Origin of the sequence: Janthinobacterium sp. 64 (assembly GCF_002813325.1) — a bacterium.
In the GTDB taxonomy this organism is placed as follows: Bacteria; Pseudomonadota; Gammaproteobacteria; order Burkholderiales; family Burkholderiaceae_D; genus Janthinobacterium.
Map to the genome: position 1 here is coordinate 2,965,473 of NZ_PHUG01000001.1, position 113,486 is coordinate 3,078,958.

Sequence of the window (113,486 nt, forward strand, 5' to 3'; positions counted from 1 at the left end):
TTGTTGACAAGGATCTCGATGAATTCATACGGCGCATACTGCGCCAAGTCGCGCAGGGCGCGGTTGTCGGTGGTGAGCACATAACGCTCGCTGCCGAAGATATCGTAACGCGTGCCCAGCGGCGACGCATGGTGCACGCCCGTCGAGGGACGCGACACGCCCGATTCCTGCGTCGGCGCGGCCATCGCCCACACATTGAAATCATTGGCCCGCTCGCGAAATGGCGACACCGTAAACAGGTGCTCGGCCAATTTGCGCGCCGTCGCTTCGAACTTGCCCATTTCGGCGGCCGTGTAGCCGTCGCCCATGATCAAGAGGTCGACCTTGTCGCTGGACGGACCACTGATGCGGATCGGGATCGGCTTGACGGGCGCCGGCGGCTGCTTGCGGATCACGTCCTGCGCGGCCGGGTCGACATCGGTGCTCCACACAATGGAAAACAGGCCGCGCTCGTCGCGCTTGAGGATGCGCACGCGCACGGGGTGCTCGGGCTGCGGGAAGCGCACGGATTCCTGGAACGCGCGCGTGGTGGTTTTCGCTTCGTCCGTGCTGGCCCACTCGCCGAAGATGGTGGAAAAACCGCGCGAATACAGCACCTTGCCCGACTGGATGTCGACCACTTCCAGCAGATTGTTGCCGCGGTTGCTGTCGTCGATGGGGCGCGCCAGGTTGCCCGGCCATGGCAAGGGCTCGACCAGCACGCGCTCAACAGCATAATGTTCACCCAGCGCATTGCCGCTGTGCTGGTAATCGAGGCGCATGGTGGCCGGCTGGGTGGCATTGGCAGCGTGCGCGGCTGGGACGATGCCGGCGGCCAGCGCCAGCGCGCAGAGGAAGGATCGAATCGGGGTCTGCTGCATCTCATTCCTGACACGGTAGAAAAACGGGTAAAAGGAGCGGTTTTCCAAACAAACAGCGGCGCCAGCGGCGGGCGTGGAAAAATCCGGTGCGGCACATTGTAGCGACAGGAAGCGAACGTGGAAAGTGCCCAGCTTGACCAGGCAAGGCAATCGGACTATATTAGATTGACCAGTCTACTAATTAAAGGGTAAGCCCATGCGCACCATCGATCCCGATAAACACGCGGCCCGCCGCGATGCCATTCTCGCCGCCGCGCGCAGTTGCTTCGCACGCAAGGGCTTTCACCAGACCAGCACCGCCGCCATCTGCGCGCAAGCGGGCATGAGTCCCGGCAACCTGTTTCATTACTTCCCCACCAAGCAAGCCATCATCGCCGCCATCGTCGACCAGGAAGGCAGCGAGACGGCCGCCTATTTCACCGGCGTGCAAGGCAGCGCCGATGCCTACGGCGCCCTGCTCGACTTCATGGACCTGGTGCTGGCGCTGGCGTCCGACGGGGATTTTGCGGGGCTGGCGCTGGACATTGCCGCCGAAGCGATGCGCGACCAGGACATCGCGGCCAGGGTGGCGCGCAACGATGCCGTGCTGCGCGCCGGCGTGCAGGCGCTGCTGGAAAGCGCTGCTGCGCGAGGCCAGGTTGACGCCGCGCTCGACCCCGCGCAAACGGCCGGCTGGATCGCCGCGCTGATCGACGGCATCTTCAACCGGGTCGCCGTCGATCCCGATTACGCACCGCTGGCGCAGCGCGCCAGCCTGCACCTGCTATTGGCGCGCTTCCTGCGCCCTGCCCAGGCATGAGCGGCGCCATGCCAATCCCGCCGGCGCGCATCGCCGACGTCGACGCCCTGCGCGGCTGCGCCCTGTTCGGCATTTTGGTCGTCAATATCGGCGCCTTCGCCACGCCCTGGTTCGGCCTGGGCATGCCCGATCCCGCCTTTCACGGCGGCGTGGACCGCGCCACGCACTTTCTCGTCGCGCTGCTGTTCGAGACCAAGTTCTACCTGCTGTTTTCCTTCCTGTTCGGCTACAGCTTCACCTTGCAGATGCAGGCGGCGGCGCGCGCCGAGGCGCCGTTCGTGCCGCGCATGCTGCGCCGGCAAGCGGGCCTGTGGCTGATCGGCGCCCTGCACGCCGTGTTGCTGTTTCATGGCGACATACTCACCACTTACGCCGTGCTGGGCATCGTGCTGCTGGCGCTGCACCGCTGCGGTGAACGCCAGGCACTGTCCCTGGCGTTGACGCTCGTCGCCGTCTGCGTGGCGTTCTGGGCGGGCATGGCCTGGCTGCAAAGCCTGCAGCCGGCGGGCGACGCGACGGACAACGCCGTGGCGATGGCGCAAAAGGCGGCAAGCGCGCTGGCCGCCTACCGCGCCACGCCCGCCGCCGTCGTCCATCAGCACCTGCGCGAACTGAGTGAAATCTGGATCGTCCTGCTGCTGGTGCAGGCACCGTGCGCGCTGGCCATGTTCCTGTGCGGCCTGGCCGCCGGCAAGCGCGAGATGCTGCTGCACGCCAGCGATTACCTGCCGCTGCGTCGCCGCCTGCTGTGGGCCGGGGCGCTGGTGGGCCTGCCCGGCGCAGCCTTTTACGCGTGGACGTCCGTGTATGCGCAAAGCCAGGCATGGCAGGTGGCGGGACTGGCCGTGGGCCTGGCCACCGCGCCGCTGCTGGCCGGCGCCTACCTGGCATTGGCGCTATCGCTGTTCGAGCGCCTGCGCGACGGCACGCTGTTTGCGCTGCTGGCCGACACGGGCCGCATGGCCCTGTCGAACTACCTGCTGCAGTCGGCCATCTGCGCCGTGCTGTTCCTCGCGTATGGCGCGCGGCTGATGGGCAGTGTGTCGCCGCTCGGTGCACTGGCGCTGGCCGCCATCATCTTCTGCCTGCAACTGCCTTTGAGCCGCTGGTGGCTGCGCGGCCATGCGTATGGCCCCGTCGAGTGGCTGCTGCGGGCCTTGACGATCGCCGCGTGGCCGCGCTGGCGGAGGTAGCGCTGCGCTTACTTGTAGCGGTACAGCGGCTGGCGCAGCTGGATCGGGCGAATGTCGAGGCGCAGCTTCAGCACCGAATATGCTTCCGCCTCGGTCGAACTGTAGCCGACGCTGTTGACGGTTTTACTGAAGCGGAATTCGAAGCCGAGGTCCGGATACGGGTCGCGCGGGTTGCCGAAGGCGATGCCGATGGCTTCCTGCTGCGCGTTGTCGATCAAATTGCCCATCAGGTCGAGCACGGCGTTATTGCCGAGGATATCGTTGGTAAATACGGGTTCGCGCATGTCGGGCTGGTTCGGATCGAGCTTGTTGTCGGCCTTGTCCGGCGAAGGCGTAAACACACGCGTGACGAGGTTGAATTTATCGCCCCGGTCCAGGTAGCTGATGGCCGCATTGCTGATATTGAAATTTTTCACGCCACGGTCGCTGATGGCGCCCGACAGGTCGATCAGCAAGGCGCCGCTGTAGCCGATGACTTCCACGTCGCGCATGGCGTCGACCACCATGGCACTGTTTTCATCGATGCCCAGTCCAAGGTGATAGCCTTTTTTCAGCATCACGGGAATCATGCGGGCAAAACGCCCGCGTACCAGCAAATGCTGGTCCACGAAGACATCGCTGCCGATGAAACCGAGGCCAGGCGCGATCTCGCGGCCATCCGTCACGCCCATCTTGAGCATGTCGAGCACGGGCTTGGCGTCGTAGAACATGGTGGTGCTCATGATGGCGGCGCCAGCGCTGGAACCGGCGATCACGCCGCCGTTGCGGTAGACCGACCAGATGGCTTCCAGCGCGGCCGTGCGGCTGCCGTCCGGGCGCAGCAAGGCTTGCGTGATGCGCCCCTGGTCGCCGCCGGCAAAATAGATGCCGCTGGCCGACTTGATCTGCGTGACGATGGCCGGGTCTTCGGCGGCCTTGCGGTAATCGCGATTGGGCAGCTTGACGGCCAGCGGCACGAAAAAGGCGTCGGCACCATATTGATTGAGTTTTTGGATGATGCTTTCACCCGATTTTTCCGGATTCATCGCGGCAGAGGCCAGCACGGCAATCCGCGCGCCCGGCCCGCCCGACAGCTTGACGATGCGCTGCCAGACTTCGGCATTGTCGGCGCGCAGGCCGCCGCCGATGATGACGAGGGTGCCCTGCGGAGCGCTGCCAATGGCACTGCCGCCAGGCGCCGCCACGGCATGGAAGCTGCACAATGCCAGCGCGAACAACAGCGCGGCGCGGAAGGTGTGATACAGGCTTGAAGATGATTTCATGGTGCCTCTCGAATACATGGAAAGGGGCGCGCGCTTGTTGATACCGGCGCGCGCCCTTGCTGCCAAAACTGCCGCTTGCAACCCAACGCCATCGAGCTACGATACTACCCGCTGCGTGTGACAGCCGTATTGCGGCATCTCCTGCTTTGCCGCCTTATTTGAAGCTGTAATTGGCGCTGGCATAGAAGCGCCGGCCACGCGGGTCCGAATAAGTAGGGTCATAGCCGGACAGGAAGTAGTACGCCTGGTTCGAGTACGGCGGGCTGGTATTGAACAGATTCTGTATGCCCACGCGCAGCTTGAACTGCTTGCTGACCGCATACGCGCCCGACATATCCCACAGCGTGTAGGCCTTCACCCGGTTCGGTTTGACCACGCTGCCGTCGTCCGTGTTGATGGCCGAATTCTGGTCATCATAGCCGCTCGAATACGTGTTCGACAGGCTGGCCGAATACGGGCCGTTGTCCCAGTCCAGTGTGATCGTATGGCGCCAGCGCTGCACCACGCCGTCCGTGACGAATTTATTGAGGTTACTGATAAAAGCGTCTCCAGGGCTGGTCTGGATTTTCGAGTCGAGCACATACGTGCCGCTCAGGTGGCCGCCGAAACGTCCCCAGGCCGTTTTCACACCGTGCAGGTCGGCAGTGATATCGATGCCCGCAGCTTTTTGCGCACCGCGGTTTTCCTTGCGCAGTTCGATGTAGTCGATTTCATTGTCTTCATCGCGGTGCACCAGGTCACCGTACTTGGACAGGTTGGACAGGATGATGTCGTCGCCGATTTCGCTGATCAGGTCCGTGCGCTTGATGTTCCAGTAATCGAAGCTGAAGGTCCAGTGCTGGCTCGGTTCGAGCACCAGGCCGGCCGTGAACTGGCGGCTGCGCTCTGGTTTCAGCTTGTCGTTGCTGTAGCGGCGCGTATCCCAGTTATATGTGCATCGCGTGTAATCGTAATCGATAGACGCACAATACACGGGATCAGGCAGGGTGGCCGTGCTGCTGTAAACAGTGGGACGGTGCAACTCGGACATGGAAGGCGCGCGGAAGCCCTTGCCGGCCGACGCGCGCAGCAGCACCTGCTTGCTGGGCATGTAGGTCAGGCCGATTTTAGGACTCAAGGCGCCGCCCACCTGCTGGTAATGGTCATAGCGGCCCGAGAGCTGCGCCTGCCACTGCTTGCTGAATGGCAGCAGCAGTTCGCTGTAAATGGCTTGCACGTTGCGGCTGTCGCTGGTGGGTTTTCCGCCTTCTGGGGCATCATCGTTATTGATGTTGTCACTCATCAGCAGTTCGGAAGGACGGAACTCCGTGCGCTCGCGCCGCACTTCGCCACCCACGGCCAGCGCCATATCGCCGCCGCCCATAGCCATCAAGGCGCGCGACACCTTGAAATCCAGGGCATCCATGGTGCCACGCGCATGACGTACTTCATCATTGACCTGAAGGCTATCAATCAGCGCCTTGCCTTCGGCTCCCGAGGGGCCAAAAGGATTAATAAGGCCATCGGCGATACCCTTCTTGAGCTCTTTATACAGCAGGTATCCATGCGTATCTCTGTCGCGTACAGTATTCACACTATGGTTGACACCTACATCGTAATCCCATCCCGCCGCCGTACCGGTCGCCCCCACCACGATGCGCTGGCTATCGCTGGTCAGCTCGCTGGTACGCATGCCGCCTTCGTTCAATCGGATACGCAATTCCAGCTCTGTGTCGATTGGCTCGCCATCCTCATCAACAGCAGTGAAAAGGCCAGAACCTGCCAATTGCGGAATCCTGCTCGCATCGACATAGGCGCGCACGCGCGCGGAAGAACCTGCATAATAGGTACGCGAACGACTCAAGGCAACCTCCGCATATAGCTGATGGTCGGCGTTCAGTTTCAACACTCCACGCGTAAGGAAATTCTGCTTGTCGGATTTCGGATACAGCTCTGTATCGCCCATGTAATCATAGGTACAGCCGTCAACGCCACCGGTACCATTAGGTAGGTGCAGGTTGGCCGGTGGATGACAGCCGGGAGCTCCGGTATTGATCGTCCCCTTCGAAATTGGGCGTCCGTTCAGCGGGAAGCCCTTGAGCGCCTCAAACTGTTCCTCCGACAGTACGATGTTCGCAGGGCTTGTGTACCCGGACAAGAGGTGGCCGAGCCGCTCCGGCACATGCAGGTTCGGAATGAACTTGCGCTGCGAAGTGCTCAGGCGGTCGGTTTTTTGCAGGTCGACCACGGCAAAGATATTGTAGCCATCCGCCGCCAGGTCGCCGGTGCCAGCCGTGATGCTGGCCGTGCGCTTGCCGGCCCCGCCTTCATCGGTGCGGCTGCCGTAGACATTCAGCTCCACGCCCTGGTAATCCTTGCGCGTAATAAAATTGATGACGCCGCCGATGGCATCCGTGCCGTACAGGGCCGAAGCACCGTCGAGCAATACTTCCACGCGCTGCAGGGCGGCGGCGGGAATGTTATTCAGGTCCACGCCCGCATCGTCGCCGGGCGAGGCAAAGTTGGCCATGCGCCGGCCATTGAGCAGCACCAGGGTCGATGAGGTACCCACGCCGCGCAGGTTGGCGCTGTTGAAGCCGCGCTGGTCGCCGCCCACGTTGATGCTGACGCCATCGGTCAGGCCGCCCACGTTGGCCGACACGCGCGCCATCAGCTCGGCCGCCGTCGTCACGCCCGCCTTCTCGATCTCGGCGCGCGTGATGATCTGCACCGGCAGCGCCGTCTCCGATTCCAGGCGCTTGATGGCCGAACCCGTGATCTCCACGCGCTGCATTTTTTTCGGCGCCGGCTCGCCATCTTGCTCTTGCGCCTGTGCGCCGCCAGCCAGCATGCCCAGCGCCGCCGACACGCTCAAGGCGCCCAGCGCGAGGCGCACGCCTTGCGCCAGCACCGACTCGCGTGGCAATACGGAACGGCCGTCCTGTCTTTTCATGTGCATTGCATCTCTCCCCAATGGTGTATGTCTGATTTTTATCATGATTTTTGTACTGCCTTGCGCTGCCTGGATACTGCTTTCCGGGGCCCTGGCACGCCATGCTCGCCGCCGTACAGATAGGCGGCGATGACGTCGCTCAGGCGGGCCGCTTTTTCAACGTTCTTCTTGTTCGACACCATCAGCGCCACGGCCAGCGCCTCTATCATGGCCAGCGCCGTGCTGGCGCTGCTGGGCAGGACGGGATGCGTGCTTTGCGCATACAAGGCGTGATCGGCCAGTTCGGCCAGGGGGGATGCGGGAGAATCGGTGAGCGCCACGATGCAGGCGCCACGGTCGCGCGCAAAGCTGGCCAGGCCGATGCAGTCGAGCGTATAGCGCGGGAACGAGATCACCACCAGCACGTCGTGCGCCGTCAGGTTGACCAGGTGCCCGGCCGCCACTTCCGAACCGCCGATGCCCACCACTTCCACCACATGCGGGCAAAACGGCTGCAGATGCTGCACCAGCATGCCCGCCAGATTGGCCGACAGGCCAAACCCCATCACATACACCACCCTGGCGCGCGTCAGGCGCCGCACCACGGCCTGCATGGTGGGCGGCGACAGGGCATCGGATGTGGCGGCGATATTCGCGGCCGCATATTCCAGGCTTTCCGTGATGGGTGATGTGGCGCGCGCGCGCCGTTCTATGGTAAGGCGCAATTTGTCGACCGGCTGCAACAGCGATTGCAGGGTTTCGGCCATGGCGCTGCGCATGGCCGAATAATTCTTTTGCCCGATGTCGCGCGCGAAGCGGCTGATGGTCGCCGTCGATACCTGGCAGCTGTCGGCCAGCTCCTCGATGCCCAGCGCTGTCACGCGCATCTGGTTGCGCAGCAGGTAGTCGGCGATCTGCCGCTGCGAGGCCGAGCCGCCGGCCAGCACGTGCATCAGCGTTTGCCCCAACGGCGATTGCGCGAAGGCGGCATCGGGCGACGACAGGGCGCCGGCCACTGGCGTGCGCAAGCTGCTGTTACGGGCAGGACTGGCGGATGATTTCATATCACTGGCGGCCTGTGTTCTTGTGCATGGCGGATGACGGATAAAAAGGCGAATACGGGTCGCTGGAACTTACTGTACTCATATCAAAAAGAAAACTCAACAAATATTTGTAAAAGGATTTTCATTGATTTACTTCGTGAAAATAATGCTACATAATCGACCGAAATCCATCAACTGCGCCCCGTTTTGGGGCGAATTTACCATGCAAGTACAACAGCATCCCATCTCCAGCGCGCACGCCAGCGTAGCGTGCCAGTTGAGCAGCTTTCACTTTGGCACGGCAGCGGCCAGCAGCCGCAGCGGCAAAAAGGTGTACATCCAGGCGGCGCTGCACGCGGACGAAGTGCCGGGCATGCTGGTGTCGCAATTTCTGCGCCGCGAACTGCTGGCGCTGGAAGCGGCCGGCAAGGTGCATGGCGAAATCATCCTGGTGCCGGCCGCCAACCCGATCGGCCTGGCGCAAGCCATCCATGGCGCGCCGTTCGGCCGCTTCGACCTGACCACCGGCATCAACTTCAACCGCGCCTACCGCCACGTGGCCGATGAACTGAAAACCACGCTGGCTGGCCTGCTGGGACAGGATGCGCAAGCCAACGTGTCGCTGATACGCGAGCACGCGCGCGCCGCCGTCGCCGCCTGGCGGCCGTCCACGGATGCGGAGACCTTGAAGAAAACCCTGCTGGGCATGGCCATCGATGCCGACATCGTGCTCGACCTGCATTGCGATAACGAGGCGGCCCTGCACATCTACACGGGCACGCCGTTGGCGGCGCAGATCGCGCCCCTGTCCGCGCTCTTGGGTGCGCGCGCCGTGCTGCTGGAACTGGCGGCCGGCGAAGAGCCGTTCGACGAAGCCTGCAGCCGATTGTGGTGGGATCTCGACGCGCACTTCGGCGGCCGCTATCCGATTCCTGCCGCCTGCCTGTCGACCACCGTCGAATTGCGCGGCGAAGTGGAAGTGAGCTACGCCCTGGCAGAGCGCGACGCCGCCGCCCTGCTGCGCTTTCTTGCCATCGAGGGTGTGCTGGAGATCGCCGGTGCCGGCGACGACCTGCCCGCGCTGCAGTGCCAGCCCACGCCGCTGGCCGGCGTGGAGCCGATCCTCGCGCCGCATCACGGCGTACTGGTGTATCTGCGCGAAATGGGCGACGTGCTGGCCGCAGGCGATGCGCTGGCCGACCTGATCGATCCCGTCAGCGGCGAGACGACGACCTTGCGCTGCAGCGTCGCCGGTGTCTTTTTTGCGCGCAGCGCCCACCGCCACGTCTTGCGCGGCATGAACGTCGGCAAGGTCGCAGGCAGCATCGCCTTCCGCGGCGGCAGCCTGCTGAGCCAATGACGCCATGAGAAAATTCAAGCTGCCCAATACCTTTGTCCTGCTGTGCGGCATCCTGGCCATGATCGCCCTGGCGACCTGGCTGGTACCCGGCGGGAAATTCGATACGCAACTGGTGAACGGCAAACAGCTGATCATTCCCGGCACGTTTCATTACGTCGACAACAAGCCGCAGGGACTGGCCGCGTTGATGATGGCGCCCATCAAGGGTTTCGTCGACGCCAGCCTGATCATCGGCTTCATCCTGATCGTCGGCGGCGCCTTCGCCGTACTGCAAAAAACCGAAGCCTTCGATTCGCTGATCAAGGCCATCGCCAAGGCGCATACCAGTTCGCGCTTCGTGCGCGCCGCCATCATCCCCGTCTTCTTCACCATGTTTTCGCTGGGCGGCGCCACCTTCGGCATGAACGAGGAGGCCATTCCCTTCATTCTGATCTTCGTGCCGCTGGCGCTGGCCCTGGGCTATGACACCATCACGGGCGTGTCGATTCCCTTCATCGGCTCGCAAGTGGGTTTTTCCGCCGCCTTTTTGAACCCGTTCAACGTCGGTATCGCGCAAGGCATCGCCGGCGTGCCGATCTTTTCCGGCATCGGCTACCGCCTGATCGTCTGGGCCATCGCCACGGCCGTCAGCATCGTGTTTTTGATGTGGTACGCGGCGCGCATCAAGCGCCACCCGGAAAAAAGCCCGACCTACCTGCTCGACATCGAAAAGCGCAGCGAACACACGCTGGACCTCGACAGCTTTGCCGGCATGACGCGCACGCACCGCGCGGTGCTGTGGATTTTCATGGCGACCTTGCTGACGATGGTCGTCGGCGTCGTCAAGTACGACTGGTTCATCGATGAAATCGCCGCGCTGTTCCTGGTGATGGCCATCGTCGTCGGCCTGGTCGGCCGGCTCGACATGGACAGCCTGGTGGCGTCGTTCGTGCAGGGCGCGCGCGACATGGTCAGCGTGGCGCTCGTCATCGCGCTGGCGCGCGGCACCATGATCCTGGCGCGCGACGCGCAGATCATCGACACCATGCTGCATGCATTGACGCCCCTGGTGGCCTCGTCGAGTCCCGTCTTCGCCGCACAGAAGATGTTCTTCATGCAGTCGGTGATCAACTTCTTCATCCATTCCGGCAGCGGCCAGGCGGCGCTCACCATGCCCATCATGGCGCCGCTGGCCGACCTGGTGGGGGTGACGCGCCAGACGGCCATCCTGGCCTTCCAGTTCGGCGAATTCACCACGCCGATGATCCCCACCTCCGGCATCACCGTCGGCGTACTGGCGCTGGCGCGCGTGCCGTGGATTACCTGGGCCAAGTGGATGATTCCGCTGCAGCTGATCTACCTGGTGCTGGCGCTGCTGCTATTGATTCCACCGTGCCTGATGCACTGGCAGTAAACGGAACACGCCATTGGCGATGCCGATGGCAAGCTGAAAAGTGCTGTGGATGGCGGGAAGCTCGCGTTCCGCCTGGGCTGAAAAGGAAACGGGGGCGCCGCCCGTTCCGATTGCCGATGATGCTGTATTGCTGAAGCTGATGGAGCTACTGGTATGGCTTCCTGATACTGCAGACAATGCATGGCCGCGCTTACAGCGCGGCTTTTTCTTCGGCGCTCAAACGCTTGGCGCTGACATACACGGTGTGCATGGTGGCTTGGTCGGTGCTGGCGGCGAGGGCGGCGGAAGCGGCCGGCGCGGCGCGCAATTTCGGCACGGCGGCGGTGGCCAGGCTGGTGGCGGCGGCAACGGCGATGATGGCAACGAAGATGGCTTCCATGTTTTTAGCGATGTTCATGATGGTGTCCTTTGGGTGGCTGGTTGTGTGTTGCGATGATTGAACTGTAGGCCGATCACCCCTGAACTGCCATCGGATTGCGACCAAACGCACGATACGCGGGACAGAATACAAAAAGCCCGGATGGAACGCACAACAGCGTCCGCAGCGTGGCATTTGACGCTTGCCAGCCCCAATCCCGGCCATTTCAGCGCCCTGCAAGCCCCTAAAAGCCCTACCGCCGGCCAACCTTGTTTATAATCGCCGTACACTAAAGGACTTCTTTCATGACTGATCAATTCTCCAAAAAGGGCGAAGCCTGGTCGGCCCGGTTTTCCGAACCGGTCTCGGACCTCGTCAAGCGCTACACAGCTTCTGTATTTTTTGACAAGCGCCTGGCGCTGTTCGACATCGAAGGTTCGCTGGCCCATGCGGAAATGCTGCATGCGCAAGCCATCATCAGCCCGGCCGACTACGCGGAAATCGTGCGCGGCATGGCGCAAATCTCGCAGGAAATCGCCAGCGGCCAGTTCGAATGGCTGCTGGACCTGGAAGACGTCCACCTGAATATTGAAAAACGCCTGACCGAACTGGTCGGCGATGCGGGCAAGCGCTTGCATACCGGCCGTTCGCGCAACGACCAGGTGGCCACCGACATCCGCCTGTACGTGCGTTCCGCCATCGACGACATCACCGCGCTGCTGGCGACGTTGCGCAGCGCGCTGACGGACCTGGCCGAGCAGCATGCCGACACCATCATGCCGGGCTTTACCCACATGCAGGTGGCCCAGCCGATCACCTTCGGCCACCACATGCTGGCGTACGTCGAAATGTTCGGCCGCGACGCCGAGCGCATGGCCGACTGCCGCAAGCGCGTCAACCGCCTGCCGCTGGGCGCCGCCGCCCTGGCCGGCACCACCTTCCCCATCGACCGCCTGCGCGTGGCAAAAACGCTGGGCTTTGACGACGTCTGCCATAACTCGCTCGACGCCGTGTCGGACCGCGACTTCGCCATCGAATTTTGCGCCGCCTCCGCCGTGCTGATGATGCACGTATCGCGCATGGCCGAGGAACTGGTGATCTGGATGAGCCCACGCATCGGCTTCATCGACATCGCCGACCGCTTCTGCACCGGCTCGTCGATCATGCCGCAAAAGAAAAACCCGGACGTGCCCGAGCTCGCCCGTGGCAAGACGGGCCGCGTGTATGGCCACCTGATTGGCCTGTTGACCCTGATGAAAGGCCAGCCGCTGGCCTACAACAAGGATAACCAGGAAGACAAGGAACCGCTGTTCGACACCGTCGACACCGTCATCGACACCTTGCGCATCTTCGCCGACATGGCCGGCGGCATCACGGTGAAGCCGGAAGCGATGCGCGCGGCAGCTCTGCAGGGTTATGCCACGGCGACCGATTTGGCCGACTACCTGGTCAAGAAAGGCTTGCCATTCCGCGACGCCCATGAAGCGGTGGCCCTGGCCGTGCGCGCCTGCGTCGATGCCGGTTGCGACCTGGCCGACCTGTCTTTGGCCCAGTTGCGCGCGTTTTCGCCGTTGACCGGTGAAGACGTGTTTGAAGTGCTGACGCTGGAAGGCTCCGTCGCCGCGCGCGATCACGTGGGCGGCACCGCGCCACGCCAGGTGCGCGCCGCAATTGCCCGCGTGCGCACGCAACTGGAAAAATAAACCGCGCTTGCGCGCTCAAACGCCCCGCTGCATCGCTGCAGCGGGGCGTTTTTCATTGCGCGACGATTGTCGACTATCCAGAAAAGGCAGCGCCCGGGCTCAAGCCGGAAGGCGCGAACTGATATCATCCCCGCATTCCATATTCAGCATCGAACAAAGGAGCAGGCATGAGCATAGGTGGCACTTCCATCGAACAGGCATTGGCATCGCTGTCGGACATGACGGGCGGCATGGTCCCCATCGGCAAGGACGAACATGCGCAGCGCATCGCCAGGGCGCAGGACTTCATGCGCAAACAGGGCGTCGCCGCGATCTACCTGAACGCGGGCGCCAACCTCACCTATTTCACGGGCACCAAATGGTATGCCAGCGAACGCATGGTGGGCGCCATCCTGCCGGCCAGCGGCGAGATCGAATACATCGCCCCCGCCTTCGAGGAAAGCACTTTGACGGGTTTCATGCTCATCGAAGGCCGTGTCAATTGCTGGGAAGAGCATGAAAGCCCGTACCAGCTGTTCGTCGACGTGCTGGCGCGCATGGGGATAGCCCAGGATACTGCTGCGCCGCCGCGCGTGGGCATCTGCGAAAGCGCCGCCTTCTTCATCTACGATGGCATCCGGCCGGCCGCTCCCGGCTACGCGCTGGAGAACGCGCGCGCCGTCACGGCGTACTGCCGCAGCCGCAAGTCAGCGGCGGAAATCGCCCTGATGCAGCGCGTGATGGACATGACCCTGGCCGTGCACGTGGCCACGGCCAGCATGCTGGTCGAAGGCATCACGACGGTGGAAGTGGAAGAATTCATCCAGCGCGCGCACCGCAAGGTGGGTGCGCCACGCTCATATTTCTGCATCGTGCTGTTCGGCGAAGCGACCGCCTATCCGCATGGCGTGAACTACGTGCAGACCCTGAAGGCGGGCGACACGGTGCTGATCGACACGGGTTGCCAAGTGATGAACTACATCTCCGACATCACGCGCACCTATGTGTTTGGTACGATCAGCGCGCGCCAGCGGTCCGTGTGGAACAGCGAAAAGGCGGCGCAGGCCGCGGCTTTCGCCGCCGCCCAGCTGGGCGTGCCCTGCGGCGACGTGGACCGCGCCGCGCGCGTGTCGCTGGAGGCAGACGGCTTTGGCCCCGGCTACAAGCTGCCGGGACTGCCGCACCGCACCGGCCACGGCATCGGCCTCGATATCCACGAGTGGCCTTACCTGGTGGGCAACGACACGACGCCGCTCGACGTGGGCATGTGCTTCTCGAACGAGCCGATGATCTGCATCCCCGGCGAATTCGGCATCCGCCACGAAGACCATTTTTACATGACGGAAAACGGTCCGCGCTGGTTCACGCAACCGGCGCACAGCATCGACGATCCGTTCGGGCTGCGGGCGTAGCGTGACGCCCTTGTGTTGGATTACGCTGCGCTAATCCAACCTACGCACACACCAATGTCAGGTAGGTCGGATTAGCGCCTTGCGCGTAATCCGACATCACCGCAACGCCAGGTAAGCCGCAGGAGCGCCCTGCGCCAGCTTGAACACGGCCAGCGCCGTGCCCAGTTGCACGGCCTGTTCCTGCAGCGATTCGGCCGCCGCTGACGCTTCTTCCACCAGCGCGGAATTTTGCTGCGTCATCTGGTCCATGCTGCCGATGGCCACGCCGATGTCGCCGATGCCGGCGCTCTGCGCCTGGCTGGCGGCGCTGATCTCGGCCATGATGTCGGCCACCTTTTTCACGGAATCGACGATCTGGCCCATGGTCAGCCCCGCCTCGTCGACCAGCTTCGAGCCGACATTCACCCGGTCCACCGAATCGCCGATCAATTGCTTGATTTCGCGCGCCGCTGCCGCACTGCGCTGCGCCAGGTTGCGCACTTCGGACGCCACCACGGCAAAGCCGCGTCCCTGTTCACCCGCGCGCGCCGCTTCCACTGCCGCATTCAAGGCCAGGATATTCGTCTGGAAGGCGATGCCGTCGATGACGCCGATGATGTCGACGATGCGTTTCGATGAATCGTTGATCTCGCCCATGGTGGTAACCACCTGGCTGACCACTTGCCCGCCTTTGACTGCCACCGACGATGCCAACACCACGAGTTGATGCGCCTGGCCCGCGTTGGCGGCGTTGTCGCGCACGGTGGAGGTCAGGCTATCCATGCTGCGCGCCGTCTGATCCAGACTGCCCGCCTGCGATTCCGTGCGTGCGGCCAGGTCTGCATTGCCTTGCGCGATTTCCGCGCTGGCCACCTGGATGGTTTCGGCCGATGCCTTGATGTCGGACACCATGCCGGCCAGCCGGCCGCGCATCTCCATCAGCGCCGCCAGCAGGCTGGCCTGGTCGCCCGCCTCGGTGGCGATCTCCATTGAGAGGTCGCCATCGGCCACGGCGCGCGCGATCTGGCGCGCGTATTCGGGTTCGCCACCGAGCTGCTGCCAGATGGCGCGCACGACGAAATGCGACACGGCCACCAGGCAGACGATGACGGCCAGCGCCACGGCGATGCTGGTATTGAGCGCATTGCGCACGTTGGCCGCGCTGCGTTCAATACCCTGCTTGAACTGCAATTGCGCCTGCTCGTTGGTCTTTGCCAGGTCCGTATTGAGCACCGCCAGCGCGCCCTGCATGCGCGCCACGGTCGCTTGCGGGTCGCCCTCTTCCATTTCCAGCATGATGCGCGCCGCGCTCAGCGCCGGCGCATAGTAGGCATCGAATTCTTTGGCCAGCCGCTGGCCCTGCTCGCGCTGGCCGGGGATCGCCGCAAAGGCGGCCAGTTTTTCGCGCAGCTTGACCGCCTGGCCGCCAACTTGCCCGATGCGCTCCTTGTCGCCTTCGCTGACCGCGTCGCGCAGGGCGTCGCCGACGGCAGTCACGTCCAGGGTCAGCGACTTGGCCATGTCGAGCACGGGATAGTCGGCACTTTCGGTAGCGTGGATGGAATTGAGCGCGGCCGTAGACAAGTAGGCACTGACGGCCAGTCCCAGCCCGAAAATCACGGCCGAGACGACAGGCAGCGCCCATATCTTGCGTTTGATGCTCATTGCTGTCTCCTGATTTGATGAATTATCGGGCCGCCGCATGGCGTGCGGCCCGAGCCGGCTTTATGGCGCCGTCAGCACCACTTTGACGGTGCCGTCGACGGCACTCTTTTCGATATAGCCGATGGCTTTCGGATCGGCCGCCACGGCCTTCTTCACGTCGGCGCTATTGGCCACCTCTTTCGGCAAGGTCGCCTTGCCCGTGAAAACCAGCTTGGACCACAGGGCCTTCGCTTGCGACGGTTCCTTGTCCGTCACCTTCTTGTAGAACTCGGCGCGCACAGGGGCGCTTTCCGGCTGGTCGATCGGCGTCATGGCCGTCGATTTGCCGAGGAAAAACTGCGCCACCTGCTCATTCGTCATGGCGCCGGCGGCGCTTTTGGGATTGACCACCACGACCACTTCGGCCATGGCGGGAACAGCGCTCGACAAGGCCAGCAAGGCAGCCATATGCAAAATAAATGGTTTCATGCGGCGCTCCTTAGAAAACGAAATCGATGGCGGCAGCCACCACCGTGACGGGGCCGCTGAAACCGGGCTTGGCTTGCACGAACAGGCCCTGGCCATTTTTCGGCTTGATGCGGTCGATCTGCACCTTCAAGGCGGCCGAACGGTGGAAGTCCCAGCGCACGCCGATGCTGTCCGTCGATTGCTCCAGCTGGTTGCGCGTGTTGGCCATGGTATTGACGCCGGCCGACAGGGCGCGCAGGGTCGGCGTGCAGGCGGCTGGATAGCCTGGCGGGCAGGCGGCCGGCACGGTGTTGTTCACGCGATCATCGGCCTTCAGGCTGGCGTGGCTGTAATACGGCAAAAAGGCGCCGATACGGTAGCCGCCCATCAAGTACCACGAGGTGCTGTCGCTGATATAGCTGTCCGTCTTGCGCTTGGCATACTCCGACTGCACCAGAAGATTGTTCCAGTCCAGGCCCAGGCCCACGGACGTGAAGGACGCCTTCTTGTCCTTGACTTCCAGCGCATCAGCCAGGGCGCCCAGCTGGGCGATCCGGTAGCCGCTGCCGGCCGCGCGCAAGCTGCCCATCAAGGTATTCAGGCTGGGCGAATCATTGATCGTCAGCTTGGTCTCGGCACGGCCGAAACGCACCGTGACGGGGCCATGTTCCGCCACCATGTTCAGCGCAACGATGGACTTGCCTTCCACGTGCACGGTCGAATCGGGTCCCGTTGCCAGGGTGGCCTTGGTGCGGCCCAGCGCCAGCTGCGTGGTGATGCTGGTGTCACCCACGCTGAACTGGTAAGTGCCATCGATGCCGTCGATGCTGTTCAGCGGCACCTGCGAATACATTTCACCGGGAGGGCGCAGCATGGTGTTGGCATAGCCCACGTTACGGTAATCGGAAATCATGAAGACGGGCAGACCCATGCGGCCAACCCGCACACTGAAGCTGTCCGACACCTTGGCCTTGGCGAAGGCCCACGCCAGTTCGGCGCCGAAATCATCCTCGCCATCCTTGCGCGCCAGGCCCTGCACGGTGGCCGACAGCCAGGGATTGACGGTGACATTGGCCTGCAAGCCAAGATTCGAATCGACGCCCGTACGGGCTGTCTTGCCGGCACCGGCGGCCTGGTTCGGGCGCGCGAACTGCGCCTTGTCGGTATCGGCCACAGTCAGCGCGGCCGTGCCGAAACCGCTGATCTTGACGGTCGGGCCACTGGCGACATCTTCGGCGTAGGCGTGGCTGATGGCCAGGGGCATGGCCAGCAGAAAAATCAGGACGTGTTTATTCATAGTAATTAAATACCCGTAGCGGTGAACGTTAGTCGTGGAGTTGGGCTCTAGATCGGAGGTTCACCGGCCATAACAGGCCGGGTCCTTTTTTGCGCCGCCGTCGCCTTGCATGGCGTGAATAACGGCGTGACCAGTGAGTAGAACCATGCTACAGAGAAAAAGTCTGCTTTGAAAAGTTTTCCTAAGGCAATTAACGATTTTGCCATTTTTTAGGAAAAAAGCACGCGTTCTAGAGGGGTTTATCTAAATAGCACGCTGTGCAAAACCACACTTACACTATATTTTTCATACACTTATGGATAATTCAAGACAAAAAGAACTCGGATAAAAAAAACGCCACCCGCGCAAAGATCGCGGGTGGCGCCGGCCGATGCCATGCTACGGCAACGCTTACTCGCGCTTCGACACCAGTGTCAGAATATCGTAGCTGGCCACCAGTTCCTCGTTCTGGTTGGTCACCTGCACGTCCCACGCGACCACGCCCTGGCCCACGCCAAACACGTCCTTGCGGTTGCGGTCGACCTTGCGCTTGCAAGTCAGGCGCGCGCGGATGGTGTCGCCAATGGCGACAGGCGCGACGAAGCGCAGGTTGTCCAGGCCATAGTTGGCCAGCACGGGACCGACGCCAGGCGAGACGAACAGGCCGGCGGCGGCCGACAGCACGAAGTAGCCGTGGGCGATGCGCTTGCCGAACTGCGATTCCTTGGCCGCGATTTCGTCGAAGTGCATGTAGAAGAAGTCGCCCGAAATGCCACCAAAGGCGACGATGTCCGCCTCGCTGACGGTGCGGCGGTGCGTCAGCAGCGAGTCGCCCGTCTTCAAATCCTCGAAGTGCTTGCGGAACGGGTGGATCGGGCTTTCATTGACGTCCGCGCCGCGCACGTATTCGCCCGTGATCGCCGCCAGCATGGTCGGCGAGCCTTGCACGGCCGCCCGTTGCAGGTAATGGCGCACGGCGCGCACGCCACCCAGTTCCTCGCCGCCGCCCGCGCGGCCAGGGCCGCCGTGCTTCAGTTGCGGCAACGGCGAGCCATGGCCCGTCGAATCGACGGAGGCCACGCGTTCGAGCACGTGCACGCGGCCATGCGTGGCCGCTACGTGCGGTACCACGCGCGCGGCGATTTTCGGATCGCGCGTCACCAGGGTACTCACCAGGCTGCCCTTGCCGCGCGCGGCCAGTGCCAGCGCTTCGTCGATATCCTTGTAGCCCATCATGGTGCTGACGGGGCCAAACGCTTCCACGTCATGCACGGCGTCGTTGCCGAAGGCGTCGCGGCACAGCAGCAAGGTCGGCGAGAAGAAGCTGCCATCCTGAGCCCCATCACCGAGGGGACTGAAACCGTCGGCCGCGCCAAATACCACCTCGTTACCCTGCGACAGGGTGGCGACACGTTCGGCCACGTCGTTCTGCTGCTCTTTCGACGCCAGCGCGCCCATGCGCACGCCTTCGATGGACGGATCGCCCACCACCACCTTGGCCAGGCGCTCGCGCAGGCGCGTGCCGACGGCATCCATCAAGTGCTCGGGCACGATGATGCGGCGGATTGCCGTACACTTCTGGCCCGACTTGCCCGTCATTTCGCGCACCACTTCTTTGACGAACAGGTCGAATTCCACGTCGTCTGGCGTGACGTCCGGCGCCAGGATGGCGCAATTGAGCGAATCGGCTTCACCGTTGAAGGGCACGGACTGGGCGATCAGGTTGGGATTGGTGCGCAGCTTGGCGGCCGTGGCGGCCGAACCCGTGAAGGTCACGAAATCCTGGCCATTCAAACGGTCCAGCAAGTCGCCCGTAGAGCCGATCACCAGCTGCAAACTGCCGGCCGGCAGCAAGCCCGATTCATGCATCATGCGCACGACGGCCTGCGTCAGATAGCTCGTCGCCGTGGCCGGCTTGGCGATGCAAGGCATGGCCGCCAGGAAGCTGGGCGCGAATTTTTCCAGCAAACCCCAGATGGGGAAGTTAAAGGCATTGATGTGCACGGCCAGGCCGCCGCGCGGCACCAGGATGTGCGTGCCGGCGAAGCCGCCTTTTTTACCCAGCGCGATGGCCGGGCCTTCGTGCAGCACGTTCGACGACGGCAGCTCGTTGCTGCCCATGCTGGCGTAGGCGAACAGCGTGCCCGTGCCGCCTTCGATGTCGACCCAGCTATCGGCGCGCGTGGCGCCCGACAGGTGCGAGATCGCATACAGCTCTTCCTTGCGCTCGACCAGGTACAGGGCCAATGCTTTCAGGCGCGCGGCGCGCTGCTGGAAGTCCAGCGCCATCAGGCCCGGCACGCCCGTCTTGCGCGCATACGTGACGGCTTCGTCGAAGTCGATCTTTTCCGCATGCGTGTGATAGATGACGCGGTTGTTCAAGGCGCTGTGCAGGGGCACGGCGGCGCTTTCGCCCAGCCAGCGGCCGGCGATCAGGCTTTGCAGGGTGGATATGTGAGCCATTTTTTTCTCCATAAATGATGTTGGCGGTGGCGTCGGATTACGCGGGGCTTGGCCCCGCTAATCCGACCTACGCCCATATTGCTTATTGCGCCGCGGCGTTCTTGTGCAAATGCAGCGGCAAGGCGGATTCGAAATTCAGGCGCTGGCGGCCTGCCTCGACTTCCGTCAGGGCGTCCACTTCGCGCATCGTTTGCATCGAGCGCACGGCCAGTTCGTGGTACTGGCCAGTGCCCGAGCTTTTCCATTTGATTTCATCGTCGGTCAGCGCGCGGATGATCTTGGCGGGCGTGCCCACCACCATGCTGCGCGGCGCGACGATCATGCCCGCCTTGACGAAACTCATGGCCGCGACGATGGATTCCGCGCCGATGATGGCGTTGTCCATCACCACGGCGTTCATGCCGACGAGGGCATTGCGGCCGATGCGGCAGCCGTGCAGCACGGCGCCATGGCCGATATGGCCATCGACTTCGACCACCGTGTCGCAGCCGGGAAAACCATGCATGACGCAGGTATCCTGCAAGTTGGCGCCCTCTTCCAGGATCAATCGGCCGAAGTCGCCGCGGATCGAGGCCAGCGGCCCGATATAGCAGCGCGGACCGACGATCACGTCGCCGATCAGCACGGCCGACGGGTGCACGTAGGCGCTGGGGTGGACGACGGGGGTGACGCCGTTGATTTCGTAGACTTTGACCATGTTGTTCTCCTATTCTGCAATGGGGTGACGCTTTCCTGTACCCCACAACCTTGCACTGCCGGGGTCGGACCCTCAGGGTCCGACCCCAGCCTTTGCCCTTCGGGTTACATCCCCAGGTACGCGCTCTGTACCTGCTCGTTATGCAGCAATTCCGGCCCCGGACCGGACAAGGTGATCGCACCCGTCTCGATCACGTAGCCCACGTCGGCGATCGACAGGGCCGCATGCGCGTTCTGCTCGACGAGGAAGATGGTGATGCCCTGGTCGCGCAGTTCGGCCACGATGCGGAAGATTTCCGCGATCAGGAGCGGCGCCAGGCCCATGCTCGGTTCATCGAGCAGCAGCAGTTGCGGGCGGCCCATCAGCGCGCGCGCCATGGCCAGCATCTGCTGCTGTCCGCCCGATAAGGTCCCGGCCAGCAGCAAGCGCTTTTCCTTCAGGATCGGGAACAGGCCATACATGCGCTCCATGTCGCCCGCCACGTCCTGCGCGGGGCGCGTAAAGGCGCCCAGGCGCAGATTGTCTTCCACCGTCATGGGGCCGAAGACTTGCCGCCCTTCCGGCACCTGGCAAATGCCGCTGCGCACGCGCTTGTCGGCGCTCATGCGGCTGACGTCCTGGCCGGCGAAAACGATGCTGCCCGCGCTGACCGGCTGCACGCCGGAGATGGCCCGCAGCAGGGTCGTCTTGCCGGCGCCATTCGCGCCCACCAGCGCCACCAGCTGGCCCTGCCGTACCTGCAGGTCGATGCCGTGCAGGGCCTGGATGCGGCCGTAATGGCTGGTCAGGCCAGCGATATCGAGCACCAGCGGTGTCTGAGGTTTTTCCATCTTCATCATGCCGCCACTCCCAGATACGCGGCCACCACATCGGGGTTCGCGCGCACTTCGGCGGCGGTTCCCTCGGCCAGCTTCTTGCCATAGTCGAGCACCAGGATATGGTCCGACAGGTTCATCACCAGTTTCATGTCATGCTCGACCAGCACCACCGTCACGCCCGATTGCGCCACCTTGCGTATCAAGGCTTCGATCTCGCCCGTCTCCGTATGGTTCAAGCCCGCCGCCGGCTCATCGAGCAGCAGCACCTTCGGCTTGGCCGCCAGCGCACGCGCGATTTCCAGGCGTTTCAAGGCGCCATACGACATCTGCCCCGCCTCGTCGTCGATGTGCCGGCCCACGCCGACAAACTCCATCAGGCCCGCCGCCTCGTCGCGGCAAGCCGCGTCGGCACGGCGCACGGACGGCAAACGCAGCATGGAGGCGAACAGGTTCTGGTTCAGGCGCAGGTGCGCACCCACCATCACATTGTCGATGGCCGTCATGTTCATGCACACCTGCAGGTTCTGGAAGGTGCGGCTCATGCCGCGCCGCGCCAGCGCATCGGGCGGCATGGCGGCCACGTTTTCGCCATTGAGCAAAATCTCGCCCCGGGTCGGCGTGTACACACCGGTGATCAGGTTGAACAGGGTCGTCTTGCCGGCGCCGTTCGGCCCGATCACGGAGTGGATATTGCCTTCCTTGACGGTAAAGCTCACGTCCTGCACCGCATGCACGCCGCCAAAGCTCTTGCTCAGATTGTTAATCGTCAGCATCTCAGACCTCCTGCGCAGATTTGGGCGGTGCTTTCGGCGTAGCGGAACGCTTGCGCGAACGGCTGGCCAGGCTCGGCACCAGGCCCTTGGGCATGAAGATCATGGTGGCCATCAGGATCACGCCAAACACCACCGTTTCCCAGCCTTCAAAACTGGACAGCAGCTGCGGCAGAATCGTCAGCAGGGCCGCGCCGATGATGGAACCGAAGATCGACGCCATGCCACCCACCACCACCATCGTCACCAGCTCGATCGAGTGGAAAAAGCCGGCCAGGTTGGGCGTGATGAAACCGATGTAGTGGGCACTGATGCTGCCCGCAATGCTGGCAATGACGGCCGACAGCACGAACACGCGCACCTTGAAGCGGGTCGTATCGACGCCGACGACGCGGGCCGCCACTTCCGAACCGTGGATCGCCTGCAGCGCGCGGCCGACGGGCGAATCGATCAGGTTCAGCGCCAGCCACGTGACCAGCAGCAGCAGCACGGCGCACACCAGGTACCACGATTTTTCACCGGCGATTTCCAGGCCGGCGACACTGAAGGTGGACACGCCGATGCCGTCCGGGCCACCCGTCCACTGTGTCTCGTTGTTGATCACGATGGAGATGATGATGCCCAGGCCCAGGGTGGCCATGGCCAGGGTATGGCCTTTGAGTTTCAACACGGGGCGCGCCAGCAGCAGCGCCAGCAGGCCAGTCGCGACGGCGCCGGCGGCCAGGGCAGCGAGCGGCGGCCAGTTGTAGTGCGTGGTCAGCACGGCCGACGCATACGCGCCCAGGCCATAGAAACCCGCGTGACCGAGGCTGATCTGGCCCGTGTAGCCCATCAACAGGTTCAGGCCGATGACGACGATGGCGTTCAGGGCGATGCGGATCGCCACGTCATAGTAGAACGCATTCGTGAGGAACAGGGGCAGGATGGCCAGCACGAGTGCCAGCACCAGCAAACCACCGTGGCGCGAGCGGGAGAAGAAGGTCGTCATACACGCTCCGAATTTTTAGCGCCAAACAAGCCTTGCGGCAGGAAGAACAGGATCAGCAGGATCAGCACGAAGGGGACCGCGTCCTTGTAGGCCGAGGAGATATAGCCGGCCGTCATGGCTTCGGCGATGCCGAGGATCAGGCCACCGGCAATCGCGCCGGCGCCGCCACCGAGGCCACCCAATACGGCGGCGACGAAGCCTTTCAGGCCCAGCATGATGCCCGCGTCGTACGAGGTGTACGTGATCGGTGCGACGAGAATGCCGCCCGCCGCGCCCAAGAGCGCTGACAGGCCGAACGAGAACAGCAGCACCTTGCGCGTGTTGATGCCCACCAGTTGCGCAGCCAGCTTGTTGTGCGAGGTGGCCAGCATGGCCTTGCCCATCAGGGTGCGGCCGAAGAACCAGCCCAGCACCAGCACGATGACGACCGTCACGCCCAGCACCCACAGGCTTTGCGGCAGCAGGCTGGCACCCAAAAATTCGATCGGCGCGTCGCCGGAAAACGCCGGCAGTGTATGCGTATCCTTGCCCAGCCAGATTTGCACCAGGCCGCGCAGCACCAGCGAGGCGCCGATGGTGATGATCAACAAGGTGATGACCTGCGCATTTTGCGCCGGTTCGATCACGGTTTTTTCCATCAGCAGGCCAACCAGGCCCGTGGCGATGACGGCCAGGATGATGGCCAGCGGCAGCGGCACGCCGGCGGCCGACATCACGGCGGCCAGCATCCCGCCCAGCATGATGAATTCGCCTTGCGCGAAGTTGATCACGCCGCTGGTGTTGTAGATGATGGTAAAGCCCAGCGCCGCCAGCGCATAGGCGGAACCGACCGTCATCCCGGAATACAGAAATTGTAGAAATTGTGCGACTTCCATGGTGTCTCCATTATGTTCGGCGATGCGCGGGCCGCTTCGAGGGCGGCCTCGCGCAGGTACTTCTGGCTTACCTTGTTTCGAACATCACTTCGACAATTGCCATTCGCCGTTCTTCACTTCCACCATACGGAAAGCCGACAGGTCCAGGCCCATGTGATCTTTTGCCGACATGTTGAAGACACCCGTCGTCCCCACAAAACCCTTGGTCGATTCCAGCGCCGCGCGCACTTTTTCGCGATCCGTGCCGCCGGCGCGCTTGATGGCGTCGACCGACAGGTTCAGAGCGTCGAGCGCATAGCCGCCAAAGGTCGACGGATCGATCTTGTAGCGGTCTTTATACGTCTTGTCGTAGCCGACCACGATGGCCTTTTGCGCGTCGCTGTCGGGCAGCATGGCGCCGATCAGCAGGGCCGGCGTTGGCAGGCGCACGCCTTCGGCGGCCTTGCCCGACAATTTCAGGTATTCGTCCGACGCCACGCCATGCGACTGGTACAGCGGCAGCGCGGCCATGCCCAGCTGGCCATAGTTCTTGGTCACGACCGCCGGGCCCTGGCCCAGGCCGAAGACGAAGACGGCTTGCACGCCAGCCGTATTTTTGATGCGCGTGAGCTGCGCCGTGATGTCCGTGTCTTTCGGGCCGTAGGTTTCATCGGCCACCAGGGTAATGCCGTATTTGGAGGCGACGATCTGCGATTCCTTGCGGCCCGAAGCGCCGAAGCCGCTCGTTTCAGACAGCAGGCCCACCTTGCTGATGCCGCGCTTCTTCATGTCTTCGAATACCTTCTCGGCCGCCATGCGGTCCGTGTGCGGCGTCTTGAAGACCCATTTCTTGACCGGGTCGATGATGACCACGGCACCGGCAAGCGAAATGAACGGCATGCTGGCGCGGTCGACCAGCGGCGCCATCGCCATCGTCGCACCCGTGGTGGTGCCGCCGATCAGCACATCGACCTTGTCGGACTCGATAAGGCGCTTGGTAAAACCGTTGGCCTTGGCCGCGTCGCTGCCGTCATCGTAGTGGACCAGTTCCAGCTTGCGTCCCAGGACGCCACCGGCCGCGTTGATCTTCTCGATATACAGTTGCAGGGTTTTCAGTTCAGGGTCGCCCAGGAAGGCGGCCGGTCCCGTGACGGACAGCACGGAGCCGATCTTGATGTTATCGGCCGCATACGCGCCCGCGGCGGACATGGCCAGCACGCCGGCGATCAGGGTTTTCTTGAAGATATTGGCAATCATTATGGTCTCCACCAGGTTGGCACTACGGTCAATTATGGTTGGCGCTTTTTTACAAGCCTGCGCCTTTTATGTTTACTTTGCTTTTACTCTGTTATACGCGTTCAATTACTACGGCAATACCCTGCCCCACGCCGATGCACATGGTGCACAGCGCATAGCGCCCGCCAGTGCGTTCCAGCTGGTTCAGGGCCGCCATCACCAGGCGCGCGCCCGATGCGCCCAGCGGATGGCCGATGGCAATCGCGCCGCCATTCGGATTCACGTGGGCCGCGTCGTCCGCCAGGCCCAGGTCGCGCGTGACGGCCAGGGCCTGCGCGGCAAACGCTTCATTGAGCTCGATCACGTCCATCTGTTCGATGGTCAATCCCGTTTGCGCCAGCACCTTGCGCGTGGCCGGCGACGGGCCAAAACCCATGATGCGCGGCGCCAGGCCGGCCGTGGCCATGCCCAGCACTTTTGCGCGCGGCGTCAATTTGTATTTGTCGACGGCGGCGGCGGACGCCAGCAGGATGGCGCAAGCGCCGTCGTTCAAGCCCGAGGCATTGCCGGCCGTGACGGTGCCGTCAGCCTTGACCACGCCCTTGAGCTTTGCCAGCATCTCGATCGAGGTGTCGGGGCGCGGATGTTCATCCATCGTCACCATCTTCGGGTCACCCTTTTTTTGCGGCACGGCGACGGGCACGATTTCACGATCAAAGACGCCAGCCGCGTTGGCGGCGGCCCAGCGCTGCTGGCTGCGCAAGGCCAGGGCATCCTGGTCGGCGCGGCTGATGCCGAACTCCACGGCCACGTTTTCCGCCGTTTCCGGCATGGTGTCGATGCCGTACTGCGTTTTCATCTTGCCGTTGACGAAACGCCAGCCCAGGGTCGTGTCTTCGATTTTCGCCGCGCGCGAAAACGCGCTGTCGGCCTTGCCCATCACGAAAGGCGCGCGCGTCATGCTTTCCACGCCGCCGGCGATGATCAGCTCCGCCTCGCCCGCCTTGATGGAACGGGCAGCCATGCCGACGGCGTCCAGGCTGGAGCCGCACAGGCGGTTGATGGTATTGGCCGGTACTGCCGCCGGCAAACCGGCCAGCAGCGCGGCCATGCGGCCCACGTTGCGGTTGTCTTCGCCCGCCTGGTTGGCACAGCCGTAGAACACGTCGTCGATGGCGGCCCAGTCGACGGACGGGTTGCGGGCGATCAGCGCGGCAATCGGCAGCGCGCCCAGGTCGTCCGCGCGTACGCTGGACAGCGCGCCGCCATAGCGGCCAAAGGGAGTGCGCACGGCATCACAGATAAAGGCTTCGTTCATGTTTGCTTCCTTGTTCGTTTTCTTGTTCAAACTATCAGGGGAAAAGCTTCGGGCGCTGGTCGACCACGCGGCGGGCCTTGCCCGTCAGGGTGCGTTCGATGCCGGCGGCGGCCACCAGGCGCACGCGCGTGCTCACGCCCACGTGCGTCTTGATGCGGTGTTCCAGCTCGCGCGCCAGGCCATCGGTCTCACTGGCCGAGATGGTGGCGCTCAGGTCGATGCGCAGCTCGGCGATCACTTCCAGTTTGTCGAGGTGGCCATCGCGCGTGACCACCAGCTGGTATTGCGGCGCCAGCTTCGGCATCTTGAGGATCAGCTCTTCGATCTGCGTGGGGAAGACGTTCACGCCGCGGATGATCAGCATGTCGTCGGAGCGGCCCGTGATCTTGCCGATGCGGCGCATGGCCCGCGAGGTCGGCGGCAGCAAACGGGTCAGGTCGCGCGTGCGGTAGCGGATGATGGGCAGCGCTTCTTTCGTCAGCGAGGTAAACACCAGTTCGCCCTCCTCGCCATCCGGCAGCACTTCTCCCGTTTCCGGATCGATGATCTCCGGGTAGAAATGGTCTTCCCAGATGACGGGACCGTCCTTGCTCTCGATGCACTCGGATGCCACGCCAGGACCCATTACTTCGGACAGGCCATAGATATCGACGGCGTCGATGCCGGCGCGCGCTTCGATTTCCGCACGCATGGCGTCCGTCCACGGCTCGGCGCCGAAGATGCCTACCTTCAGCGACGATTCAGCCGGATCGAGACCCTGGCGCGTGAATTCCTCGATGATGTTGAGCATGTAGGACGGCGTGACCATGATGATGGACGGCTTGAAATCCTGGATCAATTGCACCTGCTTTTCCGTCTGGCCGCCCGACATCGGGATGACCGTGCAACCGAGACGCTCGGCGCCGTAATGCGCGCCCAGGCCACCCGTGAACAAGCCGTAGCCATAGGAGATGTGCACCATGTCGCCCGCGCGGCCGCCGCCGGCGCGGATCGAGCGCGCCACCACGTTGGCCCAGGTGTCGATGTCGTTCTGCGTGTAGCCGACCACCGTGGCCTTGCCCGTGGTGCCGCTCGACGCGTGGATGCGCACCACTTGCTCGCGCGGCACGGCAAACAGGCCAAACGGGTAATTGTCGCGCAAGACTTTTTTATCGGTGAACGGGAATTTGGCCAGATCGGACAGCGATTTGAGGTCGTCCGGATGCACGCCCGCTTCGTCAAAAGCGGCGCGGTAATGGGGCACGTTGTCATACGCGTGCTTGAGCGTCCATTTCATGCGTTCGAGCTGCAGCGCCTGCAGTTCATCCTTGCTGGCGCGCTCGATCGGTTCGAGGTCATTCGGTGCTGGGGTTCTCTGGACCATCTCTGTCTCCTGTTTAATTCTTTAACTGTTCAATCGGTACCGGCAGTTCAAGCCTGCTCTTGTCACTTCAATTGCTGATGACTTCACCGGCCACGCGGATCGACTTGCCGCGAAAGAGCGCGATGGCGCGCCCTTCCTGGTTGCTGACCTTGACGTCATAGACGCCGCTCTTGCCCGCCAGCGCCTGTTCGACGGCATGCGCCGTCAGCACGTCGCCTTCGCGGCCCGGCGCCAGGTAATCGATGGTGCAGCCGGCGCCCACGGTGTTCATGTTGTAGCTGTTGCAGGCAAAGGCGAAGGCGCTGTCGGCCAGGGCGAAGATAAAGCCGCCGTGGCAGGTCTGGTGGCCGTTGAGCATGTCGGCACGCACCGTCATCGTCATGCGCGCATGGCCGGGGCCCACGTCGGCCAGGGCGATGCCCATGGCGGCGGTGGCGTTATCGCGCGACAGCATGGAGGCGGCGGCCGCTTCGGCCAGGGCTTGCGCGGTCATGTTGTGATCCTTATTTGACATATCATTCGGCATGAAACGGTGCTCCATTGGCGAGTTTGCGGCGCAGCAGCGGCGAGACCCGGTAGCGGTCTTCTCCATAGCCCAGCGCCAGATGCTGCAATACGGTGACGATGTGCTGGACGCCGACGGCATCGGCCCAGGCCAGCGGTCCGCGCGGATAGTTCACGCCCTTCTGCATGGCGATATCGACGGCGGCCACCGTGCACACACCCTGGTTGACGGCGTCGGCCGCCTCGTTGGCCAGCATGGCGACCGTGCGCATGACGGCCAGGCCAGGCACGTCGTCCAGGCGCGTGACGATGAAACCGGCCGTCTGGAACAGGCCGACGACGGCCGCGTAGGCGGCATCGCTGCACTGGTCGGCACGGGCCACGGCGATGCGTTTGGCACCGGCGTAATCGAGCGCCAGGTCGAACAGCACCGTGTCCGGATGCTGGTTATCGTGCGCGCGCTGGGTGGCGCTGCGGCCATCTGTCAGGTAGATCGCGGCGCCATGGCAATGCAGGGCTGGCGCTTCGTCCATCGCCTGGCCTTCCTGCGTCACGCGGCGGCTGACGGTGATGCCCGCCTGCTCCAGGCGCTGCACCAGGCTGCGGATGATGCCGCTGTGGCCACGCCCATCGCCGCCGATGGCGGCCGACAGGGCGACGAATTCGGGCTTGGCCTGCGCGTCTTCCGCCTGCGCCACGGGGGCAACGGCGCCTTCGCCATACGGGTAAAAGCCGCGGCCCGATTTGCGGCCGAGGAAACCGGCGTTGACCATTTCCTGCTGCAGCACGGACGGCGTGAAGCGCGGGTCGTTGAAATAGGCGCCGAACACGGATTGCGTGACGGAGAAATTCACGTCGTGGCCGATCAAGTCCATCAATTCGAATGGGCCCATGCGGAAGCCGCCCGCTTCGCGCAGCACGGCATCGATGGTGGCAGGATCGCCCGCCTGTTCGTTCAACAGGCGCCAGCCTTCCGCATAGAACGGACGGGCGACACGGTTGACGATAAAGCCCGGCGTCGATTTCGCATGCACGGGATTCTTTCCCCAGGCGATAGAGGTGTCGTAGACGGTGGCGGCGACCTGCTCGCTGGTGGCCAGGCCACTGATCACTTCGACCAGCGCCATCAGGGGCACGGGATTAAAGAAATGCATGCCGACCAGGCGTTCCGGACGGCGCAGCCTGGCGGCAATCGCCGTGACGGAAATCGACGAGGTATTCGTCGCCAGGATGCAGTCGTCGCCAACCAGCGCTTCGAGTTCCGCGAACAGGCCGCGCTTGACGTCGAGGTTTTCCACGATGGCTTCCACCACCAGGGCAGCATCGCTCACATCGGCCAGGCTGCCCGCCGCCTGCAGGCGCGCCGTGGCGGCCGTGGCTTCGTCCGCCGTCATGCGGCCCTTCTCGGCCAGCTTCGCATACATCTTGCCGATGTCGAGCAAGGCCTTGCTGACGGCTTCCGCGCGCGTGTCATACAGTTTGACTCTGTAACCGGCGGCGGCGGCCACCTGCGCGATGCCGGCGCCCATGGCGCCGCTGCCGATGACGGCGACGATACTGTTGTTGTCCAGAGCTGCCATATCAATGTCCCTTGAATTGCGGTGTGCGCTTTTCCATGAAGGCGGCCACGCCTTCGCGGTAATCATCGCTGTGTCCGAGATCGCTCATCATGCGCGCTTCCAGCGCCAGCTGCTGCGGCAGGGTATTGGCGCCACTGAGAGCCAGCGCCTGCTTGGTGAACGCCAGGCCCTTGGTCGGCGCCGTGGAAAAGTGCACGGCCAGCTTGCGCGTTTCCTGCGCCAGTTCAGCATCCTCGACGCATTTCCAGATCAAGCCCCAGTCCTCGGCCTTTTCCGCCGTCAGTTTTTCGCCAAGCATGGCCAGGCCCATGGCGCGCGCCGAACCGATCAGGCGTGGCAGGAAGAAGGTGCCGCCCGTGTCCGGGATCAGGCCCAGCTTGCAAAACACTTCGACGAAGCTGGCCGACTTGCCGGCGATGACGATGTCGCAGGCCAGCGCCAGGTTGGCGCCCGCGCCGGCGGCCACGCCGTTGACGGCGCAGATCACCGGCATGGGCAAGGCTTTCAAGGCCAGCACCAGCGGCGCGTAGTTCTTTTCCACCGACTCGCCCAGGTCCACGCCCTTCGAGCCGGGTTCCACGGCGCGGTCGGACAAATCCTGCCCCGCGCAAAAGCCGCGGCCCGCGCCCGTCAATACGAACACGCGCACGGAACTGTCGGCGTTGACTTTCGCAATCGCGTCGCGCACTTCCTCGTGCATGGCTTGCGTGAAGCTATTGAGCTTGTCGGGACGGTTCAGGGTCAGGGTGGCGATACCCTGTTCGATGGTGAAGAGGATGTTTTGGTAGGTCATGGCGTCTCGCTTCAATTTTTTAAACCCAGATGCAAGTGCCGGGGTCGGACCCTGAGGGTCCGACCCCAGTCTTCGCTTGGGGTCTGATGTTATTCAGCCTGGTCGAAGTCGACCACCACCTTGTCGGTCAGCGGAAAACTCTGGCAACTGAGGACGAAGCCGCGCGCCACTTCGTAGTCTTCCAGCGCGTAGTTGACGTCCATTTCGACTTTGCCGTCGAGGATCTTGCAGCGGCAGGTCGAGCATACGCCGCCCTTGCACGAATAGCGCATGTCCAGCCCGGCGCGCAGGCCCGCGTCGAGGATCGATTCCTTATCCTTGTCCATCGTGAAGGTGGTGTGGTTGCCGTCCATGATGACGGTCACTTCCGTTTCCTGCACAGTATCGGCGGCCAGCTGGACGCGCGGCTTGTGGGCATTTTTCGGGATGCTGGCGGCGAACAGTTCGATCTTGATGTTCTGCTTGGGCATGCCGGCCGCCTGCAGGGCGGCGGAGACGCCCAGCATCATGTCTTCCGGGCCGCAGATAAAGGCATTGTCGTAGTCTTCCACACGGATCCAGTGCTGCAGGAACTGTTCGCATTTTTCCTGCGTGATGCGGCCGTTGAACAATTCGATATCCTGCTGCTCGCGGCTCATCACGTAGACGAGGTTCAGACGCTCCAGGTACACATCCTTCAAGTCCGTCAATTCTTCCTTGAAGATGACGGACGAGGAGGCGCGGTTACCGTAGAACAGCGTGAAGCGGCTCAGTGGTTCCGTCAGCAGGGTCGTCTTGATGATGGAGAGGATGGGCGTGATGCCGCTGCCGGCCGCGAACGCCAGGTAATGCTTGCGGTTGACGCAGTCGAGCGGCACGTTGAAGTGGCCCATGGGCGGCATCACGTCGATGGTGGCGCCGGCCTTCAGGGTGTCGTTCGCCCAAGTCGAAAATGCGCCGCCCGGCGTGCGCTTGATGGCCACGCGCAGGGTGCCGTCCTGCACCGCCGAACAGATGGAATACGAGCGGCGCACGTCTTCCGCGTTGATATTGGCGCGCAGGGTCAGGTGCTGGCCCTGCTGGAAGCGGAACTGCTGCTTCAACTCAAATGGCACGTCGAACGTGACGGCGATGGTGTCGCGCGTTTCGTTGCGCACGTTCGCCACGCACAGCGGATAAAATTTACTCATGCTTCATCTCCAGTTTCTTCGGAACGTGTGCCTGATTTTTTTAGTGGCACTTGAAGTAGTCAAACGGTTCGCGGCAAGCCATGCATTTGTACAGGGCCTTGCACGGCGTGGAACCGAACTGGCTGGTCAGCTGCGTATGCGTCGAGCCGCAGTTCGGGCAGATCACGTCCAGCTTCGGCATGGGCTGGCGCTTGACGCCACCCGCTGTTCCTCTACCAAGGCCGCTGATGTCGATCACCTGCTGCTGCGGCGGGGCGATGCCATAGCCTTTCAGCTTGGCCTTGCCTGCTTCGCTCATCCAGTCCGTCGTCCAGGCGGGCGCCAGCTGGTTCACCAGGGTCACCCTGGCCACACCGTGGCTGCGCAAGGCATCCGTAACGGCGTCGGCGATCACCTGCATGGCCGGGCAGCCCGAATACGTGGGCGTGATCGTCACGATGCACTCTTCGCTGCTGACCACGTCGACGGCGCGCACGATGCCCAGGTCCACCACCGAAATGACGGGGATTTCCGGGTCCGGCACGTCGCCGAGCCAGGCCCATACCTGGGCGGCGTCCAGCGCCGCAGCGCCAGCGGCCGCGTTCATTACCACTCCGCCCCGGGATAGGCGCGCTGCAGGAACTGCATCTCGGCCAAAATGAATCCCAGGTGCTCCGTGTGCGTGCCCTGCTTTCCGCCCTTTTGCATCCAGGCGTCGGGCGCCGGCATGGTCAAAGTGGCTTCGGCGAAGATCTCGGCCACGTGTTCGAGGAAAGCCTGGCGCAACACGTCCGATGGCGGCGCGATGCCGGCGGCAAGCATGGCCTGGTCGACGGCGTCGTAGGTGAACATCTCGCCCGTGTACATCCACAGCTTGTCGGCGGCGGCCTGCGTTTTCGCGTGGCTGTCGGCCGTGCCGTCGCCGAGGCGCACGATCAGGTCACCGCTGCGGCGCAGGTGATAGGTCACTTCCTTGACCGACTTTTGCGCCACTTCGACGATGCGTGGATCGCTGCATTTCGTCAGTTCCAGCAGCTGGAAGTAATGCCAGCTGTCGAAGAAGAACTGGCGCATCATGGTGTCGGCGTAATTGCCGTTCGGCTGCTCGACCAGCAAGCAATTCTTGAAGTCGTGGGCATCGCGCAAAAAGGCGATGTCGTCCTCGTCGCGGCCCGCGTTTTCCAGTTCGGCCGCATAGCTGAACCACAAACGCGTCTGGCCCAGCAAGTCCAGCGCCACGTTGGTCAGCGCCATGTCTTCTTCCAGCGCCGGCCCCTTGCCACACAGCTGCGACAGCTGCTGGCTGAGGATCAGGGCGTTGTCGCCCAAGCGCAAAAGGTAATCGAATTTTTGTTGAGTGAGCTTGTCATCCATTGCAGGCGCTCCCATCACAGGTTCTTGACTTCTTCCGGCATCGGGAAGAAGGTGGGATGACGGTACACCTTGCTGTTCGACGGTTCGAACAGGGCGCCCTTGTCGCCGGGGCTGCTGGCGACGATATCGGCCGCGCGCACCACCCAGATGCTCACGCCTTCATTGCGGCGCGTGTAGACGTCGCGCGCATGGTTGACCGCCATGGTGGCGTCGGAAGCGTGCAGGCTGCCCACATGCTTGTGCGCCAGGCCGTGCTGGCTGCGGATGAAAATTTCCCACAATGGCCATTCTTTGCTCATGTTGCTATCCCCTTTTATCGATATTTTTCAGGCTGCCGCTTTGCTAGCGGCTTGCTTGTCAGCGTAGGCGAGCAAGGCATCGCGGAACCACTCGCCGTCTTCATACGCTTTCACGCGCGTTTGCAGGCGCTCGCGGTTGCACGGACCATTGCCCTTCAATACATTGTTGAACTCGGACCAGTCGATCTCGCCGAATGCATAGTGGCCCGTTTCCGCATTGAATTTCAGGTCGGGATCGGGCACGGTCAAGCCCAGGTATTCGATTTGCGGCACGGTCTGGTCGACCATGCGCTGGCGCAATTCGTCGTTCGAGAACAGCTTGATGCGCCATTGCGCCGACTGGGCACTGTTGACGGAGGCGGCGTCGGACGGGCCGAACATCATCAGGGACGGCCACCACCAGCGGTTCAAGGCATCCTGCGCCATGGCTTTCTGTGCCGGCGTGCCCTTGCACAGCGACATCATGATGTCGTAACCCTGGCGCGCATGGAACGATTCTTCCTTGCAGACGCGGATCATGGCGCGCGCATACGGGCCATACGAGCAGCGGCACAGGGGAATCTGGTTGATGATGGCGGAGCCGTCGACGAGCCAGCCGATGGCGCCCATGTCCGCCCACGACAGGGTGGGATAATTGAAGATGCTGGAATACTTGGCTTTGCCCGAGTGCAAGGCTGCCAGCAAGTCGTCGCGCGACACGCCTAACGTTTCCGCGGCGCTGTACAGGTACAGGCCGTGACCGGCTTCGTCCTGGATCTTGGCCAGCAGGATCGATTTGCGTTTCAGCGTCGGCGCGCGCGTGACCCAGTTACCTTCGGGCAGTTGGCCGACGATTTCCGAATGCGCGTGCTGCGAAATCTGGCGGATCAGGGTCTTGCGGTAGGCGTCCGGCATCCAGTCCTTGGCCTCGATCTTGATGCCTTCGTCGATGCGCGCCTGGAAAGCGCGCTCTTCCTGGCCCATGTCGTCGAGGGAACGGACGTTCTTGAGGCCGGTTTCAACCATTTGTGCGTACATGATGTGTCTCCCATGTCTTTGATTTTGCGCAGCAACGCGGTGCGATGAACAGATAATACGATACAAAAAACGATTTGCATACACTTGATATGAATCATTTTAAAAATTCGTATCTTGTGCGGGTTTTTTGTGCGTATGATATTGCTTATGAGAAAACATCACGAAGTGCCACCCGCGCTTCCGGCAAATTATTGCCGCGCTACCCGCGCAGCCAAGTAAACTGCTGCTTTTATTGATTCGACCGCAACACGGCCAGACCGGAACCACATGAAGAACACCCGCTGCACGGCATGGATAGCCGATTTCCTGGAAAGCGACCCACCGCGCTCAAAGTCCCTGGTGATGACGATTTTCGGCGACGCCATCGTGCCGCGCGGCGGCGCCATCTGGCTGGGCAGCCTGATCGAACTGCTGGCACCGTTTGGCGTGAATGACCGCTTGCTGCGCACCAGCGTGTTCCGCCTGGCGCAGGAAGGCTGGCTCAGCTCGCAACGCGACGGCCGCCGCAGTGCCTATACGATACGCCCGGAAGCGCTGGCCCGCTTCGAGCGCGCCTACCGCCGCATCTATGCGCCGCTGGTCGTGCACTGGGATGGCAGCTGGACCCTGGTGATCGGGCCGGCCGGCAGCATCGGCGCCGCCGAGCGGGGCGCGCTGCGCAAGGAATTGTTATGGGCTGGCTATGGCTTGATTTCTCCCGGCATCTTTGGCCACCCGGCCAGCAATGCGGAAGCGCTGGAAGATATCCTCGTGCGCAATGAGGTGCAGGGCAAGCTCTATGTTTGCCACACCACGGAATTGCCGGGCGTGAGCACGCGTCCCCTGCGCGACATGGTGGGCGACTGCTGGGACTTGTCGGAAGTGATGGCCGGCTACGCAAAATTCATCGCCAGCTTCCAGCCCCTGCTGACCCTGCTGCAGGAAGAACCCGTGTTCGATGCGGAGCAGGCGTTCGTCATCCGCTCGCTGCTGACGCACGCCTACCGCCGCGTGCAATTGCACGACCCGCAACTGCCCGTCGAGCTGCTGCCCGAACCGTGGCCCGGCACGCAAGCGTATGCGCTGGCGCGCGACCTGTACCGCATCACCTATGCGACCGCCGAAGAACACATCCTGGCCACCCTGCGGCGCGAGGACGAGCAGGCGCCGAATGTTGAGCCATGGTTTTTTGAACGTTTTGGCGGTCTGACTACTTGAACGTCTGAAAAATGTTCAGGGCCAGGCGCGTGGCCGCAGGCAGTACGACTAGTACGCCAAGGCAACGCAACGCCGCCATGGGCATTTTCTCAGGCGTTCACTGCTTCACCACTACTTGCTTGGCCCCTGCCAGCAAATCCTGCCCCAGCTTTTCCAGCGCATTGACCTGCACCAGCATGGTGTCGAGGATGGCGACGTTGAAGGTAAATTCGGCCGGCGTCGTATAGCCGGGGAAACGCAGGATGCGCAGCAATTCCTGCAAGGTCGTGCCCTTGCCCAGGTGCGCCAGCGCGTCGCTGAGGGCGCTGACTTTCTTTTCCAGTTCGTGTATGTGCTTGCCATTGTCGTCCATGATGCCCTCCCCGTGTTGGAGCTATCACGTTAGCAAAGCACGTCCGCCATCGTTTGCGCCAGCACAAAGGCGCGGCTAAAACGGGTATCATCGCGCCATTGCACACGATGCAAAACCCATACGTTTTTATCAGGAACACACATGACCATTAAAATCAGCCAGCAATTCGACGCCGGCGCGATCGAGGTGCTGCGCGCCGACGATGCCCACTCCATCGAGCTGAACATCCGCAAGGATTCCCACGCCGACATCACGCAGTGGTTTTACTTCCGCCTGCAAGGCGCGCAAGGCGAGGCGTGCACGATCCGCTTCATGAATGCCGGCAAGTCGGCCTATCCTGACGGCTGGAAAGATTACCAGGCCGTGGCCAGCTATGACCGCGAAACCTGGTTCCGCGTGCCGACCAGCTTTGACGGCACGGTGATGACCATCGAACATACGCCGGAAGAAGAAAGCGTGTACTACGCCTACTTCGAACCGTATCCATGGGACCGCCACCTGGCCCTGATCGACAGCGCGCAAGCGTCGCCGCTGGTGCGCCTGATCGACCTGGGCAGCACCGTGGAAGGCCGCGACATGAATCTGCTGGTCGTCGGCGACGCCGATGCCGAGAAAAAAGTCTGGGTCATCGCGCGCCAGCATCCCGGTGAAACGATGGCCGAATGGTTTGTGGAAGGCATGCTCGAGGCCTTGCTGGACCAGGCCAATCCATTTGCCCGCCAGTGCCTGCAAGACGCCGTCTTCTACGTGGTGCCGAACATGAACCCGGACGGTTCCGTGCATGGCAACCTGCGCACCAACGCGGCCGGCGCCAACCTGAACCGCGAATGGATGACGCCGACCATGGAGCGCAGCCCGGAAGTGTTCCTGGTGAAACAGAAGATGCATGAAATCGGCTGCGACCTGTTCCTCGACGTGCATGGCGACGAAGGTCTGCCATATGTATTCGTGGCTGGCAGCGACGCGCTGGAAAACTTCACGCCGGCACAAAAAGCCGAGCAAGACCGCTTCATTGCCGACTTCAAGGTGGCCAGCCCCGACTTCCAGGACGAGCACGGCTATGAAGACGGCCCGTTCACGCCGGAAGTGCTGACCATGGGTTCGCCCCACATCACGCACGCGTTCGGCTGCCTGGCACTGACCCTGGAACTGCCGTTCAAGGACAATGCCAACGATCCCGACCCACAAACGGGCTGGAGCGGCGCCCGCAGCGCCGCCCTGGGCGCGGCCGTGCTGCAGCCTATCCTGTCGACCTTGCGCGCCTGAGCGCCAGGGCCGGACCGGCCCGCGTGAACCCGATGCCCCGCTCGCCGGGGCATTTTTTTTGACCGCACGGCAAGCGTTGCTGGACGAATGGTTTTTTTCGCAAACATCTTGCCTGTCAGAAATTATCGTCCTACACTATTCAACAGAATCGGGCCGTGCCACGCTGCGCGGCCCCGCAAGAATATACGGCCGGGCAGGTCGCCACGACTTCCCGCCACCGGCAATACACATCCACGGCCCTGTCCCCGCCGAATTAGCTTTCTGTAACGCAAACTGACCGCATCAGCATCGTCATGCACAGGCGCCGCTTGTCCGCAGGACCATGCCAAGCGCACGCTTTCCGCTTTACGTCGAGGATGAATACCCTATGTCCAAGCTTAAAATCAGTACCCGTTTGGCCTTCAGTTTCGGCCTGATCATTGTCCTGCTTGCCATGGTGGCATTTGTTTCCATCAGCCGCATCCGCAACATCAATGCCTCGACGGAAAAAATTGTCAATGACCGCTATGTCAAGGTCATGCTGTCCAATACGATACAGTCCGAGGTCAATGTCCAGGCCCGTCTCCTGAGCATCGCCATCATCGGTGCCAACGATGCCGACGAAGTCAGCAGTTCCGTGGCCAAGGTGCAGGCGTCGATCAAGAAGAACGTGGAATTGCTGGCGCGACTGAAAACCCTGGTCAATACGCCCAAAGGCCAGGAGCTGCTCCAGGCCGTGATGAGCAGCCGCGCAACGTATGGCAAGACGCGCGATGCGAATATCAAGCTGTTACAAGAAGGCAAATCGGAAACGGCGGGCATTTTCCTGCTGACACAGCTGCGCTATCCGCAAGAAAAATTCCTGACGGCATTGGCGGCCATGGCCAGCTTCCAGGAATCACTGATGGAAAGCGAAGGCAAGCAAGCCGCCGCCGACGGACGCATGGCCATCATCCTGACCCTGTCGCTGTCGCTCGCCGCGACGGCCATCGCCATCGTGCTGGCCGTCCTGATCAGCCGCTCGATCAGCCGGCCCATAGCCGAAGCCGTCGAGGTGGCGCAACGGGTGGCGGCCGGCGATTTGTCGGTCACCATCGATGCGCGCGGCAACGATGAAACGGGCCTGCTGCTGCGCGCCCTGAAAGAGATGAACGACAATCTGCAAGACATCGTGGCCCGCGTGCGCCATGGCACGGATGCCATCGCACACGGCTCGCGCGAAATCGCCTCCGGCAATATGGACCTGTCCTCGCGCACGGAGCAACAGGCCAGTTCGCTGGAAGAAACGGCCTCGTCGATGGAGGAACTGACCTCGACCGTCAAGCAGAATGGCGAAAACGCGCGCCAGGCCAACCAGATGGCGCAATCGGCCTCCAGCGTGGCCAGCAAGGGCGGCCAGGTAGTGGCGGAAGTCATCACGACCATGGATTCGATCAATGCCTCGTCGAGGAAAATCGTCGACATCATCAGCGTCATCGACGGCATCGCCTTCCAGACCAATATCCTGGCCCTGAATGCGGCCGTGGAAGCGGCCAGGGCGGGCGAGCAGGGCCGCGGCTTTGCCGTCGTCGCCACGGAAGTGCGCAACCTGGCCCACCGCTCTGCCGCAGCAGCCAAGGAAATCAAGATCCTCATCGACGATTCCGTGCATCAGGTCAGTCTCGGCAGCACCCTCGTGAACCAGGCGGGCAGCACCATGGAAGAGATCGTCAACAGCGTGCGCCGCGTCACGGACATCATGGCCGAGATCACGTCCGCCAGCAACGAACAGGAAGCGGGGATTGAACAGATCAACCAGGCCATCACGGAAATGGATGCCGTGACACAGCAAAATGCCGCCCTCGTGGAAGAAGCGGCAGCCGCGTCCGAAGCGTTGCAGGATCAGGCCGGCATCCTGGCCGAAGCCGTCAGCGTGTTCAAGCTCGACGGCATGCAAGCGCTGCCACCGGTTCCGGTTCCAGCCATCCGCGCGCCAGCCAAGCCTGCCGCCGCGCCACGCGTCACGGCCACTGCCAGTGCCGCACCGGCCAGGAAAGCAGACAAGGCGGTCGCACAGGCCGCGGTCGCCGAGACCGAGTGGGAAGAGTACTGAGACACCGCCTGCCGCAAGGCATCAAGCAGCTTGCAGCGGGCGCACGCCACAGGCTTGCGCCTCAGCCGCCCGCCACCACCATGCTCTCGATGAGGATGGAACCGGTCTCTTTGGTGCCGCGGCGCAAGACGTCGGCGCCCACGGCGACGATGTTGCGCAGCATGTCTTTCATGTTGCCGGCGATGGTGATTTCTTCCACCGGATACTGAATCACGCCATTTTCCACCCAAAAACCGGACGCGCCGCGCGAATAGTCGCCCGTCACGTAGTTCGTTCCCTGCCCCATCAGTTCCGTCACCAGCAAGCCCGTGCCCAGCTTTTTCAGCATGGCAACGAAATCATCGGTGGCGGCCGTCTGGCTGGACGTCAGGTACAGATTGTGCGAGCCACCCGCGTTGCCCGTCGTCTGCATGCCCAGCTTGCGGGCCGTGTAGGTCGACAGGAAATAGCCTTGCACCACGCCATCCTTGACGACGTCGCGGCTGACGGTTTTCACGCCCTCTTCATCGAACGGCGCGGAACCGACGCCGCCGATCACGTGCGGATCTTCGAAGATCTGCACGTGCGAGGGCAGCACTTGCGTACCCAGCGAGTCGTTCAGGAAAGTGGATTTGCGGTACAGGGCGCCACCCGAGGTCGCTTGCACATAGGTACCGAGCAGCCCGGCAGCCAGCGGCGCTTCGAACAGCACGGGGCAAGTGCGCGTGCCCAGTTTGCGCGCATTCAGGCGCGACAGGGCGCGCTCGGCGGCGTAGCGGCCGATGGCTTCCGGGCTAGCCATTTTGGCGGCGTCGCGCACGGACGAATACCAGTCGTCGCGCTGCATCTTGGCGCCCTTGCCGGCGATGGGCGCCACGGACAGGGTGTGGCGCGAAAACGGATAGCCGCCGATGAAGCCGCGTGAATTGGCGGACACAAAGTGCGATTGCTGCACGTGCACGCTGGCGCCCTCGCTATTCGTGATGCGCGGGTCGACGGCAAATGCAGCCGCTTCGGCCCGCTGGGCCAGCACGACGGCTTCCTCGGCGGAAATGCGCCATGGATAGAACAGTTGCAAGTCGCGGGGAGACATTTCCAGCAGGTCGGCGTCGGCCAGGCCCGCGCAATCGTCCTCGGCCGTGAAGCGGGCGATATTGTAGGCGGCGTCCACCGTGGCGCGCAGGGCCGATGGCGAAAAATCGGAGGTGCTGGCATTGCCGCGTTTCTTGCCGACAAACACGGTCACGCCCATGCCCTTGTCCTTGTTTTGCTCGATCGTCTCGATCTTGCCTTTTCGTACAGAAACGGACAGGCCACCGCCTTCGCTGACTTCGACGGCAGCGTCGGTACCGCCCGCTTCCCGCGCAAAAGACAACACATCACGGGCCAGTTGCTGCAATTGCTCTTGACTATGGGTAAATACGGAGTCGTTCATGCGCTGTTTTCTTCGGAAAGCCGCTAAAAAGGGTATCATAGCAGTCGTTTACAGTTTACAGGTGCGGCCTACGCGGCCAATCCCGCCTTATCATGCCAAATCCAAACCGGGGAGCTTGCGGCTTCCAATCCACCGAATTCGAACAGGAATATGAACGTCCGTCGAAGTCGGAACTCAAGCGCCAGATGACCGTCCTGCAAAAGCTGGGCGAAGAACTCGTCAATGAAGCACGCGACCGCGTCAAGCGCGTCCCGATGCCGGAAGACGTGCGCGACGCCATTCTCGAATGCCAGCAAATCAAGGATCACGAAGGCCGCCGCCGCCAGCTGCAATACGTGGGCAAGAAAATGCGCACCCTGGATGAAGAAGAAGTTGCCGCCATCCAACGCACCATCGATAGCTGGAAAGGCTTGTCGAAAGCCGATACGGCCAATATGCACGCGATGGAACGCCGCCGCGACAAGCTGTTGACGGACGACAAGGCGTTGACCGTCTTGCTGTCGGAAAACCCGGAGCTGGACGTGCAACACCTGCGCACCCTGATCCGCAATGCCCGCAAGGAGCAAGCCGAGAACAAGCCGCCGAAAGCCTACCGCGAAATCTTCCAGATCTTGAAAGAGATCGCCAAGAAGAAAAACGGCGGCAAGAAAGATGCCGACGAAGATGACGTTGAAGGCGACGAAGACGAATAAGCAACTGGGGTCAGACCCGGCGGGTCTGACCCCGACAGTAGCTAAAAACCGGGATCAGCCCGGTTTTTTTACGACATAGACAGGTGCCCCATGACCACGATAGAAGACGAATTGATTATCGGCCTCGTGTCGATCTCGGACCGCGCCAGCGGCGGCGTGTATGAAGACCTGGGCATCCCCGCGCTGGAAAGCTGGCTGTCTGCCGCCATCCGTACGCCGTTCCGCCTGGAAAAGCGGCTGATCCCGGACGAGCGCTCGCAGATTGAAAACACCTTGATCGACATGGTCGACCTGAACCACTGCCATTTGATACTGACGACGGGCGGCACGGGGCCGGCGCGGCGCGATGTGACGCCGGACGCCACGCTCAGCGTCGGAAGCAAGGAAATGCCCGGTTTCGGCGAACAGATGCGCCAGATCAGCCTGCAATTCGTGCCGACGGCGATTTTGTCGCGCCAGGTGGCCGTGATCCGCGAGACGCCCGAGCGCGCTTGCCTGATCATGAACTTGCCCGGCCAGCCGAAAGCCATCAAGGAAACCCTGGAAGGCTTGAAGGACGCCGACGGCGTGCAACTGGTCAACGGCATCTTTGCCGCCGTGCCATATTGCATCGACCTCATCGGCGGTCCCTACATGGAAACCGATCCGGCCATCTGCAAGGCCTTCCGTCCGAAATCGGCGCTGCGTCCGGCGCAACCTTTACCTGAGGAAAATACATGAGCACCTTGCTGGAAACCATACAACTCGACAGCGCCCCGAACCCCACCGTTTCCATCATCTGGATGCACGGCCTGGGCGCCGACGGCAATGACTTCGTGCCCCTGGTAAAAGAACTCGATTTGCGCGGCTGTCCCGCCATCCGTTTCATTTTCCCCAGTGCCGGCACCATGCCCGTCACCATCAACAACGGCTACGTGATGCGCGCCTGGTACGACATCCGCGAAAACGACCTGGTGCGCCGCGAAGATGAGGCTGGACTGCGCGCCTCGCAAGCCCAAATCGAGGCGCTGATCACGCGCGAAAAGGCGCGCGGCATCCCCGCCAGCCGCATCATCCTGGCCGGCTTCTCGCAAGGCTGCGCCATGACCCTGCAAACGGGCTTGCGCCATGCGGAACCGCTGGCCGGCCTGATGTGTCTGTCCGGCTACCTGCCGCTGGCCGACAAGACGGCAGCCGAGCGCACGCCGGCCAGCCTGGAAACGCCGATCTTCATGGCGCACGGCACGGCCGACCCCGTGGTGCCGGTCGGCCGCGCGCAACAGTCGCGCGACTTGCTCACCGGCATGGGCTACAAGGTGGAATGGCATGAATACATGATGCAGCACTCGCTGTGCCAGGAAGAGATCGACGCCATCGGCGCGTGGCTGAAAAAAGTCCTCGCCTAAATAAAACAGGCGCGGTGTGCGCCGCGCCTGTTGTCTTGCGAAACGCCGCGAATACCTAACAAAACCGTAGCGAGCGGCAGTGAGTTGTGGCAGAGAAGCGGAGCTGTGCTTTAGCACAGTGAGCATCGGAGGCCGCAAATCGCGACGCGCAGTAGGTTTTGATAGGTATTCTTATTTACTCGCCGGCATTTTCTCATTCCATATCTTCAGCATGTCGGGCGACGCTTCCGAGCGGATGCCGTTGTCCGTCAGTATCGATTCCGTCGCTGCCAGCATCTCCTTGCGCGGCACGACGACCATTTCCGCATCGCGCTGCTGGAAGCGGAACGTCAGCAGCTCATCCGTCTGGTCGCGCAGCAAGGCCACCAGGTGCGCCAGGCTGCGCACGCGCACGCCGTTGACGGAATCGACGACCGAAAAGAAACGCGTACTGTAGCCATTCATCAGCTTGTGCGGGAAGAATGGCGCGGCGATCACCACCAGTTCTTCGCGCTCGCTATCGGGCGCATCGCCGCGCCGCGTGGCCAGCGGATTGCCGGCAAACGCCATGCCGCCCAAGATCGCCGGGTTGCCATTGGGCGCGGCCATGAATTCCGTGCTGGCGCGCGAAAACACCATCGGGCCAAAGATGAAATAGGACGGGTAATTGCCCTGCAAGCCGCTGATGAGCATCGGATGCGCGGCCGAGACGGGCACCTTGACTTTCAGGGGCGCGCCCTGGCGCACCACCGTCAACGGCAATTCGCCGTCTTTCGCCAGCTGCTGCACCCGGTACTGGAAGCGCACGCGGCTGTTGGCGTTCAGCTTGACCATGCCCTGGTTGTCGATGGGAAAATCGCCGATATGCGTGATGACGTCCCACTCCTTGAGCGGATAGGCCGCATCCTTGCTGGCCGGCGACATCACGACGGCGCCCTCGACGCCCTTGGCCAGCTTCAGATAGGTGCGCAGTGCGGGATTTTCCAGCGTTTGCGTCACGTCGCGCATGGCCGGCTTGCCCTTGGGCGCGCCACTTTCCTGGTCGCGCAGGAACAGCTCGATTTCCTCGTTGGGGATGATGTAGCCGATGTTTTGCGCATTGAGCATGCCGGCAAAGGCCAGGCCGATCATCTTCTCGCCGGCAATCACGGGGCCGCCGCTATTGCCCGGGTTGATGGCTGCATCGATCTGAATGCGCAAGCCGGACACGGGGAAGTTATAGCGCACGAATTCGATGCGCGAAACGATGCCCTTGGTGATCGACAATGAGGTGCCGCCCGTCGGATAGCCATACGCCAGCACGGCATCGCGCACGTCGGGCAAGACATTGGCGCGCGGCACGGCTTTGTGGCTGGCGAAAAAACTGTCATCGTCGATTTTCAGCAAAGCCAGGTCCATGCCGCGCGAGATGGCCAGCACGGTCGCCGGTATCTTGTCGCCGGCGCCATTGGCCTGGATCTGCACCTGGCTGGCATAGCCGACCACGTGTGCATTGGTAAGGATGCGGTGGCCTTCGATGACGACGCCGGAACCCGTCACCTCTTGCGGCGCGGCCTTGCTCCAGGGTTTATACGGGTCCGGCCCGCGCAGGGTGGAAAACACCTTGACGACGGAATTTTCCAGGGCGGAAGCGCTGGCGCTGGCGGCCGTCTCGGCGGCCAGCGCACGCACCGTCATCAAGGGGGAAAAAGAAAGGGCCAGCGCCAGCAAGGCACGGCCCATCAGGGTGAAGCACGGACGAGTTTTCATTGAGCTTTTTAGCAATGGAAGGGAAGTAAAATTATATATTGAATAATTGCAACTTCATTACACTTTGTCCATCTTTGCCGAAGAACTCCTCTAAACTCCGCTCATCAGGCGGGCAAGGGCGTCACGCCCAAGGCCGGCACGGCCGTCTGCGCCCCATTCATGACCATGGCCAGGAAAGTGTAGTAGCCATTGATGCCCATCAAGTCGACCACGCCGTGCTCGCCGAACAGCGTCAACGCCCGCGCATACGTGGCGTCGCTGATCCTCTTGTTCTGCTGCAACTCGATGCAAAAATCGTGCACGGCTTGCTCGTCTTCTTTCAAGGCAAGCGGCACGCGACGCGACGCGATGGCGTCCACGGCCGCCTGCGCGATGCCGTTCTGCACGGCCAGCGGCGCGTGGATGGCCCACTCGACTTGCTGGTCCCACTGGCGCGCCGTCACGAGGATCGCCAGTTCCGACAAGCGCGTGCCGATGGCGCTGCGGTAGCGCAAATACTCACCCATGCGCTGCGCCGTTTCCATCAGCTCGGGGCTGCGGATCAGTGGCACGAAAGGGCCGTACAGCGCGCCGCGCGGGCCATCGATGATGGCTTGCGCGGCGGCCCGCTGCTGCTGGTCAAGCTGGTTCAGCGGCAGCGGCGGCAAGCGGTCGATATCACCCCCCGCCATCAGGCAGTCCAGGCGACCACGTCCTGCTGCTGTTCACCGAGGCCGGGGATGCCCAGGCGCATGCTGTCGCCTTTTTTCAGGAAACGCTGCGGCTTGCGGCCCTGGCCCACGCCCGGCGGCGTGCCCGTGGCGATGACGTCGCCCGGTTCCAGTGTCATGAATTGCGACAGGTAGCTGACGATCTGCGCCACCGTGAAGATCATGGTTTGCGTATTGCCAGTCTGCATGCGCTTGCCGTTGACTTCCAGGTACAGGTCCAGGTCTTGCTCATCGATGATTTCATCGCGCGTCACCAGCCACGGGCCGATGGGGCCAAAGGTGTCGCAGCCCTTGCCTTTATCCCATTGGCCGCCCCGTTCCAGCTGGAACGAGCGCTCAGAAATGTCATTGACGACGCAATAGCCGGCCACGTATTTCAGGGCGTCTTCTTCGCTCACGTATTGCGCGCGCGTGCCGATGATCACGCCCAGTTCCACTTCCCAATCCGTCTTCTTGGAACCTTTTGGCAACACGACATTGTCGTCCGGGCCATTCAGGCAAGTGATCGCCTTCATGAAGACGATGGGTTCGGCGGGGATAGCCATGCCGGCCTCGGCCGCGTGATCCGCGTAGTTGAGGCCGATGCCGATGAACTTGCCGACTTTCGCCAGCGGCACGCCGAAGCGTGGATTGCCGCGCACCAGGGGCAAGGTCTTTTCGTCCAGCTTGGCCAGCTTGCGCAAGGCCTTGTCGGACAATTGCGCGCCGTCAATATCGGCAATCACGCCGGACAGGTCGCGCAGTTTGCCTTCTTCATCGATCAGGCCCGGTTTTTCCTTGCCTGGACGTCCATAACGAACGAGTTTCATAGTCTTCCTTGGAGTTGATCATTGCCACTGTGCAGGCTGCCATTTTACCGGATGGCCCGGCACGCCTGTAGCGGTGAATGAAAAACATCGCAAGTCCCGGCAGTTGCAAGGCCGCCAGCACGCCAAACGCCACTTGGTACGCTTGCGGCGGATACTGCTGCAAGCTGTTCAGGGGCCAGCAGCCGAGGATCAGGCCAAAACCCGCCTGCACCAGAAAAGCGCCCGTGAAAATGAGCAAGTTCAGGCAGGTGGACGCCCTGCCCGTCAAGCTGGCCGGCATGCTTTGCGCGACGATCGCATATTCGAGGCCCGTCACCGTGCCCAGCAAGGTAAACAGCACGGACAGCATGGGCAGGCTGGGCACCACATTGCATGCCATCGCCACTTGCACGGCAATGAACAGGACGATGCCGGCGCCTGCCACTTGCATGGGTTCAATCGCGCGCCGCCCGGCCCATTCCGTCAGCATGCCCATGCCGATGGCGCCGAAGATGACGGCCGCCATGCCCAAGTACAACAAATACGCCACATTGTCATCGGACAAGCCGCCCACGTCAGCCAGCCAGCGGCCCACCCACAAGCCCTGCACGCCAAAGAACACCGTGTGCGGCAGCAGGATCAGCGCGATGGTGCGGCGAAAGGCTGAGTCACGATAGACACTCCACACACTGATCTTGTTCACCTTGTTCATGCCAGCGGCAGGCGCGGGCATGGCCGGCGACAGCAGGCGGATCAGCAAGGCTATGGCCAGCGCCGCCAGCGCCAGGCCCAGGAACACGCCGCGCCAGTCCGTGTAGTGCAGGGCCAGCTTGACGGGCGTGGTGGCCGTGGCCGCGCCCAGGCCGCCCACGGCGATCAGGTAACCATGCACGGAAGGCAGGCGCGCTGGCGTAATGGCGCACGAGATCGCTTTCACGGCGGCCATGAAACAGCCGCCCAACCCGGCGCCCATCAGGGTACGTGCCCACATCAGCTCGGCAAAGCTGTGGCCCCGGCTGAACAGCCATACACCCAGGGCCGCCAACGCCAGCAGCCACAGTTGCACCGTGCGGGGACCGTAGCGGTCCAGCACCATGCCAACCGGCAATTGCACCAGCGCAAAGGCCAGAAAAAAGGCGCTGGTCAGCAGGCCCAGCTGCGCTGGCGTCATGGCGATGGCGCCCAGCAATTCCGCCGTCAGCACGGCATTCACTCCGCGCAGCAGGCACGACAAATAATGCCCGAGCGCGAACGGCAGGAACACCAGGCAAAACACGGCCACGCCGGAGCGGGAAGAGGCGCCGGCGCCGTGCATGCTCAGGCGGCCTGTGCCAGGCGGATGATTTTATGCGGCAACTGCGGCATAGGCTCATCCGTTTCAAAGAAAAATTTATCGTGGCCGAATGCGGGCTTTAAATCGTCGATCCAAGTCGCTTCCGCATCGAACTTCGCATAAAACGGCCGGCGCACCCAATCCGGATTGCGCGCCTGCAAAAATTGCAGGGCAAACAGTTTTTCGCCATTGATGGTGACGATGCCATCGATCACGATCTTGCCGGGAAACGCGCTCATGGAGGGCCCGCGCACCGTGCGCGACAGGCCGGACACCATCTGGTAGGCGGCCTGGAAGATTTCATGTGCCTTCGCCAGCGGCAATTCGAAATAGCTGCGCGGCCCCGTGTCCCGTTCGACAAACATGTAATAGGGAATCGCTCCCAGCCGCGTGCCCGTCTGCCACAGCTCGGCCCAGCTTGCCGGATCTTCATTGATATGGCGGATCAGCGGCCCCTGCATGCGCAAGGTGGCGCCCGTGGAGACGATGCGTTTCACGGCTTGCTGCGCAATATCCTGGCGCAACTCGACGGCGTGGCTGTAATGGCCCATCACGGCCAGGTTCTTGCCCGCCTTGACGACGCGCTCGAACAGGCGCAGCAAATCATCCGCATCGCGGTCGGAAACAAAACGCTGCGGCCAATACGCCACCGCCTTGGTGCCGATGCGGATGTTCTGGATGTGTTCCAGACCCGGCGCCAGCAGCGGCTCCAGGTAGGCGGCCAGTTGCCGCGTGTTCATGATCATCGGGTCGCCACCCGTGATCAGCACGTCCGTCACTTCCGGATGCAGTGCCAGGTAAGCGGCCAGCTCATGCGACTCGCGCGCATCGAACTTCATGTCGTCCATGCCGACGAACTGGGGCCAGCGGAAGCAAAAGGTGCAATACGCGTGGCAGGTCTGCCCAGCGCTGGGGAAAAACAGCACCGTTTGCGCATATTTATGCTGCAAGCCGCGCACGGGCGCGTCGTTGACTCGCGGCACGTTGTGCGTCATCTGCCCGGCCGGATGGGGATTCATGCCCAGGCGAATACCTTGCACATAGGCATCGATGGCAGCCTTGTCCTGCTTGACCAGCACCAGGTCGCGCAAGTGCGCGTACTGCTCGGGCGGCAGCATGTCGCGGTGGGGAAAGACGAGGCGGTAGATGGGGTCGTCAGGGATGTTGTTCCAGTCGATCAACTGGTCAAGCACATAGGCGTTGGTGCGAAATGGCAAGACGTGCGAGACCACCTGCACGGCTACACGTTGCTCTTCCGGCAGCCATTCCCACTGCCGCGCCTGATGAATGGTTTGCCGCGTATACGGCTTGAACTTGGGTGAAAACGGCTCGGTAATGAGTGCGGACACGATAAGCTCCTTGCCAGTAAATAGCGATAACTTGCATGAAACCAGCCCTATGTCAGCCAATTTCAGCCTCTTCTTCCCTCATGCCAGCCAAGCTCGGCATGCTGTGAAAGTCATCATAATTCTTGCCACATGGAACCAAATTGCTACACATCAACAAGCATTCCGATACGTTGTTCACTGCCTACAAGCAACACCTTAGTTTGTTCCATCGCAATTTGATGGGCCCCTCGACGACGTAAATTACGGCTTGGCAATACATCCATCGATACTCACAAGGAGCTGTCATGAAACGCTTATTCACGGGTAGTCTGCTGTGCCTGGCCTTTGCCGGCGGCAGCGTCAATGCCGCCGTCGAAGCAACGGAAAAAGACGCCATCGCCATGGCCGAACGGGGCGCCGCCTTCATGAAGGCGCATGGCAAGGAAGAAATGATGAAGAAAATCACGGCGAAAGATCCCGACTTCGTGCAGGGCTCGCTGTATGTGGACATGCGCGACATCAAGACGGGCATCGTGCTGGCCCACCCCATCAATCCTTCCATCGTGGGCAAGGATTTGACGGACGTGCCTGATGCGAATGGCAAGAAATATCGCCGTGAAATCATTGAGCTGGCGCAAAAGCAGGGCAAGGGCTGGGTCGACTACCAGTACAAGAATCCCACCAGCGGCAAGATCGAGCCAAAGACCACGTACATCCTGCGCGTCAACGACGTGGTGCTGGAAGCGGGCATCTACAAAAAATAAGGCAAGGGCGGCGTACACGAACGCCGCGCGCCGCCTGCGGTTGGAACAGCCATAGCCAGGAGTCAAGCATGCTCAATCAATTACGCATCGGACCAAAATTATTGCTGGCGCCCGCCCTGGTCTTGCTGCTGCTGATACTCAGCTCGTCCGGTGCCTGGTATGGCATGGTGCGGCAAAACACCTCGCTGGAAAACATGGTGCTGGTGCGCATCGCGCATCTGAAAGCGGCCGCCGACATCGTCGGCGAGGCCAAGCACGTGCACGGTAATATGTACCAATTGCTGTCGTGGACGAATGGCAGTTTCGCCAAGGCCCGCATCGACGCGCTGGAACAACAGATCAAAGCGCGTCACGCGGCCATCGGCACCCAGCTGGCCACGCTGCGTTCCACGGCCACGGGCGCCGAACGCAGCCTGGTCGATGCCGCCATCACGGCCCTGGCCGGCTACCGCAAGGCCGTGCTGGAAACCATGGAAATGGCGCAGATGGACCAGTCGATCGCCACCAATTCCATGCTCAAGGCGGAAACGCAATTCGGCCAGTTCAATACGCAGCTGGCGCAGCTGTCTGCCCTGGAAACGACGCTCAGCAGCCAGGCCCATGCAACGGCCAGCGCCGAGTTTCGCAACCTGGGCTGGAGCTTGCTGCTGACCGTCATGCTCTCCATCCTGGCCTCCATCGTGGTGACCATGCTGGTGCGGCGCGCCATGCTGGTGGAAATCCGCGGCATCGCCGACGCCGTGCAAGACCTGGCGGCGGGCAAGCTGATCGCCGGTGCGCCCAAGCAGGGCAATGACGAGATCGCCGCCACCTCGCGCGTACTGGACCAGACCATCGCCCACCTGAACCAGACCTTGCGCACCATCATGGCCGCCGTGCAATCGATCGACACGGCGTCGCGCGAAATTGCCACCGGCAACCTGGATCTGTCGGCGCGCACGGAAATGCAAGCCAGTTCGCTGGAAGAAACGTCGAGCGCCATGGAAGCGCTGACGCAAGCCGTCAATGACAACGCCGACAACGCCCAGCTGGCCTGCGAACTGGCGGGGCAAGCCTCCACCCTGGCCGTGCAAGGCGGTGCGTCGATGCAGCAGGCGGTGGCGACGATGGCGACAATACGCGCCAATTCGCGCCAGATCGTGGATATTATCGGCGTGATCGACGGTATTTCCTTCCAGACCAATATCCTCGCGCTGAACGCCGCGGTGGAAGCGGCGCGCGCGGGCGAGCAAGGCCGCGGCTTTGCCGTGGTGGCGTCCGAAGTGCGCACCCTGGCGCAACGCTCGGCGCAGGCGGCCAAGGAAATCAAGACCCTGATCGCCACCTCGGTCACCACCATCGATGGCGGCAGCGCGGCCGTACAGCAAGCGGGCGACAGCATGGGCGCCATCGTGGCCTCGGTGCAGCAAGTCAATGAAATCATCCAGCGCGTCAAAGAGGCCAGCGCCGAGCAGGCCTCGGGCATCACGGAAGTGAACCAGGCCGTCACGCAAATGGATGACGTCACCCAGCAAAATGCGGCCCTGGTGGAACAGGCAGCGGCAGCGGCGGCCAGCTTGCAGGACCAGGCCGTCAAATTGTCGGCGGCAGTCAGCGTCTTTACCCTGGACGAGCGCCCCGCCGCGCCGAGCGGCCCTACCGAAGCAGAAGCGTTCCAGCATCCGGCCAGTGCGCAGCAGGACAGGCGCGCACTGCACAGCCCGCTGCGCGGCAAGTCCGCCTTGCCCGGCACAAACACGACGCCGCAGCGCCGCCGCAGCTAGGCGGCTGGCGCGCGCATCGGTTTGCTGAGATAGCGCGAGCCGGCCAGCACGAAACGCCACGGCGTGTCCATCGCCTTGGAAATGCCGATGCGCAAGCCCGCCTGCACCGTCACCTCTTGTTCGCGGGGCAACAGCATGAACGGCGGTGCATCGAGCGCCAGCCGGTTGTGCAAATGGCTCACACCGAGCGCCTGGCAGACCTTGCCAGGCCCCGAACACAGCAGCCGCAGTTCCTCGACGCCGCGCCGCTCGCGCATGATGTCGAGGCCCTCCAAGGGTTCGATGGCGCGGATCAGCACGCCCGCGCCGTGGCCCGCTTCGCGGCACACAAAGTTCAGGCACCAGTGGATGCCGTAGGAACGGTAGACATAGGCGTGCGCGGGCGGGCCGAACATGGCCGCATTGCGCGGCGTCATGCCGCCATACGTGTGCGAAGCGGGATCGAGCCGGTCATACGCTTCCGTTTCCACGATGCGTCCGCCCACGCCGTCAACCAGCACCGTCACGCCGATCAGCTGGCGCGCCACGCTGCTGGAATCGTCCGCAAAATCGATACCGGCCAGGAGTTTTTTCATGCGGCAATTGTACTGCCGCGCATCCGGCCGCATGCCTTGCCACATCTTAAAAACGAATAAAACTTGATTTTTTGATCATATATATCGGGATGGGCAGCGTCGTAAAATGCGGAAAATAGCGTATGGACAAGGTCAAAACAGGGATTTTTTCCAGAATATATTGTTGAGATGAACTATTGCCACGCATAAACAGCGATAATCGTCGGGCACTGCGCCAGACGCTCATGCAGCGGGCAGCGCCAGTGCGTGGCAGAATAAGCACCGGGCACAAAAATGATGATGAAAGCGTGATGATGAGAGCGGCAGCGCAAAAGCAGGTAGTGCAGGAAGATCCGGTTGACGCCTTGATGCGTTCCATCCGTATCCCGCCGCGTCCCAGCCTGCTGGTCGACTTGCAGCGCGAACTGGCGGAGCAGGATCCGTCGCCGCGGCGCATCGCGCGCATCATCGCCGACGACGTCGGCATGTCCGGCGCACTGCTGAAGCTGGCCAATTCGCCGTTCTACGGCGCCGCGCGCAAGGCCAAGTCCGTCGAGCAAGGCATCAACTTTCTCGGCATCAACCAGTGCAGCGCCATGATGACGGGCTTGCTGGCACGCCAGGCGCTGGAAGCGGAAGGCGTGGAACTGACCAACTTCTGGGACGTGTCGGCCAAGCGCGCGCGCGCCCTGGTATTTACCTCGCGCAAGCTGCGCATCGCCCCGCCCGACATCGCGCACACCTTCGGCCTGTTCTGCGATATCGGCGTGCCGCTGCTGATGAACCGCTTCCCCGACTACGTCAAGACGTACGCGGCGGCGGCCAACGATGCACACAATTGCTTTACCAGCCTGGAAGACGCGCGCCACCAGACCAACCACGCGGCCATCGGCTGCTTGCTGGCGCGCAACTGGGGCCTGTCCTCCGATGTCTCCTGGGCCATTTTGCACCACCACGACTACACGGTGCTGGCCGACCCGTCCACGGACGACGCCATCCGTTCGCTCGTCGCCCTGTCGCTGCTGGCCGAAAAGGGCATTCAGCGCTACCATGGCAACAGCACCTCGCTGGAGTGGGACAAGGGCGGTGAACTTGCCTGCCAGCATCTCGGCCTGTCGCAGGAAGAAGCCGCCGACCTGCTCGACGAGCTGCACGAGATGTTCGATACCGACCATTGAGGTTTCAGGCGGCCGCGTCCGCCTGTATGATCTGTCCGGCGCCAGGCACACAGCCTTGGCGCCCGTTCGCCTGTCCCATTTTACTTAACCTGTTGATCGCCATGCCCAAAAATAAGCGCCCTGTCCCCCGTAAATCCGCCAACACGCCTGAAGACAAGGATGAGTCCGTCACGCGCATGCTGTGCACGATGGCCCTGAACCTGGCGGAGCAGGAAGACAGCGATTCGCAGGGCACGGTGCTGGCCGAGCAAGCCGTCGAATTTGGCCGCCTGATCCGCAAGGCCTTGAATCAAAAGAAGGATGAAATCCTGTACGACGCCATCGAGCGTTCGAAATACGAAGACGTGGGCGCCTACCAGTACCTGCGCAGCCACATCGAGGAAGCGGCATCCATTTCCGTGATTCGCCGCGACAACGCCCCGTCCATGGAAATCAATGCCTTTGTCGTACCGCTGCTGGTGCAAAGCACGGGCGGCTTGCAGCAAGCGGACAGTTTCCAGGACCAGGACGCTTTCGAAGCGCTGGTGAAAAGTTTCCAGCAGGCAGAACTGGAAAGCGCCAAGGCCAAGGTGGTCTTGATGAGCCATGCCTACGACCTCGATGAAATCGACCGCATCACCTACAGCCATTTGCACGAAATGGTGCGCGATGCGTATTCTTCGATGACGGACAAGAAGATCGTCGCGACACCGGGCCTGGAAAGCAGCATCGTCGGCTGGAGCGAGACGGCTTTCGGCCCGCAAGACACGGCCATCGAACTGCGCTTCCTGCTGGGCTTTGCCTTGAAACGCGTGGACGACCCGTTCTATGCGGAACCGAAAGATGAAGCGGCGCTCGACGCCTGGTTCGACGCGCGCATGGCCCGCTACCAGCAATGGACGACGGAAGTGGGCGAGCTGGTGAAACGCTGCCTGGCGCCGGCCGGCAGCGCGCTGGAAGTGAGTTTCCTCTACCAGGATCTGTTCCATGGCGGCAAGGAACAAGGCATGAGTGAATATGCGATGCTGCAGATGATGTCGGGCATCAACCACGCGCTGGCGGAAAACCAGGTGGCGCCCGGGGAAGTCTCGGTAGTCGTCGGCCCGGCCGATGAACATGGCGAAATGCTGTTGCGCGTCAATGTCAGCACGGCGGGCGGCCAGCTGCTGCACAGCGCCGACAAGCCGCTGGACCTGGCTGCCGACTTGCAGGACGAAGTCGACGACATCTGCGACGCACTGGCCACCATCGGCGTGACGCAACTGTCCGTGGCGCTGAAATTCGATGCCAAGGGACAGCCGCTGGAAGCGCAGCCGTACGCGCCAGCATAAGCTTTACAAGGGCTGTAGTGTTTTCCACTGCAGCAACTTGGCGCCATATGCCAAGGTGTAGGCGGGACTGCTCGACGGCAAGCTGACGATGCGGTAGCGCTGCGCGTGCTCGCCCAGCACCTTGATGCCCAGCTTTGCCGCCGTGCCGCCATTGAAAGCGATCGTCTGCAGCCGTGGCAGGCTGGCCGCCAGGGCCACCAGATCGTTGTCGTCGCGGAAGCGGATATTGCTGTCCAGGCTGCCCGCGCGCTGCGCCTGCGCCACCACGTCCCACAAGCCCACGCCGTGCGCCAGCAAGGTTGCCAGACGGCTCTCATAAGGCAGACTGGTCAACTCCACGCCCAGCACCTCGCCCAGCAGCATCCAGAATTTGTTTTGCGGATGTGCATAGTACTGGCCCTGCGCCAGCGATTTTTCGCCGGGCAGGCTGCCCAGTATCAGCAAGCGCGTATCGGCGTCGACGACGGGATCGAAACAGCGCTTGCGCGGGTCGGCGGCATGCTCTGGCAGGAAGGCTGGGCTATTCAAATGAGCGGTCCGAAAGGGAAAATGAAGGATCATTTTACCCGGCCACGCGACGGTGTAGAATCCCCGGACAACTATTCCTACACCAGAGACCGCCCATGCGCACCATCGACACCCTGCTGGCCCAGTATGGCGAAAGCCACCGCAACCACGTCAATGAATGGGTGCACATCGTGTGCGTGCCGCTGATCGTGTTCAGTCTGCTGGGGCTGCTGTGGAGCGCGCATCCCAGCGTGGCGCTGCTCGGCAGTATTCTCGCCTTATACTATTATTACAAGCTGTCGCGTCCGTTTGCCGCAGGCATGCTGCTGATGCTGGCCGCCATGCTGGGCCTGCTGCAGCTCATGCCGGCGCTGACCATCCTGCCCGTGTCGCTGGCGCTGTTCGTGCTGGCTTGGATCGGCCAGTTCATCGGCCACCAGATCGAAGGCAAGAAACCGTCATTCTTCGACGACGTGCGCTTTTTACTGGTGGGTCCGCTGTTCGTGCTGGGATTCTTGTACCGGCGCCTGCGGCTGGCGTATTGATAGCAACTGTGCAGTAACAGTTTATTACTATTCGTAACTAGTTATCTGCAGCAAGTGTCCTTATGATAAGTAATACCAGAATTTCTTGCCGGTCGACGTAATCGGCACCTTCACTTTTGTCCAAGGAGTTCCACATGAAAGCACCAATTATTGCAGTGGCATTGCTCGCCACCCTGGCCGGCTGCGCCGTACAACCGAACTCGGCGAATGTCTACAACGCGCGCCAGGCGCAGAATGAACAATCGGTTCGCATGGGTACAGTTGAATCCGTGCGCCAGGTAAGCATCGACAAGGGCGAAACGGGCACGGGCGTGCTGGCTGGCGCGGCACTGGGCGGCGTCGCCGGTTCCGCAGTCGGCGGCGGCAAGGGCGCCATCGCTGCCAGCATCCTCGGCGCGGTTGCCGGCGGCATGGCCGGCAAGAGCATCGAAGCGAATGCCTCGAACAAGCCCGGCCTGGAAATCACCGTGCGCCTGGACAATGGCGACATGCGCGCCATCGTGCAAGACGCGGACGAGCTGTTCCGCCCGGGCGAGCGCGTGCGCCTGCTGTCCGATGGCCGCAAGACCCGCGTCACGCACTGATCCGCTTGCCGGCGCATGCGCTCAGCCGAATGCGCCGGCAGCGAGCAAGGCAGACGGGTGCAGCCAGATGGCAATCACAGCGGTCACAAGGACATACACAAGCACGCTCCAGACTTTGATCTGCAGTGAGGCTGGCATGGCGGCTTCCTTTCAAAGATGCAATTCAGAAAATATTTACTTGATAATAAAGTAAATATTTTCATAAATTCAACATTTTCCAGAAGCACTGCGCTGGCTCAATGCCCGGCTGTCTCCTGACCGCTCTGTGAGCAAGCTCGACCAAGACTCGCCATCCTCACGCGATGCCCGTATACTTGCGCGATGTCCTCTCCTCTCCTGTTCATCATTGCCTGCCTGATCTGGGGCTCCACCTTCTGGGCCATCACCTTGCAGCTGGGCGATGTCGCCCCCGCCGTTTCCGTGGTCTACCGCTTCGGCCTCGCGTCCGCCACCCTGTTTGCCTGGTGCGCCTTGCGCGGCGACACCCTGCGCCTGCCCTGGCGCGCGCAAAAATGGATGCTGCTGCAAGGCCTGGCCTCGTTTGCCCTCAGCTATGTATGCACTTACAGCTCGGAGCAATACCTGGTCTCGGCCCTCGTCAGCGTGCTGTTTGCGCTGATGGTGTTCTGGACGCCCTTGCTCAACCGCATCGCTTTCGGCACGCCGATCACCTGGAGCACCTGCTGCGCGGCGTTTGTCGCCATCTGCGGCATCGTGCTGCTGTTTTACCAGTCCATCGGCGCGGCGCTGCACGATATCCTGGGAGGCGGCAATGGGCATTTTCTGCTGGGCTTTATCCTGGCGCTGGTGGCCACCATTTCCAGCACGGCCGGCAACGCCCTCGTCATGAAAGTGCGCGAACATTCGGGCAACGTGATGCTGACCATGGCCTGGACCATGCTGTGGGGCACCTTGATGGTGGCCGTCTGGGCCATCGCCACGGGCCAGTCCTGGCAATTGCCCACGCGCCCCAGTTACTGGATGGGCTTGGTATACCTGGCCATCTTCGGCTCGGTAATCGCCTTCAGCGCGTATTTCACGTTAATCGCCCGCATCGGCACGCAAAAGACCGTGTACATCGGCGTCGTCACGCCCGTCATTTCCGTGCTGCTGTCGGTGCAGTTCGAGCATTACCGGCCCGCCCCCATCGAATGGGTGGGCATGCTGCTGTGCCTGTCCAGCGTGGCCTGGGCTCTCACCTCGGGCGCGCGCAAGACGAGTACCATTGCTTCCCTTTCCACCACTCCATCAACGAAGGCAACATGAGCATCTCTTCCTCCCTCGCCATCCGTCCCGCGGCCGCATCCGACGTGGCCGCCATCTTCGGCATGATCCATGAATTGGCCGTGTTTGAAAAACTCGAACACATGATGATCGCCAAGGAATCCATGCTGCACGACAGCCTGTTCGGCGCCCATCGCGCCTGCGAAGCGCTGGTGGGCGAGGAAAATGGCGAGGTCGTGACGTTCGCCCTTTTCTTCCATAATTTTTCCACCTTCCTGTGCCGCAAGGGACTGTACCTGGAAGACCTGTACGTGAAGCAATCGGTGCGCGGCAAGGGCTATGGCAAGCAGATGCTGGTAGCGCTGGCGCAACTGGCCGTCGAACGCGATTGCGGCCGTTTCGAATGGTCGGTGCTGGACTGGAATGAAAACGCGATCAACTTCTACAAGGGCATGGGCGCGGACGTGATGCCGGACTGGCGCATCTGCCGCGTGGCTGGCGATGCCTTGACGCAATTGTCGGCAGGTACGCCGAAGCTTGCCTGATTGAAGGGGAACTGTAGCGAGCGGATGCGATTTGTGGCCGAGAAGCGGAACTGTACGCAAGTACGGGGCCGCCGAGGCAGTGAGCATCGCAGGGCGCAAGGCGCGCCGCGCAGTAAGTTCCAAAAAAATCCCCGCGGGCTAGCGGCACCGCGGGGTAGAACCCATTGTCAAGTGGGAGGGGGAGAATGCAATCAACGGTTATCAATATAAACGCTGCCGCTTGCGATGGCGCAGACCTTTACATTTGCTTACCGGGCCTTACATTTGACTTAAATCCGCTCACCAGGTGTCGCCCGAATGACACTGATTATTTCCGTGGTTCAATCAATGTGCCGTGCAAGCCGATATGTGGTTGCGCAACCCCACTGCCACCCTGCGCATTTTTATAGATTTGGTACACTGTCAGGCAGGCGATGCAGCCAGCAACCACGGCAAAAATGACCATGCGACGCTCCTTGAATATGCTTGAAGGAATCAGGGCCTGCGGCACCTGATGATGACCAGGCGAGCAGGGAAGATTCAGTGTGGCATCTTCGCCCTGGCGGGCATTGTGCAATGTCAAACACGCCAATTTGACGGGGTCATGGCATTTGATATGGCGCAAAGTGGCGGCATTCCGCTCACACAAAATGAACGCATCATTACGCACCTGGGAGCCACATCATGAATGTCTCTGCCAAACCGCTCGTCATGAAAATCTACCGCGCCTACCTGCGTTCCCGCCTGGAACGCTACACGCGCGACTTGCAAGCCATCGCGGAACAGCGCGAGAACGACTTCCAGGCCGAACGCATCCTGCACCAGGCCGTCGTCTCGGTGCGCTCGAAACTGCACTCGCTGTAAGCGTGATGCCGTCAGCGCTGCCGGCCGGCCACGGCCCAGCGCTCCACCAGCTCGAACAAGCCTTGCGTCAGCAGGGCCAGCACGGCGGCGGGAATCGCGCCGGCCAGCAGCATGTCGTTGTCGTTCAGCGCCAGGCCAATCGTGATGCGTTCGCCATAGCCGCCTGCGCCGATGAAGGCAGCAATGGTGGCCGTGCCCACGCTCATCACGGCCGCCGTTTTCACGCCCGCCAGCATGACGGGCAAGGCCAGCGGCAAGTCCACGTGCAGCAAGCGGTCGCGCTTGCTCAAGCCCAGCGCCAGCGCCGCCATGCGCAAGCCTTGCGGCACCTGCAAGATGCCCGTGCACGTGTTGCGCACGATGGGCAGCAAGGCATACACGAATAGGGCCACCAGCGCCGGCACGGTGCCGATCATGCCCAGCACGGGGATCAATATCGCCAGCAGGGCCAGCGACGGCACCGTCTGCAGCACGCCGACGAAGGCCAGCACGGTTTGCCGCAGCGGCGCCGAAAACGCCGCCAGCACGCCCAGCGGAATGCCGATCAGGCACGCCAACGCCACCGACAGCAGCACCAGGGTCACGTGCTGGCGCGTCAGTGTCCACAAATCGTCGCCGATGATTTTATCGAGCAGCTTGCTGCGCGTGGCGGACGGTTTGTTCGCCTGCGTGCCGGAGGCCAGCCACTGCCGCGCCACGTCAGAAAAAGTCTTGCCATCAATTTCCACGGCCGCATTCATGGCGATCATGTCGCTCTCGCTGATGCGTCCCTGCAAACCTTCCAGCGCCAGCCAGGCCGCGGGGAAACGCTGCGGCACGTCGAGGCGGTACAAGAGCATGGCGTCGTAGCGGGGAAAATACTGCTGCGTGTCGGCCAGCACGCGCAAGCCGTACTGGCGTATCTTCGCATCCGTCGAGTAAATATCGATCACGTCCACCTGGCGCTGCGCCAGCGCTTCATAGGCGATGCCATGATCGAGCCCGCGCGGGCGCTGCGGCAAGCCATAGCGGGCGGCGAGGCCCGGCCAGCCATCGACACGGCCGATGAATTCATGCGACAGGCCGAATTTCAGCGCGGGCTGGCCCGCCAGCTGTCCCATTTGCGTGATCGAACCATCATCGCCGCGCATGGCCAGCGCATAGGTATTGTTAAAGCCCAGCGGCACGGCCACGCCCAGGCCCAGCGCCGCCAGCTCGCGCCGCATCTGCTCCAGGTCAATCGGCTTGTCGTGCTTGAGGATTTCGCTGGCGATGGTGCCCATGTACTCGGCATACACGTCGATGCTGCCCGCCTGCAGCGCGGCGAGCACGATGGCCGTGTTGCCCAGGCCCTGGCGGTGCTCGGCCTTGACGTGCGGCGCGGCGCTCTGCTGGAGGATTTCGCCGAGAATATACGATTCCGTAAAACGCTTCGAACCCACCTTCAGGGTGCCGCCATCCATAGCAAGGGAGGACATGGGCGCGGTGGCGAAGACCAGCAACAACAACAGGTAAACAACACGCACGCGGCGCTCCAGGACGGATAATCAGTCCGGCAAGCTTACCACCGGCGCGCGCCAGACACCGCCATGCACCACGCCCGCGCACGGGTTCAGCCCCAGCGCATACGCCAGGTCGGCCGGGCGCGCGATGCGCCACAGGGCAAAATCGGCGCGCTTGCCCACTACCAGGCTGCCCGTTTCATGCTGCAAGCCCAGCGCGCGCGCCGCATGCAGCGTGCAGCCAGCCAGCGCTTCCTGCGGCGTCAAGCGCCACAAGGTGCACGCCATGTTCATCGCCAGCAGCAGGGACGTCATGGGCGACGTACCCGGATTGCAATCGGTGGACACGGCCATCGGCACGCCGGCCGCGCGCAATGCCGCGACGGGTGGCGCTTGCGTCTCGCGCAAAAAATAATACGCGCCCGGCAGCAGCACGGCCACCGTGCCGTGTTGCGCCATGGCGGCGACACCTTCTTCCGACAGGAATTCCAGGTGATCGGCTGACAGGCCGCCGTAACTGGCCACCAGCGCCGCGCCGCCCAGGTCGGACAACTGTTCCGCATGCAGTTTCACGGGCAGGTTCAAGGCGCGCGCCGCCGCGAACACCCTTTCGGTTTGCGCCGGCGTAAAGCCGATGCGCTCGCAAAACGCGTCGACGGCGTCGACCAGGCCATCGCCCGCCAGCTGCGGCAGCATCCGCGCACACAGCAGGTCGATATACGCATCGGCCTGGCCCGCATATTCGGGCGGCAGCGCATGCGCACCGAGGAAGGTGGTGCGCACGGATACGGGCAGCTGCTGCCCTATCCTGCGCGCCACACGCAGCATCTTCGCCTCGCTGTCCGCAGTCAGGCCATAGCCAGACTTGATCTCCAGGGTCGTCACGCCCTCGGCCAGCAGCGCCAGCACGCGGGGCAGGCTTTGCCGCAGCAATTCGTCATCGCTGGCCGCGCGCGTGGCGCGCACGGTGGACATGATGCCGCCGCCGGCGCGGCTGATGTCTTCATAGCTGGCGCCATTCAGGCGCGCCTCGAATTCATCGCTGCGGTTGCCCGCGTGGACGATGTGCGTGTGGCAGTCGATCAGGCCGGGCGTGAGCCAGCAGCCCTGGCCATCGTGTAGCACCGCGCCGCTGGCCGGCAGCTCGTCGCCGGGGCCGAACCAGGCGATGCGGCCATCCTTGACGGCGATGGCCGCGTCCAGCAGCTCGCCATAACCGTGTTCCATCGTGGCCAGGTGGACGTTGTGGATGACCATATCCCAGTCTTGCATGGCTTTTCTCTCCTAGGTAAACAGGTCGACGCACAACACTGCCGTGCGCTGCAAGGCGTCGAGCCGCCATTCCTGCGCATCGTCGGCGTCGAGCAGCAAGGCGTCGTAGCGGGCCAGCGCAAACTGCTGCTCGCCACCGCGCGCCAGCACGGCACCCTCGCCGGCGACGAACAGCAAGGTCGCCGCGCTGCGCCGCGCCAGCCTTGCGGGCGCCGTGATTTTTTCCAGCTGGTGGCGGCAGCGGTCGCGCCGCGTCATCACATTGAAATCCGTCGTCGTCCCCTTGACCTGCGCAACCACGGCCGCTTCGCCGGGAAACCACAGCATCGGTTGCGCCGCGCTCAAGACCACCTTGCGCGCGCCATCGAGCGTCAGCTGCACGCCGTCGCCATCGACCAGCACCAGGCTGCGGTCGATGCCGGGAAAGCTGGAAAACGGCCCGCTGGCCGTGATCGTCGCCAGGCTGATACGCCAGTCGAATTCCATCAGGCTGGCGCCCGCTGGTGAAATGGCGATTTCCATCGTGCTGCCGCCGCCGTTTTTCCATGGCGCGGCACGCAGGTATTCCTGCGGGATGAAGGTCGCCATCAGAGCGCCCTCAGTTGCGACAGGGTGCGCTTGTAGGCGGTGGCGATGGCGTCCTGCGCCACGTGGCGCCCATCGCGCACCTGCCACTGGCCGCCGCACAGCACATCGAGCACCAAGTTGTCGTTGCCGCAGAAAAGTACGCTGCCCAGCACGTCGGCGATGGCCACGCCGCACAGGTTCACATGCGTCTCGTCGAGCACCAGCAAGTCGGCGCGGCAGCCCGGCGCCAGGGCACCGAGCTTGCGCCCGGACGCCTGCGCGCCGCCCTGCAAGGCCGTTTGCCACAGGTAATCTCCCACGCGGCGTTCATCTGCCGTGGCGGCCACATTGCGCTGCTGGCGCTGCAAGCGCTGGCCGTATTCGAGCCAGCGCAATTCTTCCACGGGCGACTGTGATACATGGCTGTCGCTGCCGACGCCGAAACGCCCGCCGGCGGCGATGAATTCGGCCAGCGGAAACAGGCCGTCGCCCAGGTTCGCCTCCGTCGTCGGGCACAGGCCCGCCACGGCGCCGCTGGCGGCCATCAGCGCCACCTCGTCCGGCTGCACATGCGTCGCATGCACGAGGCACCAGCGCGCATCGACGCCGACCTGGTCGTACAAATACTGCACCGGGCGCCGGCCGCTGTAGTCCAGGCACTGGCGCACCTCGCCCTGCTGCTCGGCGATGTGGATGTGGATGGGACGGCCCGCAGGCAGCGCTTGCGTCACTTCGCGAATCTGCGCCACGCCGGCCGCGCGCAGCGAGTGGGGCGCAAAGCCCACTTCCACCTGCCCGCCGCGCTGCGGCGCCAGCGCGTCGACGATGCGCAAGACATCATCTGCACCGGTGCGAAAGCGCGCCTGCTCGGGTTTGAGGGGCTGTGCGCCGAAACCCGCATGGCTGTACAGCACGGGCAGCATGGTCACGCCGATGCCGCTGATGCGCGCCGCGGCCAGCACCCGTTCCGCCGTTTCGGCAGGACGTGCATACAGTGCGCCGGCCATATCGCGCTGCAGGTAGTGGAATTCGCACACGGCCGTGTAGCCATGGCGCAGGCATTCGGCAAACAGCTGCGCGGCGATGGTTTCCATTTGCTCCGGCGTGATGTGGCGCGCGAAGCGGTACATCAGCTCGCGCCAGGTCCAGAAGCTGTCAGGGCCATCGCCGGCGACTTCCGTCATGCCACCCAGCGCCCTCTGGAACGCATGCGAATGCAGGTTGACCATGCCGGGCAAGACATACTCGGCCACCTCCACGCCGGGCGGCGGCGCGGCATTGTCCGCCACCGCCGTCAAATCTCCGGCCGCGTCCCATTCCAGCAGCACGTCGCGGCGCCAGCCTTGCGGCAGCAGCGCGTGGCGCGCGAACAAACAGCCGCTCAACGCGCCACCCATGCCACGGCCGCTTCCATCATCTGGCGCAGCAGCGGCTGCACCTGCGCCGCCAGGTCGGGCCGGTAGCCGAACGGTGCCGATTCGTCCATGTACAGGCACTGGCACATCTCCAGCTGGATCGCATGCACGCGCTGCGCCGGCTGGCCGTAGTGGCGCGTGATATGGCCACCCTTGAAGCGACCGTTCAGCGCCACGGTAAATTGATCCTGCGCGCGCGCGATATCGACCACGGCGGACGTCAGGCCGCTCTCGCAGCTGGCGCCATCGGCCGTGCCGAAGTTCAGGTCGGGCAGCTTTCCGTCAAAAAAACGCGGCACGTGGGAAGCGATGGAGTGGGCATCCCACAGCACCACGGCGCCATGCACGCGCAGCAGGCGGTCCAGTTCCGCGCGCAGCTGCGCATGATACGGCGCCCAGTAGCGCCGCAGCCGCTGCTGTACGTCGGCCGCATCGGGTTCGCGGCCGGCCAGGTACAGCGGCTCGCGGTGGAAGGTATCGTTGGGCAGCAAGCCCGTCGTATCCTGGCCCGGATACAGATTCGTGTCTTCCTGCGGGCGGTTCAAGTCGATGGTGTAGCGCGACCAGCGCGCCGACAGCACGGACGCATCCATCTCCTGCAAGAAGCCATACAGCTCGCGCAAATGCCAGTCCGTGTCGGCCTTGATCAGGGCCTGCGGCGTCATGCGCGCGGCGATATCGTCGGGTATGTCGGTGCCCACGTGGGGCATCGACACGAGCAGCGGAATGCTGCCTTCGTTGAAGCGGAAATCCATGCTTGTCTCCTTGCGCCCGCTCAGGCGTACAGCGGGGCGAACAAATTCTTGCACGTGATGCTCAACTCACCGTGCAGCACCATCTGCTTGGCCGCTTCGATATCGGGCGCGAAGAAGCGGTCGGCGTCGAAGAACGGTACTTTCTGGCGCAGCTGCTGGTGTACATGTTCGAGGTGCGGCGAGGTTTTCAGGGGGCGGTGGAAGTCGATGCCCTGCGCGGCGGCCAGCAGCTCGATGCCGACGATGACGGCCGTGTTGTGCGCCATATCGTCCAGGCGGCGCCCGGCGAACGTGGCCATGCTCACATGGTCTTCCTGGTTGGCGGACGTCGGCAGGCTGTCGACGCTGGCCGGATGCGCGAGCGACTTGTTTTCCGATGCCAGCGCGGCGGCCGTCACATGGGCGATCATGAAGCCGGAATTGACGCCCGGATCGCGCACGAGGAACGGTGGCAAGCCGGAGAGCGTGGCGTCGATCAGCAGCGCGATGCGGCGCTCGGCCAGTGCGCCGATTTCAGAAATCGCCAGCGCCAGCGTGTCGGCGGCAAAGGCCACCGGCTCGGCGTGGAAATTACCACCGGAGACGATTTCTGCCTGCCCGTTGGGACCATCCTGGAAGATCAGCGGATTGTCCGTGACGGCATTGGCTTCGATCAGCAGGGTGCGGCCGACGTTACCAATCAGGTCCAGGCAAGCGCCCATGACTTGCGGCTGGCAGCGCAGGCTGTATGGGTCTTGCACGCGCTCGTCGCCTTCCAGGTGCGAAGCGCGAATGGCGCTATGCGCCACCAGCTGGCGGTACATCTGCGCGGCCAGGATTTGCCCCGGCTGCCCGCGCACGGCGTGCACGCGCGCGTCGAACGGCGCATCGCTGCCCTTGGCCGCGTCGAGCGACAGCGCGCCCGTGACCATCGCCGCTTCCAGCAGGCGCTCGGCCATGAACAAGCCATGCAGCGCCAGCGCGTTCGACACTTGCGTGCCGTTGATCAGCGCCAGGCCTTCTTTTGCCGCCAGCACGACGGGCGCGATGCCCGCCTGCGCCAGCGCTTCGGGGGCCGGCATCAATTCGCCGTTGACGCGCACGTCGCCCACGCCCAGCATGGCCAGGGTCATGTGCGACAGCGGCGCCAGGTCGCCCGAGGCGCCGACGGAACCTTTGGCGGGAATGGCCGGCATGATGCCCGCGTTGTACAGGGCGATCAGGGTATCGACGATCAACGGGCGCACGCCGGAATAGCCGCGCGCCAGGCTGCCGATCTTCATCAGCATGATCAGGCGCACGACGGCGTCCGACAGCAGTTCGCCCGTGCCGACCGAGTGCGACAGGATCAGGTTGCGCTGCAATTGCTCCAGCTTTTCATCCGGGATGCGCGTCTTGGCCAGCAGGCCGAAGCCCGTGTTGATGCCATACGCCGCATCGCCCTTGGCGACGATGGCTTGCACGGCGGCGGCCGACGCCTCGATGACGGGATAGGCTTCGGCGGCGAGTATCAGTTTCGCGGGTGCGGCCCAGACGGCGCGCAGGTCGCCCAAGGTCATCGCGCCCGGTTTCAGGGTCCAACTTTTGGAGTGCTGTGTCATGTTTGCTTTCACTTCGTATTAAGCATCGGCAGGTTCAGATTGTTGCGCTTGGCGCAGGCGGCCGCTGTTTCGTAGCCGGCATCGGCATGGCGCATCACGCCCGAGCCGCTGTCGTTGACCAGCACTCTCGCCAGGCGTTTCGCCGCCGCTTCACTGCCGTCGGCCACGATGACCATGCCCGCATGCTGAGAATACCCCATTCCCACGCCGCCGCCATGGTGCAGCGAGACCCAGGTGGCGCCGCCAGCTGTGTTCAGCATGGCGTTGAGCAGCGGCCAGTCGGAGACGGCGTCCGTGCCATCCTTCATGCTTTCCGTCTCGCGGTTCGGGCTGGCCACGGAACCCGTATCGAGGTGGTCGCGGCCGATGACGATGGGGGCCTTCAGCTCGCCCGTGCGCACCATCTCGTTGAAGGCCAGGCCGGCGATGTGGCGCTCGCCCAGCCCCAGCCAGCAAATGCGCGCCGGCAGGCCCTGGAAGGCGATGCGCTCGCGCGCCATGTCCAGCCAGTGGTGCACCTGCGTGTGGTGCGGGAACAGCTCCTTGATCTTTGCATCCGTTTTATAGATGTCTTCCGGATCGCCCGACAGGGCAACCCAGCGGAACGGACCCCGTCCTTCGCAAAACTGCGGGCGGATATACGCGGGCACGAAACCGGGGAAGTCGAAGGCGTTCAGCACGCCCTGGTCGAACGCCACCTGGCGGATGTTGTTGCCGTAATCGACCGTGTGCACGCCCATGGCGTGGAAATCGAGCATGGCTTGCACGTGGGCGGCGCAGGAATCGGCGGCCGCCACCGTCAGGCGCGCGTGGCGCTGCGGGTCTTGCTGCGCCGCCTTCCAGTCCGACACGCTCCAGCCGCGCGGCAGATAGCCGTTGACCAGGTCATGCGCGGAGGTCTGATCCGTCACCAGGTCCGGCACCAGGCCGCCCGCTTTCGCGCGGCGCACCAGTTCCGGCAGCACTTCGGCCGCGTTGCCCAAGAGGCCAATGGAGATCGCTTCCTTGCGTTCGGTGTGGTACTTGACCAGCTCCAGGGCTTCGTCCAGGCTGGCCGCCTGCTTGTCCAGGTAGCGCGTGCGCAGTCGGAAATCGATGCTGCTTTGCTGGCATTCGATATTGAGCGAGACGGCGCCCGCCATGGTGGCGGCCAGCGGCTGCGCGCCGCCCATGCCGCCCAGGCCCGCCGTCAGAATCCAGCGCCCGCCCCAGTCGCCGCCGAAATGCTGGCGGCCCGCCTCGGCGAAGGTTTCATACGTGCCCTGCACGATGCCCTGCGTGCCGATGTAGATCCAGCTGCCGGCCGTCATCTGGCCGTACATGAACAGGCCTTGCCGATCGAGTTCGTTGAAGTGTTCCCAGTTGGCCCATTTCGGCACCAGGTTGGAGTTGGCGATAAGTACGCGCGGCGCATCCGCGTGGGTCTGGAACACGCCCACCGGCTTGCCGGACTGGATCAGCAAGGTCTGGTCGTCTTCCAGTTCGCGCAGCGAAGCGAGAATCTGGTCGAAACAGGCCCAGTTGCGCGCCGCGCGGCCGATGCCGCCGTAGACGACCAGGTGCTGCGGATTTTCCGCCACTTCCGGGTCCAGATTGTTTTGCAACATGCGGTAGGCCGCCTCGGCCTGCCAACTCTTGCAAGCCATGACCGTGCCGCGCGGGGCGCGGATGGTACGGCTGGCATCAAAGCGTGGATCGGTGTCCATTGTGCTGTTCATGCTGTCTCCTCGTAGGGTGCGAGCGGACATGCGTGGTCCGCCCTTGTGCTTCCAGCATAGGTTGTCTATACAACCAAGTCAACAGATTTTCTTTGGGGTCAGACCCGGCGGGTCTGACCCCAGCCTTTATTTTTTCTCGAACACGCGCTTGCCCGCCACCCACGTCTGCAGCACCTGCGTCTTGCCAATCGCCGTCGGCGCGACGGTGAACAGGTCCTGGTCGACGACGATGAAGTCCGCCCATTTTCCCGCCTCCAGTGTGCCGATGACCTTTTCCTGGTGCGCCGCCCACGCCGCGTCCAAGGTAAAGCAGCGCAGCGCCTGCGTCACCGTCATGGCTTGCTGGGGATACCAGCCGCCGGCCGGAAAACCGTCGCTGTTTTGCCGCGTCACGGCAGCGTGGATGCCTTCGAACGGGTTCGGCGACTCGATGGGAAAGTCCGATCCGCAGGCGATGCGCGAACCTTGCGCAAGGAAGGTGCGCCACGCATACGCGCCCTTGATGCGCTCGTGGCCCACGCGCTGCTCCGCCATGTTCTGGTCGGACGTGGCGTGCGTCGGCTGCATCGATGGCACGATGCCCAGCGCCTTGAAACGGGGGATGTCGCTCAATTGCACCACCTGCGCATGCTCCATGCGGTGGCGCAAGCCCACGCTATGGTATTGCGCGGTCAAGGCTGCATAGCCGTCGAGGATCTGGTGGTTGCCCGCGTCGCCGATGGCGTGCACGTTCACCTGGTAGCCGGCGCGCATGGCTTTTGCCATCTTCGCGCGCATGGCGTCGTCTTTATAAAACAGCAGGCCGCTGGTAGAGGGATCGTCGCTGTACGGCGCCAGCAGGGCCGCGCCGCGGCTGCCCAGGGCGCCGTCGGACAGCAGTTTCACGGCGCGCAAGGCGTACATGTCGCGCGCATAGCTGGTCAAGGGGCCATTTTTCGACAGCGCGTCGAAGTCGTCCGTCGTGTCGGCGATCATGCCGTACACGCGCACCGTCAGCTTGCCGTGGTCCGCATAGTCGCGGAACAGCCGGTCCTGCATCTGGCCGATGCCCGCATCGTGCACGCTGGTCAGGCCCACTTGCGACAGCTGCGCCAGCGCGCCATCGAGGGCGGCGCGGTTTTCCACGTCGCCCGGCTTGGGCAGCACGGCGTCCATCAAGTCCATGGCGTTATCGACCAGCACGCCGGTGGCATTGCCGTCCGCGTCGCGGACTATCTTGCCGCCCGCCGGATCCGGCGTGGCGCGCGTGATGCCGGCCAGCGCCAGCGCGCGGCTGTTGGCCCAGCCCGCGTGACCGTCGACCCGGCGCAGCCACACGGGCCGCGCGCTTTCCGCCGCATCGAGTTCCGCCGCCGTGGGGAAGCGCCCCAGTTTCCAGATTTCCTGGTTCCAGCCATTGCCGACGATCCAGCTGCGTTCCGGATGCGCGCGCGCGAAGTCGCCGACGGCTTGCACGGCGGCCGGCAGCGAGGACGAACCGTACAGCATCACGCCGCTGGCAATCGTCCCCAGGCCGAACACGTGGCCGTGCGCGTCGATCAGCCCTGGCAGCACGGTTTTCCCCTGCACGTCGACGTGGGTCGCGCCCTTGGCCGCCTTGCGTTTCACCTGCGCGGCGCTGCCGACGGCGAGCAGCTTGCCAGCGTCGTCAAAGGCCAGCGCCGTGAAGCGCACCACCTTGCCGGCAGCATTGAGCGTGTAGCCGTTGGCGTTGTCGATCACCGTGTCGGCATGCACGTGGCCAAGGGCGCCCAGGCAGGCGAGCGTGAGCAGGGTACGGCGCAAGGGCAGGGTCGGCATTTCCATCTCCAGGTCTTTTCGTGAATGAATGAAAAGACGAGTGTATAGAAATTGGCAAAATGGTCAATCAGGCAGACATAGGCGCGCATGCCTTGCGCCCAGTCAATACCTTCCCGCCGCCGCTGTCCTACGCTGGCGTTTTGTCGCGGAGCTCCCATGGCCAGGCACCATGTCATCAGCACCACCGCGTGCGACGTGTTCTTCAAGCTCGTGAGCCATCAGAAGAAGAACCTGGGCGCGCACTTCGACAGCATGATCGTCACCTTCAGCGCCGACGGCCGGCCCGTGCTGGGCGCCACCCTGCGCAACGCGACTAGCGGCTGCGAACTGCACCGCCTGGCCGGCCAGCCCGACGAATGCTGGTGCTGCGGCTACGACGAACAGCTGGAATTCGTCTCGCAAGCCAACGTGCCGCTGGCGCACGCCGACTACCGCCTCACCTTGAGCAATGGCGAAACGTGGACGGGCACGACGGATGCGAAGGGACGCACGGGGCGCGTGGCCAGCAAGCGGGAAGCGCAAATCACCCAGGCCGAATTCCTGCCGCACGCGGATAAATCGCCATGCTGCGCCGCCGCGCCAAAACACGCTGCACCAGCCGTCAAGATCGTCCAACTGGAAGGCATCAAGACGACCGACAAGGACGTCGGTTCGTCCGTCAAACAGGTCAAAGTGAAGGACAAGGTTCGCCCGCTAACCAAGGGCGAGATCGACATGGCGTGGATGCTGTTCCAGGATGCGATCGACTATAGCAAGGTCAAGGTGCATGGCGAGCCGTATCTATGGTTCGGCTTGCAGCCGAAGAACGTGGCCATGACGCCGGATGGGGAGATTTATTTTCATGAGTCGGAATTCCGAGAGGATTTTTCCATAGCTCAGCCAATAGACAAAAACTGGTTCATGCATGAAATGGTCCATGTCTGGCAGTATCAATTGGGCTATCCGGTTGCATTGCGTGGGGCGATCCGTTTCGGATTGAACTACACGTATTTTTTAAAGCGAGGAAAAAAACTATCTGACTTCAACATGGAGGCGCAGGGCAACTTACTGGCAGATTATTTCGGACTAAGGTATTTGAAAACACCAAAAGCTATGAATCAAAAAGAATACCGGAACTCCCTGATTCTCTACGAAGAGGTGATCAATGAATTTCTTAAAAATAGAAAAAGCAAGACCAATCTTCCTGGAAATGACATTGACCATGAGCCTTTGTTTGACATGCCGTGACGCGTACCCGATGTCTCGCATGGCTGAAGCCGAGATTAGCTCATTCAAAGGGATGCCATGCTTCACCATCTCAAAAAAAGAAGAACGACGCAACGGAACGCCAATGCTGGGCGCACTCATGGTTTACGATATCTCCATAAAGCCGCCTGTAGAGGTCTGGTCCTTCATTCTCCTTGGAGCGACGACCCTCCCCATGCATGCAAAAACCTGCTATTTGTATGGCCAAGTACCGACAGGAGCCGAATCGACTGCCGCGACGATGCTGAAAAAAGACAGGATGTACAGCGTCTTTTTGAATGGCAGGCCGGATGACCCGTCTGACTCGACCCGTGGCTATAAAGGGAAATTCTGTCTCATCGCGACAGCTAACGGTGGTCAACAGGTCATTCCCATCAAGCGCGACATGCAGGCCTGGATAGACGAAATTTGCCCGGCAAACACCCCAGCACAAAAGGGCCAATAATGCCCATCTGCCACAAGACCCTATTGGTGCTCACCTTGCTGACCTGCATGAGTGCCTCGGCCACCTCCCGCATGGCATACGCGGAAGTACAGCTAAAAAATGGCACTCCCTGTTTCACCATTTCGCAAAAAGAAGAAGCACGCAACGGGCTTCCTCGGATTAGTGCGATCGTACTGACAGATGTATCCGTCAAGCCTGCAGTAGAAGTATGGTCTTTTCTTTTACCGGGCGCAGCGACTATTCCTGTGCATGCCAAGTCCTGCCTGCCATATGGGGTTGCTCCAGCAACGGCAGAGGTCAAGCCACCCAAAGCGCCGCCGCTGAAAACGGGACGGATGTATGACGTCTTCCTGAACGGTGGGCCAGCTGATCCATCGGACCCTACTCGCGGTTACGTGGGCAAGTTTTGCTTAATCAGCGGCATCTCTGGAGAGCACAAGATTCTTCGTATCGACAGCGATAGCCAAGCCTGGATAGACGAAATCTGTCCCGTTCAGAAATAGGGAAAACATGATGTCCTTGCAGCAGAATGCCCTGTTCATACTGCTCATGTCCCTCGGCCTGCGTGCCTGTGCAACATCACGCATCGCCGATGCTGAAATCAGTTCAGTGAATGGCACCCCCTGCTTCACAATCTCGCTAACGGAAGAAAAGCGTAACGGCCAGCCACTCCTGGGAGCACTCAGCATTTCAGATCTGTCAGAAAAGCCCGCCGTTGGCGTGTGGAGTTTTTATATGACTGGTGGAAAAAAAGTACCGCTCTCGTCAAAAAGCTGCCTTCGGTATGGTGATCTTCCTCAGGGAGCGAACGGCATGTCCGCCCCTGAACTGCAAACAGGACGGGTCTATAGCATTTTCCTCAATGGAAGACCAAATGATCCTGCAGACCCCACCTATGGCTACATGGGAAAATTTTGCATACTAGCCACGGCCACTGGTGAACGAAAAATCATCGCCATTGGCAGCGACACGCCAGCGTGGAGACAGGATAGTTGCCCGGAGCAATCGCTCATCAGATAGTGCGGGGATCGCCATGCCATATCGTCACACACTGCTATTCCTGCTTGCCACGCTGACGACTATCGATGCCTCGGCGTGGTCGCGCATCGCTGATGCCCACATTCACTCTATCAATGGCATACCCTGCTTTTCCATTACAAAAAAGGAAGAGGCACGCAATGGCCTGCCATTTCTTGGCGCACTCATGGTTTCAGACATGTCCGTGCAACCAGTAAAAGAAGTATGGGGGTTCTCCATGCCTCCAGACATGCCTCTACCCATCCGTGCCAGCACATGCATCCACTATGGAAACCTGCCTATCGGCGCGACGGGTATACGCGCTGAAAAACTGATACCCGGGCATTTTTATCATGTATTCCTGAATGGCAGCCCCAAAGACCCATCCGATCCAACCTATGGCTATCAAGGAAAATTCTGCGTGAGCACTACGGCTGCTGGCGGCCAGCAAGTTATTCCCATCAACAGCGACATGCAGGCCTGGATCGATGAAGTCTGCCCACTTCCTCCCTAGCACCTTCAGGGCTTCGGAGGCACCACTTGACCCGATTCCTCCCCCCGCTTCGCCGGCGCCCTGAACCATTCACCGGGCGGCACCACCTGCGACTCTTTTGGATCATCGATGTAGTGCGGCGAGGTGATCTGCACGTCGAATTCGTTGAAGACGTCGATGATGTTCTGGTGCAAGCGGTTCAGCACTTCGGCGCGCTGGCGGGGGACTTCGGCGCTGGCGTAGGCGACGAGGCGGTATTGCACATAGTAATCCTGCAAGGCCAGCTGCATCACGTACGGTTTTGGCGTGGTCGACAGTTCCGGCGTGCGCGAGGCGGCCAGTTCCAGCATGGCGTGCACTTGCCGCCACGGCGTGGCGTAGCCGATGGTGACGGTGGAGTCGAGCACGAAACCGCCGCCGGGCTGGGCGCGCGAGTAGTTCTTTGTCGTTTGCGACATCACCCACGCGTTCGGCAAGGCGACCTCTTCACCGAGGCCCGTGCGCAGGCGCGTCTCGAACATGCCCACGTCGACCACCGTGCCTTCGCTGTCGCCCACGCGCACATATTCTCCCTTGCGCAGGGCGCGCGTGTACATCAGGATCAGGCCGCTGGCGCCCTGGCCCACGATGCTCGACGCGCCGATCGACACCATCAGGCCCACCAGCACGGACAGGCCCTGGAAGGCGGCCGTATGCGAGCCGGGCAGATACGGGTACGCCATGGCCAGCGCGAACAGCCAGATCACCACGCTGGCGATGCGGCGCGTCGGCAGGGCCGTGTCCTTGTCGAGCCAGCCGATTTGCAATTCGCCGCTTTCCACGCGCTTGAACAGCGAGGCGGCCGTGGCCGCGATCAGGCGCGCGATGGCGAAGATCACGCACACCAGCACCAGCCCCGGCAAGGCGCCGATGATGGCGTGGAAGACGTCGGCGGCTACGTCGAACAGATAGCCGCTCAGGCTTTCGCCCCACGAGCGCGTATAGGGCAAGCGGCCCAGCACGAAAGCGGCCCACAGATAAGTGGCCATCAGGCGCAAGCCCCACAGCACGGCACTGAGCAGTTGATACGCGAAGGCGATGTAGTGCTCGGCGTCGAGCACGCGCACGTTTTTCAGGCGCACATCGCGCAGGCGCGAGGCCAGCAGGATGCCGCTGCGGCGCTTGGCCCAGCGGTAAAAGCGTGTCAAGCCCAGCCACACCAGCCAGAACACCAGGGTAGCAAACGCGCACACGGCGGCGGCGATCGCCAGGTAGCGCCAGCTGCTTTGCTCGCGATAGTCAAACACGGCTTTGCTCAGTTCGCCGGCCGCCGTTTTCGCCACGCTTTCCGTGGTGTCGCCGGCCAGCAAGTTGACGTCGCCAGGCACGACGACGAACAGCTGCACGCCATCGAGCAGCACTTGCGTGCCTTCGGAAATCGTGCGCGTGCTCGCCTGCAAGGGGCCGTTTTTCGCCAGTACGCTTTCCAGGCGGCGCTGCGCACCGATGGCCCGCTCATCGGGCGGATAGCCGGCCAGCGCGGCGCGGAAGACGAACACCTTGCGGTTGGCAAACATCAACGGCGCCGTCCTGGCCGCCGCAAGCTGCGACGGCGCCACGACGGTCCCGGCCTCCGCAACGAGCGCGGGCACGCCATCGTCCGCATGGGCGGCGGGCAGCAGGAAAATGGTCAACAGGCACAACAGGCGGAGCAACGCGGACATGGCAGAAATGAAAGAGTGACAAGAAGCAGCCATCATGCCATGTAATCCTGGAAACTCAAGGATCACACGTAGTGCTCAGCTCGCATCATGGAAAATGATGCCCAGGGTGTGGCGCAAGCCCGCACGCAGGCGCGACACGCCATGGCGCATGTTCACGCGGTAAGTGCCGCGCGTGCCGTTGACGGGGCGCAGCGCCACGGGAAAGAGCACGGCGTCGCCCTGCGCCAGCGGTACCACTTCGGCGCGCGACTGCATGCGCGGGCGCTGCTCCGTCAGCACGAACTCGCCCCCCGTGAAGTCTTCCTGCGGGCGCGACAGCAGCACGGCCAGCTGCAGCGGAAACACGTGCTCGCCATACAGGTCCTGGTGCAGGCAGTTGTAATCGCCTTCACGGTAGCGCAGCAGCAAGGGCGTGGGCCGCGTCTGCCCGGCAGCATGGCAGCGCGCCAGGAAGTCCGCGTGCTCCAATGGGTAGCGGCTATCGAGCCCCATGCTGGCATGCCAGCGGTTGGCGATGGCCGCCAGGGGCGAATACAAGCGCATGCGCAGATCGGCGACGACGTCGGGCAGCGGATAGGCGAAATACTGGTACTCGCCCTGTCCAAAGCCATGGCGCTGCATCACCACCTTGCTGCGAAAGCGCGGCGCGTCGTCATACTGCGCCGCCAGCGCGGCGCACTGCGCGGGATCGAGCAAACCCGGCACGACGGCATAACCGTATTGATTCAGCGCATTCTCGATCTGGCGCCAGTCCAGCGCCCTCACCGCTCGCCCTCGCGTTCCAGCAACGCCTGCTTGCGCTCCACGCCCCAGCGGTAGCCGGACAGCGCGCCATCGTTGCGCACCACGCGGTGGCAGGGGATGGCGACGGCCAGGGCATTGGCCGCGCAGGCACCGGCCACGGCCCGTGCGCCGTGCGGGGCGCCGATGCGCCGGGCCAGCTCGGCATAGCTGACGGTGCTACCGGCGGGAATGTCGCGCAAGGCTTGCCACACGCGCTGCTGGAACACGGTGCCGCGCACGTCGAGCGGCAAGTCCAGGCCGATAGCGGGCGCTTCGACCAGGCCGACCACCTGCGCCACCGTCTGTTCGTATTCAGCTTCCGCGCCGCGCAGCTCGGCTTGCGGAAAACGGTCCTGCAAGTCGCGCAGCAGCATTTCCGGGTCGTCATCGATCAGAATGGCGCAAATGCCCTTGTCCGTGCTGGCCACGAGGATGGCGCCCAGCGAGCAGGCGCCAATCGCAAAACGGATCACGGCGCCGCTGCCGCCGGCGCGAAAGGCGCCCGGCGTCATGCCCAGCAAGCCGGGCGTGGCGGCGTACAGGCGGCCGCTGGAATTGAAGCCGGCCGCATATAACGTTTCCGTGACGTTCGCCGCGCCCTGCAAGCCGGCCTTCAGGCGCTCGCCGCGCCGCGCCGCCGCATACGCTTTCGGCGTGATGCCCGTGTGCGCCTTGAAGACGCGGTGAAAGTGAAAGCGGCTCATGCCGGCGGCCTGCGCCAACGAGTCCAGGTCAGGCAGCTCGTCGCTGGCGTCGATCAGCCGGCAGATGTCGGCCACGATGGCCGCCTGGCGCTGGGCCAGCGGCGGCAAGTTCGGTTTGCAGCGCAGGCAGGGGCGAAAGCCGGCCGCCTCCGCCTGCTCGCAGCTGGCGTGGAAAGCCACGTTGCGGCGCAAGGCGGGACGCGCGGCGCAGGAAGGGCGGCAATACACGCCCGTCGTGCGTACCGAATAGTAAAAGACGCCGTCGGCGTCGGGCGCGCGCCGTTGCAGGGCATCCCAGCGCTCATCATCGGTGGTGTAAGAGTGATCCATGTCGGACTCCGTGCAGGTCAATGGCAAGTCATAGTAAGTCCGCAGCATAGCCAGCACCTGCGCGCGCCACACTCCGGCGCTTGCTTTTGAATTCAAAAAAGGCTGGCGGCAAGCAGCGTGCTCGGTGCTAAAATCGGCCATCGCGCCTCCAGCCGGCGGCGCGCCCTGCCCGCGCCCCGGAGAAACCGCATTGGACGATCATACTACCCAGGAAAATACGCCCATTTTCCAGCGCATCAAGGATTTTCTGCTGGCCGGCATCGCCGCCGGGCGCTGGAAGGAAGGCGACGTGATTCCCTCCGAACAAGCCCTGGTAAAACAATTCGGCGTCTCGCGCATGACGGTCAACCGCGCCGTGCGCGAGCTGACGAGCGAACAAATACTGACGCGGCGCCAGGGTTCCGGCACCTATGTGGCGCAGCAAAAATACCAGGCGACCCTGTTGGAAATCAAGAGTATCGCCGATGAAGTGCGCGCGCGCGGGCATATCCACCGCAGCAGCTTGCAATTACTCGAACGCACCAAGGCCTCGGATTTGCTGGCCAAGCACTTCGGCCTGCCGCCCGAGCACCCGCTGTTTCATTCGCTGATCGTGCATTTTGAAAACGGCGTGCCGATCCAGGTGGAAGACCGCTGGGTCAATCCCGAGTGTGCGCCCGACTACATGACGCAGGATTTTTCCAGCATCACGCCGAACGAATACCTGATGGCCGCCGCCCCCCTGCAAGGCGCCACCTACAGCATCGAAGCGCTGTCGGCGCCGCGCGACATCGCCGAAATGCTGGCCATCGACACCAAACAGCCATGCCTGGTGCTGCGCCGCCAGACGCGCTCGGGCGGCAAGATCGCTTCGATCGCCACCATGTGGCATCCCGGACACCGATATCAGTTCGCCGGCAGTTTTTCCTAAGGCTATCGGCGCGATTGAATAGCACGATTTCGCGCCAACTTTCTCACGAATTCTCACCAAATCGCAAAAAAAACCGCCATTTTGGGGCAAAAAAAATCCCGTTTTGGCTGTTTCAGAACTTAACTACTGCGACTAAATATTCGATGCTATAGTTGCCGCCAGAAAGCGCCGCAGGCGTTTATTTGAGCGTGCATCATGCACTGCCAGCCCAGCCCAATCACGCCCCAGAAAGGGATGCATTTGTCGTATTGCAGCCACACGAGTTTCAGCGCACCACGCCAACGGCGCCCTGCGCTGCGCCGGCTCGCTCGTACGATGCTGGCGGCTGGCATCGCTCTTTCGTTGCCGGTGCAGGCTGCGGCAACGGGCATGGCGCCGGCACTGCTGTGGCCGTATGCTGCCGCCAGCGCCACCGCTCTGGCGGGACTGGCTTGCTGGCAAGCCTGGCGGCTGCGGCAACAACTGCGCCACCTGCTCCTGCCCGCACATGCCCTGACGGAACAGGATGCGGGGCAAGCCTTGCGCGGCGCGGCCCTGACTGGCTGGACCTGGCGGCGCCAGTCCGACCGCTTGCAGTTCGCCCCCCAATACCAGGACGTGCTGGGCGACAAGAGCGCCAGGCTCGACCATACACTGGCCGACTGGCTGGCCGAAGTGCACCGCGACGACCGCGCGCGCCTGAGCCAGGCATTTCGCCAGCATCTGGATGGCCAGGCGCACGGCACCTTCAATTGCGAATTCCGTTTGCGCCACAGCGACGGCCACTGGCGCTGGTTGCTGGCGCGCGGCGCCGTGCTGGCACGCGCCTCGGATGGCGCCGCCACCCACGCCAGCGGCATCGTCTGCGATATCAGCGAGCGCAAGCAGGACGAACAATCGCGCATGCGTTCCATGCTGGAAGCGGCGCCCGAAGCCATGCTGGTGGCCGACATCGAGGGCAAGGTGCATTTCGCCAACCAGATCGGCGCGCGCTGTTTCGGCTACCCGCTGGCCGAATTGACGGGTATGTCACTGGAACAACTGGTGCCGGAAAGCACGGCCAACCACTCCGTGGGCGACCCGCAAGCGCGGCACAGCCTGCCAGGCCGGGTGATGATGGCGCGCCGCCGCGACGGCACGCACTTCCCCGCCAAGGTCAGCCTGTCGCCGCTGCGCATGGCGGGCCAGGTGTTTTCCATCGTCTCGCTGCGCGACATGACGCAGCGCCAGCGCGCCGAAGAAGCCTTGCACGCCAGTTCGGAACGCTACCGCCTGATCGTGCAGACGGCGGCCGAAGGCATCTGGATGACGGATGCGGACGGCAAAACCACCTTCGTCAACCCGAAGATGGCCCACATGCTGGGCTATACGGTGCAGGAAATGCTGGGCCGCCCCCTGCTCGACTTCATGGACCGCGACAGCCAGTTGCTGATGCAGCGGCGCCTGGCCAGCCACGGCAGCTTCGCCAGCCAGCCGGACCAGGTCGACTTCCGCTTCTTCCGCAAGGACTTGTCCAGCCTGTGGGGCTTGCTGTCGAGCACCAGTATCCAGTCGGACAATGGCGAGCCGGGCGGCACGCTGGCGATGATTACCGACATCACGGAACGGCGCCAGGCGTCGATCGCGCTGTCCAATTCGAGCCAGCGCATGGCGTCCGTGTTCGGCGCCGTGACAAATGGCCTGGTGGTGCAGGACAGCCACGGCCACATCCTGGAAAGCAACGCCGCCGCCGAGCGCATGCTGGCGGCCAGTCCTGCCGGCAACAGCCTGTGGCAAGCCATCCACGAGGACGGTTCCCCCTTCGACCAGCGCAGCCATCCCGTGCACATCACCCTGTCGACGGGTGTCGCCATGCGCGACGTGCTGATGGGCGTGCAGCAGCACGACGGCAGCCTGTCATGGCTGTCCGTAAATACGGAAGCCATCCGCGATGAATACGGCAAGGTGGGCATGGTGGTGGCCAGTCTGACGGACATCACGTATCACAAGCGCAGCGAGAGCGCCTTGCGCGAGCTCAATGAACATCTGGAAGAGCGCGTGGCGCAGCGCACGGAGCAGCTGGACCAGGCCAAGCAGGTGGCCGAAGAGGCGAGCCTGGCGAAGGGCCAATTCCTGGCCAACATGAGCCATGAAATCCGTACGCCGATGAATGGCGTGATCGGCATGGCGTATCTGGCCCTCAAGACGGACCTGGAACCGCGCCAGCGCGATTACCTGGAAAAAATCCGCTTCGCCGGCGAACATTTGCTGGGCATCATCGACGATATCCTCGACATCTCGAAAATCGAGGCGGGCAAGCTGGAAATCGAGCGCGTCAACTTCAGCTTCGACCACGTGGTGCAAACCCTGATGACGGTGGTGGCACCGCGCGCCGCCGGCAAGAACCTGGAACTGCTGTTTGAAATCGACCCGCAATTGCCGGCCGTGCTCGTGGGCGACCCGCTGCGCCTGGGGCAAGTGCTGATCAACTACGCCAATAACGCCATCAAGTTCAGCGAACAGGGCAGCATTACCGTGAAAGTACGCAAGGTGGTGGCGGACGCGAAACACTGCCTGGTGCGCTTCGAAGTGTGCGACCACGGCATCGGCCTGTCGCAGGATGAAATGAGTAAACTGTTCCAGTCCTTCCAGCAAGCCGATACCTCCACCACGCGCGAATATGGCGGCACGGGCCTGGGCCTGGCCATCTGCAAGCAGCTGGCACAGCTGATGGGTGGCGACGTGGGTGTCGACAGCCGTCCCGGCGCTGGCAGCACCTTCTGGTTCACGGCCAACCTGGGCATTTCCGACCAGGCGGCGCCGGCCATGCTCGACAGCATGGCGCAGACGGCTGCGGCCATGCGCGCCAGCGCCGACGCCGCCCTGGTCCTGCGCACGCTCAAGCATGCGCGCATCCTGCTGGTGGAAGACAACACGTTTAATCAGCAGGTGGCGCTGGAATTGCTGGAAGAAGCGGGCGCCTCCGTCTGCCTGGCCAACAATGGCGAAGAGGCGCTCGACCTGCTGCGCCAGACGCAGTTCGACTGCGTGCTGATGGACGTGCAGATGCCGTTGATGGATGGCTTGCAAGCGACGCGCCACATCCGCGCCGATCCGCAGCTGGCGCACCTGCGCGTGCTGGCCATGACGGCCACGGCCACCAGTGAAGACCGCGTGCGCTGCCTGGAAGCAGGCATGGACGATTTCATTTCCAAACCGATCCAGCCGGCCATGATGTACCAGACCATCGCCAGCTGGCTGCCGGCGCGCGAGACGCCGCCACCACCGGCGCGCAGCCGCGCCGCGCCCGCCTTCAAGACCACCCTGGCCGGCGACCCGCAAGTGATCGACCTGTCCATCCTGGCCAAGTTGCTGGGTTACAACCCGGAAAAAGTGCGCAAATTTGCCTTCAAGTTCCTGCAGACCACGCAGGATGGCTTTGGCGACATCGATGCGGCCCTGGCGCGCGGCGACGTGCACCAGGTGCGCGAACTGGGGCACCGTATCAAGTCGTCGGCGCGCACCGTGGGCGCCCTGGGGCTGGCCGAACTGTGCCACAACCTGGAAACGCTGGCGCCGGGCGAACCGGCCGACGAGGCTGAGCGCGCACGGCGCATCGTCACGCGCCTGTGGCCCCTGCTGGAACTGATCACCGAACAAATCATGAATAACACCAGCTTTGCCAATGACGATTAGCTACCGCCAAATCACCTTACGGCAAGGTATCGGCATCGACAACGATGCAGCATATCAATAGGAAGACAGGACGATGAATACTGTATCAAACCAAGCAAGCCGGGAACACAGCGAAGCAGGCCTGGCGCCGTTGCGCGTGCTGCTGCTGGACGACGACGTTTTCATGCTCGACGTGCTCAGCGACATGCTCGAACAAATGGGTCCGTTCGACATCCGCTGCGAATCGCACAGCGAACAGGCACTGGCTACCCTGAAGCAGCACCAGCCCGACCTGCTGATCTGCGACCTGTCCATGCCCGACATCGACGGCATCGAATTTCTGCGCATGGCGGCGGAGAATGGCTTCCGCGGCGGCGTGGTGCTGCTGTCGGGTCTGCATTCGGCCGTGCGCCTGGCGGCCGAACGCCTGGCCATGGCCAATGGCCTGCATATATTAGGCACCTTCCGCAAGCCGATGGAGAGCGCGGAATTGCAGCTGATGGTGAACTTGCAACTGCAGCACACGGCCCGCCAGGCCAGCGTACAGGCCTGAGCGCGGAGGAGAACCGGAGGGCGGGTACGGCGCTGCGGACCAGCAGGCATGCGGCTTTGCCGCCCTGCCGGCACACGCGGTGGCGATATGCCTCAAGTTTTTCTGCAATAATCGCCACGCTTTGAAAAAATGGGTTATTATTTCAGCCATCCCCGCCTGCATACCTCTGGTCGCACCTTCCAAGAACATTGAATTCGTGCCCATTGTCCCCATCTTCTCATTGCATTCCAGGAAGCATGGATGGCGAACCAGCGTATGGTTAATCCCAGGCATTATTGATCCCACCCTCATTTGAGGAAAATATGAGCGAAAATATCAAACACATTAGCGATGCATCTTTTGAAGCAGACGTCCTGAAATCCGACTTGCCCGTCCTGGTGGACTTCTGGGCTGAGTGGTGCGGTCCCTGCAAGGCCATCGCCCCGATTCTGGAAGAAGTGGCCAAGGAATACGCCGGCCGCATCCTGATCGCCAAGATGGACGTGGACGCCAACCAGGCAGTGCCTGCCAAGTTCGGCATCCGCGGCATCCCGACCCTGATCCTGTTCAAGGATGGTGTCGCAGCTGCTCAAAAAGTGGGCGCCATGGCCAAGGGCCAGTTGACCGCTTTCGTCGACAGCAACATTTAATGTATGATGGGCAGCGCTGCGCCCGCAGCGCCGCCTGACTGGAACCACCGGGAAGCGGCTTTGCCCTCATTCGTGCACAGCCTTCCCCAATAATTAATCAACGCCACGCAGTCCCCTCCCCTACCTTTACCTCCCGTCTCGGGACACTCAACATATATGCATTTATCCGAACTAAAGGCCCTACACGTATCCGCCCTGCTTGAGATGGCGATCGGTCTTGACATTGACAACGCAGCCCGCTTGCGCAAACAGGAGCTGATGTTCGCTATCCTGAAAAAACGCGCCAAGTCCGGCGAACAGATTTTTGGCGACGGCGCCCTGGAAGTGCTGCCAGACGGCTTCGGCTTCCTGCGCTCGCCTGACGCCAGCTACATGGCGTCCACCGACGACATTTACATCTCCCCTTCGCAAATCCGCCGCTTCAATCTGCACACCGGCGATTCGATCGAAGGCGAGGTACGGACCCCGAAAGATGGCGAACGCTATTTCGCATTGGTCAAAGTCGACAAGGTCAACGGCGAATCGCCGGAGATGTCGAAACACCGCATCCTGTTTGAAAACCTGACGCCGCTGCACCCGAACGAGCCGCTGCGCCTGGAACGTGAAATGAATGGCCAGGAAAACATCACCGGCCGCATCATCGACCTGATCGCCCCGATCGGCAAAGGCCAGCGCGGCTTGCTGGTGGCATCGCCGAAATCCGGTAAATCCGTGATCCTGCAGCACATCGCGCATGCGATCACGGCCAATCACCCGGACATCACGCTGATCGTGCTGCTGATCGACGAACGTCCGGAAGAAGTTACCGAAATGCAACGCTCCGTGCGCGGCGAAGTCGTCGCCTCGACCTTCGACGAGCCGGCCACGCGCCACGTGCAAGTGGCCGAGATGGTGCTGGAAAAAGCCAAGCGCCTGGTCGAAATGAAAAAAGACGTGGTCATCCTGCTCGACTCGATCACCCGTCTGGCCCGTGCCTACAACACCGTCATCCCTGCCTCGGGCAAGGTCCTGACCGGTGGTGTCGACGCCAACGCGCTGCAACGTCCAAAACGCTTCTTCGGCGCCGCGCGCAATATCGAAGAAGGCGGCTCGCTGACCATCATCGCCACGGCGCTGATCGAAACGGGTTCGCGCATGGATGACGTGATCTTTGAAGAATTCAAGGGTACCGGCAACATGGAAGTACATCTGGAACGCCGTCTGGCTGAAAAACGCGTCTATCCGGCAATCAACCTGAACAAATCGGGTACCCGCCGCGAAGAACTGCTGATCAAGCCGAACGAACTGCAAAAAATCTGGATCCTGCGCAAGTTGCTGTACTCGATGGACGAGATCGAGGCGATGGAGTTCATTCTCGACAAGATGAAAGCCACAAAGAACAACGCAGAATTTTTCGATATGATGCGTAGAGGCGGCTGATTTTTGGGGTCAGACCCGGCGGGTCTGACCCCAGCCGTCCGCTGATCATCCTGCGAAAGCCGCTCATTGAGCGGCTTTTTTATTGCCTGCAGCCCGAAAGCGCTATATAATCGACGGTTGCATTATTTTAAACCCTGGCAAGTGATCGGCAATCGGGTCAAGAAGCAAGACGACCGACGAAGTGCTGTTTGGCTACCTACTTAGAGAGAATCCCATGAAAGTCGATACCCATCCAGAATACCGCGAAGTTGTTTTCCACGATCTGTCGTGCGATTTCAAATTCGTTACCCGCTCGACCATCCAGACCCGCGAAAAAATCACCCACGACGGTAAAGAATACCCACTGGTGAAGATCGAGGTTTCGGCTGAATCGCACCCATTCTTCACGGGCAAGCACAAAATCGTCGATACCGCTGGTCGCGTCGAGAAGTTCCGTCAGAAGTTCGGTACCGTTGGTTCGAAAACCGCAGTCGCAGCAGGCTGATTTTTGCCGCTTGGCGGCAAAAAAGGGCAGCTTCGGCTGCCAGAGAAAAGGCAGCCACGGCTGCCTTTTTTGTCTTTGGCCGCTTTACTTTATACTCGCGCATACCCGACGCCATTCGTCGCGTCTTGCCACTATTCTGATACCGATTATCGATGAAGCCAGTCCGCCTTCCCGCCGCTGCCACACTCGCGCTGCCACGATGGGCCTTGTTTGCGCTTGGCCTGCTGTACATCCTGCCTGGCCTGATCGGCCGCGAACCGTGGAAGAACGATGATGCCGCCAGTTTCGGCATCATGTGGACCATGGCACATGGCGGCCTGAACGACTGGCTGTGGCCCAACGTGGCCGGCTTGTCCTGGCCCGAGGAAGGCCCGCTGGCCTTCTGGCTGGGCGCCATTTTCATCAAACTGTTCGGCTGGATCGACGGCGACGTCTTCGGCGCACGCATGTCGACCATCGGCATCTTCGTCATCAGCACCCTGTCCGTCTGGTACACCGCCTTCAACCTGGGCCGCCGCAATGACGCCCAGCCCCTGCGCCTGGCCTTCGGCGGCCAGCCCGAGCCGGACGATTTCGGCCGCACCCTGGCCGATGCCGCCGTGCTGATCTATCTGGGCTGCCTGGGCTTGCTGCAGCACAGCCACGACATCACGGCCGAAGCGCTGCATGTGTCGCTGATGGCCTATTTGCTGTACCGCGCCGTGCGCTATGTGGAAGGCCCATCCATGCGCAATGCCGCCCTGCTGGGCCTGGCGCTGGGCGGCCTGACCCTCACGCGCGGCTGGATCACGCCGGCGGCGCTGAGCATCGCCCTGCTGCTGTGCACCGTCTTCCTGCGCCTGCCGCTGCTGCGCAGCGTGCGCCACCTGGCGCTGGCCGTGCTCGTGGCCATCGCACTGACCCTCGTCTGGCTGTTGCCGGGCGAACTGCTGCAACCCTACGGCCATTCGCCGCTGCAGGCATGGATAGAGTGGAATAGCCGCCAGTTCAGCGCCCCGAGCCTGAAAAGCCTGCAATATTTCTTGCGTGTCGGCATCTGGTTCTTCTGGCCCGCCTGGCCATTCGCCGCCTGGGCCGTGTATGCCTGGCGCCGCCAGCACCACGTGCTGCACATCGTCGTGCCGCTGACCTTTGTCGCCATGCTGGCCATCCTGGGCCTGTGCCACCCCGATCCCGAACCGAGCCAGCTGTTGCCCCTGCTGCCGCCGCTGGCCGTCATGGCCGCGTTCGGCCTGCTGACCATGAAACGGGGCGCCATCAACGCCATCGACTGGTTCTCCGTGATGGTGCTGACCATCTGCGCCCTCGTACTGTGGCTGTTCTGGTTCGCCATCCTGACGGGCTGGCCGCCGCAACAGGCCCACAATGCACTGAAACTCGTGCCAGGATTTAAGCCCGAACTGGAACTGGTGGCCTTCTTCGTGGCCGCTGGCGTCACGGCCGGCTGGATCGCCCTGGTGCACTGGCGCATCTCGCGCCAGCCTGCCGTGCTGTGGCGCGCCGTGGTGCTGTCGTCCGGCGGCCTGATCCTGATCTGGGTGCTGATCATGACCTTGTTCCTGCCGCCGCTGAACTACAGCAAGAGCTACGCCAGCGTGGCGCACCAGATTTCCGTCCACCTGCCGCCAGGCAGCAAGTGCATCAACAGCAACGTCAGTGCCGCCCAGCGCGCCTCGTTCGCCTACTACGGCCACCTGCCGTTTGCCAGCGTGGAGCAGCAGCAATGCGATGTCTTCTTGTTACAAGACAGCATCAAGGTTCCTGACAGCAAGGAACAACTGCCCGAGCATCACGGCGCGGACTGGATCAAGCTATGGGAGGGACGCCGCCCCACCGACAATGTGGAGCGCTTCCGCCTGTACCAGCGCGTCAGGTAACACACGAAAAACCGGGCATGTCCCGGTTTTTTCTTGCCCGCCAACGCCGCGGCAAGAACAGACAAAATGTTGCCTTTAAATATAGTCAATTAACTAAAATGAACGACAATTGTTTTTTATATTATAATGTCGGCCAGCGCGATGGCGGTGCATTTGCTTTCCCGCCCTTCCGTCCCCATTACTAGAGAATATTTATGACATTTTTTGCCTCACGCACCTTGCCGCTCATCAGCGCCGCCCTGCTCGCTTTTTCCTTCAGCGCCTCGGCCCAGGCCACCGTGATTGACCTCGGCGTCGCCAACGGCTATTCGGCTTTTATCTTCGGCAACATCGGCAGCAGCGGCGCCAGCGGCTTCACCAGCGTCAGCGGCAGCCTGGCCGCTGGCGGCAGTATCTACCTGGACGGCTACAGCGTCGGCACGAACAAGAAGCCGGGCAGCGCCGCCAACACGCTGGTTGCCGGTAGCAACCTGAACATCGGCGGCGGCGGCATCAACGGCACGGCCGTCTACGGCGTGAGCAATGCCAACGGCAGCGTGACGGCGCCATCGTGGTACCCAACGGGCACCTTCAGCAAGGGCAATGCCTCCACCCTGGACTTTGCCGCTGCCCAGCAGCAACTGACGACCCTGTCGGGCAATGTGGCCAAGCTGCAATCGAACGGCACCGTGATCTCCCAATACGGCGGCTTCAAGCTGGTGGGCGACGTCAACGCCGACGTGAATGTCTTCACGATCAATGCGGACAACCTGCATAACCTGATCCTGGACGTATCGTCGTTGAAAAGCACGGCCAGCATCATCATCAACGGCACAGCCACCAATATCACCATGAGCGGCGGCTTCGACAATTTCGACAATTTCGCCAACCGCACGCTGTTCAACTTCGCCAACGCCACCACCACCAACCTGCAGAACGCCGGCATCAACGGCAGCATCCTGGCACCGAACAGCGCTTTCTCGGGTTCGGGCGCCATGAACGGCACCCTGGTCGCCAATTCGGTCAGCTCGATCAATTATGGCCACGTGTCGATGAACGGCTCCGGCTTCAACACGGTCAACGTCTCGGCCGTGCCGGAACCCGGCACCTGGGCCATGCTGCTGGCCGGCCTGGGCTTGCTGGCCTTCATGCGCCGCCGCACGCCAGCGCGCGCACCGCAAGCCGCGATGGCCTGAGCTTTACGCTGAACCAATGCAAAACACCGGGCCGCGCGAGCGTCCCGGTGTTTTTTTATGTGCTGGCAAAATAGTTACTCCACGCTCAACCCCAGATCCGTGGCCACCTGCTGGCGCAACAAATATTTCTGGATCTTGCCCGTCACCGTCATGGGAAATTCCTCGACGAAGCGCACATAGCGGGGAATCTTGTAATAGGCGATCTGCCCGTCGCAAAAGGCGCGGATATCCTCGCTGGTGGCCTGCGTGCCCGGCCGCAGGATGATGCAGGCGCACAGTTCTTCGCCATACTTGGCATCGGGCACGCCCACGCATTGCACGTCGAGCACGCTCGGGTGGCGGTACAGGAATTCCTCGACTTCGCGCGGATAGATGTTTTCGCCACCACGGATGACCATGTCTTTCGAGCGCCCGACGATGCTGCAAAAGCCGTAGTCGTCGATGACGGCCAGGTCGCCCGTGTGCATCCAGCGCGCCGTGTCGATGGCCTCATTTGTTTTTTCAGGGTCGCCCCAGTAGCCCTGCATCACGGAATAGCCGCGCGTGAGCAATTCGCCCTTCTCGCCGCGCGGCACGATCCGGCCTTCCGCATCGATGATTTTCACTTCCAGGTGCGGGTGGACTCTGCCGATGGATGACACGCGCATCTCGCGCGGGTCTTCGATCGACGTCTGGAAGCTGACGGGCGACGTTTCCGTCATGCCATACGCGATGGTAATTTCCGCCATGTGCATCAATTCGATGACCCGCGTCATGACTTCCATCGGGCAGGGCGAACCGGCCATGATGCCGGTGCGCAACTGGGACAGATCGTATTGCTTGAAATCAGCATGGTCGAGGATGGCGATGAACATCGTCGGCACGCCATGCAGCCCCGTGCAGCGCTCGGCCTGCACCGTTTCCAGCACGGCCTTCGGATCGAAACCTTCGCCCGGGAACACCATGGCCGCGCCATGCGTGACGCAGGCCAGGTTGCCCAGCACCATGCCGAAACAGTGGTACAGGGGCACGGGGATGCACAGGCGGTCCCGTTCCGTCAAACGCATGGCCTCGCCGATGAAAAAGCCGTTGTTCAGGATATTGTGGTGCGTCAAAGTGGCGCCCTTGGGCGCGCCCGTGGTGCCGGACGTGAACTGAATGTTGACGGCGTCGTCAAACTGCAAGGTGGCGCTGACGTCTTCCAGGTGCGCCAGGTCGGCCTCCGTGATGCCCTCCATCAGGGCGTCGAAGTTGTGCATGCCGGGCGTGGCGGCCGTGCCCAGGCGGATAACGTGGCGCAATTGCGGCAGGCGCGGCGATTGCAGGGCGCCGGCGCGCGAACGGGCGACCTCCGGCACCACGTCTTGCACGATGGCCAGGTAATCGCTGGACTTGAAGCTGGGCGACAGGATCAGCGCGCTGCATTGCACCTTGTCGAGCACGTATTCGAGTTCCGAACGCCGGTAGGCGGGGTTGATGTTGACCATGATCAAGCCAGCTTTCGCCGTGGCAAACTGGGTCAGCACCCATTCGGCGCAGTTTTGCGACCAGATGCCGATCCGGTCGCCCGGCTGCAAGCCCAGCTTCAGCAAGCCTGCGGCCAGGCGGTGCACGCGCTGCTGGAATTCCATATACGTCCAGCGCACGTTCTGGTGCGCCACGATCAGGGCATCGTGCTGGCCGTAGCGAGCGGCGACGCCGTCCAGGTAAGCGCCTATCGTTTCGCCGATCAACGGCGTCTCGTGGGCGCCATGTACATAACTGATTGCTTGCATGCTGTCTCCAGGGTATGTGGCGCGACGCGCTCTTGTTATCGTCTTCGATGCTGAAAATTATAGCCGCAACCGCCCCCGCCCTGCACCAGCTTGCTGTAATGTGCAGGCCAGCACACCAGACACTCACTGCACCATGACAGGCAACGCGCAGCAACCACCCGAACAGGGCTTTATTTTGACCCGCCACTGGCGCGACACAAGCGACGGCACGGAAGTCGATTTCTGGCTGGCAACAGACGCCGGGCCGCGCCACGTGCGCCTGTCCGTGCAGACGGCGGTCGCCTTCCTTCCCATGGAGCAGCGCGAGCAGGCGGAGCTGTTGCTGCGCGGCGAGCGCCATGCCGAGTTGCGGCCCCTGTCGCTGTGCGATTTTCACCAGCGTCCCGTGCTGGGGCTGTACTGCAAGCAATACCGGCATTTGCTGAAGCTGGAAAAGCAATTGCGCGCCCACGGCGTCGACGTGTACGAAGCCGACATCCGCCCGCCCGAGCGCTACCTGATGGAGCGTTTCATCACGGCACCGGTGACGTTCAGCGGAGAAACGGAAGTGCAGCTGAAACCGGCGCCCGGCTATCGCCCCACATTAAAACTGGCATCGCTCGATATCGAGACGACGGCGCATGGCGAGCTGTATTCGCTGGCCCTGGAAGGCTGCGGCCAGCGCCAGGTCTACATGCTGGGGCCGCCAAACGGCGGCGATGAAATCCTCGATTTCGACCTTGAATACTGCGACACGCGCGCACAGATCCTCGAACGCCTGAACAGCTGGATGGCGCGCCACGATCCTGACGCCATCATCGGCTGGAACCTGGTGCAGTTCGACTTGCGCGTGCTCAAGGAACATGCCGAGCGCTATCAAGTTCCCTTGCGGCTGGGACGCGGCGGCGCCGTGATGGAATGGCGCGAACATGGGGGCAAGCAGGAACACTATTTTGCCGCGGCGGCGGGACGGCTGATCATCGACGGCATCGAAGCATTAAAATCGGCGACATGGAATTTTTCCTCGTTCAGCCTGGAAAACGTGGCGCAAACGCTGTTGGGCGAAGGCAAGTCCATCGACAATCCCTACCAGCGCATGGCCGAGATCGACCGGCGTTTCCGTGAAGACAAGCCCGCGCTGGCGCGCTACAACCTCAAGGATTGCGAACTGGTCACGCGCATCTTCGCCAAGACCGAGCTGCTGACGTTTTTGCTGGAACGGGCCAGCGTGACGGGCCTGGCGGCCGACCGCAGCGGCGGCTCCGTGGCCGCCTTCGAACATCTGTACTTGCCGCTGATGCACCGCCAGGGTTATGTGGCACCCAACCTGGGCGATGTCTCCGGCGAAAACAGCCCGGGCGGCTTCGTCATGGATTCCCAGTCGGGCCTGTACGATTCCGTGCTGGTGCTCGACTACAAAAGCCTGTATCCATCCATCATCCGCACCTTCCTCATCGACCCGGTAGGCCTGGTGGTGGGCACCAGCGGCGACGAAGCCGATACCGTGCCCGGCTACTGGGGCGCGCAGTTTTCGCGTGTGAAACATTGCCTGCCCGCCATCGTGGAACAAGTGTGGCAAGGGCGCGAGATGGCCAAGCGCGAGCGCAACGCACCGCTGTCGCAAGCGTTAAAAATCATCATGAATGCGTTTTACGGCGTGCTGGGATCGAGCGGCTGCCGCTTCTTCGATCCGCGCCTGGCCTCGTCGATCACCCTGCGCGGCCACGACATCATGCACCGCACGCGCGAGCTGATTACCGAGCAAGGCTACCAGGTCATCTACGGCGACACGGATTCCACGTTCGTGTGGCTGAAAACGGCGCATAGCGACGAAGCAGCAGGCAAGATCGGCCGCGCCCTGGTGGCACACGTCAACGCCTGGTGGGATGCACATCTGCGCGAGGAATTCGGCCTGGAGAATGCACTGGAGCTGGAATTCGAGACGCATTACCGGCGTTTCCTGATGCCCACCATCCGCGGCTCGGAAGAAGGCAGCAAGAAGCGCTACGCTGGCCTGGTGGGCAAGCCCGATGGCAGCGAGCACATGGTCTACAAGGGCCTGGAAACGGTGCGCAGCGACTGGACGCCGCTGGCGCAGCAATTCCAGCAGGAGCTATACCGGCGCATCTTCCAGCGCGCCGCCTACCAGGACTATGTGCGCGACTACGTGGCGCGCACCGTGCGCGGCGAATACGACGCCTTGTTGGTCTACCGCAAGCGCTTGCGCCGCCCCCTCGACGATTACCAGCGCAATGTGCCGCCCCATGTGCGCGCGGCGCGCACGGCCGACGCCTACAATCTGGCGCAGGGCCGGCCGCTGCAATACCAGAACGGCGGCTGGATCAGTTATGTCATCACGGTGGCGGGGCCGGAACCGCTGGAAACGCAGCGCTCGCCCATCGACTACCATCACTACCTGACGCGCCAGCTGCAGCCGGTGGCCGATGCGATCCTGCCTTTTCTGGGCGACGATTTTTCGCGCCTCGTGTCCGGGCAGCAGGATTTGTTTTAGGTCAATTTTACTGACCGGCATGGCCAAGCTGGGGTAATATCGGCGCCTGCCGGGCCAGTGGGCGGGCGCTGTGCGCCGTGGCAGCGTAAAATACGCCATGGCGAAAGAATAAGAGCTGCATGCAGAAGATGCCATTCCAGACGAGAATCGTTCACAACAGGATTTTCCTCGCTGAAATGGCGCATAATTTACAACTATGTTGAACCAGCGGGCAGTCGCATCAGCCATCTGCCCTGCTAATTTTAGAATGAATTGACACCATGACCGAGATCACGTCCCTGAGAGACATCCCGCAAAAAAATATCTTCCGCAAGGGCGACACCTTTGTGCTGTTCGGCGAGCTGTTCGGCCGCGGCTATGTGAATGGCTTGCTGGACGAAGCACGCAAGGCGGGCATGAATATCGTCGGCATGACGGTCGGCCGCCGCGATGAAAACATGGCGCTGCGCCCGCTGAACGCGGAAGAACTGGCCGAAGCCGAAGCCAACCTGGGCGGGCGCATCATCAATGTGCCGCTGATGGCAGGTTTCGACCTCGACGCGCCAGCCGGCGAACCGACGCCGACGGCCCTGCTGGCCGACATGACCTTGAAAAGCTGGCAAGAAGACAAGCTGGACTGGGCGCAGATCGAACGCTGCCGCGAAGCCGGCATCGCCCGCTTCAGCGCTTCCGTGGCGAAAGCCATGGCCGAACTGGACAGCCTGATTCCTGATGGCAGCAATGTGTATTTCGCCCACACCATGGCGGGCGGCATTCCGAAAGTCAAAGTCTTCCTGGCCATTGCCAACCGCATCTACAAAGGCCGCGGCGAGCGCTTCATGTCCTCGCGCGCCCTGCTCGACAGCGACCTGGGTAAATTGATCCTGATGAACTTCGACGAAGTCACGGCCAACACCCTGCAGCACCTGATCGACGGCAGCGCCGCCATCCGCGCCCGCATCGAGCAAACGGGCGGCCAGGTGCGCTACAGCGCCTACGGCTACCACGGCACCGAGATCTTGATCGACGGCAAATACCAGTGGCAAACGTATAGCAACTACACCCAGGGCCTGGCCAAAATGCGCCTGGAAAATGTGGCCAAGGCCGCGTGGGAAAAAGGCATCAAGGCCACCGTATTCAATTGCCCGGAAATCCGCACGAATTCGTCCGACATTTTCGTCGGCGTGGAACTGTCCTTGTTCCCCCTGCTCGTCGCGCTGAAAAAAGAAGGCGGCGCAGCCTGGGCCGAAGAGCAATGGAAAATCTGCCAGGGCTTGCTGGAAGACGGCGTCTCGCTGCAAGACTTGCTCGACCGTATCGCCACCTACAACGGCGACGCCACCAGCGTACAGTTCCGCAACTTCGCCGCCTGGCCAATGGACAACACGCCAGAGCTGGCCGACGTCATGATCGGCACCTCGGACGACATCACCAAGCTGCACAAGGACCGCAAGGAACTGATCACAGACCACCTGAGCTCGCTGGTACTGGAAGGCACGGGCCCGCTGATGTTCCACACCATGTCCGAACCGCCAGCACCGGTCGTCTGGCTCAACCATGACATCATCGCGCGTTTGCTGAACTCGGTTCACAACTGAGCTTGATGTAGCGTCAGGCAAGCTGCAAGACACCGACGGCCCGGCTCGTCCCCGGGCCGTCGGCGTTTCTGCGCATGCTTTATGCGCGCACGATCGACACGCCGCCATCGGCCAGCAGCGCCGTGCCGGTGGTGAAGCTCGATGCATCGGACGCCAGGTACAGCGCCGAGCGGGCGATCTCGTCCGGCGTGGCCAGGCGTTTCAACGCATGCAGGCCCGCCACGAAGGCCTGCGCTTCGGGCGTATTCGCCACTGTCCGTCCCAAGGGCGTATCGGTGCCGCCCGGCAGCAGGGCATTCACGCGGATGCCCGCCGCGCCATACTCGGCCGCCAGGGCCTTCGTCAAACCGATCACGCCCGCCTTGCTGGCCGCATACGCGGCCATGCCGGCCATGCCCAGCGTATGGCCCACAAACGTGGAGGTAAAGATCAGCGAGCCGCCGCCGCGCGCCGCCATCGCAGGCAGCTGGTACTTGGCCGCCAGGAAGGCACTGGTGAGATTGGTATTGAGCACTGCTTGCCAGTCTTCCAGAGCAAGCTCCGGCGTGGGCCCCATGGGCCCCAGAGTGCCCGCATTATTAAAAGCGATATCGAGGCCGCCAAAGCGTTGCAGTGCCAGCGCCACGGCCCCTTGCGCGCACGCCGCGTCGCCCACATCGCCGGCGCAGGCCACGGCTTGCGCGCCGCCGTCCGCCAGCTGCGCCACCAGCGCATCGAGTTCCTTCCGCCGCCGCGCCACCAGCACCAGCCGCGCACCGTGGCGAGCGAACAGGCGCGCCGCCGCATGGCCGATGCCCGAGCTGGCGCCCGTGATGATGGCGACCTTGTTTTCCAGTTGTTGCATGGGGTATCCCTCCAGTTAGTGAAGGGATACGATAGGACGGCTGGCCAGCCGCGGCACTCCGCTTCTTGCGCTGGAATCGGTGTCTTCAACGATTATGAATGCTGGTGTAAAACACACGCCAAGCATAAAACTTGCCAGATTGTGACAAATCAGTGATAATGCGTCTCGCGTTGCCGGGATGGCGGAATAGGTAGACGCACGGGACTCAAAATCCCGCGCTGGAAACAGCGTGCCGGTTCGATTCCGGCTCCCGGCACCAGAACACAGCAGTAAAAGCTCGAAAAACATCCAGGAACCCGCCTTCGTCATAGGAGAGCGGGTTTTTTGTTGTCCGTATTTGTCCATCGGCGTACATTCAAAGCCATGAATTTTGTTGGTACTTTTTGCTGGATTTAGGATTTTCTCTAAAAAAATACCATCAGGGAGTGCGCCATGCCACTGTCCGATCTGCTTATCCGCCATGCCGTCTACCAGGGCACGCCCAGCGGCGACAAGTATCCCGACCTGTACGGCATGTACCTGCTGGTCACCCGTACCGGCAAGTACTGGCGGTTGAATTACCGCCATGCAGGCAAGCAAAAAACGCTGGCCCTGGGCGTCTACCCCCGCGTGAGCCTGGCCCAGGCGCGGCGCAAGGCCGAAGATGCGCGCAAGGCGCTGGCCGAAGGGATCGACCCGAACGCCGTCAAGCGCGCCCAGAAGGCCGAGCAGCGCAGCGCCGCCTTGAACACCTTCGACAAGCTGGCGCGCCAGTGGCTGCTCACCATCCAGCGCAACGGCAGCGCCAGTACGCAAAAGAAAGTCGGCAACTGGCTCGAAGGCGACGTCATCCCGTATCTGGGCAAGATGCCGCTCAACACCATCCGCCCGCGCGACGTGCTGCGCGTGGTGCAGCGCGTCGAGGCGCGCGGCGCGATCGATTCGGCGCACCGCATCAAGCAGCTGTGCGGCCAGGTGCTGCGCTTCGGCGTGGCGATGGACCTCGTCGAGCGCGACGTCACGGCAGACCTGAAAGGCGCATTGACGCCGGTGCCGAGAACGCACTACCCGGCACTGACGGAACCGGGCGATGTCGCGCCGCTGCTGCGCGCCATTTATGGCTACCACGGCCACGCCACGGCGGTGGCGGCGCTGAAACTGGCGCCCATGCTGTTCGTGCGTCCCGGCGAACTGCGCGCCGCCGAATGGAGCGAAATCCATCTCGATGCCGCCGAGTGGCGCATCCCGGCCAGGAAAATGAAAATGCAGCTCGAACACCTGGTGCCGCTGCCGACACAGGCCGTGGCGATCCTGCGCGCGCTGCAGCCTGTCACCGGCGAAGGCCGCTACGTGTTTCCCGGCCTGCGCAGCGGCCAGCGCTGCATGAGCGAAAACACCATCAACGCGGCGCTGCGTTCCCTGGGCTATGCCAAGGAAGTCATGACCGGCCACGGTTTCCGCGCCATGGCCCGCACCATCCTCGACGAAGTGCTGCAAGAGCGCGTGGACCTGATCGAGCACCAGCTGGCGCACAGCGTCATCGACCCGAACGGGCGCGCCTACAACCGCACGGCGCACCTGCCTGCGCGCCGCGCCATGATGCAGCGCTGGGCCGACTATCTCGACGCCCTGCGCGACGGCGTCGCCACGCCTCCAGCCTGACGGCGACGCCCGCCTGGAGAAAGAAAACCAGCGGCGGCGCTGGCCGGAACAGGTGCCGCGCCACGCGCGCATGTCGTCGCCGCGCCACGATAGGCGACACGGCGTGCGTCCACCCACATCCGCCGTCGTCCTGTTTCGCGACAGCGCCCGCGCTGTTTGATATCGCGTAAGAAAAGCGGCTGGCCCGCGGCTACATTCAAAGGCGGGGAGCCGCGGGCGCGTGGGCTGGCGAGGAGCAAGCCATGTTTTCGCTTCGCTCAAACCGGCTTGCCCTGCGGGGCCATCCTCGCTGCGCTCGCCCACCACGCCAGGAGCATCGATGCACGCCGAGACCACGCCACGCAAGCGACAAGGCGGCCGCCCGAAGGGCGACCCGGCCGCCGTGCGCGGCGCCACCATCGGCGTGCGCGTCTCGGCCGCCGAACATGCGGCGCTGCTGGAACGCGCCGCCCGCATGCAGATGCGTCCCGCGCAATGGCTGCGCGCCGCAGCGCTGGCGCGCGTCTTGCCCCCGCCACCCGTCGCCGCCATCAACCGCGAACACTACGTGGAACTGGCCCGCCTGGCGTCCAACCTGAATCAGTTGACCCATCTCGCCAACGAGGGTGGCCGCGTCGCCGTGAACGACGCCCTGCTGCAGCGGCTGATCGCGGAAACGCGCCGCCTGCGACTGGCACTCTTGGGCGTGAAGGAGCAGGACGATGATCGCTAAGGCCATCAAGGGACGCGGCTTTCGCGGCGTGCTGGCGTATGACCTGGGCAAGGAGCAGGCGCGCGTGATCGACAGCAACATGACCGGCCGCACGCCGCGCGAACTGGCGCAGGAATTCGGCGCCGTGCGCAAGCTGCGCCCGGGCCTTGGCAAGGCGGTGCTGCACGTGTCGCTGTCGGCCGCGCCGGGAGAGCAGCTGTCCGACGCACAGTGGACGCAGATCGCGGGCCGCTATCTGGCGGGCATGGGCCTGGACGACAACCAGTACCTGCTGACGCGCCATGCCGACACCCGGCATGAACACGTGCACCTGCTGGTCAACCGCGTGCGCTGCGATGGCGGCGTGGCCAGCGACAGCCACGACTACCGGCGCCAGGAAATCATCATGCGCGCGGTCGAACGCGACTTCGGCCTGCAGCAGCTGCGCCCCTCCGTCGAGGCGCCGCGCCGCGCGGCGAGCCGGGGCGAAATCGAGGCAGGCCTGCGCACCGGCGTCGCCTCGACGCGGCAGCGCCTGCAGCAGCTGTGCGACGCCGCCATCACCGGCTGCGCCAGTTTCACCGCTTTCATGCAGCGCCTGGCGGCGGCGGGCGTGGCGCTGGTGCCGGTGACGCAGCGCAATGACAGCACCCTGGCGGGCCTGTCCTACCGCCTCGATGGCGTGCTGATGAAGGGCAGCGACCTGGGACGCGGATACAGTCCCATGGGATTGGCGAAACGAGGAGTCCACTATGACAAAGAGCGAGACCTTGCGGCAGTTGGCCACTGCCGAGAACACGGCGCAGCTGGACGCGCTGGCGTGCAAAATGGCGCAGCTGCACCAGGCCAGGCTGGCCAGCGCCGAGGAACTGGCGGCGCTTCTGGAGCCGCTAGCGCAGGCGATGGCGGCATTGACGGACGAGACGCGCCAGACCATGCAGCAGCTGGGCCTCGACGGCACGCGCCAGGGCGAGCAGTTCCGGCGCCAGATCGAGGCGGCGACGAGCGCCTGGCGCAGCGCGGAACAGGCGGCGCGCGAGAGCGCCCAGGCAATCGACTGCAGCAGCCGTACGCTGTCGCAGCGCCAGTATCTGCTGGCCGCGCTGGTGGGCATGATGACGGGGCTGCTCGCCAGCGCATTGTGGCTCTGTCTGGCACCTGCCCCCAGGTTGCAGAACGTGCTGGACGCGCAGCAACTGGCCGCGCTGATCCGGCCCGCGACCGCAGCCTGGAAGCCGTGCGCGGGCAAATGACGGCACTGGGCTGCGCGCAGTTCATCGTCAGACTGGTGCAGGCAAGGGACGGCAAAGAAGAGATGCGGCAGTGGAGCGGGCCGGAACTGCTGCGCAGCCTGGCCTGGCTCAAGCGCATGAATGCGCGCGGCTACGACGTCACCCTGCGCCCCGCAGGCTGGCATGGCCTGCTGTTGCTCGACGGCTTGCAAGAGGCAGACTTGCAGCGCCTGGACGCGCGTGGCTGGCAGAGCGCCGCCGTGGTGGAAGTGCAGCATGGCCGCTTGCAGGCCTGGATCAAACTGTCCAGGCAGCCAGTCGCCGACGCCTTGCGCGGCCAGGCGGCATCCCGCCTGGCGTCCGACCTTTTCCGCAGTGGCAGCGCCATCACGGTTGCGGAATTTGGCGCGCTGGCCGGATTGACCTGCCACCCGCCGGGCATGGCCGAAGGGCAAGCGGCACGCTATGCGCTGCTGCGGGCATCGAGCGGAACAGTGGCAACCGCCGCAGCGCCCAGCCTGGAGCGCATGGAACACCTACCGGCCCAACCGCTACCGCCCAGGCTGGCCATGCCACTGGGCGCCATCCGGAAACGCTCAAGCGGGCGCGCCAGATAATCGGCATGCCGGTGCTGGCGTCCCCAGCAGCCGCGTTACCGATTGCATTTCGGCATGGATTCGACCGTCTGGCGCATGGGCAAGGCATTTGCCCGGGCGTGACAATGCGTGTAGTTTTCCGTTTGGCAATTTGCTATTCTCGGGGGCGCTTGTCGGCTACGGATTCAATTAGGTAACGGCGGCAAGCGGCCAGGAGCAGCCATTTAATCGACAACCTTTTTTAAACTGACCATGTTGGAAATACCGAAGCTAATAGAGCCCGTCTTTCGAAAAGCAGGTTGGAAGGGACCGAAGAGTCAAGCCCCGCTAGGCAAGATGCCAGCATCTGCCTATACCATCGCCAATCAAATAGTTGATGAGTTCGGAGGGTTGACTGTAGGCACATGTGGCTTAGGAACAGAAATGGCATCGAGCGACGTGCGCTTCTACGAGCGTCTTCGTTGCGGTCTGTTTCAAGCTTGGGCAGAACAAATTGGTGAGGTTGTCGCATTTGCCTCGGCCCATCATGACCACATGATTCTGTCAGTCGGCACTGATGGGACCTATTATGTATTTACCGACCCGGACGGTCAGCTATACCAAGGCCCGCAGAATTTCGGAGAGCTAATGTGTCGTTTGCTTTGGGGTTATTCGTACGGTTCCACAATTTCAAAAGACGCGTATCAGTTCTAAGTCACCGTCCGCTTCGGGGTGGAACCTGCCAATGACGGCAACCGGCCAAAAGCGGTCACTCAAGAAAGCATGTTTGACGCAACTCAGCCCTTATCATTTCGGCAGCGCTTGCGATACTCATCCGGAGTCTCTCCAGTTAAACGCCGGAACATCGTTATGAATGCCGAGGAGCTGCCATAACCAAACTCCAACGCGATACTCTCGACAGTCCGGCCTTCCGCTAGCAAGGGCGTTGCCTTGACTACTCTCATCCTTTGCCTCCATTCTGCTAACGTCATCCCCAGTTCACTCTGACATCGACGCATCAAAGTGCGTTCACTTGTGTTCACATAAGCTGCGAGCTCGGCTAACGAACGGGTGTCGCCAGGCGACTCCTCAAGTATGCCTAAGACCTTTTGAACAACCGGGTCGTTGGACGTAGGCAAGTAATTCCCCACTCTATCCGCCGCTGCGAGCATATCGACGAGAACTTTCAGGAAGCGCTTCTCCTGTTCTGTTACCGCCACACCGGGAGGATGCTGTCGTAAATGTTCCAGCATTTCGCGAATCAAAGGCGTGACCGCGATGGCGGATACATTATCAGGAAGAACTGCGCACAACTCCGCGCTGACATAAATTGAACTGTGCCAAGCTGCGCGCCGATTCTGTCCGAGATGGGTAACATTCGGCGGCAGCCATATCCCATATTGAGGCGGAACAAGGAAGTGACCGCCCCGGAACCGGACTTCCACAACCCCACTGATAGCGAAGACGAACTCCCCCCACGGATGATGGTGTTCAGGGTAAATGCCTTCTGCGGGCATAGGTGCACTACGAAAGACAATTGCAGCGGGAAGCTCCGTTGAGAACGGCGCGACCAAGACATTTTGTGGCTTTTTCTTCACCCGGGCGCCTAGCTCTTCAAAAAGTGTATTCGAAAGTTGACCGAAATGAGCGGCGGCCATGTCGGTTTCTCACTATACCAAGGAAAGCAGCCTAAATCATAATAGTGCATTACCTTGATAGGAATACTCGTGAGTCCGCACAAGAATATCGATGGGAAAGCCGCCTTAGCGATGGTGGTGCTGTGTTTCGTGTGGAGCATGCAGCAGATTGGTCTTAAAGCTACTGCGCATGACGCTAGTCCAATCCTGCAAGTGGCCATACGGTCCGGTATCGCCGCCGTTCTAGTGGGCCTTTTTATGCTAGTTCGTCAGGAGAAAATAATGCCAACGCAGTTGCCTTGGCGCGCCGGATTGGGCGCGGGAGCACTATTCTCCATTGAATACCTATCCCTTGGTGAGGGGCTTCATCTGACGAGTTCTGCACACGGGGTAGTGTTTCTTTACACAGGCCCACTGTTCGCTGCGGTTGGACTGCATTTTCGTCTAACCTCTGAGCGCATGGTCCCATTCCAATGGATGGGAGTGGTTTTTGCATTTTTAGGCATAGCCATTGCGTTTTTATCTCCGGCAGATTGGCACGCAGCGAAGAATAACGACGCTTTGCTGGGCGATGGACTTTGCCTTTTAGCTGGCGCGTCGTGGGGCGCTACAACAGTACTTGTCCGTTCTTCTGGATTGGCTAAAGCTTCTGCGTCCCAAACGACTTTCTATCAATTGGTAGTCGCTTTTGTACTTCTGCTCGCAGCATCTCACTTTCTCGGGCAATGGTCTCTAAAACCCACCCCGATGTTACTTGCTAACCTAGTTTTCCAGACAGTGCTAGTTTCGTTTATCAGCCTTCTGGCATGGTTTGCTTTACTGCGGCGTTATCTAGCATCACGACTGGGGGCTTTTTCGTTTATGACGCCTCTATTCGGCGTTGCATTGGGGGCCTGGTTGCTGGATGAACCAGTCAGCGCTGGATTCCTAATCGGCGCCTTCTTTGTGGTCGCAGGCATCATTTTTGTGAACTGCCACGAATTGTTGGCGCGACGCCTTTCGCTGGTAAAGTTGAGAAAGTGGAGAAGTTGCTAACAGAGGAGAAACTGGGCATGTCAGATATCGAAACAGTATTGGGGGAAACTATCCGCGCTAGCTTCGCAAATCAAGGTGCCATGACGCTAATAAAAGCCACTGTTCCTATCGTTGAAGCGGGCCGCGCCGAAATCCATTTGGACCATTGGGCAGGGATTGAGCAGCAACACGGCTTTATCCATGGAGGCGTTGTAGGCATGATTGCGGACTCAGCTGCGGGCTATGCGGCGATGACTGTGGTGCCGAGCGGGGCTTCGGTTCTCACTGTCGAGTACAAGATGAACTTCGTTGCTCCGGCAAACGGTGAGAAGTTGCTTGCAAGGGGCCGTGTCGTTCGCCCAGGTCGAACGTTGATAGTTACGCAAGCCGAAGTGTTTGCGCTTCGTGACGGGAAAGAAATACTCTGCGCGCTGATGCAGCAGACCATCATGGTAATGCACGGCAAGCCGGAAAAATGAAGTTCGAATTCCAAGCGCCTGCTCATCGGCCTTAACTTTAAGGATGTAGAAAAATGGCTGCATATGTTTCAGAAAATGAAGGCAAGACGCGAGCGAAATCTGTAACGCTGATAGGCTTGCAGCAGATGCGAGAGGTTGGCGAAAAAATTACAATGCTCACCAGCTATGATGCGAGCTTTGCTTCTGTTATGGATAAAAGCGGCGTCGACATGCTGCTTGTCGGCGATTCGCTGGGAAACGTCTGCCAAGGACACAGCACGACTTTAGGTGTCACTGTTTATGATATTGCCTACCACATGACGTGCGTTGCGCGTGGCAGTAAGAGGGCACTTCTAGCCGCCGATATGCCATTTGGAAGCTATGGAACGCCAGAATACGCTTTCCAAAATGCCGTGAAATTAATGAAGGCGGGAGCGCATATGGTAAAGCTGGAAGGTGGCGCATGGCTTAGCGAAACCGTGAGGTTTCTATCAGACCGTGGGATACCGGTATTTGCGCATCTTGGGTTGACGCCGCAATACGTTCACCAACTGGGTGGATTTAAGGTTCAGGCGAAAAGTGATGAAGGTGCGCTTCGACTGATGAAAGAAGCATTGGCGCTCCAAGCCGCAGGTGCATCAATGCTCTTACTAGAGGCCATTCCGGCATCTGTGGGCAAGAATGTGACCGAAGCCCTTTCCATTCCGACGATAGGCATTGGGGCGGGTCCAGACTGCTCCGGGCAAGTTCTCGTGATGCATGACATGCTTAACGTTTTCCCTGGCAAAAAAGCTCGTTTTGTCCGCAATTTTATGGAAGGGCAATCAAGCATTGAAGGCGCTATTTGCAGCTATGTCCGAGCCGTTAAAGACAAGTCGTTCCCGTCGTCGGAACATTGTTTCTAGTTGCGACTTTGCGACGGACCGCTTTGGGGCGTAAGCGGACACCGCAATAGACAGGCCGTCGCCTCAAAAAAATCGCAGCAATTTTCGGCCATGCTTTTCAAGAAAGCGTTCCCTCGCTGCCGATGCTTGCTGGGAAGAAAATACAAAATCAAAAAAATTCATCGGGAGTGCTAGCATTTGACTTTTTTTGTACTAAACTATTTGTCTGAAGTCACCAGCAACCGCTCCAAGTGGAATGGTAACGAAGAACTTTTTCTCCAATGATGGTATTTATGATGGTATTTTTGGATATTCGCTGAATTCTCATAGCAGTTTTCGATTCCGGCTCCCGGCACCACCAGACACATCAAAGAAGTACCGATGAAGCCATTAAATCCAATAACATCAAGGATTTAGTGGCTTTTTTCTTGCCCATCCGTTTCGGACACCGGCGATTATTCCCCATCAAAACAGCTGTTCATTGCACACGAATGACGCAATGATGACGCCTATCGGGGAATAGCCGCCGCATCAGTCGATAGCGGCGGCTATTCCTTGTCATCATGAGAAGCTTATTTCCAGACCGGCCATCCTGACAACGAAGAAGGTGACGATGCCCAAGGCCAGGAGCAACAACATGAAGACTGCGACCACCTTGCCGCTTGCGCGCAGCACCGCGCGGTTCTGCTTCGCCTTATCCTTATCCTTCTTCCCTTGATCGTAATGCCACTTGATGGCGAAGAACATGCCCGTGCAGAGCACGAAAGCCTTGAATGTCACGAAGACTATGGGGGTCCAATCGATCATTTTGCGTATTTCCAGTCTATTACTTGACACTATCTATCGTGAGGCGCACTACCTCAAAACGCTGCTGCTGCAGCTTCTGTTCCAACCATCTCCCAGGCATCCTGTTTGACTATTCCATTATATCTACCGATGAAATAACCGTGCCATCGGGCACAATGATTTGCCGAATGCGGATGAGAGAGGAGATAACGTCAGCGACTGCCATGCAAGGACGGTGTTGCTGCACGCTCTGATGCATACTACTTGAAAACAATATCCATACATTGAGACAAAATGTCCCAGTTAAAAACCATGCAAGATGAAAATTTTGCTATCTGCTTGCCCCGATTGGCCGCACCGGCCACTCAGGGGATACTCGACGGCCAGGCTGACGAATTGATGGATGCCGTGCGTGCAGATCAACGTTCCTCGCGATAGTAGTCGCAGCCCTCGAACGTGGTGCGCAGCGCCTGCTGCAGCTGGGCGTAGCGCTCCGGCGTCAAACTGAAACGCACGTCGATCTGGCCGTCGTCATCCATCTGCATGGCCGCCTCGGCATCCATCTGCACGGACAGGCGGTTCGGATGCAAAATCACGGCGTGCATGTGGCCATACCAGGCAAATTCCTGGCCGCCATATTCGATGTACGGCTCGTCCATGCCCATGGCAACGTCCTGCTCGTCATACTCGTCGGCGCGCTGCAGCATCAGGTAGACGGGCTCGCCTTTGCCGGCTGGTGCTGCCAGGGTGGTGATCAGGGCGTCGTCTTCATGAATGACGGACAACTCGGTGGCGGTAAATCCTGCGGACATGGCGTGCTTTCAACAAATAAATGAATGACGCCACCATAGCGTAAAAGCGGTGCAAACAACATGGCGCGCGGCGAATAAAGCGTGCCGCCTATAATGGTCATCCCATCCATATTGCACAGGAGAGCGCCTTGACCGCAGCATCGCCCTACACCACCCGCCTGGCCATCCCCGCCATCGCCACCTACCAGCTGCTGCGCGTGGCCGCCGGCATGAGCGCGAAAAGCACGGAGGCGGCGGCCAAGGGTTTACCGAACTCCCTGTTTGCCGTGCAAGTGCTGCACGGCGACGAAGTGGTGGGCATGGGCCGCATCATTGGCGATGGCGGCTGCTTCTTCCAGGTGACCGATATCGCCGTGCTGCCGGCGCACCAGGGCAAGGGCCTGGGCAAGCGCATCATGCGCGAGATCATGCAATTCATCGAAACGGAGGTACCGGAAAGCGCGTACGTCAGCCTGATCGCCGATGGCCAGGCGCAAGAGCTGTACGCGCAATTCGGCTTCAGGCACACGGCGCCCGCCTCGGTCGGCATGGCGCTGACACGCTAGGCGCCCGATGCTGGCCTGGCTGGCATGCACCACGGCATGCGCGCTGCTGTTGAGCGCCGCCGCCTGGCGCGCCGAACGCGCGCTGCAGCGGCGCGCGCACACGACGCGCTGGCTGTGGCTGGAGGCCATCGCCGCGTCCGCTATCTTGCCCCTGGCATGGCTGCCCGGCGTGCTGGCGGCCATGCCGGCGGAACAGGCGCAGCTGAAACTGGGCTGGTTTGTCTTGTCCATCGGCATGCTGCTGCTATTGCTGCTGCGCAGCGCCTGGCTGCTGTCGCACCAGCGTCGCTGGCAGAAAGCATCGCTACTGGGCACGCCCGTGTACTTGAGCGGCGGCATCGGCCCCTGCGTGGCGGGGCTGCTGCGGCCGCGCATCGTGATGCCCGTCTGGCTGCAACTGATTCTTCCCCGGCAACAGGCGCTGCTGCTGGCGCACGCACAATGCCGGCTGGCCGCGTGCGACCCGCAGCTGCTCGCCCTGGCCTACGCCTTGATCGTGCTCATGCCGTGGAACCTGCCCCTGTGGTGGCAGTTGCACCGGCTGCGCTTTGCCATCGAAGTCGATTGCGACGCGCGCATGCTGGCGCACGGCCACGCGTTGCGCGACTATGCCATCGTCCTGCGCCAGCATGGCCAGTACTATTCGGGCTTGACGGGCGCCTCGCCCATCGTGCTGGGCGACCCGCGCGCGCTGCGCCGGCGCCGCCATCTGATGGCCAGATTTACCGGGAAGCCGGCGGCGAACTTGCTATAGTAGCGGCAACGCCGCGCGGCGCGCCCGCGTTCCCGGCTCCCCCTTAGAAATCAGAGAGATACCATGCTTTACCTGCTTGCCATCGTGATCGTCATCGCCCTGCTGTACTACGTCTTCAGCGGCCGCACGCCCGTCAAACCGCTGCACAAGCCGCTCATTTCGGTACGCCAGTACGTGCCGGCGATTCCTGCGGGCGCCCCCGCGCATCACTGGAACGACGAGGGGCGCTTTGCGTCGGAAGTGGAAAACGAAGCGATGTACCAACCCGCCATCGCCAAGCTGGCTGGCGAACACGGTCCCGGCAACGCGGAAGAGAAATGCCTGGCCCTGCTCGTCTGCGACGATGCCAACCCGTTCCAGGACAAGGCCATCGCCGTCTTCATCGATGGCCTGCTGGTCGGCTACCTGTCGCACAACGACGCCCTGCGCCTGCGCCGCAACCTGGGCCGCATGGACCTGGTGGGCCAGCTGACCTCGTGCGACGCCGTCATCCGCGGCGGCGGCCTGTGGAACGGCAAGCGCCTGTCGTATGCCGTCTGGCTGGACTTGCAGCCCTACAATTAAGTGAACTCCCGCCACGGCCAGTGTTGTTGCGTCACACAAAGAAGTGCCGGACAGATGGCGCCGGCGCCGATGCAGACCACTCGGAGGGCAAGGAGTTCGATGCCATTATCGCCGGCAGGGGAGCAGGCATTTTGATGCACATCAAACAGCTCGCAATTTCCTGGCCGATGCCTTGCGGAAGGCCATGGCCCATGTTTTTTTGACCCACATCAAGTCCAGCATAAGAAAACCGCCGTCCGGCACGGCAATGCTGGACTTGCCCGTGTTGCCGTTCTAGCCTTGTTGCCATCCTGACTACCGAGCGACACCATGGCCTATAAATCCATCCTCGTCCACGCCGACCTGTCGCGCCATGCGCCGCAGCGCATCGCCATCGCGGCGCGGCTGGCGCACGCGCACCAGGCGCACCTGATCGGCGCGGCGATGACGGGCCTGTCGCGCTTTACCCTGGAAAACAACCGCGGCATGCGCGGCGGCGCCGTGGCGGCGCAAATCAACGCCCTGCACGGGCAGGCGGAACAGGCGCTGGACCAGTTCGAAACGCTGGCGCGCCAGGCTGGCGCCGTCTCGCTCGAGCGGCGCCTGATCGAGGATGATGAAGATGGCGGCATGGCCGTCAGCGCCCGCTACAGCGACTTGACGGTGCTCAGCCAGCACGACGACAGCGAAGCGCTGCCCGGCGCCATGAGCGACCTGGTGCCCTACGTGATGCTCAACGCGGCCCGCCCCGTGCTGATCGTGCCGCGCAACGGCCAGTTTGCGCAAGTGGACAACACCGTGGTGGTAGCCTGGGATGGCAGCATGGAAGCGACGCGCGCCATCGGCCACGCCCTGCCGCTCTTGCGCGCGGCGCGCCTGGTGGTGCTGGCCCTGCTGCACCCGCCGGCCGGCCATGCGCAGCCGGCGCGCCACCCGGGCGCCGACATCGCCGCCTACCTGAGCCGCCATGGCGTGCCCGTCGAAGTGCGTTCGGCCATCACCACCGGCGACATCGGCGCGGCGCTGCTGGCCATGGCCGCCGAAGTGCATGCGGACTTGCTGGTCATGGGCGGCTACGGCCACGCGCGCTTCCGCGAAATCCTGCTGGGCGGCGTCACGGAAACCGTCTTGCGCCAGATGACGGTACCGGTGCTGATGGCGCATTGACGTCAAGCGCGCCACGTTTATTTACTAAATAGCTATAATTGCCTGATTAATTACTTCAAGGCAATGTACATGAAGCAACAACTGCTCAATTGGAGCAGCGCCCTGGCGCCGTTCGGCAGCGACCTGCTGTGGACCGTCCTGCCGTGGATGCTGCTGTATGGCGTGATCGGCTTTGTGCTGGCGCTCGGCATCTGCTACCAGCTGGCCAGAAAATGCCTGCTGGTGCGCCGTCCGCCCGCCTGGCATGTGGCCGCCAAGCTCAGCTATGTGTTGATCCTAGTCGCGCTGCCGCTCCTCGGTGGCGGGTTTGGCGCCGTGCACAGCGCGCACCGCGTGGTCAGCCAGGCACTCGAACGCGACCTGCAGCCGGTGGTCGAAGCGCAGATGCCGGCGCTGCGCGTCTACCTGGAACAGCAGGTCAGGCTGATCGCCCCGGGCCAGGCTATCAGCATGCGCAGCCTGATCGAGCCATTCGTGCAAGACATGTATTACCGGCCCACCTCGGGCAGTTACTGGGAACGCAGCAAGGCGCGCTGGATCAATGAATTCATTCTGCGTCGCGGCAGCGTGCTGCTGACGCAGGTGCTGCAGGAACAGCTGATCGCCAGGGCAGATGTGCTGGGCGAAGCGCTCAAGGGCGCCGGCTTCCGTGGCCAGGCGACGGGCGAACTGGCCAGCCTGGGCACCGACCTGGCCGTGCGCCTGACCACCGATGTGGCGCGCCAGGCCGATTTCAGCAAACTCGACAAATCAGTGCCGATGATTTTCATCGACGCCATCAAACGCCAGGCCGGCGCTTACTTCAATTCGCTCAAGATCACGCTGGGCCTGTTCGCGCTGGCGGCGCTGTTGCTGGTGTGGGGCGAGATCTTGCTGTACCGCCACTATTACCTGCGCCGCCATCCGGCCGCCACGGCCCTGCCCGTGCCACCGATGTAAAAAAGCCGCGCCTCCTTGCGGATGGCGCGGCTTTTCATGTGCAGCTAGCGCTTAGGCTTTGCGCTGTGCCACGGCGTCGACCACGCACAGGGCCGTCATGTTGACGATGCGGCGCACGGTGGCCGATGGCGTCAGAATGTGCACGGGCTTGGCGCAGCCGAGCAGGATCGGCCCCACGGCGATGCCGTTGCCGGCCGCCGTTTTCACCAGGTTGTAGGCGATGTTGGCCGACTCGATGTTGGGCATGACCAGCAGGTTGGCATCGTGCTTCAGTGCCGAATTTGGCATCAGTTTTTGACGCAGCTTGCTGTCGAGGGCCGTGTCGCCGTGCATTTCGCCGTCGATTTCCAGGTCCGGCGCGCGTTCCTTGATGATGGCCAGCGCGGCGCGCATCTTTTGCGCCGAGGCGCTGTCGCTGGAACCGAAGTTCGAATGCGACAGCAGGGCCGCGCGCGGCGACAGGCCGAAGCGGGTCATCTCTTCGGCGGCCATGATGGTGATCTCGGCCAATTGCCCGGCGTCCGGGTTTTCGTTGACGTGCGTGTCAACCATCACCAGCTGGCGCTCCGGCATGATCAGGACGTTCATGGCCGCATACACGTTGCTGCCGGCGCGCTTGCCCAGCACCTGGTCGATGTATTTCAGGTGCAGCTGGGTCGTGCCGAAGGTGCCGCAGATCATGCCGTCGGCGTCGCCCTTGTGGATCATCATCGAACCGATCAGGGTGTGGCGGCGGCGCATTTCCAGCTTCGCGTATTCCTCGGTGACGCCCTTGCGGCTCGTCATCGCGTAGTACGTATTCCAGTAATCGCGATAGCGCTCGTCGAAGTCCGGGTTGATGACGTCGAAGTCGACGCCTTGCTTGAGGCGCAGGCCGAATTTCTGGATGCGCGCTTCGAGCACGGGTGGACGACCGACCAGGATGGGACGCGCCAGTTTTTCATCGACCACCACTTGCACGGCGCGCAGCACGCGCTCTTCTTCGCCTTCGGCGTAGACGATGCGTTTGAGTTCGGCCGGCGTGGATTTGGCCATCAGGAACAGCGGCTTCATGAAGGTGCCGCTGCGGTAGACGAATTGCTGCAGGCTGTCCGCGTACGCTTGCAAGTCCTTGATCGGACGCGTGGCGACGCCCGATTCCTCGGCCGCCTTGGCCACCGCTGGCGCGATCTTGATCAGCAAACGGGGGTCGAACGGCATCGGGATCAGGTATTCAGGACCGAACGACAGGTTGCTGATGCCATACGTGGTGGCCACGATATCCGACTGCTCGGCATGCGCCAGGTCGGCGATCGCGTGCACGACGGCGATTTCCATCTCGCGCGTGATGGTGGTGGCGCCGCAATCGAGGGCGCCGCGGAAGATGTACGGGAAGCACAGCACGTTGTTGACCTGGTTCGGATAGTCCGAACGGCCCGTGGCGATGATGGCGTCGCTGCGCACGGCCTTGACTTCTTCCGGCAGGATTTCCGGATTCGGATTGGCCAGCGCCAGGATCAGCGGATTCGGCGCCATCTTGCGCACCATGTCTTGCTTGAGCACGCCGCCGGCGGACACGCCGAGGAAAATGTCGGCGTCCGGGATGATCTCGGCCAGGGTGCGCAGCGGCGTGTCTTGCGCGAAGCGTTCCTTGTCCGGGTCCATCAGTTCCGTGCGGCCCTTGTAGACCACGCCGGCCAGGTCGGTGACGTAGATGTTTTTCAAAGGGAAGCCCAGGTCGACGATCAGGTCCAGGCAGGCCAGCGCCGCGGCGCCCGCGCCCGAGACGACCAGCTTGCAGTCCGCGATTTGCTTGCCGACGGCTTTCAAGCCGTTCAGGATGGCCGCGCCGACGATGATGGCGGTGCCGTGCTGGTCGTCATGGAAGACGGGAATCTTCATGCGGTCGCGCAGCTGGCGCTCGATATAGAAGCACTCGGGCGCCTTGATGTCTTCCAGGTTCACGCCGCCGAAGGTCGGTTCCAGCGAAGCGATGATGTCGACCAGTTTATCCGGGTCCATCTCGTTGATTTCGATGTCGAAGACGTCGATGCCGGCAAATTTCTTGAACAGCACGCCCTTGCCTTCCATCACCGGTTTGGCGGCCAGCGGGCCGATATTGCCCAGTCCCAGCACGGCCGTGCCGTTGGTAATGACGGCCACCAGGTTGCCGCGCGCCGTATATTTATAGGCATTGGCCGGATCGATGACGATTTCTTCGCACGGAGCTGCCACGCCTGGCGAGTAGGCCAGCGCCAGGTCGCGCTGGTTGGTCAGTTGTTTGGTGGGCGTCACGCTGATTTTGCCGGGGCGCGGGCACTCGTGATATTCGAGTGCGGCCAAGCGCAATTGTTGACGCAATTCTTCTTTTTTATCAGATGACGAATCCATGCTGTGCAGCCTTCCTGTTTGGTCGATCGGGTGTTCCGGATTTTATCAGACCAATTCTTTCAATTAGCTAGGTATTTTCCGCTAGCCACAGTCTGATATCACGAAAACGCATAACCTAGCATTGTAAGGCCGTCCGGCGGCACAAACGTCCCCAGCAGTAAAAACTATCGAATTTTAGATTTCAATTAGTTTTTGTGATCATTGGCCGGGAGCACGCCACAGCGGCAGCGCTTCGACGGCGCGCTCGATATCGTCCATGTCATCGGCGCCCAGAGTGGCGTCGAACGCTGCGGACAGGATGCGGCGCATCAGCGCCAGGCGCGTCGTCGCTTGCTCCTCGTCGATGAAGCGCGTCGTTTCCGCGCAATACTGCGCACGGCGCTCGGCATCGGCGCCGTCATCGTCGCCGTCGGGATAATAGTGGCGGCCGATGTGATGCAGCGACTGCAGCAGGAATTCGATCTCGCGCAGGATGCGCAGCGCATCCTCGCCGGACAGCACGATGCGGCCGTTGGCGGGCAGCAGGGAGGGTGGCGCAGCCATATCGTCAGCCATGGTGGTACATCTTTCTCGCGGGGAAAAACCGATAGCCTACGCGATTTTTCCCGCTGGCGACGCCAGCCGCGCCCCCGGCGTGAAGCGCACGGCGATCAGCAGCAGCACCACCACGCCGCCGGCCATCACCATCCACGCCTGGGCCAGGCTGGACGAATGCTGGCGGATCAGGCCGGCGATGAAGGGCATGCTGCTGGCGATGATGTAGCCGCCACCCTGTACAAAACCGAGCAGGGCGCCGGCGCCGGCCGGGTCCGTCACATGGTCCATGCTGACGATCAGCGACAAGGGGAACAAAGCGCCGATGCCGCAACCGAGCAAGACCACGGCGGGAATAGCCAGTTGCGCCGGCGCCACGATCAGGCAAGCCAGGCCGCCCAGCACGGACAACAAGACGGACAGCAGCAGGATGCGGCGGTCGGGAAAGCGGTGGATGACGCTGGAAATCACCAGTCCCGCCAGCACTTCCACCAGGGTCAGGGCGCCGAGCAGCAAGCCGCTGTCGGCCGCGCTCCAGCCCAGTTCCGTATAAAACGGCGGCAGCCAGGCCAGCACCAGCGTGTAGGCGCCCGTGCCGATGCCGAAAAACACCATCAGCAGCCAGGCGCGGCCACTGCCCATGGGCAGGCTCGCGCCCGCGCCGGTAGATATCTCCACGCGCGCGGCCGATGCACGGCGCCACAGCAGGGCGGCCGCCACGGCCGGCAGCGCCCACAGGGCCAGCAGCGCGCTCCAGCCCCAGCTTTGCGCCAGCGGTGAAGCGGACGCGGCGGCAATGGCCGCGCCGCCCATGATGCCGGTCGTATAAAAGCCCATCAACTGGCCCGCCCGCTGGGGGAAATGGCGCTTGATGAAGGCTGGCAGCAAGGCTTGCACCAATGCGATGCCCAGGCCACCCAGGGCCGCCGTGGCAATCAGGCCGCCGCTGCCATGCAAGGGCCAGCGCAGCGCGCAGGCGGCAGCGATGATGGCGATGCCCAGCGAGATGCCACGCGCCACGCCCAGGCGGCGCTGCAGCTGCGCGCCCGCCAGCGCGCACACGCCCATGGCGAACACGGGCACGGTGGTCAGCAAGCCCGCGTCGGCATTGCTGATGCCCGTGCTGGCCTGGATACTGTCGAGCAAGGGCCCGATGGCGGCCAGGATGGGCCGCAAGTTCAAGCCCAGCAGGATGATGGCGGCCACCAGCAGGGCCGAAGACGTTGAAGAAGGGGATACGGCAGGTCGTGCGGATGGCATGGGATAGTCCTTGCCTCGCTGGGAGGCACATGGTTTAATGCGTCATCAAATATGACTCGATGAAAAGTATCTTAGCATAAAGATAGAAATCTATCTTGATGTCGAGATAAATGACTACCCCATGACAACTACCCCGCAAGAACACACGCGCGCGCAATTTGCCGCCGCACAATGGCAGCGTGAATTGCCGCAGATGGATACCGCCGCCATGCAGCTGGTGGGCCAGCTGGGCACGGTGGCGCAGCTGATGGCGCGCGACTGGCTCAACCCGCTGTTTGCCGAACACGGCTTGCAACCGGGCGAGTTCGACGTGCTGGCCACCTTGCGCCGCTCGGGCGCGCCCTACAGCTTGATGCCGACGGCCCTGTACGAGGCAGCCATGCTGTCCTCGGGCGGCATGACCAACCGCATCGACCGGCTGGAAGCGGCCGGCCTGATCGAACGCCAGAAGCACCCGACGGACCGGCGCGGCGTGCTGGTGGCCCTGACGCCGAAGGGATTGGAGTTGATTGACAAGCTGGTGCTGCTGCACGTGGAGAACGAGCGCGCCATGCTGTCGGCGCTCAGCGCCGACGAGCAGCGCCAGCTCGACCAGTTGCTGGCCAAGCTGTTGCAGGGCATGGCGCAGGCGAAGGAAATTTAGGCAAGCAGCTGCGCCAGCTCGCGCAGCGCCGCATTGCCGCGCCGTGCCAGGCGCTGCAGTTCGGCAGGGTCGCGGCTGTCGTACAGGGCCTGGACATGGCCCACGCTGGCCGCGCGCAAGTCGATATCGCTGTCGCGGTCGGGAAGCTGGGCGTCGGCCACGTGCCCCTCGACGAGGGTCAGATAGTAATGCCGGGGCTTGCCGCGCAAGTTGGCGGCAAACTGCAGCACCAGGCCATTCTCAAACAGCAGGGCGCCGCTGCGTCCGCCCTGTTCCAGCAGCACGCGAAACGCCGGCAAGGGCTGCCGCGCCGCGCGCAGGAAACCGGCCAGGTGCACCTGATAGCCGAGGTCCAGGCCATTCGCGCCCAGCTGGCCGCGCTGCAGATACGCCTTGAACGACGCCTGCACAGACCGCTTGCCCCTGCGGAACAGGCGCTCGTCCTCGTACAGGCACAGCTGGCCGCCGTCGCTGATGGCGTCGAAGCCCCACGCCACCAGTTCCTGCGCCTCGAAAGTACTCAAGCCGACGGCTTGCGGGTCGCGCAGCCAGCCGTGATCGAGCCAGGATTGCAGTAAGACGTGAATATCGAGAATGGGCATGACAAGTCGCTCGGCAGTGGAAAAGACCCGTATTGTAGGCCAGCCTATAATAGCCGGGCCAAACCATCACTCAACGCACAGACTACGCCATGGCCCCACACGACGCGCTTTCCGAATTCGACCTGATCAAACACTATTTCGTGCGCCAGCGCACCGGCCGCGCCACCCTGGGCATCGGCGACGATTGCGCGCTGATTACGCCAGCGGCGGGCAAGCAGATCGCCATCTCGTCGGACATGCTGGTCGAGAACCGGCACTTCTTTGCCGGCGCCGACGCCCGCATGCTCGGGCATAAAAGCCTGGCCGTGAATTTGTCCGACCTGGCCGCCATGGGCGCGCGTCCCGTGGCATTCACGTTGGCGCTGGCGCTGCCGCAAGCCGAGCGCAGCTGGCTGGCCGGCTTTGCCGAAGGCCTGTTTGCGCTGGCCGATGCGTTTAATTGCGAACTGATCGGTGGCGACACCACCAAGGGCCCTTTGAATATCTGCATCACCGTCTTTGGCGAACTGGCGCCTGGCCAGGCCCTGCGCCGCAGCGCGGCCGTGGCGGGCGACGACATCTGGGTCAGCGGCACGCTGGGCGACGCGCGCCTGGCGCTGGCCGGCTACCGCGTGGAACAGGAACTGGCGCCAGACGACCTGCTGATGGCCGCCGCGCGCATGCACACGCCCACGCCGCGCGTGGCGCTCGGTTGCGCCCTGGCCGAAGCGGGCCTGGCACATGCGGCCATCGACATTTCCGACGGCCTGGTGGGAGACCTGGGGCACATATTGAAAGCGTCGCAAGTGGGCGCCACCCTCGA

105 protein-coding genes, 1 tRNA gene and 1 pseudogene (2 of these 107 cut by a window edge) are annotated in these 113,486 nt (G+C 62.4%); 52 read left to right on the plus strand and 55 right to left on the minus strand.

What is annotated here, in order from left to right:
* A protein-coding gene (locus CLU91_RS13045; RefSeq protein WP_100874502.1) for an IgA Peptidase M64 crosses the window boundary here: on the minus strand, positions 1-860 show its 5' portion. The gene continues 583 nt to the left of window position 1, outside the view; the window shows 860 of its 1,443 coding nt (coding positions 1-860); the start codon lies at positions 858-860; its stop codon lies beyond the left edge, outside the window.
* A 196-nt stretch (positions 861-1,056) separates the two neighbouring features.
* On the opposite strand from CLU91_RS13045, the gene CLU91_RS13050 reads away from it, so the two are divergent.
* Positions 1,057-1,659, plus strand: coding sequence for a TetR/AcrR family transcriptional regulator (locus CLU91_RS13050; protein WP_100874503.1), 603 nt, complete (start codon positions 1,057-1,059; stop codon positions 1,657-1,659).
* 8 nt (positions 1,660-1,667) lie between these two features.
* Positions 1,668-2,852: a DUF418 domain-containing protein gene (locus CLU91_RS13055; protein WP_100876717.1), complete on the plus strand. Its 1,185-nt coding sequence runs from the start codon at positions 1,668-1,670 to the stop codon at positions 2,850-2,852.
* 8 nt (positions 2,853-2,860) lie between these two features.
* Here CLU91_RS13055 and CLU91_RS13060 read toward each other — a convergent pair whose 3' ends face one another.
* From CLU91_RS13060 to CLU91_RS13070, 3 genes are all read right to left on the minus strand, one after another.
* A complete protein-coding gene (locus tag CLU91_RS13060; RefSeq protein WP_096237891.1) occupies positions 2,861-4,114 on the minus strand; it encodes a cyanophycinase in 1,254 nt (417 codons plus the stop codon).
* Positions 4,115-4,268: 154 nt separating this feature from the next.
* Entirely contained in the window at positions 4,269-7,052 is a 2,784-nt protein-coding gene (locus tag CLU91_RS13065; protein ID WP_100874504.1) for a TonB-dependent receptor, read from the minus strand.
* 35 nt (positions 7,053-7,087) lie between these two features.
* Positions 7,088-8,089, minus strand: a complete 1,002-nt coding sequence (locus CLU91_RS13070) for a MurR/RpiR family transcriptional regulator (protein WP_100874505.1) — start codon at positions 8,087-8,089, stop codon at positions 7,088-7,090.
* A gap of 202 nt (positions 8,090-8,291) precedes the next feature.
* Here CLU91_RS13070 and CLU91_RS13075 point away from each other — a divergent pair, with 202 nt between their 5' ends.
* Both CLU91_RS13075 and CLU91_RS13080 read left to right on the plus strand, forming a co-directional pair.
* Positions 8,292-9,428 (plus strand): succinylglutamate desuccinylase/aspartoacylase family protein, encoded by a 1,137-nt coding sequence (locus CLU91_RS13075; protein WP_100874506.1) that lies wholly within the window; start codon positions 8,292-8,294, stop codon positions 9,426-9,428.
* 4 nt (positions 9,429-9,432) lie between these two features.
* Positions 9,433-10,821, plus strand: coding sequence for a YfcC family protein (locus CLU91_RS13080; protein WP_100874507.1), 1,389 nt, complete (start codon positions 9,433-9,435; stop codon positions 10,819-10,821).
* A gap of 190 nt (positions 10,822-11,011) precedes the next feature.
* Here CLU91_RS13080 and CLU91_RS13085 read toward each other — a convergent pair whose 3' ends face one another.
* Complete coding sequence (locus CLU91_RS13085) at positions 11,012-11,218, minus strand: hypothetical protein (protein ID WP_100874508.1); 207 nt, start codon at positions 11,216-11,218, stop codon at positions 11,012-11,014.
* Positions 11,219-11,484: 266 nt separating this feature from the next.
* Between CLU91_RS13085 and argH the strand changes: the two genes are divergently transcribed.
* Positions 11,485-12,882, plus strand: coding sequence for an argininosuccinate lyase (gene argH, locus CLU91_RS13090; RefSeq protein WP_100874509.1), 1,398 nt, complete (start codon positions 11,485-11,487; stop codon positions 12,880-12,882).
* A gap of 167 nt (positions 12,883-13,049) precedes the next feature.
* Positions 13,050-14,273: a M24 family metallopeptidase gene (locus CLU91_RS13095; protein WP_100874510.1), complete on the plus strand. Its 1,224-nt coding sequence runs from the start codon at positions 13,050-13,052 to the stop codon at positions 14,271-14,273.
* A 96-nt stretch (positions 14,274-14,369) separates the two neighbouring features.
* Here the strand turns inward: CLU91_RS13095 and CLU91_RS13100 are convergent, their stop codons facing one another.
* The 20 genes from CLU91_RS13100 to paaA all read right to left on the minus strand — a co-directional run bounded on the left by CLU91_RS13100 (position 14,370) and on the right by paaA (position 34,862).
* Positions 14,370-15,917 (minus strand): methyl-accepting chemotaxis protein, encoded by a 1,548-nt coding sequence (locus CLU91_RS13100; RefSeq protein ID WP_100874511.1) that lies wholly within the window; start codon positions 15,915-15,917, stop codon positions 14,370-14,372.
* Between the two features lie 60 nt (positions 15,918-15,977).
* Entirely contained in the window at positions 15,978-16,385 is a 408-nt protein-coding gene (locus CLU91_RS13105) for a hypothetical protein (RefSeq protein WP_100874512.1), read from the minus strand.
* Between the two features lie 10 nt (positions 16,386-16,395).
* Positions 16,396-17,661, minus strand: coding sequence for a hypothetical protein (locus CLU91_RS13110; protein WP_100874513.1), 1,266 nt, complete (start codon positions 17,659-17,661; stop codon positions 16,396-16,398).
* 390 nt (positions 17,662-18,051) lie between these two features.
* Positions 18,052-20,103 carry a phenylacetic acid degradation bifunctional protein PaaZ gene (gene paaZ, locus CLU91_RS13115; RefSeq protein ID WP_100874514.1) on the minus strand — a complete coding sequence of 684 codons (2,052 nt, stop codon included), beginning with the start codon at positions 20,101-20,103 and terminating at the stop codon, positions 18,052-18,054.
* Positions 20,104-20,185: 82 nt separating this feature from the next.
* Positions 20,186-20,800 (minus strand): phenylacetic acid degradation protein PaaY, encoded by a 615-nt coding sequence (gene paaY, locus CLU91_RS13120; protein WP_100874515.1) that lies wholly within the window; start codon positions 20,798-20,800, stop codon positions 20,186-20,188.
* Positions 20,801-20,904: 104 nt separating this feature from the next.
* Positions 20,905-21,636: an ABC transporter ATP-binding protein gene (locus CLU91_RS13125; protein ID WP_100874516.1), complete on the minus strand. Its 732-nt coding sequence runs from the start codon at positions 21,634-21,636 to the stop codon at positions 20,905-20,907.
* Positions 21,636-22,391, minus strand: a complete 756-nt coding sequence (locus CLU91_RS13130) for an ABC transporter ATP-binding protein (protein ID WP_086137156.1) — start codon at positions 22,389-22,391, stop codon at positions 21,636-21,638. The genes CLU91_RS13125 and CLU91_RS13130 overlap by 1 nt, the downstream gene beginning before the upstream one ends.
* 1 nt (position 22,392) lies before the next feature.
* Entirely contained in the window at positions 22,393-23,376 is a 984-nt protein-coding gene (locus CLU91_RS13135) for a branched-chain amino acid ABC transporter permease (RefSeq protein ID WP_100874517.1), read from the minus strand.
* Positions 23,373-24,251, minus strand: a complete 879-nt coding sequence (locus CLU91_RS13140) for a branched-chain amino acid ABC transporter permease (protein ID WP_010401459.1) — start codon at positions 24,249-24,251, stop codon at positions 23,373-23,375. The genes CLU91_RS13135 and CLU91_RS13140 overlap by 4 nt, the downstream gene beginning before the upstream one ends.
* A gap of 84 nt (positions 24,252-24,335) precedes the next feature.
* Complete coding sequence (locus CLU91_RS13145; protein WP_100874518.1) at positions 24,336-25,487, minus strand: ABC transporter substrate-binding protein; 1,152 nt, start codon at positions 25,485-25,487, stop codon at positions 24,336-24,338.
* A 91-nt stretch (positions 25,488-25,578) separates the two neighbouring features.
* Positions 25,579-26,784: a 3-oxoadipyl-CoA thiolase gene (gene pcaF, locus CLU91_RS13150; protein ID WP_100874519.1), complete on the minus strand. Its 1,206-nt coding sequence runs from the start codon at positions 26,782-26,784 to the stop codon at positions 25,579-25,581.
* Between the two features lie 34 nt (positions 26,785-26,818).
* The gene (gene paaK / locus CLU91_RS13155) at positions 26,819-28,147 is read right to left on the minus strand and encodes a phenylacetate--CoA ligase PaaK (protein WP_100874520.1); all 1,329 of its coding nucleotides are present in this window, start codon (positions 28,145-28,147) and stop codon (positions 26,819-26,821) included.
* Positions 28,148-28,214: 67 nt separating this feature from the next.
* Positions 28,215-28,640 (minus strand): hydroxyphenylacetyl-CoA thioesterase PaaI, encoded by a 426-nt coding sequence (gene paaI, locus CLU91_RS13160; RefSeq protein WP_419177867.1) that lies wholly within the window; start codon positions 28,638-28,640, stop codon positions 28,215-28,217.
* A 22-nt stretch (positions 28,641-28,662) separates the two neighbouring features.
* Positions 28,663-30,231, minus strand: a complete 1,569-nt coding sequence (gene paaH, locus CLU91_RS13165) for a 3-hydroxyacyl-CoA dehydrogenase PaaH (protein ID WP_100874521.1) — start codon at positions 30,229-30,231, stop codon at positions 28,663-28,665.
* Position 30,232: 1 nt separating this feature from the next.
* Complete coding sequence (paaG, locus tag CLU91_RS13170) at positions 30,233-31,024, minus strand: 2-(1,2-epoxy-1,2-dihydrophenyl)acetyl-CoA isomerase PaaG (RefSeq protein WP_100874522.1); 792 nt, start codon at positions 31,022-31,024, stop codon at positions 30,233-30,235.
* Between the two features lie 89 nt (positions 31,025-31,113).
* Positions 31,114-32,193, minus strand: coding sequence for a 1,2-phenylacetyl-CoA epoxidase subunit PaaE (gene paaE, locus CLU91_RS13175; protein WP_100874523.1), 1,080 nt, complete (start codon positions 32,191-32,193; stop codon positions 31,114-31,116).
* Between the two features lie 40 nt (positions 32,194-32,233).
* On the minus strand, positions 32,234-32,779 hold the full coding sequence (gene paaD, locus CLU91_RS13180; protein ID WP_100874524.1) for a 1,2-phenylacetyl-CoA epoxidase subunit PaaD: 546 nt from the start codon (positions 32,777-32,779) through the stop codon (positions 32,234-32,236).
* Entirely contained in the window at positions 32,779-33,546 is a 768-nt protein-coding gene (gene paaC / locus CLU91_RS13185; RefSeq protein WP_100874525.1) for a 1,2-phenylacetyl-CoA epoxidase subunit PaaC, read from the minus strand. Before paaC ends, paaD begins: the two co-directional genes overlap by 1 nt.
* 14 nt (positions 33,547-33,560) lie before the next feature.
* The gene (paaB, locus tag CLU91_RS13190) at positions 33,561-33,845 is read right to left on the minus strand and encodes a 1,2-phenylacetyl-CoA epoxidase subunit PaaB (RefSeq protein WP_100874526.1); all 285 of its coding nucleotides are present in this window, start codon (positions 33,843-33,845) and stop codon (positions 33,561-33,563) included.
* Positions 33,846-33,872: 27 nt separating this feature from the next.
* The gene (paaA, locus tag CLU91_RS13195; RefSeq protein ID WP_100874527.1) at positions 33,873-34,862 is read right to left on the minus strand and encodes a 1,2-phenylacetyl-CoA epoxidase subunit PaaA; all 990 of its coding nucleotides are present in this window, start codon (positions 34,860-34,862) and stop codon (positions 33,873-33,875) included.
* A 267-nt stretch (positions 34,863-35,129) separates the two neighbouring features.
* Between paaA and paaX the strand changes: the two genes are divergently transcribed.
* The gene (paaX, locus tag CLU91_RS13200; protein WP_100874528.1) at positions 35,130-36,059 is read left to right on the plus strand and encodes a phenylacetic acid degradation operon negative regulatory protein PaaX; all 930 of its coding nucleotides are present in this window, start codon (positions 35,130-35,132) and stop codon (positions 36,057-36,059) included.
* Positions 36,060-36,156: 97 nt separating this feature from the next.
* On the opposite strand, the gene CLU91_RS13205 is transcribed toward paaX, so the two are convergent.
* Positions 36,157-36,411, minus strand: a complete 255-nt coding sequence (locus CLU91_RS13205; RefSeq protein WP_100874529.1) for a hypothetical protein — start codon at positions 36,409-36,411, stop codon at positions 36,157-36,159.
* Between the two features lie 141 nt (positions 36,412-36,552).
* On the opposite strand from CLU91_RS13205, the gene CLU91_RS13210 reads away from it, so the two are divergent.
* Both CLU91_RS13210 and CLU91_RS28705 read left to right on the plus strand, forming a co-directional pair.
* Positions 36,553-37,677, plus strand: coding sequence for a M14 family metallopeptidase (locus tag CLU91_RS13210; protein WP_100874530.1), 1,125 nt, complete (start codon positions 36,553-36,555; stop codon positions 37,675-37,677).
* A gap of 367 nt (positions 37,678-38,044) precedes the next feature.
* Complete coding sequence (locus CLU91_RS28705) at positions 38,045-39,748, plus strand: methyl-accepting chemotaxis protein (protein WP_100874531.1); 1,704 nt, start codon at positions 38,045-38,047, stop codon at positions 39,746-39,748.
* Between the two features lie 61 nt (positions 39,749-39,809).
* Here CLU91_RS28705 and pmbA read toward each other — a convergent pair whose 3' ends face one another.
* Positions 39,810-41,162, minus strand: a complete 1,353-nt coding sequence (gene pmbA / locus CLU91_RS13220; protein ID WP_100874532.1) for a metalloprotease PmbA — start codon at positions 41,160-41,162, stop codon at positions 39,810-39,812.
* Between the two features lie 92 nt (positions 41,163-41,254).
* Between pmbA and yjgA the strand changes: the two genes are divergently transcribed.
* The 3 genes from yjgA to CLU91_RS13235 all read left to right on the plus strand — a co-directional run bounded on the left by yjgA (position 41,255) and on the right by CLU91_RS13235 (position 43,239).
* Positions 41,255-41,854, plus strand: coding sequence for a ribosome biogenesis factor YjgA (gene yjgA / locus CLU91_RS13225; RefSeq protein WP_100874533.1), 600 nt, complete (start codon positions 41,255-41,257; stop codon positions 41,852-41,854).
* A 90-nt stretch (positions 41,855-41,944) separates the two neighbouring features.
* Positions 41,945-42,574, plus strand: a complete 630-nt coding sequence (gene mog / locus CLU91_RS13230; RefSeq protein WP_100874534.1) for a molybdopterin adenylyltransferase — start codon at positions 41,945-41,947, stop codon at positions 42,572-42,574.
* The gene (locus CLU91_RS13235; RefSeq protein ID WP_100874535.1) at positions 42,571-43,239 is read left to right on the plus strand and encodes an alpha/beta hydrolase; all 669 of its coding nucleotides are present in this window, start codon (positions 42,571-42,573) and stop codon (positions 43,237-43,239) included. Before mog ends, CLU91_RS13235 begins: the two co-directional genes overlap by 4 nt.
* A 171-nt stretch (positions 43,240-43,410) precedes the next feature.
* Here CLU91_RS13235 and CLU91_RS13240 read toward each other — a convergent pair whose 3' ends face one another.
* The 5 genes from CLU91_RS13240 to CLU91_RS13260 form a co-directional block, all read right to left on the minus strand.
* Positions 43,411-44,967, minus strand: coding sequence for a S1C family serine protease (locus CLU91_RS13240; RefSeq protein ID WP_232730734.1), 1,557 nt, complete (start codon positions 44,965-44,967; stop codon positions 43,411-43,413).
* A gap of 104 nt (positions 44,968-45,071) precedes the next feature.
* Positions 45,072-45,638 (minus strand): carboxymuconolactone decarboxylase family protein, encoded by a 567-nt coding sequence (locus CLU91_RS13245; RefSeq protein WP_100874537.1) that lies wholly within the window; start codon positions 45,636-45,638, stop codon positions 45,072-45,074.
* Positions 45,638-46,486, minus strand: coding sequence for a fumarylacetoacetate hydrolase family protein (locus tag CLU91_RS13250; protein WP_100874538.1), 849 nt, complete (start codon positions 46,484-46,486; stop codon positions 45,638-45,640). The genes CLU91_RS13245 and CLU91_RS13250 overlap by 1 nt, the downstream gene beginning before the upstream one ends.
* Complete coding sequence (locus CLU91_RS13255; protein ID WP_198521324.1) at positions 46,431-47,780, minus strand: MFS transporter; 1,350 nt, start codon at positions 47,778-47,780, stop codon at positions 46,431-46,433. The genes CLU91_RS13250 and CLU91_RS13255 overlap by 56 nt, the downstream gene beginning before the upstream one ends.
* Before the next feature lie 2 nt (positions 47,781-47,782).
* The gene (locus tag CLU91_RS13260) at positions 47,783-49,147 is read right to left on the minus strand and encodes a KamA family radical SAM protein (protein WP_232730735.1); all 1,365 of its coding nucleotides are present in this window, start codon (positions 49,145-49,147) and stop codon (positions 47,783-47,785) included.
* A gap of 284 nt (positions 49,148-49,431) precedes the next feature.
* On the opposite strand from CLU91_RS13260, the gene CLU91_RS13265 reads away from it, so the two are divergent.
* Together CLU91_RS13265 and CLU91_RS13270 are read left to right on the plus strand one after the other, a co-directional pair.
* Entirely contained in the window at positions 49,432-49,890 is a 459-nt protein-coding gene (locus CLU91_RS13265; protein WP_100874540.1) for a cache domain-containing protein, read from the plus strand.
* 68 nt (positions 49,891-49,958) lie between these two features.
* Entirely contained in the window at positions 49,959-51,653 is a 1,695-nt protein-coding gene (locus CLU91_RS13270; protein ID WP_100874541.1) for a methyl-accepting chemotaxis protein, read from the plus strand.
* Here the strand turns inward: CLU91_RS13270 and CLU91_RS13275 are convergent.
* The gene (locus CLU91_RS13275) at positions 51,650-52,228 is read right to left on the minus strand and encodes a DNA-3-methyladenine glycosylase (protein ID WP_100876719.1); all 579 of its coding nucleotides are present in this window, start codon (positions 52,226-52,228) and stop codon (positions 51,650-51,652) included. The genes CLU91_RS13270 and CLU91_RS13275 overlap by 4 nt on opposite strands.
* A gap of 290 nt (positions 52,229-52,518) precedes the next feature.
* Here CLU91_RS13275 and CLU91_RS13280 point away from each other — a divergent pair, with 290 nt between their 5' ends.
* Both CLU91_RS13280 and CLU91_RS13285 read left to right on the plus strand, forming a co-directional pair.
* Positions 52,519-53,385, plus strand: coding sequence for an HDOD domain-containing protein (locus CLU91_RS13280; protein WP_100874542.1), 867 nt, complete (start codon positions 52,519-52,521; stop codon positions 53,383-53,385).
* Between the two features lie 101 nt (positions 53,386-53,486).
* A complete protein-coding gene (locus CLU91_RS13285) occupies positions 53,487-54,695 on the plus strand; it encodes a hypothetical protein (RefSeq protein WP_100876720.1) in 1,209 nt (402 codons plus the stop codon).
* Between the two features lie 3 nt (positions 54,696-54,698).
* Here CLU91_RS13285 and CLU91_RS13290 read toward each other — a convergent pair whose 3' ends face one another.
* Positions 54,699-55,223 (minus strand): DNA-deoxyinosine glycosylase, encoded by a 525-nt coding sequence (locus CLU91_RS13290; protein ID WP_232730736.1) that lies wholly within the window; start codon positions 55,221-55,223, stop codon positions 54,699-54,701.
* A 95-nt stretch (positions 55,224-55,318) separates the two neighbouring features.
* On the opposite strand from CLU91_RS13290, the gene CLU91_RS13295 reads away from it, so the two are divergent.
* The 4 genes from CLU91_RS13295 to CLU91_RS13310 all read left to right on the plus strand — a co-directional run bounded on the left by CLU91_RS13295 (position 55,319) and on the right by CLU91_RS13310 (position 58,100).
* Positions 55,319-55,747 (plus strand): Mpo1 family 2-hydroxy fatty acid dioxygenase, encoded by a 429-nt coding sequence (locus CLU91_RS13295; protein ID WP_100874544.1) that lies wholly within the window; start codon positions 55,319-55,321, stop codon positions 55,745-55,747.
* Positions 55,748-55,881: 134 nt separating this feature from the next.
* Complete coding sequence (locus CLU91_RS13300) at positions 55,882-56,331, plus strand: glycine zipper 2TM domain-containing protein (protein WP_100874545.1); 450 nt, start codon at positions 55,882-55,884, stop codon at positions 56,329-56,331.
* A 321-nt stretch (positions 56,332-56,652) separates the two neighbouring features.
* Positions 56,653-57,597, plus strand: a complete 945-nt coding sequence (locus CLU91_RS13305; protein WP_100874546.1) for a DMT family transporter — start codon at positions 56,653-56,655, stop codon at positions 57,595-57,597.
* The gene (locus CLU91_RS13310) at positions 57,594-58,100 is read left to right on the plus strand and encodes a GNAT family N-acetyltransferase (RefSeq protein WP_100874547.1); all 507 of its coding nucleotides are present in this window, start codon (positions 57,594-57,596) and stop codon (positions 58,098-58,100) included. The genes CLU91_RS13305 and CLU91_RS13310 overlap by 4 nt, the downstream gene beginning before the upstream one ends.
* A gap of 307 nt (positions 58,101-58,407) precedes the next feature.
* On the opposite strand, the gene CLU91_RS27860 is transcribed toward CLU91_RS13310, so the two are convergent.
* A complete protein-coding gene (locus CLU91_RS27860) occupies positions 58,408-58,749 on the minus strand; it encodes a hypothetical protein (protein ID WP_157814688.1) in 342 nt (113 codons plus the stop codon).
* Positions 58,750-58,763: 14 nt separating this feature from the next.
* Here CLU91_RS27860 and CLU91_RS13315 point away from each other — a divergent pair, with 14 nt between their 5' ends.
* Positions 58,764-58,943: a hypothetical protein gene (locus CLU91_RS13315; protein ID WP_034746290.1), complete on the plus strand. Its 180-nt coding sequence runs from the start codon at positions 58,764-58,766 to the stop codon at positions 58,941-58,943.
* Positions 58,944-58,954: 11 nt separating this feature from the next.
* On the opposite strand, the gene CLU91_RS13320 is transcribed toward CLU91_RS13315, so the two are convergent.
* The 8 genes from CLU91_RS13320 to CLU91_RS13355 form a co-directional block, all read right to left on the minus strand.
* Positions 58,955-60,400, minus strand: coding sequence for a glycine betaine ABC transporter substrate-binding protein (locus CLU91_RS13320; RefSeq protein WP_198521471.1), 1,446 nt, complete (start codon positions 60,398-60,400; stop codon positions 58,955-58,957).
* Between the two features lie 69 nt (positions 60,401-60,469).
* The gene (gene hutI, locus CLU91_RS13325) at positions 60,470-61,696 is read right to left on the minus strand and encodes an imidazolonepropionase (RefSeq protein ID WP_100874548.1); all 1,227 of its coding nucleotides are present in this window, start codon (positions 61,694-61,696) and stop codon (positions 60,470-60,472) included.
* A 12-nt stretch (positions 61,697-61,708) separates the two neighbouring features.
* A complete protein-coding gene (locus CLU91_RS13330; RefSeq protein WP_100874549.1) occupies positions 61,709-62,284 on the minus strand; it encodes a HutD/Ves family protein in 576 nt (191 codons plus the stop codon).
* Positions 62,284-63,660 carry a formimidoylglutamate deiminase gene (locus CLU91_RS13335; RefSeq protein ID WP_100874550.1) on the minus strand — a complete coding sequence of 459 codons (1,377 nt, stop codon included), beginning with the start codon at positions 63,658-63,660 and terminating at the stop codon, positions 62,284-62,286. The genes CLU91_RS13330 and CLU91_RS13335 overlap by 1 nt, the downstream gene beginning before the upstream one ends.
* Positions 63,645-64,433, minus strand: coding sequence for an N-formylglutamate deformylase (gene hutG, locus CLU91_RS13340; protein WP_100874551.1), 789 nt, complete (start codon positions 64,431-64,433; stop codon positions 63,645-63,647). Before hutG ends, CLU91_RS13335 begins: the two co-directional genes overlap by 16 nt.
* A 20-nt stretch (positions 64,434-64,453) precedes the next feature.
* Positions 64,454-66,013, minus strand: coding sequence for a histidine ammonia-lyase (gene hutH / locus CLU91_RS13345; RefSeq protein WP_100874552.1), 1,560 nt, complete (start codon positions 66,011-66,013; stop codon positions 64,454-64,456).
* 8 nt (positions 66,014-66,021) lie between these two features.
* On the minus strand, positions 66,022-67,731 hold the full coding sequence (gene hutU / locus CLU91_RS13350) for a urocanate hydratase (protein WP_100874553.1): 1,710 nt from the start codon (positions 67,729-67,731) through the stop codon (positions 66,022-66,024).
* Positions 67,732-67,857: 126 nt separating this feature from the next.
* Entirely contained in the window at positions 67,858-69,531 is a 1,674-nt protein-coding gene (locus CLU91_RS13355) for an amidohydrolase (RefSeq protein WP_100874554.1), read from the minus strand.
* 156 nt (positions 69,532-69,687) lie between these two features.
* Between CLU91_RS13355 and CLU91_RS28510 the strand changes: the two genes are divergently transcribed.
* From CLU91_RS28510 to CLU91_RS27875, 5 genes are read left to right on the plus strand one after another with little or no spacing between them, the layout of a single operon-like run.
* The gene (locus CLU91_RS28510; protein ID WP_100874555.1) at positions 69,688-70,758 is read left to right on the plus strand and encodes a hypothetical protein; all 1,071 of its coding nucleotides are present in this window, start codon (positions 69,688-69,690) and stop codon (positions 70,756-70,758) included.
* 19 nt (positions 70,759-70,777) lie between these two features.
* Positions 70,778-71,221: a hypothetical protein gene (locus CLU91_RS13365; protein WP_157814689.1), complete on the plus strand. Its 444-nt coding sequence runs from the start codon at positions 70,778-70,780 to the stop codon at positions 71,219-71,221.
* A 26-nt stretch (positions 71,222-71,247) separates the two neighbouring features.
* Positions 71,248-71,724: a hypothetical protein gene (locus tag CLU91_RS27865; RefSeq protein WP_157814690.1), complete on the plus strand. Its 477-nt coding sequence runs from the start codon at positions 71,248-71,250 to the stop codon at positions 71,722-71,724.
* A 7-nt stretch (positions 71,725-71,731) separates the two neighbouring features.
* A complete protein-coding gene (locus tag CLU91_RS27870) occupies positions 71,732-72,241 on the plus strand; it encodes a hypothetical protein (RefSeq protein ID WP_157814691.1) in 510 nt (169 codons plus the stop codon).
* 13 nt (positions 72,242-72,254) lie between these two features.
* Positions 72,255-72,752 carry a hypothetical protein gene (locus CLU91_RS27875; protein WP_157814692.1) on the plus strand — a complete coding sequence of 166 codons (498 nt, stop codon included), beginning with the start codon at positions 72,255-72,257 and terminating at the stop codon, positions 72,750-72,752.
* Positions 72,753-72,757: 5 nt separating this feature from the next.
* Here the strand turns inward: CLU91_RS27875 and CLU91_RS13380 are convergent, their stop codons facing one another.
* The 3 genes from CLU91_RS13380 to ada all read right to left on the minus strand — a co-directional run bounded on the left by CLU91_RS13380 (position 72,758) and on the right by ada (position 76,251).
* Complete coding sequence (locus CLU91_RS13380; protein ID WP_100874559.1) at positions 72,758-74,434, minus strand: mechanosensitive ion channel family protein; 1,677 nt, start codon at positions 74,432-74,434, stop codon at positions 72,758-72,760.
* A gap of 75 nt (positions 74,435-74,509) precedes the next feature.
* Positions 74,510-75,199, minus strand: coding sequence for a 2OG-Fe(II) oxygenase (locus CLU91_RS13385; protein ID WP_100874560.1), 690 nt, complete (start codon positions 75,197-75,199; stop codon positions 74,510-74,512).
* A complete protein-coding gene (ada, locus tag CLU91_RS13390) occupies positions 75,196-76,251 on the minus strand; it encodes a bifunctional DNA-binding transcriptional regulator/O6-methylguanine-DNA methyltransferase Ada (RefSeq protein ID WP_100876722.1) in 1,056 nt (351 codons plus the stop codon). Before ada ends, CLU91_RS13385 begins: the two co-directional genes overlap by 4 nt.
* Before the next feature lie 190 nt (positions 76,252-76,441).
* Here ada and hutC point away from each other — a divergent pair, with 190 nt between their 5' ends.
* The 8 genes from hutC (at position 76,442) to CLU91_RS13430 (ending at position 86,931) form a co-directional block, all read left to right on the plus strand.
* The gene (gene hutC, locus CLU91_RS13395; protein WP_100874561.1) at positions 76,442-77,161 is read left to right on the plus strand and encodes a histidine utilization repressor; all 720 of its coding nucleotides are present in this window, start codon (positions 76,442-76,444) and stop codon (positions 77,159-77,161) included.
* A 369-nt stretch (positions 77,162-77,530) separates the two neighbouring features.
* A complete protein-coding gene (locus CLU91_RS13400) occupies positions 77,531-80,815 on the plus strand; it encodes a PAS domain S-box protein (protein WP_232730737.1) in 3,285 nt (1,094 codons plus the stop codon).
* A gap of 73 nt (positions 80,816-80,888) precedes the next feature.
* A complete protein-coding gene (locus CLU91_RS13405; protein ID WP_100874562.1) occupies positions 80,889-81,347 on the plus strand; it encodes a response regulator in 459 nt (152 codons plus the stop codon).
* A gap of 302 nt (positions 81,348-81,649) precedes the next feature.
* Positions 81,650-81,976 carry a thioredoxin TrxA gene (gene trxA / locus CLU91_RS13410; protein WP_100874563.1) on the plus strand — a complete coding sequence of 109 codons (327 nt, stop codon included), beginning with the start codon at positions 81,650-81,652 and terminating at the stop codon, positions 81,974-81,976.
* Between the two features lie 156 nt (positions 81,977-82,132).
* Positions 82,133-83,395 carry a transcription termination factor Rho gene (rho, locus tag CLU91_RS13415; RefSeq protein ID WP_034746249.1) on the plus strand — a complete coding sequence of 421 codons (1,263 nt, stop codon included), beginning with the start codon at positions 82,133-82,135 and terminating at the stop codon, positions 83,393-83,395.
* A 214-nt stretch (positions 83,396-83,609) separates the two neighbouring features.
* Positions 83,610-83,879, plus strand: coding sequence for a type B 50S ribosomal protein L31 (locus tag CLU91_RS13420; protein WP_010401544.1), 270 nt, complete (start codon positions 83,610-83,612; stop codon positions 83,877-83,879).
* A 152-nt stretch (positions 83,880-84,031) separates the two neighbouring features.
* A complete protein-coding gene (locus tag CLU91_RS13425; protein WP_100874564.1) occupies positions 84,032-85,756 on the plus strand; it encodes an ArnT family glycosyltransferase in 1,725 nt (574 codons plus the stop codon).
* A gap of 194 nt (positions 85,757-85,950) precedes the next feature.
* Entirely contained in the window at positions 85,951-86,931 is a 981-nt protein-coding gene (locus tag CLU91_RS13430) for a choice-of-anchor A family protein (RefSeq protein WP_100874565.1), read from the plus strand.
* Between the two features lie 74 nt (positions 86,932-87,005).
* Here CLU91_RS13430 and CLU91_RS13435 read toward each other — a convergent pair whose 3' ends face one another.
* Entirely contained in the window at positions 87,006-88,685 is a 1,680-nt protein-coding gene (locus CLU91_RS13435) for an AMP-binding protein (protein WP_100874566.1), read from the minus strand.
* Between the two features lie 133 nt (positions 88,686-88,818).
* On the opposite strand from CLU91_RS13435, the gene CLU91_RS13440 reads away from it, so the two are divergent.
* A complete protein-coding gene (locus CLU91_RS13440; protein WP_100874567.1) occupies positions 88,819-91,176 on the plus strand; it encodes a DNA polymerase II in 2,358 nt (785 codons plus the stop codon).
* Between the two features lie 260 nt (positions 91,177-91,436).
* Positions 91,437-92,753, plus strand: a complete 1,317-nt coding sequence (locus tag CLU91_RS13445) for an enoyl ACP reductase FabMG family protein (RefSeq protein WP_100874568.1) — start codon at positions 91,437-91,439, stop codon at positions 92,751-92,753.
* A 79-nt stretch (positions 92,754-92,832) separates the two neighbouring features.
* Here CLU91_RS13445 and CLU91_RS13450 read toward each other — a convergent pair whose 3' ends face one another.
* On the minus strand, positions 92,833-93,597 hold the full coding sequence (locus CLU91_RS13450) for an SDR family oxidoreductase (RefSeq protein WP_100874569.1): 765 nt from the start codon (positions 93,595-93,597) through the stop codon (positions 92,833-92,835).
* A gap of 172 nt (positions 93,598-93,769) precedes the next feature.
* Between CLU91_RS13450 and CLU91_RS13455 the strand changes: the two genes are divergently transcribed.
* From CLU91_RS13455 to CLU91_RS28515, 6 genes and pseudogenes are all read left to right on the plus strand, one after another.
* A tRNA-Leu gene (locus CLU91_RS13455) sits at positions 93,770-93,856 on the plus strand.
* Positions 93,857-94,029: 173 nt separating this feature from the next.
* Complete coding sequence (locus CLU91_RS13460) at positions 94,030-95,238, plus strand: tyrosine-type recombinase/integrase (protein ID WP_100874570.1); 1,209 nt, start codon at positions 94,030-94,032, stop codon at positions 95,236-95,238.
* A gap of 319 nt (positions 95,239-95,557) precedes the next feature.
* A complete protein-coding gene (locus CLU91_RS13465) occupies positions 95,558-95,950 on the plus strand; it encodes a plasmid mobilization protein (protein ID WP_100427605.1) in 393 nt (130 codons plus the stop codon).
* Positions 95,940-96,353: pseudogene (locus CLU91_RS28815) on the plus strand (relaxase/mobilization nuclease domain-containing protein); the annotation flags it as partial. The gene CLU91_RS13465 and the pseudogene CLU91_RS28815, both read left to right, overlap by 11 nt.
* A 478-nt stretch (positions 96,354-96,831) precedes the next feature.
* Positions 96,832-97,182 carry a hypothetical protein gene (locus CLU91_RS28820; RefSeq protein WP_442906604.1) on the plus strand — a complete coding sequence of 117 codons (351 nt, stop codon included), beginning with the start codon at positions 96,832-96,834 and terminating at the stop codon, positions 97,180-97,182.
* A gap of 827 nt (positions 97,183-98,009) precedes the next feature.
* Complete coding sequence (locus CLU91_RS28515; protein WP_232730738.1) at positions 98,010-98,450, plus strand: SUKH-3 domain-containing protein; 441 nt, start codon at positions 98,010-98,012, stop codon at positions 98,448-98,450.
* An 83-nt stretch (positions 98,451-98,533) separates the two neighbouring features.
* On the opposite strand, the gene CLU91_RS13480 is transcribed toward CLU91_RS28515, so the two are convergent.
* Positions 98,534-99,394 (minus strand): AraC family transcriptional regulator, encoded by an 861-nt coding sequence (locus tag CLU91_RS13480; protein ID WP_100874573.1) that lies wholly within the window; start codon positions 99,392-99,394, stop codon positions 98,534-98,536.
* 69 nt (positions 99,395-99,463) lie between these two features.
* On the opposite strand from CLU91_RS13480, the gene CLU91_RS13485 reads away from it, so the two are divergent.
* The 3 genes from CLU91_RS13485 to panB are packed head-to-tail and all read left to right on the plus strand — an operon-like array spanning position 99,464 to position 101,750.
* Complete coding sequence (locus CLU91_RS13485) at positions 99,464-100,408, plus strand: DMT family transporter (protein ID WP_100876724.1); 945 nt, start codon at positions 99,464-99,466, stop codon at positions 100,406-100,408.
* A gap of 17 nt (positions 100,409-100,425) precedes the next feature.
* Positions 100,426-100,866 (plus strand): PaaI family thioesterase, encoded by a 441-nt coding sequence (locus CLU91_RS13490; protein ID WP_198521325.1) that lies wholly within the window; start codon positions 100,426-100,428, stop codon positions 100,864-100,866.
* 53 nt (positions 100,867-100,919) lie between these two features.
* On the plus strand, positions 100,920-101,750 hold the full coding sequence (gene panB / locus CLU91_RS13495; RefSeq protein ID WP_100874574.1) for a 3-methyl-2-oxobutanoate hydroxymethyltransferase: 831 nt from the start codon (positions 100,920-100,922) through the stop codon (positions 101,748-101,750).
* 540 nt (positions 101,751-102,290) lie between these two features.
* Here the strand turns inward: panB and CLU91_RS13500 are convergent.
* Both CLU91_RS13500 and CLU91_RS13505 read right to left on the minus strand, forming a co-directional pair.
* Positions 102,291-102,536 (minus strand): hypothetical protein, encoded by a 246-nt coding sequence (locus CLU91_RS13500; protein ID WP_100874575.1) that lies wholly within the window; start codon positions 102,534-102,536, stop codon positions 102,291-102,293.
* Between the two features lie 398 nt (positions 102,537-102,934).
* Positions 102,935-103,327: an Imm10 family immunity protein gene (locus CLU91_RS13505; protein WP_100874576.1), complete on the minus strand. Its 393-nt coding sequence runs from the start codon at positions 103,325-103,327 to the stop codon at positions 102,935-102,937.
* 128 nt (positions 103,328-103,455) lie between these two features.
* Between CLU91_RS13505 and CLU91_RS13510 the strand changes: the two genes are divergently transcribed.
* The 5 genes from CLU91_RS13510 to CLU91_RS13530 all read left to right on the plus strand — a co-directional run bounded on the left by CLU91_RS13510 (position 103,456) and on the right by CLU91_RS13530 (position 107,275).
* Positions 103,456-103,872, plus strand: a complete 417-nt coding sequence (locus CLU91_RS13510; RefSeq protein WP_332870892.1) for a GNAT family N-acetyltransferase — start codon at positions 103,456-103,458, stop codon at positions 103,870-103,872.
* Positions 103,873-103,879: 7 nt separating this feature from the next.
* A complete protein-coding gene (locus CLU91_RS13515) occupies positions 103,880-104,626 on the plus strand; it encodes a M56 family metallopeptidase (protein ID WP_100874577.1) in 747 nt (248 codons plus the stop codon).
* Between the two features lie 63 nt (positions 104,627-104,689).
* Positions 104,690-105,190 (plus strand): hypothetical protein, encoded by a 501-nt coding sequence (locus CLU91_RS13520; protein ID WP_100874578.1) that lies wholly within the window; start codon positions 104,690-104,692, stop codon positions 105,188-105,190.
* A 309-nt stretch (positions 105,191-105,499) separates the two neighbouring features.
* Positions 105,500-106,336 carry a universal stress protein gene (locus CLU91_RS13525; RefSeq protein WP_100874579.1) on the plus strand — a complete coding sequence of 279 codons (837 nt, stop codon included), beginning with the start codon at positions 105,500-105,502 and terminating at the stop codon, positions 106,334-106,336.
* 69 nt (positions 106,337-106,405) lie between these two features.
* Entirely contained in the window at positions 106,406-107,275 is an 870-nt protein-coding gene (locus CLU91_RS13530) for a hypothetical protein (protein WP_100874580.1), read from the plus strand.
* A gap of 51 nt (positions 107,276-107,326) precedes the next feature.
* Here the strand turns inward: CLU91_RS13530 and CLU91_RS13535 are convergent, their stop codons facing one another.
* From CLU91_RS13535 to CLU91_RS13545, 3 genes are all read right to left on the minus strand, one after another.
* On the minus strand, positions 107,327-109,645 hold the full coding sequence (locus tag CLU91_RS13535) for an NADP-dependent malic enzyme (RefSeq protein WP_100874581.1): 2,319 nt from the start codon (positions 109,643-109,645) through the stop codon (positions 107,327-107,329).
* Between the two features lie 198 nt (positions 109,646-109,843).
* Positions 109,844-110,200: a hypothetical protein gene (locus CLU91_RS13540; protein ID WP_198521326.1), complete on the minus strand. Its 357-nt coding sequence runs from the start codon at positions 110,198-110,200 to the stop codon at positions 109,844-109,846.
* 36 nt (positions 110,201-110,236) lie between these two features.
* A complete protein-coding gene (locus tag CLU91_RS13545; protein ID WP_100874582.1) occupies positions 110,237-111,439 on the minus strand; it encodes an MFS transporter in 1,203 nt (400 codons plus the stop codon).
* Between the two features lie 121 nt (positions 111,440-111,560).
* Between CLU91_RS13545 and CLU91_RS13550 the strand changes: the two genes are divergently transcribed.
* Positions 111,561-112,082, plus strand: coding sequence for a MarR family winged helix-turn-helix transcriptional regulator (locus CLU91_RS13550; protein WP_100874583.1), 522 nt, complete (start codon positions 111,561-111,563; stop codon positions 112,080-112,082).
* On the opposite strand, the gene CLU91_RS13555 is transcribed toward CLU91_RS13550, so the two are convergent.
* Positions 112,079-112,684: a hypothetical protein gene (locus tag CLU91_RS13555; protein WP_100874584.1), complete on the minus strand. Its 606-nt coding sequence runs from the start codon at positions 112,682-112,684 to the stop codon at positions 112,079-112,081. The two genes, CLU91_RS13550 and CLU91_RS13555, sit on opposite strands and share 4 nt — an antisense overlap.
* Before the next feature lie 89 nt (positions 112,685-112,773).
* On the opposite strand from CLU91_RS13555, the gene thiL reads away from it, so the two are divergent.
* Positions 112,774-113,486: the 5' portion of a thiamine-phosphate kinase gene (thiL, locus tag CLU91_RS13560; RefSeq protein WP_100874585.1), read on the plus strand. It continues 268 nt past the right edge of the window; the window shows 713 of its 981 coding nt (coding positions 1-713); it begins with the start codon at positions 112,774-112,776; the stop codon falls past the right edge of the window.

Excerpts from the sequence above, each read along its gene's own strand:
- CLU91_RS13070 (WP_100874505.1), bottom strand. The coding sequence starts at position 8,089 with ATGAAATCATCCGCCAGTCCTGCCCGTAACAGCAGCTTGCGCACGCCA.
- ada (WP_100876722.1), bottom strand. The coding sequence starts at position 76,251 with ATGGATCACTCTTACACCACCGATGATGAGCGCTGGGATGCCCTGCAA.
- hutG (WP_100874551.1), bottom strand. The coding sequence starts at position 64,433 with ATGGATTTCCGCTTCAACGAAGGCAGCATTCCGCTGCTCGTGTCGATG.
- CLU91_RS13430 (WP_100874565.1), top strand. The coding sequence starts at position 85,951 with ATGACATTTTTTGCCTCACGCACCTTGCCGCTCATCAGCGCCGCCCTG.
- hutI (WP_100874548.1), bottom strand. The coding sequence starts at position 61,696 with ATGCAAGACTGGGATATGGTCATCCACAACGTCCACCTGGCCACGATG.
- CLU91_RS13275 (WP_100876719.1), bottom strand. The coding sequence starts at position 52,228 with ATGAAAAAACTCCTGGCCGGTATCGATTTTGCGGACGATTCCAGCAGC.
- yjgA (WP_100874533.1), top strand. The coding sequence starts at position 41,255 with ATGCCAAATCCAAACCGGGGAGCTTGCGGCTTCCAATCCACCGAATTC.
- CLU91_RS13125 (WP_100874516.1), bottom strand. The coding sequence starts at position 21,636 with ATGAAGATGGAAAAACCTCAGACACCGCTGGTGCTCGATATCGCTGGC.
- CLU91_RS13255 (WP_198521324.1), bottom strand. The coding sequence starts at position 47,780 with ATGCACGGCGCCGGCGCCTCTTCCCGCTCCGGCGTGGCCGTGTTTTGC.
- CLU91_RS28705 (WP_100874531.1), top strand. The coding sequence starts at position 38,045 with ATGTCCAAGCTTAAAATCAGTACCCGTTTGGCCTTCAGTTTCGGCCTG.
- paaA (WP_100874527.1), bottom strand. The coding sequence starts at position 34,862 with ATGTACGCACAAATGGTTGAAACCGGCCTCAAGAACGTCCGTTCCCTC.
- pcaF (WP_100874519.1), bottom strand. The coding sequence starts at position 26,784 with ATGAACGAAGCCTTTATCTGTGATGCCGTGCGCACTCCCTTTGGCCGC.
- CLU91_RS13555 (WP_100874584.1), bottom strand. The coding sequence starts at position 112,684 with ATGCCCATTCTCGATATTCACGTCTTACTGCAATCCTGGCTCGATCAC.
- CLU91_RS13295 (WP_100874544.1), top strand. The coding sequence starts at position 55,319 with ATGCGCACCATCGACACCCTGCTGGCCCAGTATGGCGAAAGCCACCGC.
- CLU91_RS13425 (WP_100874564.1), top strand. The coding sequence starts at position 84,032 with ATGAAGCCAGTCCGCCTTCCCGCCGCTGCCACACTCGCGCTGCCACGA.
- CLU91_RS13055 (WP_100876717.1), top strand. The coding sequence starts at position 1,668 with ATGCCAATCCCGCCGGCGCGCATCGCCGACGTCGACGCCCTGCGCGGC.
- CLU91_RS28820 (WP_442906604.1), top strand. The coding sequence starts at position 96,832 with ATGGCGGCATTGACGGACGAGACGCGCCAGACCATGCAGCAGCTGGGC.
- CLU91_RS13135 (WP_100874517.1), bottom strand. The coding sequence starts at position 23,376 with ATGACGACCTTCTTCTCCCGCTCGCGCCACGGTGGTTTGCTGGTGCTG.
- CLU91_RS13450 (WP_100874569.1), bottom strand. The coding sequence starts at position 93,597 with ATGCAACAACTGGAAAACAAGGTCGCCATCATCACGGGCGCCAGCTCG.
- paaK (WP_100874520.1), bottom strand. The coding sequence starts at position 28,147 with ATGGTCCAGAGAACCCCAGCACCGAATGACCTCGAACCGATCGAGCGC.
- CLU91_RS13075 (WP_100874506.1), top strand. The coding sequence starts at position 8,292 with ATGCAAGTACAACAGCATCCCATCTCCAGCGCGCACGCCAGCGTAGCG.
- CLU91_RS13490 (WP_198521325.1), top strand. The coding sequence starts at position 100,426 with ATGTCAGATATCGAAACAGTATTGGGGGAAACTATCCGCGCTAGCTTC.
- CLU91_RS13305 (WP_100874546.1), top strand. The coding sequence starts at position 56,653 with ATGTCCTCTCCTCTCCTGTTCATCATTGCCTGCCTGATCTGGGGCTCC.
- CLU91_RS28515 (WP_232730738.1), top strand. The coding sequence starts at position 98,010 with ATGTTGGAAATACCGAAGCTAATAGAGCCCGTCTTTCGAAAAGCAGGT.
- CLU91_RS13130 (WP_086137156.1), bottom strand. The coding sequence starts at position 22,391 with ATGCTGACGATTAACAATCTGAGCAAGAGCTTTGGCGGCGTGCATGCG.
- CLU91_RS13440 (WP_100874567.1), top strand. The coding sequence starts at position 88,819 with ATGACAGGCAACGCGCAGCAACCACCCGAACAGGGCTTTATTTTGACC.
- paaY (WP_100874515.1), bottom strand. The coding sequence starts at position 20,800 with ATGGTCAAAGTCTACGAAATCAACGGCGTCACCCCCGTCGTCCACCCC.
- hutU (WP_100874553.1), bottom strand. The coding sequence starts at position 67,731 with ATGAACAGCACAATGGACACCGATCCACGCTTTGATGCCAGCCGTACC.
- CLU91_RS13550 (WP_100874583.1), top strand. The coding sequence starts at position 111,561 with ATGACAACTACCCCGCAAGAACACACGCGCGCGCAATTTGCCGCCGCA.
- CLU91_RS13480 (WP_100874573.1), bottom strand. The coding sequence starts at position 99,394 with ATGGCCGCCGCTCATTTCGGTCAACTTTCGAATACACTTTTTGAAGAG.
- CLU91_RS13335 (WP_100874550.1), bottom strand. The coding sequence starts at position 63,660 with ATGGGTGGCGCGTTGAGCGGCTGTTTGTTCGCGCGCCACGCGCTGCTG.
- panB (WP_100874574.1), top strand. The coding sequence starts at position 100,920 with ATGGCTGCATATGTTTCAGAAAATGAAGGCAAGACGCGAGCGAAATCT.
- CLU91_RS13465 (WP_100427605.1), top strand. The coding sequence starts at position 95,558 with ATGCACGCCGAGACCACGCCACGCAAGCGACAAGGCGGCCGCCCGAAG.
- hutH (WP_100874552.1), bottom strand. The coding sequence starts at position 66,013 with ATGACACAGCACTCCAAAAGTTGGACCCTGAAACCGGGCGCGATGACC.
- pmbA (WP_100874532.1), bottom strand. The coding sequence starts at position 41,162 with ATGAACGACTCCGTATTTACCCATAGTCAAGAGCAATTGCAGCAACTG.
- CLU91_RS13515 (WP_100874577.1), top strand. The coding sequence starts at position 103,880 with ATGCTGGCCTGGCTGGCATGCACCACGGCATGCGCGCTGCTGTTGAGC.
- rho (WP_034746249.1), top strand. The coding sequence starts at position 82,133 with ATGCATTTATCCGAACTAAAGGCCCTACACGTATCCGCCCTGCTTGAG.
- CLU91_RS13235 (WP_100874535.1), top strand. The coding sequence starts at position 42,571 with ATGAGCACCTTGCTGGAAACCATACAACTCGACAGCGCCCCGAACCCC.
- paaZ (WP_100874514.1), bottom strand. The coding sequence starts at position 20,103 with ATGGCTCACATATCCACCCTGCAAAGCCTGATCGCCGGCCGCTGGCTG.
- CLU91_RS13545 (WP_100874582.1), bottom strand. The coding sequence starts at position 111,439 with ATGCCATCCGCACGACCTGCCGTATCCCCTTCTTCAACGTCTTCGGCC.
- paaC (WP_100874525.1), bottom strand. The coding sequence starts at position 33,546 with ATGGATGACAAGCTCACTCAACAAAAATTCGATTACCTTTTGCGCTTG.
- CLU91_RS13380 (WP_100874559.1), bottom strand. The coding sequence starts at position 74,434 with ATGTCCGCGTTGCTCCGCCTGTTGTGCCTGTTGACCATTTTCCTGCTG.
- CLU91_RS13505 (WP_100874576.1), bottom strand. The coding sequence starts at position 103,327 with ATGTCCGCAGGATTTACCGCCACCGAGTTGTCCGTCATTCATGAAGAC.
- CLU91_RS13460 (WP_100874570.1), top strand. The coding sequence starts at position 94,030 with ATGCCACTGTCCGATCTGCTTATCCGCCATGCCGTCTACCAGGGCACG.
- CLU91_RS13240 (WP_232730734.1), bottom strand. The coding sequence starts at position 44,967 with ATGAAAACTCGTCCGTGCTTCACCCTGATGGGCCGTGCCTTGCTGGCG.
- CLU91_RS13110 (WP_100874513.1), bottom strand. The coding sequence starts at position 17,661 with ATGAATAAACACGTCCTGATTTTTCTGCTGGCCATGCCCCTGGCCATC.
- CLU91_RS13315 (WP_034746290.1), top strand. The coding sequence starts at position 58,764 with ATGAATGTCTCTGCCAAACCGCTCGTCATGAAAATCTACCGCGCCTAC.
- CLU91_RS13405 (WP_100874562.1), top strand. The coding sequence starts at position 80,889 with ATGAATACTGTATCAAACCAAGCAAGCCGGGAACACAGCGAAGCAGGC.
- CLU91_RS27870 (WP_157814691.1), top strand. The coding sequence starts at position 71,732 with ATGATGTCCTTGCAGCAGAATGCCCTGTTCATACTGCTCATGTCCCTC.
- CLU91_RS13080 (WP_100874507.1), top strand. The coding sequence starts at position 9,433 with ATGAGAAAATTCAAGCTGCCCAATACCTTTGTCCTGCTGTGCGGCATC.
- CLU91_RS13320 (WP_198521471.1), bottom strand. The coding sequence starts at position 60,400 with ATGTCCTCCCTTGCTATGGATGGCGGCACCCTGAAGGTGGGTTCGAAG.
- CLU91_RS13435 (WP_100874566.1), bottom strand. The coding sequence starts at position 88,685 with ATGCAAGCAATCAGTTATGTACATGGCGCCCACGAGACGCCGTTGATC.
- mog (WP_100874534.1), top strand. The coding sequence starts at position 41,945 with ATGACCACGATAGAAGACGAATTGATTATCGGCCTCGTGTCGATCTCG.
- CLU91_RS13535 (WP_100874581.1), bottom strand. The coding sequence starts at position 109,645 with ATGGATTCGTCATCTGATAAAAAAGAAGAATTGCGTCAACAATTGCGC.
- paaE (WP_100874523.1), bottom strand. The coding sequence starts at position 32,193 with ATGAGTAAATTTTATCCGCTGTGCGTGGCGAACGTGCGCAACGAAACG.
- trxA (WP_100874563.1), top strand. The coding sequence starts at position 81,650 with ATGAGCGAAAATATCAAACACATTAGCGATGCATCTTTTGAAGCAGAC.
- CLU91_RS13085 (WP_100874508.1), bottom strand. The coding sequence starts at position 11,218 with ATGAACATCGCTAAAAACATGGAAGCCATCTTCGTTGCCATCATCGCC.
- paaH (WP_100874521.1), bottom strand. The coding sequence starts at position 30,231 with ATGGCAGCTCTGGACAACAACAGTATCGTCGCCGTCATCGGCAGCGGC.
- CLU91_RS13250 (WP_100874538.1), bottom strand. The coding sequence starts at position 46,486 with ATGAAACTCGTTCGTTATGGACGTCCAGGCAAGGAAAAACCGGGCCTG.
- CLU91_RS13210 (WP_100874530.1), top strand. The coding sequence starts at position 36,553 with ATGACCATTAAAATCAGCCAGCAATTCGACGCCGGCGCGATCGAGGTG.
- CLU91_RS13355 (WP_100874554.1), bottom strand. The coding sequence starts at position 69,531 with ATGCCGACCCTGCCCTTGCGCCGTACCCTGCTCACGCTCGCCTGCCTG.
- CLU91_RS13145 (WP_100874518.1), bottom strand. The coding sequence starts at position 25,487 with ATGATTGCCAATATCTTCAAGAAAACCCTGATCGCCGGCGTGCTGGCC.
- CLU91_RS13060 (WP_096237891.1), bottom strand. The coding sequence starts at position 4,114 with ATGAAATCATCTTCAAGCCTGTATCACACCTTCCGCGCCGCGCTGTTG.
- CLU91_RS13445 (WP_100874568.1), top strand. The coding sequence starts at position 91,437 with ATGACCGAGATCACGTCCCTGAGAGACATCCCGCAAAAAAATATCTTC.
- argH (WP_100874509.1), top strand. The coding sequence starts at position 11,485 with ATGACTGATCAATTCTCCAAAAAGGGCGAAGCCTGGTCGGCCCGGTTT.
- paaG (WP_100874522.1), bottom strand. The coding sequence starts at position 31,024 with ATGACCTACCAAAACATCCTCTTCACCATCGAACAGGGTATCGCCACC.
- paaD (WP_100874524.1), bottom strand. The coding sequence starts at position 32,779 with ATGAACGCGGCCGCTGGCGCTGCGGCGCTGGACGCCGCCCAGGTATGG.
- CLU91_RS13105 (WP_100874512.1), bottom strand. The coding sequence starts at position 16,385 with ATGAAACCATTTATTTTGCATATGGCTGCCTTGCTGGCCTTGTCGAGC.
- CLU91_RS13520 (WP_100874578.1), top strand. The coding sequence starts at position 104,690 with ATGCTTTACCTGCTTGCCATCGTGATCGTCATCGCCCTGCTGTACTAC.
- CLU91_RS13310 (WP_100874547.1), top strand. The coding sequence starts at position 57,594 with ATGAGCATCTCTTCCTCCCTCGCCATCCGTCCCGCGGCCGCATCCGAC.
- CLU91_RS28510 (WP_100874555.1), top strand. The coding sequence starts at position 69,688 with ATGGCCAGGCACCATGTCATCAGCACCACCGCGTGCGACGTGTTCTTC.
- CLU91_RS13400 (WP_232730737.1), top strand. The coding sequence starts at position 77,531 with ATGGCGCCGGCACTGCTGTGGCCGTATGCTGCCGCCAGCGCCACCGCT.
- CLU91_RS13205 (WP_100874529.1), bottom strand. The coding sequence starts at position 36,411 with ATGGACGACAATGGCAAGCACATACACGAACTGGAAAAGAAAGTCAGC.
- CLU91_RS13300 (WP_100874545.1), top strand. The coding sequence starts at position 55,882 with ATGAAAGCACCAATTATTGCAGTGGCATTGCTCGCCACCCTGGCCGGC.
- paaB (WP_100874526.1), bottom strand. The coding sequence starts at position 33,845 with ATGAGCAAAGAATGGCCATTGTGGGAAATTTTCATCCGCAGCCAGCAC.
- CLU91_RS13050 (WP_100874503.1), top strand. The coding sequence starts at position 1,057 with ATGCGCACCATCGATCCCGATAAACACGCGGCCCGCCGCGATGCCATT.
- CLU91_RS27875 (WP_157814692.1), top strand. The coding sequence starts at position 72,255 with ATGCCATATCGTCACACACTGCTATTCCTGCTTGCCACGCTGACGACT.
- CLU91_RS13095 (WP_100874510.1), top strand. The coding sequence starts at position 13,050 with ATGAGCATAGGTGGCACTTCCATCGAACAGGCATTGGCATCGCTGTCG.
- CLU91_RS13365 (WP_157814689.1), top strand. The coding sequence starts at position 70,778 with ATGGCTGAAGCCGAGATTAGCTCATTCAAAGGGATGCCATGCTTCACC.
- CLU91_RS13140 (WP_010401459.1), bottom strand. The coding sequence starts at position 24,251 with ATGGAAGTCGCACAATTTCTACAATTTCTGTATTCCGGGATGACGGTC.
- paaI (WP_419177867.1), bottom strand. The coding sequence starts at position 28,640 with ATGACCGCGCAAGCCCTGGCCGAAGCGGCCGCCGCCTCCATGCTGTCG.
- CLU91_RS13280 (WP_100874542.1), top strand. The coding sequence starts at position 52,519 with ATGATGAGAGCGGCAGCGCAAAAGCAGGTAGTGCAGGAAGATCCGGTT.
- CLU91_RS13530 (WP_100874580.1), top strand. The coding sequence starts at position 106,406 with ATGAAGCAACAACTGCTCAATTGGAGCAGCGCCCTGGCGCCGTTCGGC.
- CLU91_RS13540 (WP_198521326.1), bottom strand. The coding sequence starts at position 110,200 with ATGGCTGACGATATGGCTGCGCCACCCTCCCTGCTGCCCGCCAACGGC.
- CLU91_RS13285 (WP_100876720.1), top strand. The coding sequence starts at position 53,487 with ATGCCCAAAAATAAGCGCCCTGTCCCCCGTAAATCCGCCAACACGCCT.
- CLU91_RS13065 (WP_100874504.1), bottom strand. The coding sequence starts at position 7,052 with ATGCACATGAAAAGACAGGACGGCCGTTCCGTATTGCCACGCGAGTCG.
- paaX (WP_100874528.1), top strand. The coding sequence starts at position 35,130 with ATGAAGAACACCCGCTGCACGGCATGGATAGCCGATTTCCTGGAAAGC.
- CLU91_RS13420 (WP_010401544.1), top strand. The coding sequence starts at position 83,610 with ATGAAAGTCGATACCCATCCAGAATACCGCGAAGTTGTTTTCCACGAT.
- CLU91_RS13330 (WP_100874549.1), bottom strand. The coding sequence starts at position 62,284 with ATGGCGACCTTCATCCCGCAGGAATACCTGCGTGCCGCGCCATGGAAA.
- CLU91_RS13100 (WP_100874511.1), bottom strand. The coding sequence starts at position 15,917 with ATGAGCATCAAACGCAAGATATGGGCGCTGCCTGTCGTCTCGGCCGTG.
- CLU91_RS13265 (WP_100874540.1), top strand. The coding sequence starts at position 49,432 with ATGAAACGCTTATTCACGGGTAGTCTGCTGTGCCTGGCCTTTGCCGGC.
- CLU91_RS13270 (WP_100874541.1), top strand. The coding sequence starts at position 49,959 with ATGCTCAATCAATTACGCATCGGACCAAAATTATTGCTGGCGCCCGCC.
- CLU91_RS13245 (WP_100874537.1), bottom strand. The coding sequence starts at position 45,638 with ATGGCGGGGGGTGATATCGACCGCTTGCCGCCGCTGCCGCTGAACCAG.
- CLU91_RS13525 (WP_100874579.1), top strand. The coding sequence starts at position 105,500 with ATGGCCTATAAATCCATCCTCGTCCACGCCGACCTGTCGCGCCATGCG.
- CLU91_RS13500 (WP_100874575.1), bottom strand. The coding sequence starts at position 102,536 with ATGATCGATTGGACCCCCATAGTCTTCGTGACATTCAAGGCTTTCGTG.